Here is a 115,343-nt window from a genome sequence, read left to right as displayed (position 1 = left end):
TTTTTGTCGTTGAGGACCACCTTGTGGCCATTCTCGGAGACGATCACGCGCACCTGGGCCTCGGCGTCGTCGGGCTTCTCGTGTTCGGCCCACCAGGTTCCGGACCAGATCGGGGTGTTGATATTGCCTGCCTCGAACTCGATCCATACGCCCGCGCCGATCGCGGGCAGCATCAGCATGCCATGTTGGGCACCGGCGAACGGCACCGCCGGCAGCGCCCAGTCGCATTCATGCTCGTGCATTACGGCCGGCACGGTGGCGCGGATACGGCCCTGGCCGAGCGGGTCGTCGACGTCGGTGACCTGGCCACGGTATTTTCCGAAGTAGCTGGTCGCGGTGCGCTCGACCAGCCGCCCGAGGTGCTCCATGTCGTTCATCAGAAGATTCCCCCACTGACGGAGACCGATATCTGCACGCCGCCGCCGAGCGCTTCGGCCACCGCGGCGCCTGCGATCTCGGTCTGCGAATTGGCCTTGGCGTCGAACTGCTGCGTGTACAGCGACGGCGTGATGTGGTGGACCACCTTGGTGATCAGGTAGTCGCCGCTGTACGGCGTGGCGCCGGCATCGATGCGCACCTTCTGGTAAGGCGTGAGCACCGCGGCATAGCAGCCGGGGATCACCTGGCTGCTGAGATGGTAGACATAGCCGTCGCGGCGCGCCTGTGCGCTTGCCGCGCCGGCCGGGTCTTCGCGCGTGTTGTCCGCCGGGTGCAGCAGGCGGCGCGGAGTCAGATCGGCCGGCAGGGCCGGCAGGTCGCGCATCAGGCCGAGGTCGGCGGCGCTGGTGTCGAACGTGGTCTCGCCCTGGTCGTTTACGCGCAGCACGCGCGCCTGGGTGCGCGCGCCGCCGTCCGGATCCTGGAACACGCTGGCACTGGCCAGGCTGCGCCGGTCGCCGATCAACACCAGCGGCGGCAGGGCGGACGGGCCTTCCGGGTCGGGCAGGAAGCATCCGATGCTCGCTCCGGGCTGCTCGCCCGGCAGCACATAGGCATGGCGGTCGCAGGTGCGTCCGAGCTCGCGCAGGAATTGCAGGGCCGTCCCGCGCCTGGTCGTCGATGCCGGGCTGGCCGGGGTCTCTTCGATCCGGGTCTCGCCGATTTGCGCGAAGCGGCCGAAGAGTTCGCGCGCGATCTCGCTGGCGCGGCGCCGCTGGAACGGTGGCTCGGTCTCCTCGTCGCGGTGCATGAAGGCGCTGTCGTCGCGCACCACCATGGTTGCGCTGCTGCGGCCAGGCTGGGAATCGAGCGCGGCGTCGACGCTGGTCAGCGGTCCATCGATCAGCGGCGTGAAGGTCCCGCTGCCGTTGTCAAGTTCGATCCGCACGCGCGAGAACGGCGCGCTGGTAGCGCCCGGCCAGTGCAGCCAGGCGCCCTGGGCGTCCAGGCACAGGACCATGCGCAGGCGCGCTTCCCAGAAAGCGTCCATCTCCTGCGTGACCTCGATGTCCTCGATCCGTCTGAGTTCGTCGCTGGTGGCGGCGCGCTCGCCGAACCAGACCCGGAAGTGTTGCCCGGCCATGCTTCAGGCCACCGGGACGAGCAGGCTGTCGCCGGGCGTGGCGACCAGCGTGCGCCCGTCGAGCGCGGTGTTGGCATCGGCCACATGCCAGAACTGGGTGGCGTCGCCGTTGACGGCGTGCGCCAACAGGTCGAGCCGGTCGCCGGCCTGCACGGTGGCCGGCGCGCCGCTGGCCGGCGTCAGGCGGCGCAGCTTCAGGGCTTGCACCTGCCTGCCGCCATCGGCGCTGGTGTCGACGATGGCCACTTTTGCGTAGCGTGAGTTGGGCAGAAACATCGTGGCGGCTCCTATAAGGGGATCAGGTCGACGATTTGCTCGGCCGTGTTGGCGAGGTTGGCGATCGCCTGCGCTTCCTTGGCGATGGTCGAGTACTCGAGGGCGCCTTGGGCCAGCATGTCGTCGGAGCAGTCGTCGACGGCGATGACGCTCAGTGTGATATCGACTTCGGCGCGGGTCGGGTTCAGGATGGTGTCGTACTCGAGTTCGGAGATGCTCATCGAATCGATGGTCACCGGCAGCACGCGGGTCAGGCCCCAAATGAACAGGATGCGCGGGTATTTTTCGCGCGGGATCGGTTGCGCCGGGGGCGCGCTGTCGCCGCCCCCAAGGGCGCCACCGATGGCGTCGATCGCCGCGCCGACCAGGCCGGCGATCTTGGCGCTGGGCAACACCATTTTCTCGAGGGCGGCGAGCTGCGGTCCGATGCCGAACAGGGTGGCCAGCACCTTGCCTTCATCGAGCATGTTGGCCGCGCTGAAGTGCGCCTTGAAGCTGATCTTCTCGAAGGTCTTTTCTCCGGCCTGCGTGGTCTCGCGCTGGCTGGCACCGGTCGGACGCGGCGGGATCTGCAAGGTGCGCGACAGCGACTCGGGATTGAACTGGAAAATGACGACATTCGGGATCGGCCCGATCAGGCTGGTTCCGTATTCGATCAGTGCGCCACGCAGGAGGCTCATGGCTTGTTCACCTTCAGGCTGGTGGCGATGCGTTGCGCCATGGCCGCCGCCAGATCGTGCGGCGCCGGCGCTGCCGCAGTTGCCAGTTGGCCGGCGTCGACGTTCATTCCCGGCGCGCGCGGGCCCGGACCGGCGCCCAGGGTGCGGGCCAGCGCCGGCCCCAGTGCGCGCACGGCTGCCTGCGCGGTCAGGGGATCGATCCCGCGCAAGTCCAGGTCGAGCCGGTCGATGTGCAAGTGGCGTGGTTGCTTGGGTGTCATCGCTGGTTCCTTTGCGGGGCGACCAAGGCGGCATATTGGCCGAATTGGTCGAGGCTGTTGACTCGTTCGAGTTTGTCGTATTCACGCTGCAGCGCGCGCAACACCGCTGCCATGGTCAGCCTCGGCGCGGCGCCGGCGGCGGCGCTTTGCAGGCAGGCCTGGAATACGATGCCGCGGATGTGTCCACCGGCCAGGGTGAAACGCTGGGCCAGGAACTCAAAGTCGAGTTCGCTCGCGTCGACCCCGGCGGGAATCACGCTGCGCCAGATGCGCGCGCGCTCGGCAACACCCGGCAGCGGGAATTCCACCGCGAAGCGCAGACGCCGCAGGAAGGCTTCATCGAGGTCCTTGCGGCGATTGGTGGCAAGGATCGCCAGGCCCTTGAAACGTTCCATGCGCTCGAGCAGGTAGCTGATTTCCAGGTTGGCGTAGCGGTCGTGGGCATCCTTCACCTCGCTGCGCTTGCCGAACAGCGCGTCGGCCTCGTCAAAGAACAGGATCAGGTCGGACGCGTCGGCGGCATCGAACAGGCGGCGCAGGTTCTTTTCAGTCTCGCCGATGTACTTGTTGACCACCTGCGACAGGTCGATCCGGTACATGGGCAGCCCAAGCTCGGCGGCGATCGCTTCGGCCGCCATGGTCTTGCCGGTCCCCGGCGGCCCGGCGAACAGGGCCGACAAGCCGCCTTCGTTCCAGGCCCGCGCCGTGCCCCAGTCGTAGTGCACGCGGGTCAGGTTGTCCATGGCCGCGACGATCTCGGCGACCTGCTCGGCCTGGATCGGGGGCAGCATCAGTTCCGACAGGCCAAAGCGCGGCGCCACCGCCTGCGCCAGGCTGCCCAGGTCGAGGTCGGCGCGCGCGGCCGCGAGCAGCTCGGCGTGCGTGGGCGCGCGCCCAAGCGCGGCGAGTTCGGCGCCGACGCGCGCGATGGCCGTGCCTTCGTAGCGAAAGCGGCGCGCCAGCTCGGTCAACACGGCGCCATCGGCGTGGCCGGGCACCGCGCGGCGCCAGCAGGCCAGCCGTTCGGCGTGGCTGAGCGAAGGCACGGCGATCGGCGCCAGCGAACCGCCCAGTCTGCGCAATGGCGCGCGGTCTTGCATGCCCACAAAGACGGTCAGCGGCAGTCCGGGGAGGGGCAGCGCGATGGTCGTGTCGTGGGCATGCTGGTCGAGCACGGCGCTGACGTCGAGGTAGACCGCGCAGCCGCCAAGCCAGGCGGCGCTGAGCGCCTGCTCAAGCTGGGAGCGTGGCAGCGCGGCGCTGATGCGCACCGTACGCACCCCAGCCTCGGCGGCGCAGGCCGCCGCCACGCCAGCCAGCCCGGCGTCGGCGCCACCGATGACGGGCACCATGCGCATGCCCTGCACGGCTGGCGAGGCCAGCGCCGCTGCCACGCGCCGGATGAGCGCGCGGTCCATGGCATGGGGCAGGGCAGCCGCATCGACGGCCTCGAGGCAGGCCGGCAGCTCCCCCGTCCCCAGCAACAATTCGCGGGTGACCAGGGTAGGCACCGCCAGCGGGGTATGCCAGAGATGCGCGCCGCTGTCGGGCGCCAGGGTCAGCAGGCCGTGGGTGAGCAGTGCGTGCGCCGGCACCATGCAACGCAACAGTTCGTCGGGTGTGTCCCACAGACGCTGGGCCAGGGCGAACGTGGGCGCGACGCGGGTGGGGTCGTTCTGGCAGCTTGCGATCACCGGGCCGGCGGCGCTGTCGACCATGGGCAGCAGCGCGACCGCCAGCACGAAGCACTCCACCGGTTCCAGGTCCAGTTGCTGCGCCACCCAGCCGAACGATCCGCGCGGCGCGTCGGCGCTGTCCGGCGCGACGCCCGATGCAATCTGTTCGCTCAGGTAGCGCGCCGTGACGTCGTCGGCGAAGAAGGCTTGCTTGTCGCCCTGGTAGCGGGCCAGGTCCAGTGCCGCCAGCGCGGCATCGACCGAGGGCGGCAGCGCGCCCGTGCCGGGTGCGCCTTGCTGGCCGCGCTCGCGCCACAGCCAGCACACTTCGCGCCGCAGGCGCAAGGTGGCCTGGCCCAGCCAGTATTGCGCCAGGGCATCGTGAGCGCGCACCCCGGGCGTGAAAGTGAGCGGGGTGGGCAATCGGGGGGCGGGACGCAGGGCGGTCTTCATATGGTCACGCTCGGGCTGGCCTTGGCCTGCTGGTTGTTCACGCGCAGGATCAGCCAGTAGGTCCCGGGCGCGACTGCCGCCGCGACGCCGGGCACGGTGAGGCTGTTCTGGTTGGCGGTGGTGACGAAGGTGTCGACAAGATGGACCGTGACGCCGTCGGACGCGCGGCAAAACAGCAGCATGATATCGTCGCCGTCCGTGCCCAGCAGCAGCCCGGTTAACTGCAGGTCCGCGCCAATCAGCGCCGCGCTGTTCAAGGTGGGCAGCAGGCGCGCGGCCAGCAGATTGCTCGACCGCGTACGGGTGGGCGACAAGCGGCGCCGCACCACGATCGGCATGTCGCCGGGTGACAGCGTGGTGCCGCCGGCAACCGGGGTTCCAGGGCTGCCTTCGGCGCGAACCACGAGGCGGTCGAGGTGACGCTCGATGACGTCCAGGATCACGTCGCCGAGCACGACTTCCATGCTGCTGGCGGACAGGTCGTCGCCGTACAGGGTCAGCGCGGCGCCGGCCTCGAAGCGGTCCGGTTCGATACGGTCGAGGCGCGCCCCCATCGACGGGATCACGCTCACTTGCACGCCGTCGCGTCCAATGATGGTTTCCGGCGTCGTGTGGTAGTCGACCCCGACCAGCTGCGATCCGCGCGGCAGGCTGTCCGGCACGATCATTACCGGCCGCACCTGGAAGGCCACCGAGAGGCGATAGCGTTCATCCGTGCCTTGCATGATCTTCGACAGTAGCTCGACATTGGCGTCGTCGAAGGTGAGCTTGAGCGGTTCGGGGTTGTCTTCGAGCGCGCGCCGCACCGCGGGCGCGACCAGGGGGTCCAGGCGCAGGAAGCTCAGTTGCTGCAACGCCGACATGGCGCGCCCGAGCAGCTCGTGGGCGCTGGCCGTGTCGCTGCGCTTGTCGACGTCGAAGGCGGTCAGCAGGTACTTGAGCACGAGCCACAGCGGCGGCGCCTCGCCGTCACGCAAGGACTGATTGCGCAGGTGGGGGTCGAGCGCGGTCTCGTAGAGGAACAGGTTCAGTTTGGGGTTGTTGCCGCTTCCAGGGGCGTCTTCGGGTTTGCCGACCGAGACCTCGAAGGCGGCCCGGAGCAAGTGATCCTGAAGCAGCCGCGTCACCGCGCCGATGGCCATTCCCGAGTCTGCGCGCGCCATGATCAGAGTCCGCGCAGCGCGCGCCGCGACAGGGCGCTGCGCGCAACGGGGGCGGCCGGTGCGGCCGGTGGCGGCGGCGCGCGTTCGATGACCTGGGCGGCCGGGGGCGACACCCGCAGGTGGATGGCGCCGATCGATACCAGCACCTGTTCGCCGGCTGCATCTGGCGCCACTGCGTTCGATTGCGCCGCATCTGGCAACGGCGCGTCTGGCCGGGCGGGCGCGATTGCCAGGTGCACCGGCGCGGGACTGTCCGGCTGCGGCGTCTGTGCGACGCTCGCCCTCGCGGGCGCCGGGGTTTCCGATGCCTGAGCGTGATGAACGTGAGGCAGTGGCTCGCCCTGCGTTGGCGCCTGCTGCGGGCCGGCCGCCACCCACTGCAACACCTTGCGCATGAGATCCTGGCCTTGCGGCTCCGTGGCGACGGCCGGGGCAGCCCGATCCGGCCCCGGCTGCGGTACGCGCGGATCCGGCGCCAGGTCTGGCAGCAGGGTCGGCGTCGCAAGCACGGGCGCTGCATGGGGCGCCACAGCGACCGGCGCGACGCTGTCGGCAGCGGCACTGGACTGGCGCGCAACGTCCGGCACTGCGCTTGCCTGGCCCGCGCGCGCGTCCGTCGCCGCGGCGGCGTGCGGCTGGCGCACCGGCTCGGCCCGATCCCTTGCCGGAACGGGCGCGGCGCCCGCGCCGTAGCCTGCCGGTTCGGCAGCGGGCGCGGGTGTGGCCACGACCGCCGGCGCGATGGCGCCGTCGACGGCTAGCGCTTCCACGGTGGGGACCGGCGCCGCGTGCGCGGGAGCTGGCCCTCCAAACGTGATCGCGCTCGCGCGCATCAAGGCGCCGAAGTAGCCGCTCATCGTGCCGCCTCGCAAAGGGCGAGGTATTGTGCGCGCCTTGGCGCCGGTACAGCCAAGGCTTCCTGCTCGGTCCAGCCGTAGTGCGAGGCCAGCTCATGCACCTCGCGCAGCAACAAACGCTGGCGCGCGGCGAGGCGGGACAGCGCCAGCGCTTCAAGGTCGAGCGCCACCTGGTTCGGCGTGGCGCAGACCGGGCAAGCGCAGTCGACGGTAAAGTCGATCAGCGGGTCGAGCTCGGCGATCGCCGCCGACAGCCTGGCCTCGTCCTGCAAGCGCACCTCGCCGTCGAGCAGCAAGGTGGCCAGCATCATGCCGAGTGCCTCGTCGCGCGTGGCGGCCGGTTTGCCGCGCCAGTCACGCAAGTCGGCGCCGGTAGGGCGGCGCAGCGAGACGCAACGCGCATCGTCAAACACGATATGGAGCGGCCCGCCATCGCCGCCGCAAGCGGCAAGCGCCTGCAGCGACAGTTCGAATTCGAAGGCCGCGGCACAGGGTGGATGGCTGCAGCGCGCGGACAGGTCGAGCTGGCGTGTGCCTTCCGTCTCGATCAGCAGGCGCAGCAGGGCCGCGCTGCGTGCGCCCACTGGCTGCGACCACCAGTAGCCGGCGTCGCCATGCAGGCTGCATTGCGCGAGCAGCGCCGTCACGAGGCTGGGGCGGTCGGACTGGTCGAAGTCGAGGTCGAGGTCCACGGCCTGGCCGAAACGCCGGATCGGGTTGTCGAGCGGGACGCGCTCCACGGCCGTCACCCGGCCAGCACCGGTTCGGTCGGTTCGGTGACCTCGGGGTCGCGTTCCCAGCCCTCGTTCTCGAGCTTGATGTGCTGGATGGCGATGGCGTTGGCGTTGGCGTCGAGGTCGGGCATGGCCTGGTACTCCGAAACCCAGCAGCGAAAGATCTTGTAGGCGAGGACGACCTGGCCCGTCTCGTTGTAGATTTCGAGGATCAGGTCCTTGCGGAAGTCCTTCAGGCTGACCTCGGCGCCCAGCCCCGCGTTCACGTGCCACACCTTGTTGGCCCAGGCTTCGAACTCGAGGTCGTGCGTGACGCCGCGCTCGAGGGTAATCGCCTCGTACTTGGTGCGGCCCGGCGACTTGCGTCCGGTGGAAGGATCGCCGCCCTCACGGTGTTCGACCACTTCGGTGGTGCGCTTGAGCGAGCCGACCTTGCTGATTCCCGCCACGTAGCGGCCGTCCCATTTGATGCGGAATTTGAAGTTCTTGTACGGATCGAAGCGGTGCGCGTTGACGGCAAAGCTGGGCATGACCGGACTCCTTATTGCAGATCGCCGGCGATCTGCTGAATGGTGAGGACGACGAATTCGGCAGGTTTGAGCGGCGCAAAGCCGACCAGGACGTTGACGATGCCAAGGTTGCGGTCAGCCTGGGTGGTGGTCTCCTTGTCGCACTTGACGAAGTAAGCCTCCTGCGGCGTCTTGCCCTGGAACGCACCCTGGCGGAACAAGCCGTTCATGAAAACGCCGAGGTTCAGCCTGATCTGGGCCCACAAGGGCTCATCGTTCGGCTCGAACACGACCCACTGCGTGCCGCGGTACAGGCTTTCCTCGAGAAACAGCGCGAGGCGGCGGATCGGGACATACTTGTATTCGTCGGCCTGGCTGTCGTCGCCCTTCATGGTGCGCGCGCCCCAGGCAACCCGGCCGTACGCGGGGAAGCTGCGCAAGGCGTTGATCCCCTTGGGATTGATTTGCGCGTTCTCGAGATCGCTGAGCGGGAGCGCCAGTTCGAGCACGCCGTTGAGCACGGCGTCGGTGCCGGCCGGCGCCTTCCAGACCCCGCGCGTGGCGTCGGTGCGCGCATACACCCCGGCCAGGGTGCCCGATGGCGCCATCGCCCTTGGGCGCATGCCGTCAAGCGGATCGATGATGCGCACTGGTGGGAAATAGCTTGCCGCGTTGCGCGAGTGCGAGACGCCGGCCCAGGTGACGATGTCGCTGAGCTTCCTGTTGGACGGCGCATCGACGATATAGAAAGCGCGCCGTTTTTCGCACAGGTCGGTCGCTGCGGCGATCAACGCGCTGCCTGCCGGGGGCGCCGTCATGTCGAACGTCTCGGGAATCACCAGCAGATTGAACATGTCGACGTCAAGCAGCGCATGGATGCCGGTCTTGGCAAGTTCGTTGCCGATCAGGAGAGCTTCGCCGCCGGGCGCGCCGTCCGCTCCTTTGGTCGAGGGCACGGCCTTGTCGAGCGCTACTGGGCGATGCTGTGCAGCACCGCTGCGTTCGATACCGCCATTGGCAAGGCCCATCTTGATGTTGGCGGCGAGGCTGCCGAATGGCCCGCCGCTGATGACGACGCTTGATGATTCATCCACCGGCAGTGCTGACGTGAGCTTCAGGTGGCCAGCGCCTGCGGCCCCGTTGACGTCCGATTCGCTGGCCGCCAGGGCCGCGCCGTAGCCGCCGGCGCCGATCGCGTTCGTGACAGCGGTGACGAAGGCCGCAATCGAGGGCCAGGCCGTGGCGGGAAGGGGCGGCGCGAGCACGTTCAGCACGAACGGCGTCGTGCCATTGACGATGCCGCTGATGATCGTATTGGCCGGTACGTTCAGCGGCGCACCAGCGAGGGGGCCGCTGACCGCAAAGCCGGCTTGCGTGAACGTCAGGGGCGAGTGGCGAGTCACACGCACCGCTGCCGATGCGTGGTTGACGACCGACTCGACGTACTGTGCTGACTTCGTGTCGAGGCTGAGATTGCGGTGGGTTTCGATCACCACCGGATCGCCACCCAGTGCGGGCACTTGTGAAATGACGAGATTGAAATCGCTGGCCGGGTTGCGCACCTCGGTCAGTTCGACGGAAACGCGCAGCGCATTGCCCCAGGCTCCGGGGCTGGCCGCGGAGACATCGAGCACTGGCAAAGGCACAGGCGTCGTGCCATCGAGGAGTACCCATCCCGCCGTACCGTGACCGCTGGCTACCCGCACGATCAGGGCCTGGGTGCCGCCATTGAGGAAAAACTGGCGCACCGCATACGACACCGGACTGTCACGATCGAGGCCGCCGTGGCTGCGTTCGAAGTCGGCGAAGCTGGTGATCGCCACCGCTTTGTCGACCGGGCCTTTGCGCGTGAACCCGACGAATGCCGCAACCGACGTCGCCACGCCAGTGATGGTGCGTACGCCGCTGCTCTTTTCGACGATGTAGACACCTGGATAGCTCACCTGGACCATACAGTCTCCTGTTCGAGAGGATTCACCTTTTTCCGGCGCCCCCAGGACGTTCATTCACGCCGGTTCCGGACACGCGGATCATGTTGTCAATTTAACTGGGGCGCGTCGCATCAACGTCTCGCCGCCGTCTGCCGTGGTGTCGTGCGCGGGTTGGGGCGGGCCTGCGTCGGAATCGCCTGGAGGTGTGCGCTTCATGCGGTCCGCAGCAAGCGACTGACCCTGCGCGCCAGCTCACCTTCTCGTTCCAGCAATGTAGTACGTCTGGTAGGCCGGATGATGTTTTAACGAGGCTGAACAAATGCCGCATTCCATGTACACGTCGAGGAAGCTGGACTGATTGTCGAGCCGGGGGTGCCCCAACTGGTGAAGATGCGTTTCGAGTGCGCAGAGATTGGCCCGCACGTCAAATCCACCCAGGTACAGGGGATGTATGTGGTGCGCATCATAGGGCGCATTCCACCTCGATTCGTCGTGCAAGACCATCGGATCGCACGGATCTGGCGGCGGGACGTGCCTTGTCCTCGCGTACGCGATCTCCGCTGAAAAGCGCGCCTGGGCGGGACCGCGGTCGCCCAATCCTTCGGCCTCGCGAACGTCCGATGGCGTCCGGATCAGTGCGAAATCGGGGGGGAGCGGCAATTCGCTCGGCCACAGGACCGGCAAAGGCTCCGGACACGGGTCGGAACGGCAGCTGCGGCGCCGTCGCTCCCGGGTCGGACTATCGGTCGGTAGCGTTGTGGCGGCGACTCCGATGCCAACGGTTGCGGTCGCGGCCGCGAGAACGGACGAGCTGGCCTCAACTGCCGCTGGCGCCAGGGCTTCGACTGCCACCGGAGCCAGGGTCTCAATTGCCACGGGCGCCGCAACCTCAAGGATTGCCGGGGCTGCCAGTTCTGCCGCCACAACCAGCGCGCCGTCCGCCACAACCACCTCGGTCGTGCTCACGGCGACAACTTCGGCGAGAATGATGGCCTCGGGCGTTGCCTCCGCGATGAGCAGGCCGGCTGCCACGAGGGCTGGCGCACGCTGGACTTGCATTGCGCTTTTGTCAAGGCGGGGCGCCGGTGCGTCTGCGTCATGCCCCAGGACTGCGGATTGAGCGGCGCGGTCGGCCTGCCGTTCCAGTTCTTCCTGAGCGGCGGCCCCCATTGACTGTTGGGGCCTGCCTGAGCCCTGCTGGACGGTGTGGGCCAGTTCATGCGCAATCAACAGGTCGCCCGTTGTGGTGCCCGGACGGTACTGGCCTGCGGCAAACGCAATATCCTGGCCAACGGTGAAGGCGCGCGCTCCGAGCACGCTGTTGAAGCGGGCAGCGGGCGAGTCGTCGTGTACGCGGACGGACCCGAAGCTGGTCCCGAACGAGCCTTCCATGTTCGCGCGCGTGGAGCGGTCCAGCGTACGCCCGCTCCCGAGCTGCGCGCGGATGACCGACGGCTCATGCGAAGGCAGCGTTGCATCCCGGCTCTCGGTCATGGCTTGCGCCAGGGGGCCTTGTCGTTGCCCGATCCGGCGAGCCACAATGCGAGCGCGCTCGCTCACCGCGGCGATGAGCCCGTGCGCGTCGGCCCCCGCGGGCGGCCGCGCAAACGCCTGGATCAGACGCATCATGGAAGACAGGGGGCGCGTCGCATAGCGCTCGATGGTGCGCAGGATAAAAGGGCAGTTCCTCGCCGTCCGGCCGAAGCGCCGCAATTCGGCGTCGCTTGCGTCGAGCAAGGCGGCACGCAAGGCCGCCAGAAACGCCGAGCGCGGCATCTGCCCGGCCGCGAGATGCTGCCCGTCCTCGACGACAGCGGGGCCGCGTGATACGGGTCGTGTCGATGCGCCCGACCGGTGCTGGCGTTGAATCGTGCGATTCACAGCCGGTCCGAGCGGCGTCAGGCCGGTACTGCGCCGCGCCGCGGGCTGGCCTGACGCTGGATCGTTGAAGAGCCTGGAGGCGACGCCGTCGGCCTGGCGCTCATGCGCATCGCCCGCTTGGCTCACGGTCAGGCCGGCCGCGCCTGGCCGGCCCGACACGGGGCCGTTCGCCTGCTCAATGACATGGGTGAGTTCGTGCGCAATCAGCTCCTGGCCTGGGCGTGAGTGCGGTGCGTACGCCCCGGCATTAAATACCAGATGACGTCCCACGGTGTACGCTGCGGCATCGACGGCCCGTGCGGATTGCGCCGCCCTCGCGTCGGCATGAATCCGGACCTGGCTGAAGTCGTAGGCGAAGTGGCGTTCCATGACCGTGCGCGCGGCGGGATCGAGCGCCTGGCCGGGCGCGCGCAAGACCTCGTGGACGATGGGCGGGGCTTCCTCCTCGCCTGTAGCCGTGCTTCCCGCCGGGCGAACGCTTGGCACGCTCGTTGACGCGGCCGCGCTGGCCGATGCGGCGGAAGCGCAACGCGGGCAAGCTCCGCCACAGGCACAGTTTGAAACACGTCCAATGGCTGCGGGTGGTGCCGTGGACAGCGCAGGGCGTAAGCCCGGCCGCTGCTCGTGGGCGGAGGGGCGTGTGACCGTGGAGGCCGTTGTCGCGTGGGCACGTTGCATGTTGAGTGGCTGGGGTAGCGTCAGATGGTCATGGTGTCCGCATTCAAAGCATCAATGAACAGGCGACATCGCACGTGGCCCGGCACCGCGTATCGTCTTCGGGAATGGTCTCTTCGCAACACGCTTTACATGAATCTTCGTCATCCGATTGTTCAAGGCAGGGATCCGCGCAACGTTGCTGCCGGTCATCGGGCGGGTCGGGTTCGGGCGCAGGCGCTGGCGCAGGGTCGTCCCGCCATGCCACCTGAAAGTGCAGTATGCCTCTCGTCGGGTGCACCCATTTCTCCCATCGCGCCGGGTCGTGCCAATAGTCAGGGCCGCAAAACACGAACCCGGCGGCGCGCAGCCGTTCCCGGGAGATGTTCCGAATATTGTCCCAGCCGTACAAGGGCTCGCGCATGCCGCACACGTTTGCCGGCGGCGCTGCTTGGCGGTCGATGCGCGTGCCTGTCGCGCTGCGCGCCGCGCCCTGCTGAACCACATGGGTCAATTCATGCGCGAGCAGTCGCTTGCCTTGCTCCGTGGCGGGCGCATATTCGCCGGCAGCAAACACGACATGGCTGCGGTAAGTGTAGGCCCGCGCCTGCACCGAGCGCGCGGCGGCGGCCGCCTCGCGGTCCGCGTGCACCCGCACAGCGCTGAAGTCGTGCCCGAAGCGCGGTTCGAAATAGGCGCGCAACGCCGACGATAGCGGTGCGCCGCCGCTGGCGGCCGTCCGCACAGCCGCGCCGGTATCGATGTCGTTTTCCGGACCGTCAAAAGCCGCTTGCCTGGCCAGCGTGGTGTTGTCGTAATCGTCGTCACAGGCTGCGCACTTGCGTTCAAGCGCGACAGGACCGGTGCCGATGGCCCCTGGCCCGGATGCCGCGCTGGCGGGGCCGCTGGTCATGATGTGGTCGGCTACCTGGTCCGCTTCGCGTTCTGCGGCATCGCCCGGAACGCTGATGTCCGGCTTGCGCTGGATCGGCATGGCTGCGCCCGGAGCAATGGCTGCAGTGCAGCGCGGGCATCCGCCACCGCACGCGCAGGCGCCGCCGGCGCGCAGGGCGACCGGCCCGCCGGGCGTGCGGCCGGTGGCCGGCGACGGCACTGGACGGGCCGTCCTGGCGCTGCGTTGGCGCGGTTCGAACGATGTCGCTTGCATATCGGGCACTGCTCCAAACGGTCTTGCGATGTCAAAAACTGAAGCGGATACGCGGATCATGTTGCCAATCTATCCGGGGTGCGTCGCATCAACGTCTCGGCCGCGTCTGCCGCGCTGTCGTGCGCGGCTTGGGGCAGGGCGGGCCTGCATCGGCATCGCGTGGAGGCAGGAGGCGGGACTGATGGTCGAGACGGGGTGTCCAAGAGCGTTGCCTGCGTGCATGGACTCAACCCATCACCGTGAGCTGGACGCTGGCCGCTGCCGCGTCGGCCTGGGAGCCTGTGTGGATGCGCACGTCATCGACGTTGCGGCCGAAGCGGCTGCCAAGTAGGCGCGCAGGCCGACGGGAAGCGGCGAGCCTCCCTGCGAAGCCACCCGCATGGCCAGCCCGGTGTCGGGCGCTGTGTCGCTGTTTTCAGCGGCGGCGCACTGGACGAGATCAAGCGCTTGCGCGTGCCCGGCGACGGTCCGCGCGCGGCTGGTGCTGTCGAGTGCGCTCGGCTGCGCCATGCGCGTCACCCGGTCGGCGACGTCGTCGGCTTCGCGCTCGAAGCGGTCGCCCGGCGCGCTGATGCGCGCCTTGCGCTGGATCGGCATGGCTGCGCGTGTGCCAAGCGCGGCCGCTGCGAGATCGACCTGTCGCCGTCTCCTTCAGTCGGGTTCGATAGGACGGCCGGCGGCGGCCGCGATATCTTGCCGGAAGCGGGTCTCGATCCCGGCGAACAGGTGCTGCGCACGCTTGAGCAGTTCGTCCAGCGCCGGCAGCGGCTCGAGCGCAAATCCAGATGCGCTGCCGGGCGTCCCGCTCACGCCCGAATCGCGCCAGGGGCTGGCAACGCTGCCGTCCCGGATCGACTCGTGCAGTGCGCGGGTCTGCTGCGACGGTTCCACTCCCAGCTCCTGCATGAGCACGCGTTCGCAGCGCTGGAACTCCCGCAGCGCCTGGGTTCGATTGCCTGCCAGCACGTGCAGTTGCATCATGTGGCGGTACACCTGCTCGCGAGCGGGATCGAGCGCAAGCATGCGTTTGGCATAAGCCAGTCCACGCTCGCTGTCGTGGCGCGACTCGCACCAGCAAACCAGCTTTTCGAGTGCGTCGAGCAATTCGTTCTGGAAGCGCTCGCGTTCGGCCAGGCACCAGTCCTGGTACCAGCCTTCCAGCAGGTCGCCGCGGTATAAGCCCACCGCATCCTCCAGGCGACGCCGGGCGATATCGTCGAGTTGAGCACCAGGTATGCCGTGACAGCAGCGCATCGCCTCCTCGAACTGGGCCACGTCCACCTGCAACTGGTCGCAGCTGTTCAACTGGATCCATTCCGGGTCGACCTCAAGGGCTTGCATGCCACCGCCATCGGCGACGGGACGCAATGCGGATTGAATTCGCCATAAGGCCTGACGCAGGTACTTTCGCGCCTGCTCAGGGGAGGAGTCTTGCCAGAGCAAGTCGGCGAGCGTCTCGCGCCGCTGCGGATGGTTGCGATGCAGAACCAGATAGCAGAGCAGTTCGCGCGCTGCCCGATTGTTCAAGGTAGGTTTCGCCTGATCTCCACAAAAAATGCCGAAGCGGCCAAACAGACGGACCGTCAAAGCAACCATGCACCTTCCTTTCGCAGTCGATTGCATTGTGGTGAAGCCGCCATGCATACCGACTTATTGCGATCGTCTGTAGCAGGCGCAGCGCAGCAATTACCCATGTACAGATCGTAACACCGGTGCTAAGTTATTGCACGAGCAACGCTGCAAAAATCGCCATCTGGATTGAATGGCTATCCCGAGCAGGCGGCAATGACAGCAAGACAGGGGCGGCTCCCTGCCTGCGGCCCACTATCCGGCGGCACCGTACCAGCAGGCGCCGACCAACACTGGACGAGCATCGCCACTCTTTGATTGGATAGTGTTGCGTTTTTGGTCATTGGCCGATGTGTCCATCGACATTTGAAGCAAATCCGGTCATTCCGAAAGTTGTGAACTAAAATTGCCAATTCCCGCTGGACGGATTGGGATGGAGATGGAAACGATGGCACGGTTGCTCACAGCGGCAGGCAGCGCGCTGCCGTCCGGAGCCATCGGTACCACATTTCGGGCGGGCAAAAAAACAGGCCAGCCACCGCTGAGATGTCAACCTTGAAAGGAGCCGCCCGTGAGAGCCGTCCAGTCCGTCAAGATTCCGCCCGGCAGCCGACATCAGGCCGGCGCGTACGGTTTACGGCATCAGCCGCGAGCTCGAACAGGGCGATCGCACGCACTGGCTGGCGCCGTTCGACCTACGCCAGCGTGCGCCTGCGGCGGTGCTTGCCCGCGCTGCACGTCCGCTGTTTCTTCCTTCACAGCGCGGCCGATGCAACGAAAGTCAACGGTCAGTTCCCCGGGAGATGCCTCCGAGCGCGAGGCAGACGAGCTCGCGCACAAGGTGATGGATGGTGCGGCACCGGCAGCCGCCGGCCAGGAGCAAGGAAAGACGATCCAGACAAGGCAAGCTCGGTCCGCACAGTCAACTGCCGGGCTCGATACCGGCGGTGCCGTGGACGCCGCTTCCAGAGGCGGCGCACCGCTGCCGCAGGAGGTGCGCTCCTTTTTCGAGCCACGCTTCGGGCACGATTTCGGCCAGGTTCGGATACACGCCGGCAGCGAGGCCGCGCGCGCTGCGCGCGGCGTACAGGCGCGCGCCTACACCTTCGGCAGTGATATCGTGTTCGGCGGGGGCGAATATGCGCCGGCGACAGACGATGGCAAACGGCTGCTCGCGCACGAATTGGCGCACGTCATTCAGCAGGGGGCGGGTGGCACGCCCTCGATCGCGCGTCAGGACACGCCTTATGTCTCGCCCTACAACGAAGAACTTGCGCGGGAACTGTTCACCCGTTTGAACGCTCAGCGGACCGCCGAAGAGGCGATGAGCGCCAGTGGTTTTCGCACGCGCGTCGGCGCGGTCGCGGCGGTGTTTGACCGCGCGGGCAAGCGCATCGCCACCATCGAGAGGATGAATGCGCGCGGCGCCGCCCATGCCGAACAGCTGGTCGAGGCGGAGATCCGCTCGATGATCGCCTCCGGCGCGCAGGTCAACTACACCGTGCTGATGATCGACCAGGATCCATGCCCCGGCACCTGCTCACCGCTGCTGAAAGAATGGAAGGATTTCACCGCCGCCGGCAGCCTGAGGACGGTCACGCCCATGCGCATGAGCAAGGTCAATCCCGACCTGCCGGTCGCCGCCAAGACCGCCTACAAGGATGCGCTGCTGCAGTCCGAAGTACCGTTCGAACCGCGCACGCCGCCGCCGGACCACATGGCGTCGCTCATGACGCGCGGCGAGCACACGCGCGTGCGGCTTCCTCTGGCGCCGAACCAGGGCCCTGCGCCAGCGGGCGTCACGCCCACTGCGAACGTCGCCCCTGGCCTGGAGGCAGCTGCGGCAAAGGCGCTCGCGGCGCGGGAGGAGGCCAGTGCCGCGAAGGCGATGCTCGACGGCTTGGGGGAGGGCGTGGCGACGCAACTGGTGCGCGTCGAAGGCAAGCAGGCGTGGAAGGCGGCAGCGGAGGCGTTCTCGGCGATGGCGATGAGGGCGACGGGCAGACGCCTTGCCAATGCCGCGATCCCGGTGCTCGGCGCCGCCTTCTCCGTGCCCGACGTCATCACGGGCGTCAAGGACATCGGGCACGGCGACATCGTCATGGGTGTGGGCACCGTCGGCGTTGCGCTGGTCGACATCGCGGCGCAGGGGCTGCACTTTACGGATGAGTTTACGGGCGGCGGCGGGACGGTGCTTGCGTGGACCATCCAGGGCTGGACCGCAGCGATGCAAATGGGCTGGGAAGCGGCGCGCGTCGCCGCGCGCTCGGCCGAACTAAGCCGCTACATCCGGGAACACAACAACCAATTGCCGTCACACGCGAAGCTGGTGGAATTTGGCTTGGACGACGAGGATATCATGCTCCTCGAAAGCGACGTGCGCCGCGCCACGACCCCGGTCCCGCTGACCACCGCCGAGCTTGCGGGGCGGGTGCGCGCGCTGATCACGGAAATCGAAGCGAAAGGAGGAGCAAATTCCCGGCAAGCCCCGCAGGAGCTGGTCGTCGAGCGCGACAAGCTCGGCCGCCTGCTCGCCGCGCTGGAGCGGCAGGCGGCCGCGGAGAACGACCATGCGGCGGCCGAGCGGGATGCTGCCAACGCGAAGGCGCGCCAGGCGCGGCTCGACCAGGCGCTGCGCGCGCAGGCCCGGGAGCGCACAGTGTCGCCGGTGAAGGCGGCACAGACGGCGATGCAGGTACAGGCGTCTGTGCCGCTGCTGCCGATGCCGGGCTTCGCAACGCACGGCGCTCAGGCGGCAGACCTTGGGCCTTTCCTTTCGCAGCCTGCGACACCATCCTTTGCAGGTATCACGTTCGAGTCGGCGGAACTGCGAAGCACGTATTTTGGCCGTGTGCGCGATACGCTACTTGACAACGCCGCGCGCCTGGCGTCAGAACATTTTCCGTCAGAAAAGGTCGCGCGCTTCCGAAAGGATGTGGGCGTGTATGTCGCAGCCCTCGACCAGGCGATCGCGGCATACACGTCCAAGGGCAGCGCCGAGTGGCTGGGGGTGCAGGAAATGAAGCGCTTGCGTGATGCAGCCGACAACGCAGACCGCAGCAAGTTTTTGCGCTGAACGGTGTCTGGAGCGGAGCACAGCGCTCTCAGCACCGGCCTTGGCAACTGCCTGACGCGGCCTTCCAAAAGGATGTGTGCGCTTATGTCGGGCCACGAACTCGATCGTTCCGGTGGCAAAGCGGGAGCGCGCCGGCAGGGCGTGAATGCCGTACTCCGAGACGGCAATGAGCTTGGCGTCGTACAGACGTGTTCGTCGACGCAAGGGGCTTGCCCGGGTGTTCGCGCGACTGCCTTGATTACTCCCGCCCACAGCTATGCTGGGAGGGCAAAAGCGACGATAATGTCGACTCCGTCATTTTGCACACTCATTAGAATTCCCCATGGAAATTAAGGTCAACTTTCTCGATAAGCTTCGTCTTGAAGCCAAGTTCGATGATTTCACAGTGGTCGCCGACCAGCCTGTGCGCTACAAGGGCGATGGCTCCGCGCCTGGTCCCTTCGATTACTTCCTGGCCTCATCGGCTTTGTGCGCAGCTTACTTCGTGAAGTTGTATTGCGTAACTCGCAATATTCCTACCGAAAATATCCGCCTATCGCAAAACAATATTGTAGATCCGGAAAACCGCTACCAGCAGATTTTCAAGATTGACGTCGAGTTGCCGGCGGATATCTCCGATAAAGACCGGCAAGGCATTCTTCGCTCCATCGAGCGTTGTACAGTGAAAAAAGTGGTGCAGGCCGGGCCCGAGTTCGTGATCAACGAGGTGGAGAATCTGGACGCCGATGCGCAGGCATTGCTGACGTTGAAACCGGTGTCCGGGGCCAGCACGTATATTGCGGGCAAGGATCTGCCGTTGGAAGAAACCATCGCCAATATGTCCGGCGTGCTGGCGGGTTTGGGCATGAAGATTGAAATCGCTTCATGGCGCAATATCGTTCCCAATGTGTGGTCGCTGCATATCCGCGACGCGCACTCGCCGATGTGTTTTACCAATGGCAAGGGCTCGACCAAGGAAAGTGCGTTGGCGTCGGCCTTGGGCGAGTTTATCGAGCGGCTCAATTTCAATCATTTCTATGGCGGTACGTTCTGGGGCGAGGACATCGCCAACGCGGCCTTCGTCCATTACCCCGACGAGCGCTGGTTCAAGCCAGGCCGCAAAGATGCGCTGCCGGCTGGAATTCTGGACGAGTACTGTCTGGAAATTTACAATCCCGATGGCGAGTTACGCGGCTCGCATCTGATCGACACCAATTCCGGCAATGTGCAGCGCGGTATCTGTTCGCTGCCGTACGTGCGCAAGTCGGACGGCGCGGTGGTGTATTTTCCGTCCAACCTGATCGAAAACCTCTACGTCAGCAATGGCATGAGCGCCGGGAATACGCTGGCCGAAGGGCAGGTGCAATGCCTGTCGGAGATTTTCGAACGGGCGGTCAAACGCGAAATCCTGGAAGGCGAGATCGCATTGCCGGACGTGCCGCAGGACGTGCTGGCGAAATACCCTGGCATTCTGGCCGGCATTGAGGCATTGGAAGAGCAGGGCTTTCCGGTGCTGGTGAAGGATGCGTCGCTGGGCGGGGCTTACCCGGTGATGTGCGTTACCTTGATGAATCCACGGACGGGCGGTGTGTTTGCCTCGTTCGGAGCGCATCCAAGCTTCGAGGTGGCGCTGGAACGCAGTCTTACGGAGTTGCTGCAGGGGCGCAGTTTTGAAGGGTTGAACGATTTGCCTCGGCCTACCTTCGTCAGTAACGCCGTCACTGAGCCGAATAATTTTGTTGAACACTTCATCGATTCCAGCGGTATCGTGTCGTGGCGCTTTTTCAGCGCCAAAGCCGATCATGATTTTGTCGAATGGGATTTTTGCAGCCAGGGTGAGAACGCTAATGCCGAGGAGGCCGCGACCTTGTTCGGCATTCTCGAAGGCATGGGAAAAGAGGTGTACATGGCGGCGTACGATAATTTAGGCGCCGCCGCCTGCCGCATTTTGGTACCGGGTTATTCGGAAGTGTATCCGGTGGAGGATTTGATCTGGGATAACACGAACAAGGCGCTGTTGTTCCGCGCCGATATTTTGAACTTGCATCGCCTGGACGATGCCAGCCTCGAAGCACTCCTCGAGCGTTTGGAGAACAGCGAGCTGGACGAATACGCCGACATCGCCACCTTGATCGGCATCGAATTTGACGAGAATACGGTCTGGGGGCAGCTGACAACGCTGGAGTTGAAGCTGCTGATCCATCTCGCCTTACAGCAATTCGAGGAGACGCAGGAGCTGGTGGAAGCCTTCCTGCAGTACAACGACAACACGGTCGAGCGAGGATTGTTTTACCAAGCCTTGAACGCCGTGCTTGAGGTGCAGCTCGATGACGACCTGGAACTGGCCGATTACGAGGTCAACTTCCGCCGCATGTTTGGCAACCCTCGCATGGATGCCGTCATGGGGTCGGTGGACGGCAGTGTGCGTTTCTTCGGTTTGACGCCGACGAGCATGAAACTGGAAGGGCTCGATAAGCACGAACGTTTGATTGACAGCTACAGGAAAGTGCACGCCGCACGGGCCAATGCTGCGGCTAAATCGTGAAGATTCTTGCTTCCATATTCGTAGCTGCTTAGATATTGAAGTGCACAGGCGCCGATGTGAAGCTGGTTTCACGGATCGGCCTTGTGCGCGATCTCGTCAAGGATGTCGGGGATCTATACATAGGGTCCAGCGAATTTGCCATGGTCCCGCCGTCGCCGCCATTCCGGAGCCCGGTTCGCTGGCGCTGCTGGGCCTGGGCCTGGCCGATTTGGCCGCCGCACGGGGCCGCCGCCGCGTCAGGCACGCATGACCGTGAATGGCTGTGACGTTCGGCGACCTTGATGAAGGCGCAAACGCTGCTCACACCGTCAGTACCCATGGGCCTGACGACCGGGTAAAGGAGAGTAACTGGACATGACAAAATTTCTCATTTCCTTCCCTGCGAGTGCGATGGAGGTTCCTGCCGCGGACATGGCAGCCGTCAGCGAGGCGTCGCATGCAGTGATCCGCGAGGCCAAGGCTGCCGGGGTCTATGTATTTGGTGGCGGCATCAACGCCGGGATCGGGTCGCTGCTGGTTGCGCCGGACGGCAGCAGCACCAGCGAGACCTACCGCCAGACGCGCGAGTTCGATGGGGGTTTTTGTGTGCTTGAGCTCCCGTCAAGGGACGTTGCCGTTCAATGGGCGGCCAGGCTCGCCACGGCCTGCCGCTGTGCACAAGAGCTGCGCGAGTTCCACTATGACCCTGAAAGCTGACCATTTCCAGTCGTGGGTCACTGACCAGCTTGCTGAGACACCGACCGGTGCGAGGTGTCAATTTCCGGCATGAAGGCGCCACCTGTTCCCGGCGTAATGGCGCCACGTTGACCACCAAGTTCATGGGCTCAAATTGGGTTGCAAGAATGCTTCATTTCGAGGTTTTTTCAACAGCGTTTTAGACCAGGCTTCGGTCACCTACAGCCGCTTCCTGACATTGACGGACGGGGGCTTGGGAAAATCGTGCGATCACGTTCAGCAGCATGCGCGAGAGCACGGGATCGACCGCTAGGCTGCCGCCGAAAGTGATCGAACCGACCGAGAACACGGCGCCGCCGCCGGCATGGGGGAAGTAAACCATGTCGGCGCCGGCACGCCAGGGATTGGTGCCCTTGGCCAGATGCACCAGGCCCGGCGGGCTTCCCGCGGGATCGAGCTTGTCGAGCTCCCAGCCGGACGCGCCGCCGCAATTGAGCCCTTCACAGCCGACCAGGTCGTCCACCGCGACGTCGGTATCGTCGAAGATCCAGTGGCGCGCCGCGATCACCCGGTAGGGCCGGAAATACGCTCGGTAGCCTGCCCGGGTGAAGGTAATGCCGAGCGTGCGCCACTCGGGCCGCCCGAAATCACGCCAGCGCCCGCCTGTATCGTTGATCAGCGTATGGCAGCTATGGTCGAAGCGCACTTCCATGCGGTTCTTGCTGATGGCCGTCTTCCAGTACAGGCCGTTGGCCGAAAGATAGATCAGGTTCCCGCCCATGGCCTGGAACGCTTCGAGCGCGCGGTACATATTGGCGCTCCAGTATTCGCTGTGGGTATTGATCAGCAGGGTCTGGTACTGTTGCAGCAGGCCGGGCAGCTCATGCAGGTCGATGTCGGCGAACAGGTCGAACGCGACTTTGTTCCTGTCGAGCCAGGCGAGCACGTGCCGCTCGGCATTGGCGAGGTGCCCCACCGTGCCCAGCGGCGACGCCGCCGGATTGGGGCGCTGACTATGCACGATAAAGGCGAACTGGCGCTCCAGGCCATCGTCGAGCGTGCTGCGGTAGAGCGAAGCGCCGCCCCATGGATTGTAGGCTTGCCACGTGTTGGTCGAGGCCAGCACCGCCAACGTGCCCGGCGCCGAGCGGCCGCCGTTGCGCACGACGAAGGTGATGTCGAAACTGCCTTCCTGGTCGGCCAGGCGGGCCGCATACAGGCCGCTTCGCCAGTGGGGCTGGATGAGCAGGATGTAGCTGACATGCCAGCGCGCCCCATTCTCGTAAGCATCGGCGCGGTAGTCTTGCGCGGCGCCCTCGATACAGGGCTGATGGAATAGCACTTCTTCATGCGCCCCAAAGCGGATCACCTGAAGCGAAAAGCGCTTCGAGGGCGCGTGCACGTACAGCGGCAGGAAGGCACCCGCTGCAACGCTGACCCATTCGGCGTAGCCTTCGATCGCATGATCGTTGGGTATCAGGCGGTCGCGTGCCAGCTCAGTGGTGCTCAGGCGCAGCCTGCCGACGACGATGGCCGATTTTCCCATGTTCGTGACGCGCACCGACAGCGTGGGATAGCGCAGCTGTTCCGGCTCCAGGTCGACGTAATAGACCAAGTTTTGCCGCAGCAGCCGCCGCACCACATACTCAAGCAATAGCACGCCCGCATACGAGCGCAGGCGCGAGGCGGGCTTCTTGTCGCGCGGCGGCATCCTGCGCGGCGAGACCCGTCGCACTTCGGTCCCGTCGGGCGCGGAAAAAACAAGGCACAGGTCTTGCATCGGCAGGTAGCCGTAGGCGAAGAAGCTGAAGCTCCCTTGCAGTGCATTCGGAAAGGCAGCGACCGGCACCGAGACGCTGGCCGAGGCATGGTGCTTCAAGAGGTAGGGCATGGGTCTTCATCTGGTCGGATTGGCGTTGTGGATCAACGTTATCGCCGACGCAAGAAGGGCAATTGATATCCATCAGTTTTCGGAACAGACAAGCAATATGCTGATAGCTTTTCGGTGAAAAGTCCGACAGCCCCCTAAGCAGTCGCTCAATTTTTGCCTTCAACGTCGAATTGGCAATGCATCAGGAGTGGATCGATGAAACATCTGGAACTGTCCGGGGAAGAACGTCGCACGCTGCGTGAGATGGGTATTTTTCACGCGCATCCGAGGACACGGATGCGCGCCCAGGGGATCTTGTTGCGGCGTGCCAAGGCCGGAACCCTGTGAGTGTGTCGAGTTTACGGCCGTGTGACGGCCGTTTGCATGCCATCTCGTCATGATAGGCGATCAACGTGTCGACTGCGGCATGGGCGGCGATGGGCGCTTTACGCTCCGCTCAGCGACGTGGGCCTGACGGCACCGATGATTGGATCGGTCCGGCTGGGTTTGGCGGTCTCGACGTGGCCAGCGAGCCGGCGCAGCCATTGCGCATCGGCGTCGCTGGCCACGCTCAGGTCATACCATCCATAACTGGCGCCGAGCACGCAATCGACCGTCGTCGCCTGGCCGGCCGCCACTGTGAAGCTGCGCGCCGCGGCGCCGTAGGCATTGTCGGTCAGCGTGAACAGGCAGGCGCGCGCGCCGTCCAGGTTCGACAAGGTCAGTTTGACGTTGCCGTTGACCGTATCGCAGGCCGCCTGTACTTCGGGTTTGGCGGAGTTGACGGTGACTGCCGCCAAGCTGCCCCGGAAGCCGCGCAGGAAGCCGTTCGGGCCGTTCACGCTCAGTTCATAGCGGCCCGTTGGCCAGCTCCAGGCGTCCTGATCGATCCGCTTGCCCGCTTCGACCGTGTAATACCAAGGCCCGCCGGCGCGTTCGCGCGAATACACGATGAACGCCACGCCCGCGCTACCGGTGTTGGCAAACGCGAGCACCAGCTGCTTGTTGCCGCTCACGCGCGCCTGTACCTCCACCGCGTAAGGCAAGGCGCAAGCATGGCGGGCGCCGCTCGCCGCCGGATACGGCTCCTGCCTGGGCAGCACTTGCACGTCGGGTGGCATTGGCGTTGGCTTGCCAGTCACCAATTTATAGGAGGTGGACTTGGGCAGCGAGGAGGGCCAATGGCTGTCCGGGGATGCGAACTCGAAGGCCGAGCTCAGGTCGCCGCACACCGCGCGGCGCCACGGCGAGATCAGCTCGCAGCTGACGGCGGCGCGCTCCTTGCCCAGCCCGGCCACCAGCCACTCTTCCAGGAATCGGATCTTCGAGGTGTGGTCGAACAGTTGGGAGCACACCCGTCCGCCCTTGCTCCACGGAGAAATCACCAGCATTGGCACCCGCGGGCCGAGCCCGACCGGCACCGCATTGTAGGTCTCGAAAGCGCCGACGTCGGCCAGCGTGGTCTTGCCCATGGCCGGCTGGAGCGGCGCCAGGTCGGATGGGACGTGGTCGAAAAAGCCGTCGTTCTCATCGTACATCAGCAGGAACACCGTCTTTGACCAGAGTGCGGGATTGGCCACCAGCGCCGCCAGCAAGCGCGCGGTCAAGTTCTCGCCAGCATTGGGCGAGTTCGGCGAATGTTCGGTAAACGCGCTCGGCGCGACAATCCACGCCACCTGCGGCAGGCGATTGTGGAGCACGTCGTCGGCGAAGCTGTTGAGCAGCCAGTCGCCCTTGGTGCCGACGCGGTTGGCCTGGGTCGAGCCGGGCGCGATCATGCGCCCCTTTTGGTACAAGGCCGACGTCGGGGACAAGCGGCTGCCGTCGGCATTCACGCGGAAATTGCGGAAATAGGCAAGGTAGTTGTCGCCGTAGTTATCCCATTCCTGGTACACCTTCCAGCTGACATTGTTCGACTCCAGCACCTCGGCATAGGTGCGCCAGTTGGGCGCGCCGCTGGTTGCGCTGGCCGAGACATTGTCCAGCGCGGGGTCGTTGTGGTAAAAACCGGCCTTATCGATGTTGTAGAGACTGCCCATGGAGTCCATCCAGCCCTGGTTACTGCCGGTCAGCGAATACAGGCGATTCGGATCTGTTGCGCCAAAAACCGAGCAATGGTAGGCGTCGCAGATGGTGAAGGCGTCGGCCAGCGCGTAATAGAAGGGCAGGTCGCCGCGGTCGAAATAGCCCATCGACTGGGCGGTTTTTTGTTTGACCCAGGCATCCCAGCCTTGCCAGGCCACTTGCGAGCCCTTCCAGTCGTGCTCGGTTCCGAGCGATAGTGCACTGGTGTTCCGGGTGTCTAAGTGGAATGGCAACACGTAGCCGCCGCTCGCATCGGGCTGGTACCACACTGGTTTGCCGCTCGGTAGCGTAATGGCACGCGGATCGTCAAATCCGCGCACCCCCGGCAGGGTGCCGAAATAGTGGTCGAAGGCGCGATTTTCCTGCATGAAGATCACCACATGCTCGACGTCGGCAATCGTTCCCTTGACCTTGTTGGCTGGTATGGCCAAGGCGTCGCGTATCAGCCCGGGAAAAGCCGTACTGGCCAAGCTGGCGCCGGCCGAGGCCCCTGCAAACCTCAAGAATTTCCGTCTTCCTTCCTGGTTCATCGTTCTTATCCTCTCGGCTAACGGTGAGGCTCGGAAATACTCGACTTGTTTACGACGCGTTCTTTTAGCAGGCACCAGGTCGGTTTGATCGCCTGTACAAGTTTAGCATCATGGAACTGAACCGTCCGGCCGACGCGCCTGTCCACCCGCTTGACAACGCATGCGACGACCAGCCAGGCACCTGATTGCGCACCAGTCGTGAGCAGTGGGTCAAGAGTGGCGCCCACGAATTCACGCTGGCGCTGGGCTCGCTGATGACGGAGTAGGGCGCAGGGAAGCGTCGCCCAAGGTCAACGACCATGCCGATTTATGCAGATTGCATAAGGAAATATGCCAAAGATGCTTTAAAATAGATGATAAAATGACAATTACTGGAATTGGCCCCTCACACCGAAAGCGACACGCCGATGATCAAGAGCACCGAGGATTTGCGGCGCTGGTTCCTGCAGAGCGGGGTGGCCTCGCCATTGGACCTCTGCATTGGTCCATTGCCACGTTCGAAAGCCGCGTTGGGACGCTGGTCTAGCGGCCATGCCGAACACGTGGTCCGTTCCATGAGTCCGCATCCTGGGAGTTATCGGCTTTCCCTCATGCTTTCTCCCATGGAGGCACGGATCTGGGCCGGTAACAAGCCGGTCTGGGGCGGCATGATCGCTGCGAACCGTTTTCGGATTTCGCCGCCTGGTGAATCTGGCCAGTGGACCCAGATGAGCGCTTGCGACATCGTCAATATCTTCATTCCGGTCGACCTGGTCGATCATCTCGGCGGCCTGCGCGATGACGCCGCCAGCAATCAGTTGGTGGCCAACGTGTTTGTGCAGGACCGGATCGTGCTCGACCTCGTGCATAAAATGCTCAATACCGCGGCGATGGCGGGACAGCTTGCGCAAGAGGCGTGCGACGGCTTGATCACTGTCCTTGTGTGTTATTTGCTTGAGCACTATACCCAGCCAAACAGCGTGCCCGAGAGGAGCGGCCTCGGCGGCAGCAGGCTGCGCAGCGTGCTGCGGCACATTGCGCAAAGTTCGGCTGAGTCGGTATCGAATGCCGAACTTGCCGCACTGTGCGGCATGAGCGAGGCGCACTTTTCACGCGAGTTTCGGCGCGCGGTTGGACTGCCGCCACACCAATACATGATGAAGCTGCGCCTGGAACGGGCTTGCGCGGCGCTACTGTCGGAGCAGGCGCGGGTTCTGGATATCGCGCAGGAATGCGGCTTTACCAATGCCAGCCATTTCTCTCGTGCATTTTCCTCGCAGTACGGAATGTCGCCCACGATCTTCCGCCAACAACACCGGACTGCAACATAAACCTTTACATAATGTTGCTTGGCCACGCTGCGCGTTACAGCAGCAGTTTTATGCAATATGAGCAGGATTGAAGGCGCGACGTTTCCAAAATGGAAACAAACTCCTGATTCGAAAACAATAAACTCGAACGAGGACGACAATGAAACTACTCACATCTTTATCGCTTACATTGGTGGCCATGGCCAGCCTGACAGTCGCGGCACAGGCGCAAAATATCTCCCTGCGCGTGAGCGTCAGCGAAGGACGAAGCGGCGTCAATTTCGCGCCGATTCACGCCGAAGTGGGTGATTTTGCGCTGACCCCGAGCCTGCCCGGCCACGCCCCAGGCCAACAGTGGCGCGTCGTCGCACGCGATGCCGCGGGTACGGTACTGCATGAAGTGGCGGTCAAAAACACCCAGCAAAGGCACATTGAAGTATTCAATCCGAAAACCGGCGCCATTGATATGTCGCGCCAGGTGAAGCAAGCTGACGGCGTGTTCGAGGTGTCCTTGCCGTTTAACGCAGACATCGCCAGCGTCGACGTACTGGCGCCGGCGTCGACCAATGTGGGCATCAAGGCCGTTACCGCACCGCTGGCAAAATTCGACCGCGCGTCACTGGAAAAAAAGGTGGGCGCCAGCAAGATGATGCGCACCCAGAGCATGGCCGCCGCCGCGCCGGCGGCGACCGTCACCACGGTCGTCAACACTGGCCCGTCCAATGCGCGCATGGACTATGTGTTCATCGGCGATGGCTATACCGCAGCCGAAATGGGAAAATGGCAAGCCGATGCGAAGAAAGTGATCGACGGCTTCATGGCCGATCCTTTGTTTGCCGCCAATCGCGCCAACATGAATGTGCGCCGCGTCGATATCGCGAGCAATCAATCCGGGGTCGATGAGATCGATAAGGGCATCTATCGCGACACCGCCATGGATGGCGAATTCTACTGCTATAACATCGAGCGCCTTCTGTGCGTCAACGAGACCAAGGTGTATAACATTGTCGGCTCGGTTCTTAGTCCGGACCAGCGCGACGTGATCGTCGTCATTTCCAACTCGACCCGCTACGGTGGTTCGGGCGGGGCGATCGCAACCGCGTCGATGAACACCTCGTCGGTCGAAGTGGCTTTGCACGAAATCGGCCATACCGCATTTGCGCTGGCGGACGAATACGAAGGCGGCACATGCGGCATCAGTTCCGAGCCAACCGAAGGCAATGTGTCGATCAACCGCACGCGTAGCGTCAAATGGGGCAGCAAGATCGCCGCCGCTACGCCGGTACCCACCACGGTCGGTAGCGTTGCGAACGGCACGGTAGGGGTTTTCCAAGGGGGGCGTTACTGCTCGAACGGTATCTACCGCCCAACCGAAAATTCACGTATGCGCACCCTCGGTTATCCTTGGCACGCAGTCAATGAAGGATTGGTGAAGACGGTGTTCGGCAAGTATACCGCCGTTACCCAAACCGGAACGCTGAGCAGTGGCGGCATCGCCTACGCGCCAAACACCAGCCCGGGTTACATTCAAGCGGGCAATGGCACCTTCAACGTGCAATTGACCGGACCGGCCGGCGCCGACTTCGATTTGTCCCTCTACAAATCGCTGAGCACCGGCTGGAGCAAGGTCGCGGTCAGCCGGGGCAACACATCCAGCGAATCGATCAACTATGTGGGAACCGCAGGCTATTACTACATCGAAGTGAAATCGTACTCGGGTTCCGGAAGCTACACCGTGAAATACTCCGTCCCGCCGAAGTGAGACTTGCGCTGGCACGCTTGGCCCATGCCGGGATGCGGCATGGGCTACATGGCGTGCCGGCGCTCGATCAGAGCTTGGCGCTGAGCGTCACGAACAGTTGGCGCGGCGCGCCCACCAGCAAGGTCTGGAAACTGCGGCCCGGGTCGGCGGCGAGGAAACCGTTGGTGCCGACCGTGCTGTAGTAGCGCTTATCGAGTACATTGGTCGCGCTGACCAGCAGTGTCACATCCTTCAACGTGCCCAATGATGTCATCCGATAGCCCGCCGACAGGTTCAGCACCCAGTACGCAGGCACAAACGCGTCGTTCAGGAAGGTGTAGTAGCGTTTGCTGGTGTGTTTGGCCAAGGCGTGCGCGGACCAGGGGCCAGCGCCATACGAGAGCTCGGTATTGAACATGGTCTTCGGCGTATCGACCACCTGTTTGCCGTTCGCAGCGACCAGGGTGGCGCCGTCCAGGTAGTCGGACTTGTAGGTCGAGTCGCTGTAGGTGAAGGCGTTGAACCACGTCCAGTGCCGCGCCAGCGTCCACACCATGGCCGTTTCGACGCCGTTGGTGTCGACCTTGCCGACATTGAGGAAGCTGCTCGGGCAGCCGAGGATGCCGCTGCAGTTGGCCACCGTGGCAAGACGGTCCTTGAAGCGGATCGCGTAGGCCGCGAGCGAGCCGGCGATGGCACCCTGTTTGAAGCGGTATCCAAGCTCGAGCGTGCGCGAGGTTTCCGGCTTGAGAACCGGCGCGCTCAGGTCGAACGCCGTCTGGTTCTGTGAAAACGGTCCGCCCGCGCCGGGATTGAAGGCGCGCATATTGTGGGACACCGAGGCGAAGACTTCCTGGTCCTTGTCGACATCGTATCGCAGGCCGAACTGTGGCAGCACGGACTTCGACGAGCTCAGCGAGCCGGCCGCACGGGTGCCGAGCGGCGCGACGGTATCGATGGCCACCTTGGGTGCCCAGGTAATAGGCGTCGTCCAAGGTGGTGACGGCGCCGCTAAAGACGCCGTTGGCCGCCTTGATGGCGCGTTGCCAGTCCGGCGCATAGTTGTCCCAGTCCCAGCCCAGGCGCGGCGTCATTTCGAGCGACATGTCCTGGTAGTCGGTTTCGAGGCGATCCGAGTAGTTGTAGAAGACGCTGAGCCGGTGCGCTCCGAGACGGTGGACCAACTTGGTGTTGAACTGGTCCAGGTTTTGCGGACCATGGTCGCCCTTCCATTTGTGCGCGCGCTGGCGCATCAGGCTGGCATAGGCCTTGGTGCCGCTCGCCATCACGCCCGTGTCGAGGCGCGCGAAGCTGCGATAGGTATGGCTGCTGCCGAACGTCTGCGCGCCGCTCACGCCGAAGGCCTCGTTCGGATCGGCGGAAAAGAACTGCACGGTGCCGCCGAGATTGCTGATCGATGCGGTGCCGACGTCGCCGGCGCCCTGCGACACCGTCACGCGCGCGATGTTCTCCGCCGTGATGGCGCGGCTGATATGCAGTCCGCTGCTATTGGCGTAAGCCATGTCCCCCAGCGGCACGCCGTCGAGCGTATAGCCGATCTGGTTTTGGGCGAAGCCACGCATGCTGAACGTGCTGGACCATTCGTATGCGCCAAAGGGATCGGCCGACTCGAAGTGCACGCCCGGGAGTTTTTCCAGCGTCTTCAGGGCGTTGGTTCCTGGCAGGGTATTGGCCAGGTCGTCGCGCGTGATGTTTTGTACCTGGCGGGTCTGGCCCGCTCCGAAGATCGTGACGACCGGCCCGCTGTCTTGCACTTGCTGTGCGCCGGCCAAAGTGGCCAGGCTCTGCAGTGCCGCCAACTGGGCTGCCTTGAAAGGGAGTCGGTGTGACATGGGCATTTCCTTCCGTGAGGTGAAGGAGCGGGCCAGAGAAGGGCGGGCTTGCTCTTCACTATAGTCGTATGCATGACGCATGGCAACGCTAGTGCGTTGGGGTTGTGCGGGTACAACGGCGCCGATACAAACGCCGACCTGAAGGGCGGATTGACTATTCCGCGCGTTCATGCCGGCAACTGGATGGATGAAAGTGCGTGGCCAACCGTCCATTTACCGGGAAGATAAACAAAGTAACGGCGGTAGATAACAATGTGACCGGCCCCAAGCCTGCGCCTGCCAGCAGGCTCCATGCCGTTGACCAATAGCGCGGCCAGCCATTGTGGTCCGTTAGTACGTGACCGAGTTGGACTTAAACGCAACACCGTTCCAATTGCACTAAAATTCGCATAATCTATATTATGTTAAATAAAGGATGATGGAAACGCTATCTTCGGCTCGACTGTCCGAATAGCTTGGCAAGGCGCGGGCATACAGCACGCCGGCACAAAACGCCAACTTTTCCGTTTTGCGAGAAATGTTGGCGTTTTGTGCCGCGCTGTATGCATGTGACGCAGTTTTGTGTCACTACTACGTAACCCATTGCAATTTTTCCACCACTAGGCACCCACACATGTGCCGGCGATCCGATGGTTTGCGATCCAATATATTGCGTTCCGTCGGCGCGGGTAGCTGAACCGGGCCGCAAGAAGACCGGCAACGATCAGCAGGCCACCATTTATGCAAAGGACGGTGCGCGCTTCGGCTATATCACGTACGCGGTCTAGCCACTGTTCGACATGGTCTATATCTTTGACACCGGGATTGACGAAGCATTGCGGCGCCAGGGATACGGACTTGCCGTCATTGGCCATCTCGTTTTGACCTATCGGCTGCCGCTCACCACCATTAAGGAAGTGTGCGCGGCGCATGTGTTCTGGGCTGCGGCAAGAGAGCTGGCCATGCTGAATGGAAGTTCCATATCGACGATGTCGCTCAGTGAAATGCATCAGGAGCAAGCGGATGGGAGCATCTTCGACCGGAGATGATTCGGCTCGAAGATGTGATCTCCCAGCGGTACATCCAGGGCGAGTCGTTCGAAAACGCGCTTGGCCGGGGTCTCGACTAGCCGGTATCGTCAACAGGGAGCCCGCGAACGGCCCGCCCACCCGGCAATCACACTCGACAATATTCATGGTAATGTCGATTTAAGCATATCTTCCATGGTCCGCGATCTAGCTGGCCCTTGGTACGCCGCTTGGCTGCAAGCTTGCCCTTGCAGCCCACTTTCCGGTCATTATCTCTGGCGCACTTGAAACCCCGGCGAAGCTTCACCGGCCACGACTTCAGGTCGCCGGCAGTTCGCCGCAGCCTATCGATTCTGCCAACCCCCATGGCCAGCCGGCCCGCCACGCCCACTGTCCCGCCGCCGCGCTCACCAGTCAAGCGGCCAATGGCAGCGTCGACGCCGTCTGGCGGCCAGCACCTCGCCTTTATCTAGTAAGCAACAGAATGGCATTGTAAAATGAAGCACATTCACGCGCGGAAAAAACGACAATGCCTCAAGCCGATCAATTGCAAGCGCAGACCGAGCGCTTCGAATCCTTCCTCTCCTCCGATCCTGACAATGCCAGTCTGCTCACCCAACTGGGTGAGCTGTATCTGCAAGCCGGCAAGCTCGACCAGGCACTCGAGGCATTTCAGCGCGTTATCGCTCTCACGCCCGGCGCGGCCGTGGCCCACGGCCGCCTGGCCACGGTCTACCTGGCCTTGCACCGCTTCGGCGAGGCTGGAGCGAGCTTGCAAGGCTTGATCGACGGCGGCGAAAACGACGCCGCCCTGTTTCACAACCTCGGCCTGGCACTGTACTACCAGGAGCGCTATGCCGATGCGGCCAAGGCGTTTGCGAGCGCGCAGCAATACGGCATCGACAATGCCAACAACGCCAGATACCTGGCCCACTGCCTGCACCATGAAGGCGACCTGGACGCGGCGAACGCGGCCTGCGAACACTGGGTCAGTATTGCCGGCGACCCCGACAGCAACGCCTATCTGTCGCTGGTCAATTTCGACATGGGTGAGCGCGAGCGCGCCGGCGCCCTGGCGCAACAGGTGCTGGCCGAGCATCCCGACAGCGTTGACGCGAACGCCGTGGCCGGTGCGCTGGCCCTGGAAAAGCAGGATATCGATGCGGCCAGCGCCTCGTTCGAACGGATCTTGTCGCAACGCGCCGATAACGGCCGCGCCTGGCTGGGCCTGGGCTTGACCCTGATGCACAAACAAAACAATGTCGACGCCATCGCCGCCATGACCAGGGCCAGTGTCTGCATGCCAGGGCACGCGGGAACCCTGATCGCGCTGGGCTGGGCCAAGCTGAACGCGGGCGACGCCGTCGGCGCCGAGCAGGCTTTCCGCGACGCCGTTGACGCTGACCGCAACTTTGCCGAATCGCATGGTGGCCTGGCCGCCGCCCTCGTCACGCAAGGGCGCATCGAGGAGGCCAAGCTGGCCATGACGCTGGCCAACAAGCTCGATTCGGCCAACTTCGGCTCGGTCTATACCCAGGCGGCTCTGCTAAAACTGGACGGCCGCGCCGAGCTGGCGGACCGCCTGATCGAACGGGCGCTGCGCCAGTCGCCGCTCGAAGGCACCCCGACGCTCTTCGAACACCTCGCGACCTTTCTCTCGATGCGGCCCAAATAAAGGCGGCGCCGCCGGCATTGCACCGGCGCCGCTTCGCAGCGGGCGCTGGCTCAGCAGCTCAGATCGATCTGTTCGGCGTTATCGATGCTCTCTCGCAAGCGCCCAATGGCCGAGCGGTGCAATTGCGACACCCTCCCCTTGGACAGGTTCATGATCGCGGCCACTTCATCGAAGGGCAATTGCTGCATATAGTGGTAATTGACCACTTTTCTTTCCTTGTCCGGCAATATGTCGACCAGCGCCTTCACGCGCGAACCGAGCTGGGACATCTCAATGCGGCGGTAGGTATTGTCGGGGTAGCTCGACAAGTCTTCCGGCATCTCGTCGCTGCTGTCGAGGATGAAGCCGAGCGCCAGGTCGACCGCCAGCTCGGCCAGGAACACGAACAGGTCGTCGGCGCTGCCCGGATCGCGCTCCTTGACCGAGGCCACGCGATCGCTGGTGACACGCTGGCGCGCCCTCACCTGCTCTTGCTTTTCGGTAAAGGTAGCGATGCCGTTGAGAATGGCGCCGTTGATGCGCGGCGTGGCGAAGGTTTCGAACTTGATGGCCCGGGCCGGATCAAAGCGGTCGACCGCTTCGATCAGGCCGATGGCCGCATATTGCAGAAAATCGACAAACTCGAGTTCGATGAAGGTGCGCCTGGCAAACGCCTTGGCCGTCAGCATGCGTGCGAACGGTAGATAGAACGCCACGATGCGCTCGCGCACGGCGTCGCCGCCGCCCTCGCCCATGCTGCGCCATAAAGCCGCAATGTCCGCACCCTGGCCCGGGCTGGCGGATCGCGGCAAGGAGATCGTCGTCACGGTCGGATAAGCGCTCGTCAGGAAAACGTGCCCAGCAAGGAACGCACCACCAGGTTCCAGCCATCGATCAGCACGAACATCAGGATTTTCAGCGGCAGCGAAATCGACGCCGGCGGCACCATCATCATCCCCAGCGCCATCAGGGCGCTCGAGACAATCAGGTCGATCAGCAGGAAAGGCAAAAAGATCACAAAGCCGATCTGGAACGCCGAGCGCAATTCCGACAGCATGAACGCTGGAATCAGCTGCACCAGCTTGATGTCGTCGATGGTCGACGGCTGTTCGGCCTTCGACAGTTCGACCATCAGCGCCAGGTCTTGCTCGCGCGTCTGGCGCACCATGAATTCGCGGATCGGCTTGATGCCTTCGCGCGCCGCCTTGTCGGCCGCCATCGTGCCGGCGGCGAAGGGCTCGAACGCTTGCTTGTGGGCTTCCTGCAGCGGCGCCGACATGCTGAACATGGTCAGGAACAGGGCCAGGCTGATGATCACCGTATTGGGCGGCGTTTCCGGCATGCCCATCGCGTGGCGCAGCATCGACAGGACGATGACAATGCGAATGAAGGAGGTCATCGAGATGAGGATGGCCGGAGCCAGGCTGAGCACCGTCAGGCCGAGCAGGATCTTCAGCGCCGACGACAGTTCGCCGGCCCCGGCAGCGCCCGCGCCCGACAGGCGGAACTGGAAGCCGGGACCGGACAGGGCCGGTTCGGCGGCAAACACGCAGGCCGAGCCGAACATGGCTCCCAGCAAGAGCATGCCGCTCAGCGCATTTTTTCGGGTGAGCATGGAAAGGAAGCGGTTCACGTCGGCTCCGATGGTGTTGGGCCAGCAACAGCGGCGATACAAACGACACCCTGTTCGCTATGCGCGAGCAGGTACTGGGATCCGGCGAATTCGACCACATGGAGCGAGGCGCGCGGCGTCAGGCGGCGCGAATCGAGCACCCGCAGCAGCTTGGCCGGGGCCGGGATGCCGGACAGGCGCAGCTTGTAGCGCAAGGCATACACGCTCGCACCCAGGCCGAGCAACACGATCAGCACGGCCGCGCCCAGGCGCGAGGGATCGCTAGCGCCGCCCTGCTTGTCCTGCTTGAACGGAATGGGGGCGCCAGTGGACGCAGCTGCGGGGCCGGCGTGCGGCGCGGCCGCTGCACTTGGCGCAGCGCGCGCCGACGCCGATGCGGCATCCTGCGACCAGGCGGGCGCGGGCGCAGCGGCCAGCGCCAGGCCTGCCAGCGCCGTCAGCAGCGCATGCCTGACCAAGCTCATGCCGCCGTCGTGGTGCAGATCTCGGTGACCCGCACGCCAAAATTGTCGTCGACCGCGACCAGCTGGCCGCGCGCGACCAGGTTGCCGTTGAGCAGAACATCGACCGGCTGGTCGACCGGACGTTCGACCTTGAGCACGGAAAACTCTTTCAGCGACAAGACTTCGTCGACCGTGGTCTCGATCGCCCCAACCACCACGCTCAGGGTTACTTTGACGCCCTGCAGCAGGCGCAGGTTTTGGCTCAGCAGAGCGGGGCCGGCCGGCGTCTGCGCCGTGATGTCGGACAATTCGACCACATGGGTGGCATTCACGCGCTCTGGATTGGCGTTGATGGTGCTCATAATTTTTCTTTCAGTGACAGCAAATGAATACTGCGGGTTAATGGGAAGCGTGGCGCACGGCTTCGACGACAATGGTGCCGTCGGCGCTGCCCAGATGGGCGCCAAACAGCGCCTGGCCGTCCGGACCGGTCACCGTCACCGGCTGGTCCACATGCGAATCGAGACGGATGACGTCGCCCACGGCGAGGGTCAGCAACTGGCTGACATCGACCTCGACCTGGCCCAGCGATACCGACAGCGTCACCGGCATATAGCCTAGCACGCCACGCAAATCGGTACGCACCGGCAGCGCCAGTTTTTGCGGCGCGGGCAAGTCCAGGCAGGCATGATTGAGCACGCACAGCATCGATTGCTCGGCGATGCGCAGCGCCACCATCACGGCACCGCTGGCGCTCCGGAACAGGCGCGCCGGGGGTGCGGCCGTGCCGCTGTCGGCAGGCGCGCGCACGCCCGGCGCGGCGGCCGCAGCCAGGGCATCGGCCAGGGCGGCGCATGCCTCGGCGGCGCTTTGCGCGGCCAGCGAGGCGCCACCCGGTGCGTCCGGCGCATGGCGCTGGTCCGGGGCGAACATCCGTGCCTGCAGGGCCCGTGCCAGCTGGTCCGGCCAGCCGATCCACACGGCTTGTTCGGCTTGGGCATAATGGCGCTGCCATTGGCCGGGACGCAAGGCAGTCGTGTCCCATGCACGCGCGCAGTCGAGCGCGCAGGCGCTGCGCTCGACGCCCCAGGCGCCGGCCCAGGCATCGAGCATGGCGTTGCAGCGCTGTTCGAGCGCGGCCAGGGTGCTGGCCCCCAGCAGAGAGTACGGGCTGACCTGCATGCTTACTTCCTCATGTCGAGCAGGGTCTGGATCATCTCGTTGCTGACGCTAACGATCTGCGATGAAGCTTGATAGCCGCGCTGCATGATGATCAGATTGCTGAACTGCTGGGACAGATCGACGTTGGCGCCTTCGACCACGCCGGCGCCGATCGTGCCGAACAGGCTGGTGCCCGCCTTGCCGATATGGGCAGTGCTTTGGGTGGTGAACTTATTGCCGCTGATTTCATCGAGCGACTCGATGCGGTCGAAATTGGCCAGGGCAATGTTCACCCCCTTGACCGCTTCGCCGTTCGAGTAGTTCAGCGTCAGGACGCCGTCGGCATCGAAGGTCTGGCTGCGCAGCGAACCGATCGCGAAGCCATCGACATTGCCCGACTTGAGCGATGACGAGCTGCCGTTGGTAACCGAGGTGACGCCGCTCGAAAAATCGAGCTTGACCGACATCGGTGCCATGCCCTTCGGCGTGAAATTGAGCTGGACGGCGTTGGCGGTGATTTGCGGGCTGCCTGTCGTGCTGAACTGCAGCGGACCGGTACCGACCACGGTGCCGGTCTCGTCCTTCGCCGTCACGGTCCAGTTGTTGCCGGTGGCGGGCGGGACGGACGCTGTCTTGCTGAACGTCAGCGCCAGGGTATGCTGGCCGCCGGCGGCATCGAAGATATTGACCGGGCCGACCGTGACATCGGCGGTCGCGTTGGCCGACAGATTGCCGTCGAACTTGATCGAGGTGGTCGCCTTGCCGGCATTGTTCTGCAAGCCAGACAGCGAGATATCCTGCAGCATGCCGCCCGGACCGAGGCCGGCCACGCGCGACTTGCCGTCCGAGCTCACCAGGATACCGTCGGCATCGAACTCGAACTGGCCTGCCCGGGTATAGGTCGTGGTATCGCCATCGCGCAGGATGAAAAAGCCGAGGCCGTTGATGGCCAGGTCGAGCGGACGGCCGGTCTGGTTGATCTGGCCCTGGCTGAAGTTGACGCGGGTGTCGAGCGTGTTCAGGCCGGAACCGGTGCCGGTACCATTTTGCGCACCTTCCTGGCTGAACAAGCTGGCGAATTGCTGGTCGACGCCCTTGTAGCCGGGCGTGTTGATATTGGTCAGGTTATTGCCGATCACCTGCAGACCCTTGGAGTAGCCGATCAGGCCCGACATCCCGGTATTGATAGTATTGATCATGAAAGCGCTCTCTTATTGTGCGGAAGTGATTTGGTCCAGGGTAACGCCGGTGAATACGGCGCCGTTGGTCTGGGTGATGGTCAGCTGCGCCTGGCCGGACACGAACTGGATGGCCGAGACCCGGCCGGTGACGCTCGGCCCGCCATTGGCACCGCCGCTGCCGACCCCGACGTTTCGGCCGAGCAGGCCCACCGACTGGGTGACGGCTTGCTGTTCGAGCATCTGGTCGATCTTGGCATTGAGCTGGGTGCTCTGCTCGAGGGTGGAAAACTGGGCCAGCTGAGCGACGAATTCCTGGTTGTCGAGCGGCTTGAGCGGGTCCTGGTTGGACAGCTGGCTGGTCAGGATTTTCAAGAACTCCTGCAAGTTCAGATTGTTGACTTGGCCCGGGCCGCTGCTGCTGGAAATCGCCATGGTGTTGCTCCTCTGGTGTACTGCTGTGTTTGATCTGGATGATCTGGACTAAGGCGCTTGCTCGCCTGGCCCGGATGGGCCGGTATTCAGGTGCGCGTATGCCGCCGCCGCGATGGCTACTTCCGGTGCACCGCCGGCGCCGGCGCCAGCGCGGTCTTCTTGCCGTTCAAGGTCAGCGCATTGAGGGTCAAGCCTTCCGCCTGCATTTCTTTTTTCAGGGCGTACGCCAGCGCGTTGGCCTGGAACTGCGACAGTGCGGCGTCGCGGATCCAGGCTTGCACGCCCTCGCCATCGTGAAACAGATGCATGCTGCGCAAGGCGTACGGCAGCTCGTCGGCCGCGCTCTCGCCGCCGCTGGCCGGCGCTGCTGCGGGCGGCGCCTCGGCCTGTTCGGCGTGCTCTTGCGTCATCGGTGAGCGCGCCCCCTGGCGCGCCAGCGGTGGTGCAGCCACGGCAGCGCTGCGCGCCGCGCCAGCCGGGCCCGCCGGCTCGGCGGCGCCGCGCATAGCGGGGTTGGCCATCAAGGCGGCGCCTGGCATGCTGCCGGCGGCGGCGGGCGCCAGCGCAGCGGCCGCCAGGGGCGGCGCGGCGTGGATGCCATGCGCCTCCGGCGCCGCCAGCCCCATCGTCAGCAGACCGACGTGGGCCAGTTCCGCAGTGGCGGGCGCGGCCTGCACCCGCCACTGGCCGCCAGCCACGGGCGCCGGCGGCGTCGTTGCCGGCACCGTGCCGCCTTGCACGGCCGGGCCGGCGTACTGCCCGGGCACTGCCGGCGCCAGCGCGTCCGCGCCAGCCGTGCCGCCCCGCTCTTCGCGCGCGTGGCTGGCGTCATTGTCGGCCTGCTTGCGCGACGGATGGGGCGGCGCCATGTCGATGCCTGCGTCGCCAGCGGCCTGCGGTGCGCCGCCCTGCGCGGGCTGCGCCTCGCTCGCGGCCGCTTGCGGGCGGTTGCCCAGCGCGGCCCGTTCCAGCTCCTGCAGCCAGGCGCAGGACTTGGCCAGGCCGCCCTTGCCCATGAAACCGGCCCCGGCAACGCTGCCGAACCGGCTTACCGCATCAAAACTGTTGCTCATGTTTTTCTACTCCGTGGTCATGACCGGTACCGTGCAAGGTGGACCAGTGATCGTCCGCAGCCTTGAACTGCGCGCTATTTTCTTCTTTGCGAAACTCGGCGAACATCTTGTCGCGATGCTCCTCGACCGCCTCCACCCCGCGCTGTTCGGCCACGATGCGCTCGATTAGCTGGTCGCGTTCGCTGGCCGCCAGCGCGATTTCCTCGCCCTTGCGTTGGGCCTGTCCGCCCAGTTGGCCCAGGTAGGCAATGACGGTGGCAAAACCATCGACGTTAAAGTTCCCCGCCACCTTTGACTGCTGGTGCCAGGCCTGGTTGACCGCCGCGCTTTCGTGCTCGATGGCGCGGCGTTGCTGCTCCAGCTCGGCCAGGCTGGCATTGCGTTCGCCCAGCTCCAGCTTGAGGGCGTCGAGTGCCCAGGTACGCGCGAGCAGCACCGGTTGCAGCGCATACCGAAAACGCTTGCTCATGCCGCCCCCCCCGCCATGATGGTACGCAGCAGTGTCAAGGCTTCACGGCGCGTGCTCGATTCGTGCACCGACTGGCGCAGCACGTCGCGCACGGCGGGGAACAAGTCCATGGCCCGGTCCAGCGCCGGATTGCTGCCGGCCCGGTAGGCACCCATCTCGACCATCTGGCGGTTGCGTTCGTACACGGCCAGCAGTTCGACCACGGCCGACATCAACTTCTGGTCGTCGCGCGTGGTCAGGTCGCCGGCCAGGCGGCTGATGCTCTGCAGCACGTCGATCGCCGGAAAGTGGCCTTCGTGGGCCAGCTGGCGCGAGAGCATGATGTGGCCGTCCAGGGTGGCGCGCAAGATATCGGACACCGGTTCGTTAAAATCGTCGCCTTCCACCAGCACGGTGTACAGCGCGCTGATCGAGCCGCCCGAGTCGCTCGTGCCGCAGCGCTCGCACAGGGCGGGAATGTCGGAAAACACCGAGGGCGTGTAGCCGCGCGCGGTGGGCGGCTCGCCCGCGGACAGGCCGATTTCACGGCGCGCCATGGCAAAGCGGGTTACCGAATCCATCATCAGCAGTACCTGGCGGCCCTGGTCGCGGAAATACTCGGCGATCGAGGTGGCCGCATAGGCGGCGCGCGTGCGCACCAGCGCCGGCTGGTCGGACGTGGCCACCACCACTACGCTGCGCTTGATGCCTTCCGGGCCGAGGTGTTTTTCGATGAACTCGCGCACTTCGCGACCGCGCTCGCCGATCAGGGCGATGACATTGACATCGACCTTGACGTCGCGCGCCAGCATGCCCAGCAAGGTACTCTTGCCGACTCCGCTGCCGGCGAAAATACCCATGCGCTGCCCGCGCCCGAGCGGCAGCAGACCGTCGATGGCGCGGATGCCGGTTTCGATCAGGGTGTCGATGCGCGGACGGGTCAGCGGATTCATCGGCACACCGTACAGTTCGCGGTGATACGCCGCCTTGGGCGGCGCGCCGCCGTCGAGCGGCAGGCCGAAGGCATCCACGGTGCGTCCCAGCAGCGCGTCGCCAACCGGGGTGCGCGCCACTCTGCCCGTGGCCAGTACTTCATTGCCGGCGCCGATGCCGCGCGGCTCGCCGTACGGCATCAGGATCACGCGGCCCGATCTCAATCCGACCACCTCGGCCAGCAGCGGTTCCTGGTCCATGCCCTGGCTGATCTCGCAGATTTCGCCGATCGTCGCGCCCGGACCGGCCGACTCGATGCTCTGGCCTGAAATGCCGACCACGCGGCCGGTACGGCGCGCGAGCGGCACATTGCTCACGGCATCGAGGTAGGCGCGCATCATGATGCTTCCTGCTTGTGGGCGTGCGCGCGGCGCACTTTCAGCAAGGCGTCGCGCACGCTGCCGAGCTGGGTGTCGAGGCGCGCATCGAGGGTGCCGCCGTTGCCGTCAACCAGGCAGCCGCCGATCCGTACCGAGGCATCGGCGCGCAGGTCGAGCCCAGCATCCAGGCTGGCGACCTCGAGCGCGGCGGCGGCTTGCGTCAGCAGCGCATGATCCTGCGGGTGCAGGCGCACCACCAGATGCTCGGTCTTGTGCTTGAAACTGGCCAGGGTCTGCGCCACCATGCCGGCGACCGCGTCGCGCCCGGTGGCAACCATGCCGATCATGCGGCACAGGGCGGTGTACACGATCTCGACGCTGTCGTCCTGGGCTTGTTCGAGCACCTTGGCGCGATTCTGGCTGAGCGCCAGGCCGAGTGCGCCGATGCGTTCGAGCTGGTCATGGATCGCCTTGCGCGCTTGCGCTTCGCCACGCTCCAGGCCGGCGGCATAGCCGCGCTGCTCGGCCACGGCCAGGGCGTCTTGAAGTTCCTTGTCCATGCGCAGGCGGTGGGCTTGCTCGCGCTGCGCCACCAGGGCCAGCGCCTCGTCGGTGGCCTTGGCCACGGCGGCGCGCACGGCTTCCTGGTCAAGCGCGAGGCTGGCCGCCGCCACCGGGGCGAGCGCGGCGACCGGCGCCGCCGGCTGCACCGGCAGCACGGCCGCCCTGGGCACTACGGCCGCCTGCCCTGCCGGCACTGGCGCCGCCTCGGCCTTGACTGCCTTGACGCGGCGCAACTGGCGCGTGCCCGAGGAAATCGTGGGGGTGCGAATGATCGGCATTAGTTGCTCCTCATGGTCGGAGGAGTGCTGAAGCGCGCCAGCAGCGCGCGCAGGCCGCCGCCGCGCGGATTTCTGGCGGACGAGGCCGGCGTGGGCGCTGCCTGTTCCAGGCGGGCGGCCACGGCCCCGAGCAGGAATGCGGCGCGCGCCGGCGCGGCCACGGGCGCGGCCAGCGCGGCGCGGATCTTGTCTTGCCTGGCCGGCGCGAACAGCGCCAGGCAAGGCTCGCCCCAAACCCAGCGCTGCATCCCCAGCACCTGGGCAATCAAGGCGTTCGGCTCGTCTTCAAGCAGGGCGAACATCTGGGCCGAGGTGGCGCGCGCCATCCGTTCGGACGGGTTCAGGCCGGCGCCGCCCGGAGCCGGCGGCGCGCTGCCGAGCGCATCTTCCAGGCTCGATGGATCGCTGGAAAATCCCAGTTCGTCCAGCTCGGCCAGGCAGGCAAGCAGCTCGGTCCGGTCGGATCCGGGCAGCGCATCGAGAATATAGCCGCGGTCCTGCGCGCCCAGGCCATGCAGGGCGACGGCGGCGCGCCGGTAACCGCTCATGGCCGCTCCCACAGGCCGCCATTGACAGCCGGCTCATGCTTGGTGTCGATCCACTGGCGGACCTGAAGCAGCAGGCGCTCGCGTTCCTCGACCGTCAGCGTGGCGGTGGCGGGCGGCTGGGCGCGGCGCAGGATTGCCCATACCAGCAGGGCCAGCATGATCAGTGCGGCAGCGGCCCAGACCAGCTCGGGCGGCACGGCCGGGCGTGCGCGCGCGAGGGCCGGCGTCAAGGCTTGCTGGTCCGCTGCGGCGGCCGCAGCCGCGGCGCGGTCGATGGCATGCTTGTCGCCGGCCGCGCTGCCCAGGGTCGTCATCGAATGAATGATGATCGCGTCGCCGCGCTCGCTGTTCAGGCCCACCGTCAGGGCGACCACTTCCTTCAGTTTTTCCATCTGGTAGTCGCTCAGCGGATTCCTGACCACCACCGCCACCGTCAGGCGGCGCGTGGCGCCCGGCGTCGTCACCGACTGGGCGACCCGGCGTCCGACCTGGTAGTCCGCTTCGGTCGAGCCGCTCGAGAGGCTCTCGCCGCTGCGCGCGCCTGTGGCGCTGGCGCCGCCGCTGGCGGCCGCGTTGTCGCGCACACTCTGGCGCGAGCGCACTACCACCCCGGTCGGGCTGCCTTCCTGGGTGCCGGAACGGGCCGGCAACACTTCTTCGGTCGTCACCCGGCTCTGGTCGAGATTGAGCAGGACATCGACGGTGGCGATGGTTTCGCCGGCGCCGAAGGTGGCGTCGAGGACTTTGGCCAGTTTGCGCGTCAGGTAGTCGTCGGCGCCGCGTTTGGCGTCGAGCATGGCCGATGCGCTTTCGGTGGCCGCTTCGCCACCGCCGTTGCGCGTGAGCGCCACCCCGTGCTGGTCGAGCACGGTGACATCGGCCGCCTGGATATCCGGCACCGATGCCGCCACCAGGCGCTGGATGCCGCTGACCTGCTCGGCCGCCAGCACATGGTTGGGCTTGGTGACGACGGTGATCGATGCCTTCGGCTTGGTGGTGGTCTTCTTGAACAGGCCCTGCTCCGGCATGGCCAGGTGCACGCGCGCCGAGGCGATGCCGTCGATCGACAGGATGGTACGCGTCAGTTCGCCCTGGATCGCGCGCTGGTAGTTCACCTTCTGGACGAATTCGGTCATGCCGAAATCGGCATTGTTGAACACTTCGAAGCCGACCGCGCCATGCAGCGGCAAGTCCTTGCCCATCACCTTCAGGCGCGTCTTGTAGACCAGGTCGCGCGGGACCAGGATAGTGTTGCCGCCGTCGGCCAGCTGGTATGGCACTTTCAGCCGGTCCAGCTCGGCCGTCATGGCCGCCGCGTCGGGTGCGGCGACGTCGGAGAACAAGACCTGGTAGTCGGGCCGGTAGGCCCAGACGGCGATCCCCACGGCCAGGCCGGCGATCAGGGTCACGCCCACCACCAGGCCGGTTTTTGCCCGCGTGCTCAAGGCTTGCCAATTTTCAGTCACAGATGCCACTTTTCACTCTCTCCCTAAACTTGCATGCGCATGACGTCCTGGTACGCTTCGAGCAAACGGTTGCGTACCTGGGCCAGCAGCTGGAATGACAGACGCGCTTCTTCCAGATGGATCATCACGTCATGCAGACTTTGTTCCCCGCCCAGCGCGACTTGTTTGACCTCGTTTTCGGCGCCGATCATCATCGTGTTGACGGCCCCCACTTCCCTGGCGAACCAGGTCTGGAACGGTGCTGCCGCCGTCTCGGGTCCGCTGGGGCCGCTGGCGCCGGTGCTGCCGAACAGGGCGTCGGCCGCGGCCGGCCCGGCGGTGTCCACGCCCGGGAGCGCCGTCAGTGCCGTGATGGCCTCAAGCGTCATGACTGGCCTCCGATTTCCAGTGCGCGCGACGCCATCGTCTTGGCCGCCTTCAGGGCCACCACGTTCGCTTCATAGGCGCGCAAGGCGCTCAGCATCGTCATCATTTCGGACGTCTGGTTCACGCCCGGATAGGCCACGAAGCCCTTGGCGTCGGCGTCCGGGTGGGCCGGCTCGAACACCATGCGCGGCGCCACCTCTTGCGGCGCGATGCTGGCCACTTCGGCGCCGCCGGCGGCGATGTGCCCCATCTGCTCCGAAAACGTCAGCGGCACGGCGCGCGAAATGACTTGCAGCGGCCGGTACAAGGCCTTGCCGGCGCCGGCCGTGCTGTGCATATTGGCCAGGTTGGCGGTGCTGACGTCGAGGCGCAGTTTCTCGACCGCCATGCCGCTGGCGCTGATCTGAAACAGGCTGTGTTGATCCATTATGATTTCCCGTCGGTAATGGCGGTCCGCAGGTTCGCGTAGTGCCGGCTCAGCATCTTGAGCAAGGTCTGATGCTGCAAAGTGTTTTCGGATAAATGCGCAATCTCCATTTCGAGCGAGACGGCGCCGCTGTCGGCCGCTGCCATGCGCGGCTGCAGGTCGGCCAGCATGGACGGGGTGAGCGGGCGCCCGGCCTGGACTTCGGCGCGCGCCTGTGCCAAGCTGCCCTCGAAGCTCACGCCGAGCGCCTGGTAGCCGGGCGTGTTGACGTTGGCGATATTGTGCGCGATGGCCTGGTGGCGCATGCTTGTCGCGTCGAGCGCGACGCCGATGATGGCGCTGATGTTCTGGTCGAATTGGATAGGCATCCTGGGCGGCTTTCTGGGGTCGGTTCGGGGTTGGGCAAGCGTTATTGGACGATCAGCTCGGCATGCAGCGCGCCGGCGGCCTTGACCGCGCGCAGGATCGAGATGATGTCGCGCGTATTGGTCTTGATGCGGGTCAGCGCCTGCACCAGGTCGGCCACGGTGGCATTATTGGGCGCCACGTAACCGGTCTCGCGCCGCTCTTCCACGCTGACCCGGCTGTTAGAGAAGCTGGCGGTACGGATCGCTTCGCCCGGACGCACCAGCATGTCCGGCTGCGAAACGGCGTTGTCGGTGACGATCGACACCTTCAGGTCGCCCTGAGAGATGGCCACGCGCGAAATGCGCACGTCGCCGCCCGAGACCACGGTGCCGGTACGTTCGTTGATGACGACCTTGGCGCGCCGGTCCGGCTCGACCCGCACGTTTTCGACCATGGTCAGGAAGTCGGTCAGGCGCTTGCGGCGCGCTTCCGGCACGTGGATCTCGACCCCGGCCGGGTCGCTGGCATCGGCCACCTCGCTGCCCATCTGGGCATTGATGGCCGCGGCGATGCGGCTGGCGGTGGTGAAGTCCGGCTCGGCCAGCACGAAGGTGATGGTATTTTGCGCGCTGAGCAGTTTACTCGTCACGCCCAGCTCGATCGTGGCGCCGTTCGGCACCGCGCCGACGGTCGGGTGGTTCATCTGTACCACGTTGCCGTTCATGTCGTAGCGGTAGCCGCCGACCGTCACGGCACCCTGCCCGAGCGCGTACACGCGCCCGTCCGGCCCCTTGAGCGGGGCCGCCATCAGGGTGCCGCCGACCAGGCTGCGGGCGTCGCCGACCGAGCTGACGCTGATGTCGAGCTGGTCGCCCTCGCGCGCGAACGGCGGCAGGCTGGCCGTGATCATCACGGTGGCCACGTTGCGGCTCTGGATATCCTCGGCGGAAACGGCGATGTCGAAGCGCGAGAGCATATTCGCCAGCGACTGGCGCGCGCTCTTGCTGCGCCCCGAGTCGCCGGTGCCGGCCAGGCCGGTCACCAGGCCGTAGCCGGTCAGCGCGTTGTCGCGCCAGCCGGCGATCTTGCCCATATCCTTGATGCGGATCGCCTGCGCATGGCAGCTCGCGCTGAACACGCAGGTGAGCGACAGCAGGGCCAGAAACATCGTGTTCTTCATTTTCATCACAGTCCAAACCACGTCAATACCTGCTGCCACCAGCCCGGTCTTTGTTTATCCGACAAGTCGCCGGCGCCCACGTAACTGATCTTGGCATCCGCGATGCGGGTCGAAAATACGACGTTGGTGTCGCTCAGGTCCTGGGTGCGGATGCGTCCCTCGACCCGGATCTGCTGGCGTTCGTTATTCACTTCCAGCAGTTGCTCGCCGGCCACCAGCAAGTCGCCGTTGTCGGTGATGTCCTTGACGATCACGGTGATTTGCGCCAGTACCTTGCCCTCGCGCACGGTCTGGCCGCGGCCATCCATATTGTTGTTGGTCTGGATGCCGACCCCGCGCGATTTGTGCGGCAGGTCGACTTCGGCATTGATGTTGGCGTTGCGCCGCGCCGTCGTGTTGGCGGTGCTGGTCGCACTGGCATTTTCGACGACCATGATGGTCACCAGGTCGCCGCGGCGCCGCGCCTTCTGGTCCGAGGCGAGCGCCTTGTAGCTACCCTCCTTGTACAGGCTGGTCGCCTGGACGGTGGCGCTCAACATGGCACTTGCGCACAGCAATCCCAGGGCCTGGCCGAGCCGCCACATGAGATATTTGCTCGTTATACACTTGCTGATTAAATACTTATTCATAAGATACCTATCCATCATTTTCCTTCCGCCTGTACCAGGCCGGCACCAAGCACGCGCGCGCTGATCGCTTCCATGCCCGCCTCGGGCTTGACCCGGACCAGCTGTCCCATTCCGCCATCCTGTTGCGCCACGGCGCGCGTCTCGATCGACACGGCGCCCTCGGCCAGGACCAGCCGGACCGTGTCGCCGCGGTACACCAGGCCTTGCTGCGCCACATGAGCGAGCAGCACTACCTGGCCGCGCGCCACCGCCTTCACCGTGCGCGCCGACGGCGCCAGCTGGGCTACCGGCAGCATGCTGTCGGCCACTTGCACCACGTCTTCGGGCCGCTGTTCCACATCGTTCGGACCGAGCACCGTGCCGGGCGCCAGATCGCGCCGCGCCACGTAGGCCATGCGGGTCAGCTTGACCGTGAACGGCACCAGCACCGAACGCACCGGCTTGCCGCCCACCGCGACGTCCACATACACCGCCTGGCGCGCGCGCAGCTGCGTGGGGTCGACGATGCGGGTCGACAGCACCGGCTCGCCCAGCGGCAGGGCCAGGTCGGGCACATTGCCGGCCACGCGCAGTTCGGCGTCCGCATACCTGCCGCCCAGATGCTGGCGCAGGGCTTCGCTGGCGGCGCGCTGCAGCGCGTCGGCGCCGAGCTGGCGTTCGGCCGCGCGCACCTTGACCGCGCGCGCGCCGCTCCAGGCCAGCGTGGCGCCGGCCGGCAGCGCGCGCGCATGCATCAGGCGTTCGAGTTCCGCACGCGCATACTGTTCAACGGCGCCGACCCGCGGCGCCGGGCCGACCCGCAGGGCTTCGAGGGCGTTCTGGAGGGCGGCGTCGGCGGCGGCCACCGTCAGCAGGTCGGCCAGTACGATCTCGGCCCCCCTGACGGTGGCGTCGGCGCGCAAGACCAGCTGTACCGGCGCCGCGGCCCGGGACAGCAGCGGCAGCGCGCAGGCCGCCAGCAGGGTCAAGGCGCGCAGGCGCGGCCGCAGGGAAAGAATCGACATGGCTGGGCGCTCGCTTATTTGCGCAGGTTGTTGCTCATGGCGAGCATTTCATCGGACGCCTGGATCACCTTGACGCTCATTTCGTAGGCGCGCTGGGCCGTCATGAGGTTGACCATCTCGTTGATCATGTTCACGTTCGACATTTCGGTGAAGCCTTGCGCCAGGGTGCCGACCCCATTTTCGCCCGGACGCCCGAAAATCGCTTCGCCCGACTTGGCCGACGGCTTGTACAGGTTCTGGCCGAGCGGCGTCAGGCCGGTCGGATCGGCGAAGGTGGACATGTCGATGCTGCCGACCTCGGAAACGCCGTTTTGGCCATTGGCCCGGACCATGACCTTGCCGTCGGCCATGATGGATACCGACTTGACGTCGCTGCCGATATGGATGCCCGGTTTAAGCATATTGCCTTCCGGGGAACTGAGAAAACCGTCGGCATTGACCTGCAGCGCGCCGCCGCGCGAATACGCGCGGGTACCGTCGGGCAGGCTTACTTCAAAGAAGCCGGCGCCGCTGATGGCCACGTCGAGCATGCCGTCGGTCTTTTTCATTTCGCCCATGCTGAACTGCTGCGACATCGACAGCACGCTCACGCCGGTGCCGTGGGCAGCGTTGGACGGCGCCAGGCTGAGCGCTTCAGCGCCCGCCGGCTGGCCCATGCGGTAGACCATGTCCTGGAAATTGACGCGGCCGGTCTTGAAGCCGGGCGTGGTCAGATTGGCCAGGTTGTTGGCGATGGTATCCAGATTTTTTTGCTGGGCCTGCATGCCTGTGGCAGCGATATACAGTGAATCATTCATGATGCTCCTTAGAACTCCCCGAGTTTGCTGACTGTTTTTTGGAATACATCTTCATAGCCTTGCGCGACCTTGATCATGGTCTCGAAATGGCGCAGGGTTTCGGTCAGGCGGATCATTTCCTGCGGCGAGCTGACATTCGAATTTTCAAGAAAGCCGCTGCGCACCCGCGCCACGCCGGTCTGGTCGGCCACGCTGGCGTCGCCCTGGGCCAGCAATCCATTACCCATCGGCAAGAGTGCCTGCGCATTATTGAATTGGACCAATTTAAGCTGTCCGACGGTCTGGCCGCCCTGCCTGATCTTGCCGTCGGCCTCGACCGAAAACGGTCCGGGCGCCAGCACGATCTCGCCGCCCAGCCCGACCAGGGCGCGGCCGTCGCCATTGCACAGGCGTCCGCGCGGGTCGACCTGCAAGGTGCCCTGGCGCGAATAGGCGGTGCCATGCTCGGTGGCGACCTCGAAATAGCCATTGCCCTCGATCGCGATATCCATCGGATTGGCGGTGGCGCGCAAGGTGCCGGCGCTGGTGTCGAGCACGCTTGCACTGCTGGCGTAGGCCGGCGCCGCGGCCCCGCCCATCAGGTCGGCGAACGCACGGCTCACCGGGATGGCCCGCTTGTAGCCGGGCGTCATCACGTTGGCCAGATTCTGGCTGATGCTATCCATCCGCTGCAGATCGTTCTGCATGGCGATACCGGCAATTGTTAGCGCATCCATGTCAAGCTCCCTCCCGGTTTATATTATCTCGTGCAATCTGGTTCATCGCGCCACGGCCTCGGCCAGGTTGATCGACCCGAAGGACTTGAGGTTGACGCTGTTCGGAATTTCCGCCAGCGACAGAATGCGCATGTGCGGAATGACGCGCTCGGACAGCGCGCGCACATGGCGCCGCAGGTCAGGCGAGCACAGCAGCACAGGCATCATATTGTTCTTCATCATCCGTTCCGACTGCGCCATCAGGCGCGCCAGCAGTTGCTCGGCAAATTTGGGTTCGACCACCAGGCGGCTGTTGGCGTCGGCCGCGCGCACGCTTTGCATCAGGCTGTGCTCGATGGTGGGATCGAGGGTCAACACGTTGAGCGCACTGCCCTCGCCCATCAGCGACTGGCAGATGGCGGGCCCCAGCTTTTGGCGCACGATTTCGGTCAGCAACACCAAATCCTTGGTATTGCGTCCATTGTCGGCCAGGGTTTCGGTGATCGCTTCCAGATTGCGGATCGAGACCTTCTCGCGCAACAAGTTTTGCAAGACTTTCTGGACATCGCCCAGGGACATGACCGTTGGAATCAAGTCCTCCACCAGGCCAGGCTGGACGGTGCGGACCCGCTGCAGCAGGCGCTCGGTCTCGGTGCGGGTCAGCAGCATGGCCGATTGCTGCTTGAGCACTTCGCTCAAATGGGTGATGAAGACGGTGGCCGGATCGACCAGGGTGTAGCGCGCCTTGCGTGCCGCCTCTTTTTCGCCATCTTCAATCCACACGGCCGGCAGGCCATACGTCGGTTCACGCGTTTCGATGCCCTGCACGCCCTTGGAATCGGCCCCGCCCTGGATCGCCAGGGTGCGCTCCATCATGATTTCGCCCTTGCCGGACTGCACACCGAACACATTGAGCTCGTAGGAATTCGGCCCCAGCTGGGACGAGTCGCGGAAACGCACGCGCGGCAACACCATGCCCGACTCGAGCGCGTACTGCTTGCGGATGGCGCTGATGCGGTCGGTGAAGATGGTCTGTTCCTTGAACAGGTGCGCCAGGCTGGTGCCGACCATCACTTCGATCGGGTCGACCTGCAGCATGTCGTAGGCGCTTTCCTCTTCCTCATCCTTTTTCTCGTCAGCCTCGGCCTCGGCGCCGGCGCCGTTGCGGGCGGCGCGGCGGATCAGCAACAGCACGCCGATCAGCATGGCCATGATGACCAGCACCGGCAGCATGGGGATGCCGGGCATCAACAAGATGCCACCCAACACCACGACCACCATCAGGATCGTCTTCGGGAAGGAGGTCAGCTGGCGCAGCACTTCATTGCTGAGGTTACCGTCGGAAGCCGAGCGGGTGACGATCAGGCCGGTACTGACGGCGATCACCAGCGCCGGGACCTGGGTCACGATGCCGTCACCCACGGTCAGCAGGGAAAACGTTTGCAGAGCCTGGCCCCACGGCATGCCTTGCTGCATCACGCCAATAATCAAACCGCCGACCAGGTTGATCAGCATGATGATGATGCCGGCGATGGCATCGCCCTTGACGAATTTGCTGGCGCCATCCATCGCGCCGTAAAAGCCCGATTCCTTTTCCAGGGCCTTGCGGCGGCGCTTGGCTTCTTCCTGGTCGATGAAACCCATGTTCAGGTCGGCATCGATACTCATCTGTTGACCGGGCATGCTGTCCAGCGTAAAGCGGGCGGCCACTTCCGACACGCGCTGGGCGCCGTTGGTGACGACCACGTACTGCACCACGACCAGGATCAGGAATACCACCAGGCCGATGACGTAATTGCCGCCGACGACAAAGGCGCCGATGGCGCCGATGACGTGGCCGGCGTCGGCGTCGGTCAGGATCAGGCGGGTGGCGGCCACGTTCAGCGAGAGGCGGAACAGGGTGGCGATCAGCAGCAGCGAGGGAAAGGTGGAAAACTCGGCCGGCTTGGCGATATAAAAGGTCAACAGCAGGATCAGCAGGGCGAAGCTGAAATTGGTGATGATCAAAAAGTCCAGCAGGCCAGCGGGGATAGGCGCGAACAGGACCGCCAGCACGCCGACCACCAGTGCGACCATGATCAGGTCGGTGTTATTGCCGAAAAACTTGCTTAAGCCCTTCATGTGCGCACTCCCGCGGTGCGCAGGCGCGCCGCGCGCATGGCCTGGACCCAGACCATGATCTTGGCCAGCTGCGGATACAGCTTTTCCGGAACGTATTTATCGAACCCGACTTCACGGTACAGGGTTCTTGCCAACAATTTGTTCTCGACAATCGGAATATGGTGGCGACGCGCAACTTGGCGCATCTTCAGTGCAACTTCGCCGGCGCCCTTGGCGATCACATGGGGAGCGCTATTGGCACCGTGCTTGTAGCTCAAGGCCACGGCCAGGTGGGTTGGATTGGTGATCAGCACATCGGCTTCGGCGACACTGCCCAGGGCCTTGCTGCGTTTGAGCATTTCCTGGCGCAGTTCGCGGATCCGGCTACGGATGCGCGGGTCGCCTTCGCGGTTCTTGTGTTCGTCGGTGACATCACGCTTGCTCATGCGCATGCGCTTGGCGAATTCCCACCGGGAAAATACCAGGTCGATCAGGGCGATCGCGAGCAAGGCCAGCAACAGCTTGACCATCAGCCCGGCCGCCAGGTCGAGCATGATGCGCGCGTAAGCCTTCGGGTTCAGGCCCGTCAAGCCCACCAGGCCGGGAATCAGGTCGACGATGACGAGCCAGGTGATCAAGCCAAGCACGATCAGCTTGATGATGCTTTTGACCGACTCGTACACCGTCCGCATCGAAAAAATCCGCTTGATACCGGTCACCGGGCTGATCCGGTTAAGGTCGGGTACCAGTGGATGCATTGTAAAGATGGGACCGGTCTGTGCCACGTTGGCGGCCACGGCGGCGATCGCAAGTGCCAGGAACAGGGGCGCCAGCACATACAGCATGCCCATGGCCAGGTTCGCCAGCAGCACCGACACCGCGTCGAGCTGCCAATTCATGCGCCCTACCTGGGCCAGCATGTCGAGCTGAAGGCGCATGGTCTGCTTGAAACCATCCCAGGCGACCGCGTACACGCAGGCCGTCATTGCGGCGAGCACGGCCATGGCGGTGAAATCGGGACTCTTGGCCACCGATCCTTTTTTGCGCGCTTCCTCCAGCTTATGCGGGGTTGCGTCTTCGCTCCGATTCGAATCCTGCTCAGACATGTAACAACACCTGCTCCCAATAACTGAAAATAGCGGAATAAATCCGTCCCATCGATGCACCAACGGTGCTGATCGTCATCGCCAGCAATGCCAGCGCGGCCACGATTTTCACCGGAATACTGACCACAAAGACATTCATCTGGGGCAGTACCCGCGAGGTCATCGCAAATCCCACTTCCACCAGCACCAGACAAAACATGACGGGCGCAATCAGCGCCACGCCCAGCGAAAACATCAGGCCGAACTGGCGGATCACGGTCTCGACCGGCCAATTCGCCAAACCCGCGCCGGGCGCCACCTGCTGCACCGAAAACGCAATTCCGCGCATTAAGGCGTGGTGACCTTCCATGCTGAAAAATACGGTCACGCCCAGCATGTTCAGCATCATCGAAAACAGCGGCGACCCGGTCCTGGTGACCGGATCGAATACACTGCCGATTCCAAATCCGCTTTGAATATCGAGTATTTTCCCGGCCACGGAAAACGCACCAAAGGCGGCCAGCGCGCCAAAACCCAGGGTCGCCCCGACGACCACTTCGGCCAGGGCCGCGCCGACCAGCGCCGCCATGTTCACGGGCGCCGCCAGGGCGCCCGCGCCCAACTGCGGGGCCATGACCACGCTCAACGCCAGAGTGAACAGGACGCGCAGCACGACAAATTTATCCAGTCCGGTAAACATCGGCATCATGATAAACAGGGTCCCGATGCGCAGCCATAGCAAAAACACCGTCGCTACCCATGCCGGGTCGATATCCAGCGTCATCACTTGCGCCGGTTCTTAAAGATAATTGGGAATATTACGGATCAGGCTAGCCGAAAAACCCAGCAGCCGGTTCAGCATCCACGGGCCGAATGCCACCAGCACCAGTACCGCCGCAATAATCTTCGGTATATAGGTGAGCGACATCTCCTGGACCTGGGTTACCACCTGCAGCACACTGACCGCCAGGCCCACCACCAGCGTAATGCCCAGCAGCGGGGCGGAAATCAACAGGGCGTTCCACAGCAAATCGGCGAGCAGTTGTACAGCAACGTCAGACTTCACACCAGACTCCCCCGAAACGCGATTAGGATCAATGCACCGACACCACAGCGAGCATGTTGACGCGTTTAAACATGGGGGAGTTTATAGACCTATTTTTTGACTGTCAAAGCAATAAGTATAAAACGTTGGAAACTAAGACACATAAGTCCACGGGTTCAGGTTGTTTTTTTGCAATTATTCGCAAGCGCCGTAAATTGGGTGAGAAACGTGCTAGAGTTGCAGCACTAAAGCCTCATCATGGGCCTTGCACGAATGTTATCTTTTTTTCATCATCGCCCGTACCCGCCCTGCAACCCACCATTCCCGCCCCAACATGACAGCAGCATCCTTCGCCACGCTTGACCAGTCGGAACTGATCCACCTTGCCCTTGAAGCCGACCGGCTCGGCAATTCCGGTGCTTCCCTCACCTATCTGAAGGAAGCGGTCACGCGTCCCGACGCCACGGCGCCCGCCCACCTGCTGCTTGGCGCCGGCTATGCCCAGCTGCAGATGTACGACCGCGCCGCCGCCGAGATGGAATCGGCACTGGCGGTCGATCCGAGTTTCGCCATCGCGCGCTTCCAGCTGGGGCTGCTGCAACTGACCAGTGGCGATGCCGAGCGCGCCATGAACACCTTGCTGCCTTTGCAAGAGCTTGGCGAGCAGCACGCCCTGGGCCAGTTCGGCAGGGGCTTGATCCACCTGATGCGCAACGAATTCGGTCCTACCCTGGCGTGCATGGCCCAGGGCATGCTGCTCAATACCGACAATCCGGCGCTCAATGCCGATATGCAGCAGATCGTCGACAAGGTCAACGCCCTGCCGCCCGACGCCCTGGCCGCAGCGCAGCCGGCTCCGACCGGCGAAGCCGAGGGGGCGGCCGCCGCGGCGCCGGCCGAAGAAACGGCGCTGGCCGCCGACGACCAGGTCGCCAATCCGATCTTCCTGTCCGCCTATACCAGCGGCGGCAAGCCCTAAGCCGGCAGCGCGTTTTTAAGCGGCTTCACCAGTCAGGCGCGTCATGCCCTCTTCCATCGGCTCGGTCAGCCAGCTCGTTGCGGTAATCCGCTCGCAGCTGGCGCCGCGCGTGGAGCTGAGCGGACCAGGCCCGGCCCGCGCCAGCGTGCGCGCGGCCCCGCGCCGCGCTGTTGGGTCCGCGCGCGGCCAGCTCGAAGCGGCGATCGGCACGCGCATCAACAGCATCGGACGCGACGATCCCCAGCGCGGGCGCAAGGCCTTCCGCATTTTTCTCGAATCGATTTTATTGTTCCATCTGGGCGAACACCTGATGAACGATCCGCGCTTTTACCAGCTGGTCGACGATGTTCAGGGAGCGATGGAGTCGGACGCCGAGCTGGGCGTGATGATCGACAAGGCGATTGCCCATCTGACCACGGCGCCGCGCTAGGCGCGGCGCCCCCGGTTCAGGCGCTGCGCGCCTTGCGCAGACGGCCCACGGCCAGCAGCGAGAGGGCGCCGCCGAGCAGCATCCAGACCGTTGCCGGTTCCGGCACGGGCGAGATTTCGCTGACGGCGATGTTGTCGAGCACCAGGTGCGCGCTCTCACCCCCGTTGGCGCTGCCGATCGGTACGCCGCCCGCACCGTTGATGCTGATGCTGTCGATGTTGGTGAAATTGAAGGCAAACTGGCCTGACGTGGTCGATGCGAGCAAGGTCGACGAATGCGTCAGCACGCCATTGCGCCAGCCTTCGACCGTGACGCTTGCGCCATCGTACCAGGCCGACGCGATGCGGGCGCCAGTAAAATTGAATGCCGTGGCGCGCGCAAACGATACGCTGCCATCGTAGGCAACCAGGCTGACGTGATCGACCGTGCCGTTGTGGAAGCCGCCGCTGGTCGCAATCAGGCTCGTGACAAAACCAGGGCTGCCGCCCCAGATGAAGCCGGCATAGTCGGGCTCGAGATCGCCAGCGGTTTCATAGCCGGTGAACTGATCCTCGAAGGTGAGGATCGTGCTCTGGGCCTGGGCATTGCCGGCGGCGAGCGCCGCGAACATCAGGGCGCATGCACCATGCATGAGGGAGAGCTTGCGATTTGCCATACGATAGGACCTCGACAGAAATACAACGATAAGAAACGTGTAGCGCTATTGCTGCCTGCCGCTACGGCATGTGCAATGAAAACCGGGCAGAGAAATCGGCCACCGCTGGCGGCCATGACATCCCTGGAACATTCACTGCCAACTTGCTCAGAATATCATATAATCAACGTACATTGCAAGTTAGACATTTATACGCCTTGCAGCGCCGGCGCTGTTGTTGCCACTGCACCACAACCTAAGGTCTCCGCCAGGCCACATTTAAGGGAACTCATGACTGCCTCACGAAACATTTCCGACATCTTCGCCGCCGATGAATTACTCGCTCTGGCCCGCCTCGACGTCGAAAAAAACCAGCTCGATAGTGCACTGGAAAAACTTAAAAGCATCCTGGGCGGGCCAGATCCCGATCCGGAAGCGATATCGATGGCTGCCCGCGTGTATGCCCAGCTCGGCTTGTTCACACGTGCGCAAGACCTGTTCCGCCGCTACCTGGTGGTGCATCCCGGTTCGCTCAACGAGCAGTTCCAGCTGGCCATGACGCATATGAACAATAGCGAGCCGGCCGATGCGGAAGGCTTTTTCAATGCCATCCTCGCCAGCACCCCGACCCACCCCCCTGCCCTGTTCTACAGCGCCCTGCTGCTTTCGCAGCAAGGCAAGACCATGGATGCCAAGCGCAGCCTCGATATCCTGCTGCAGTCGGCGCCCGCAGATAACCTGTACGCGGGCCGCGGCAAGGAATTGCTCGAGTCGATCGATGCGGGCTTGCAGGCCAGTTTCCAGGATCAGCGCGATCAGGAAGCGGCCACCGGCAAGCCTTTATCTGGCGACACATACCAATAAACGCAGAGGCGGCCGCGTCTGGAATGAGGGCCGCGCCGGTGTTGCTCACGCGCCCGGCTGTATGCCGGCCGCGTGAGCAACGCGTTGTTGCTTCTCGTCAGCCGTCAGGCCATTCCAGGCGGCGTGACTGACCGGGCGAACGTCGATATCGATGAACCGCGCCGGCTCGGTAAATTCCCAATACGTGACGGTTCCGGTGCGGCAGCTGGGGCATCGCGGTTTCAATCCGATATGAAACGCCTGTCCCTGGCTGTCCGGGTCGCAGGCAAGCGGGCCGTAGACTGCCCATAACAAGGCGGTGCGCTTGCGCGCAGGCAGCGCGGCGACAGCGGGCTCTTCCTGCAGCAAGTGGTCGACCTCGTCAAACGTAGGGTCGGCGATGCCGTCGACGTAACGCAACTCGTCGTTGGCTTCGGTCCGCAGCAGAAATGTCCCATAATCGCTTCCCGGAATTTCAGGCGCATCGAACTGGTGCTGACATGCACCACATGTATAGTTTACTAACTGAAGCTTCATCTGTATCCGATCAAATTTTGCATACTGCCGCGTGTACCGGGGATAGCCATCCTTACGGTCTCTAACTATACCCTGATTCCGTGTCCCAAATTTGACCGTCGCTTTTCCGTCCGCAAAGCCGTCAATTTTTGCGGATTTCACGTCCCGATCGTGCCGCTGTTCACGGCTGTTGCGGCTTAATCGGCTCTAATCGGGCGCCTATGAATGAGCCCAGGCATGATTTCGGGCCAGTTTTGGTGTGTTAGCCCATGCGCTCTCCTTCCGGCACGCCAGAATCGAGAAGTTGCCCAGTCAATCGTTCCGTCTGCTGCCGCCTGCCGATCACGCCGCCCCCAGACGCGACAGACGCGCTTGCAGGGCGCAGAAGATGCCGGCGTGCATCTTAGCCGTGCGCCCGAAGTCAAGCACCAGTCGGCGCGCATGCTCGACGTATTTGGCCGCCCGGGACATGATTTCCTGCAGCACCGTTTTCAAACGACGACGTTTCGCGGGATGCCTGACCGGCGAGATCTCACCCGTCAAACCAAGCTGGCCGAGCAAGCGCAGGCAGTTATAGGCGAACATCGCCAGATGCATGATCGCGTCGTTGCTGTCGAACTTGCCCGACGGCAGACGTTCCATGTCGAGGTCTGTCTTGATCTCGGAGTGAAATTGTTCATGGGTGCCGTGGCGGCGATACAGCCGGATGATTTCCTCGGGTGCTGCATCCAAGCTGGTCCACCAGCCTTCGATCTCAACCTCCGGCTCGATCAGGTGCTGCCCCTTCTTGTCGATGCTACGCTCGGTGATCGACACGATCAGGCGCAAGGTCCGGCGTTCCTTGCCGTGGGCGCGCTCAAGCTGCTGCGACAGCAACGCGCAGCGTTTGCCGGGACGCGCCTCGCTGAAAGCATTGGCATGCTCGGCGCTCGCCACCCAGGCGGCCTTGTCCTGTTTGCGGGGATTCCACTTGATGACATAGTCCAGTTGCCGCCCCAGCGGCGCGAGCCGCTCGCGCTCGGCCTCGCATTGAAACAGCAATTTGGCGCTGTCGAAGCCGCTATCCTTGCGCAACAGTACAGGTCGGTCGGCAGCGAGCAGGCGCTCGAGCTTGCCGTAGACCCGCTCCATGAAGAAATGCGTCTCCGCTGCGCTGTGCTGTTTTCCCGGACGCAGTTCCAAACCGATGCTCCAGCCCTCGTTGCCCAGGTAGGCCGCGATCGGCGTGTAACCGTCGACGCCCTGGTAGGTGCGGCTCACATCCTCCTTCTTGGTGCCGCTGTTGTTCATGACGAAGGTGTCGATGTCGAGGCACACGTAGGCGCCGTCGGCTGTGATCGGCGCGCCAGTCCGCTCCAGCAACCGCAGGCTGAGCTCGTCGGTGTACTCGCGCACATCTCCCGCGATGGCATCAAGACGCGGGCGCAGCCACACGCTGCCGGGAACCTTGGACAGATTGAGCGCCTTCTTGAAGAAGCGGTCGTTGCGAAACGGTTCGATGGCTTCGAAATCGCTCTTACCCAAGCACAGCAGCGCGGTCATGCTCTTGGCGATGCCGGAGGTCTTCATGCCCTGCGATACCGGGAACCTGGAATCGAGAACCGCCTCGACTTGGGCGGCCTCAAAGCATTGGCCGATCAGGCCAAGCCCGGCGTGCGAGGTTAATTCCAGGTTGCGCGATTGCTTGACTTCAAAGCGTGGCATGATCAGTCGGGTGAAAGCAGGAAATGCAATATTCTACTTTGCAATCAATGCTTGATCAACTATTGCATGAGCTGGAACACGGACTCAGGAAATAGTTTCTGACGATTTGCTTCGGTTAAAAAGCGCGTGTCGAACGGCATCAGGTCCACTCCATCCGGGTTTGCCAATTTTCGCGCAACAGACTGTGTAAATTTTTGAAAAATCTTGTCAAAATAGGTATTAATTTCCTGGCTTGCACGGCCGAATCTGGCGTTAGTTTTAAACGTGCACCGGCATAATGTCCTGAATTCACGACGAAGTCGGCATTAGTGCAGCCCGGTGCGCGCGCAAGCCTACCTGCAAGGTAGTGTTCCATCTCCGCAACAGCACCAGCTTCTCCTGGCGAACGCGGCGCGGTCAGCGTCTTTTTTATTCAATCGCTTTTGCGCAGCCCTATCCACCGGAAGCCGTGCCGAAACGGTGGTCGGGCCATCTGGATTCATTTTAAACAGGGGCTGGTTAGCCGTCGCACCATTTGCCCCGTCGTGCGTCAATTAGTCGATTGCGCCTAAATTCGTCACATATCACGCCCCGCGGTCACGCGAAATTGACCGGTAATTTGAGGTTTCCTCAGGCTGAGTAGTTACGAATATTGAATTCAGCGCTTCTAACCATTTAATCCAATAGCTGTCCATGAATCTATAATGTCCCAAAATTTCAAATCCATCTTTGGCAGCTTATTACTCCACCAGATCATAGCGACGCACTCTTCTTTAGAAGTCGAAACATCAAGACAGACGTAACCGGACATTCCATTTGTAAAGAATGCGATCGTTGTATCGAGATTAACCGGAGCCTGACCAATTTCATCTAAAATACCCCAATCTTCGTCGGAAAGCACGAACAATTCCTCTGCGGGTAACAACCCCATGGAATGCGACGCCAAATAGAACCAACCGTCATGCACCGCATAGAAATCGCGAATACTTTGCGGGACACTTGGCCACAAAGAGTCAATTTTTGAATTGAATTTCCGACAAATTGGATTCTTTGCCTGATAGTATAAGATTCGATCTGTAGCACTAATTCCATATAGCAACGAATAAGAATCACCTTCTTTCAAAAGATCAACAGAAATTAGGCTGCTCTTCAATTTATCCGTGACTTCGGATAGCCCTTCACCAAATCTCTCCCATAAGGCAACGACATAAGAAATGCGCTCTTTCCCTTCCAACGAAAGGAGATCGATCCACTCCGCCGGAAGAGCCTCCATTCCTGATCCGGAATCGGAAAGCGCAACAATACTTGGGCTCGCACAATATTTCTCTAAATAATGAAGAAGTTCGGTGGTCATACAAATCCTTTCGATACTAATTAATGTTTGGCCGCATTCAATCTATCGATCTGTGCCTGTAGTTGATCGTGCAGGGCTCTCTCTCTTGCCATCATCTGAGCACGAAATTCCGGGGCAACTGGCGTTCCAGACTTGATGTGTTCACTCCATTCCGCGTAGGACTTTGCTCCCTTTGAAGCATTAGCAGACGGACTCAATCCATAAAAATTAGCCGGGTTATTTAAGACGCTGAGCTGTTCCTGTTTGCTCAACAAATCAAAACCATCCATCCGAGTAGTTTTCTCCATCGAAACAATATGATCCGCTTGAAGTCTCCCCCTAACCGTGAATCCTGGCAGCGCTTCATCGGGGTGCGGAAATCTCTTCCCTTCGTTTACCATATCGCGAATTTTTGGGGTAGGAGTCGCGTCTCGCAATTCGTCATATAACGCCTGAGAAATCTTTCGTTCACCAATCCGAGCACCACCTGCTACTTCACTACTTGTCCCACGCATACCCTGAACCGCATCAGGCTGCGCAGCGCCTTGCTTGCCAGAACCGTTCGGCGGGTCGCCGGCCCCCGTACCTTCAACCTTCTTATTGCAGTCGATATTATGGACCCAAACCCCTGCATCGCCCACATAGTAGGTGTGGAAGCCATCGACCTCGATATTAAACACCTGCGCCGTTGTGCCTGTGTCCTCGACCGCCGTGATGGTCGCGGAGCTACCGTCATGCAATTCGAGCACCTTGCCGGCCTTCAGGAATTCCGCACCGGTCCAGCCAAAATCGCGCACGAAGAATGGGTGGTTCGGCGTCGCCAGGATGGTCGAGGCAATGCCTGCTTCCGTCACCAACTGCACACTATATATAGTCTTGTCTTCATAGACAAAAATATTATTCACGCGGCGATAGGTGCGGGCGCCCGTGTCCTCGGGTTGCGATAGCACCAGCTGGCCAACCCGGATGGCATCGATCGCCACCAGGCCGTCCCTGGACCATACCTGGGTTCCGGCGACAAAACATCCATCCGGATCTTTCGGAAGATTCGGCTTGCCGGTCTTGTTGATATCGTCCAGCGGAGCCACGCCTGGCTTGGGGCCGACGCCGTCGGGCGCGCCCGCGCGCGGACCATTGCCGCCCTCGGGCACGCGGCCGCTCGGGTTGACCGGACCGTCGAGCGGCTTCGGACCAGGCGCCGTCGGCGCCTTGGCGGCAGTCGGACCCGGCACCGCCGGGGCAGCCGCGCTCGGCTTGGCCGGCACCGCCGGCGCATTCGCGCTCGGTTTGCCCGGCACCGGTGGCGTCGTCGGCGGCGTAGGTGGTTTCGGCGGTCCGGCGAGGCGATCGGCAGCTTTCGCCGCACCCGATTCAATCGGCGACACCCCGACCGGTTTCAGGATCTTGTTGTAGTTGTCCATCACCGCGTGATTGACCCCACCGGCGGCACGCTCGGACGGGAAACGAATCACGTTGTAGCCATCCGCCACCGCCTTCTCGCCGATGGCCTGGGTGGTCGAGGTGATCGGACCACGTACATATCCCGCCTCCGCCGCGATGGCCGGATTGGTCAGGTCGAGCACTTTCATCTCCTTGGCAACAATTTCGAAGCGGATGCCCGTGGTCGGGTTGATGTTATGGTGCGCCAGTTCACGCAGTGCCGTGCCAGGCTGCTCCGCGACATAGAATGCGCCCGCGCCGAAACGTCCGTTCGGGTTGATGTACTTCGGATCGATGCCGTTCATGACGCTCTGCGCCTTGCCCGGTGTGTCGGTTGCGTGGTAGACGTTCTTCACGCCTCCCGGCGCGGCGCCGCCAGCGGCCACGCGGTTCGCTTCTGCCGTGCGCGACGCCGCTAAGGCGCGGTCGGCCGCGGCCCGCAGATTGGTTTCCGGCAGGGCTGCCGAGAGCGGCGTGCCACGTGCATCAGCATATGCCGCTTGGGCGTAACCACTACCCTTGCCACCGGTCTGCGCATACGATCCCTGGGCCGCTGCGCTACCGCCCTGCTGGGCAAACTGCCCCTGCGCGCCGGCCCTGGTATTGGCAGCCAATTCCAGTTCGGTGCCGGCACCGATCGCCAGTTCGCTTGCAGTTACCGCCTCGGCGGCCGCGCCGCCGCCGCGCAGGCCGCGGTACGCCTTGCCGGCCAGCGACACGGCGCCCTTGGCCAAGCCGACCCCACCGAATGCCAGCGACGCGGCGGTCGTGGTCTTGTCTCCCGCCGCCACGCCCGCCAGCAGCGAGTCCGTTCCACTGTCGGACGTATACGCAACCTTGTAGTCATTGGCGACGCCACTGAGCCATCCTGCGGCTGCCGCATACGCCTTTCCGGAATTGTTGCTGATCGAATCGCTGGTGAGCGTGTTGAACGCCGTTTTGATGCCGGACGCAATACTGTCCTGCATTTTCACGGCGTCGTTATGCGCATCCTTAAGGAAGCCTACCTGATCGCCCAGGCCACCGCTGCCGCCCAGTCTCATGTAGATGTCGTCCAGGGCGACAGTCTTGGCGATCGAGCCCAGGCCGATCACCATGTCGCCCGCATTCTTCAGCACGCCAAGGCTGACGCCCGCAGTGCCGGTGATGCCGCGCTTGATGACCGACTTGCCTTCGGATTCGAGCTTTTCGGTCGCGTAGGCGTGCATCGCATCCTGTACCGCGTTTGAATCGACGTTGGTCAGGCCGGTGAAATTGACCGCGTCGACGGCGCCCTTCACTAGCGGCGCGGTCATGATCGCGCCCGCGCCAATGGCAACATCGCGCATGTCGGTCAGGGCGGCATTGGCATTGCGTACCGCGTCGAGCGGACGCGAGACGATCTGCAACGATACGCCCGTATAGGTCAGCACGCTGTCGACCTCGGCGCCGAGTACGCGATAGGCTGCGGCCGCGATGCCGTTCGAGGCCTTGGCCTCGCTGTCGGCAAAAAACGCTTTGGCTTTGCCCTGCAGGCGGATATTCGCGTCGACGCCCGTGCCGACGACGTCGGAAATGACTTCCTGCGCGCTTTCGGCCGCGCGGATCGGATCCGACGCCACCGTCAGGGCGGTGCCGCTGGCCGTCAAGGCAGCATCGATGCCCTTGCCCGCATAGGTATACAGCGCAGCGCCGAGCTTGCTGTCGGCATGGGCAGCACTGTCGGCGACGCGGCGTTTGAATTCCGCCTGGACGGAAATATTGGCGTCCAATGCCCTGTCGGCCAGCCTGCCGGCCGACTTGACAACCACGCCGGCGGTGTGACTGATGTCGTCGGCAAGCGCACTGGCCGTGCTGCTGACGTAGTTTCCTGCTTTGGATACATACTCCCCAGCACTGCTGACCAGCGAATTCCACTGGCCGCTCACCGAGTTATCTTGCACTTGCACGGTGCGCACCGGCACGGGCGCGGTGGCGGCGGAAGGCGCTGCAGCGGTCTTGGCACTGACTTCCACCGCTGCCGCCCTTTCCTCTGCAGCCTGGCGCGCGGCCGCATAAGCCTTGGCCTCGGCGGCAGCCTGCGCTTTGACTTCGCGCTGGTGTACATCGACTTTGTTACCGCGCTTCCATACCTGCTCGGCGACCGTGCTGCCCGTGTCGCCAGCAATGTAATCCGGAATGGTCAGCATCGTATTCGCCTTGACCTTGTGGGTGTCGACGATCTGGTTGGCGTTCAGGATCTGCAGGCTGTACTCGTGCACCTGCTCTTCGGTGGCGCCTTTCGGCAGGTTGGCGCGCGCGATGCGGTCGGTGGAACCACCGAAGTCGCTGGCCTTGACTTTTTTCGGCGCCGCCGGCGCCTGCTCTACGCTACCGTCGCCACCGAGCGCGAGCGGCTGTCCCTTGAAGCTGATGCCGCCGAGCATGTCGTAGCTGAAGTCGCTGCCCAAGGCCGCGTCGAGCAGATTGCGTGGCCGCGTGCCTGCCTGGGCACTGTTCGGATTCGGCTTGGCCGCTGCTGCGGCCAAGCTGGCTTCGGCTTCGGCCTTGGCATCGGCTTTGGCCTTGGCCTGCTGCAGATCGCTTTCGGCTTTCGCCTTGGCGGCATTGTCCGCCATCGTACGTTGCACAGCCGACACGCTGGCGTTGTACGAGGACGACGCGGCGCCATAGGCGGCCTGGGCGGCGACACCCTGATCACGGCCGGCCCACTGGGCGAAGGCCTTGCCAACGCTCGATCCCAGAATGCCGACCTGGGCACTGAGGACATCGGCGGTAAACAAGGTCTTGTCGCCACCGCGCTGGCCGTAGGGATCGTCACCCATCGCCACGAATGCCTTCGGCATCAACTGGCCCACGACGCTGCCAGCCACGCCCCCGATCGCGCCTGCCCACGCATCTTGCTTGTTCAGTTTTGCGGTCGCGGCGCCGACAACCCCTTGCGCCAGCGCGTCAGCCACGCCGGTGTATCCCTGCTTGGCCACCATATCGTTCACCGGCATCATCAAGGCGTTCACGCCCACCGAACGCCAATCGATCCTGCCGGTCGAGACCAGCTGGCTGGCGATGCTGGTGCTGGCACTGGTCAACTGGCGATACGCCATCTCGCCCGGCTTGGCCAGGCCGCTGTCCTTGAGCAGGCCGCCGACCGCGTCGCCCGCTGCCGCGCCGAGGCCGGCCGCAGCGACCGAGCGCCAGTTGAACGACTTTTGCTCGCCCATCATCATGCTCACGCCCTGCTGCGCCACGTTCGACAAGGCACCCTTGATGCCGGCGTTGACGATCGAGGAGCCGGTATTGATGCCGCCGCTCAGGTTGCCGACGCCGGCGGTCAGGGCCCCGCCCAGCGCCCCCATCGCCACCGCTTTCCAGCTGAAACTGTCCTGCAGGCCGACCGCCATGCTGGTCACCTGGGTGACCACGCTGACGGCGGCGCCCGTCAGGGCGCCGGCCACCACGGTGGCGGCCAGGCCGCCGGCAGCGAAGCCCATGCCCTGCGCCAGCAACATCATCTGCGGGCCCAGGAAGCACGAGGCGACCACCGCCACGATGATGACCAGCACCTGCAGGAAACCGCCGCAACCGCCCTTGCCTTTCGGCGGCGGCGATTTCAGGTTCGGCAGCTTGCTGCCGACAATATCGCTCTCGTTGTAGACCTTGTGCGCGCCCGCATCGATATTGCCCGGACCGTTGGCCGACGGCACGCGCAGCACCTGGCCAGCTTTCAGGGTGTCGTTGCCGGACAAACCGTTGGCGTCGGCAATCAGGTACCACAGGCTGGCATTGCCATACATCGCATCGGCAACGCTCTTCAACGATTCGCCCCCCTTGACGGTGTACGACTGCATGCCGCCGCCCGGGAAGTCCTTGCCGTAATTCTCGAATAGCGCATAGTTCTTGCTGTCGAGCACAGTGTAGGCGCCATTCTTGATGCTGGTGCCCGTTTCCGCCACCGGGTTGCCGGCCGCGTACAGGTAGTCGACCCGGTCGCGCGTGGCCGCCTTGCCGTCGTCATGCACCTTGCCGATGATATGGTCGGCATTATCGTAGACATAGGTCGAGATTTCGGCCCGGTCCTGGCCGTCGCCGCGGCCCTGGTTCATCATCACCAGCTTGTTGTTGCTGTTGTAGGCGAAGGTGGCGTTGCCGCTGGCGTCGCCGTAGGCGCGAATGCCCTTCTCGCGGCCATCGTTGTAGTAATCGTAAATGTAGTTATAGGTCTTGGTCGACTTGCCGAAGGTGCGCATGGTCGACTTGCTGATCTTGCCCGAACCATTGAACTGCTGGGTGATCTCCTGCCCTTCATTCTCGTGCTTGACGTACGGCGCCGTGTTGCCGCCCTTGCTGATGACCTCGACCAGCGTCATGGCACGCAGGCCATCGTTGAAAGTCAGCGGGGCGTAACTGCTGTCGAAGCTCATCTTCACGCGCGTATCGGTGCGGCTGGTGAGCATGTTCGAGGCATTGTCGTAGGTCTTCGCCACCTTGCTCCACTCGACCCCGTCCTTGACCTCGCGGTACACGGTGTTGTTGCCGACGATATCGTACTGCCACTCGATTTCCTCTTCGTGGGTCAGCACCAGGGTGCGGCCCAGCAAGGTGGCGTGGGCATCGGCGCTGAAGTTGCTCAGGCCATTGTCGGCGGCAATCTTGGTCCAGCGGTTCATGTCGGCGTACTTGCGCAGCGCGATCGCCTTGAGCGCGTCCTGCACCGTCGCGTTGGCATACGTCGGGCTGCCGTTGTTGTTGCCGCTGACGTAGCGCGTATCGCTGTCGGCGACGCCGTAGTTTTCGGACGGATTCTGGGTAAACGCCTTGACCGGGCGGTTGCGGGCGTCGTACAGATAGACCGTGGTGGCGCCGTTGGCGCTGCGGTAGCTGCTGCGGTTGCCCGCCGCGTCATAGGTGTATGTGCCCACGATGGCGCCGGCCGGGCCGCCCTCGCGCAGGTTGAGCACCCGTCCGGCGCCGTCGAAGTTGGTGCCATGGTCGACCGAGGTTCCGCCGCCACTGCCCTGTACCCGCACCTGGTTGCCCACCGCGTCGTACGTGACGGTTTCTTCGAGGCCGGTGACCGCGTCTTTCCAGTGCGTCATGCGGCCCAGCGCATCGAAGGAGTAGTCGATCATGCGGTTGTGGCTGCGCCCTTCCGTGTCCACCGCGCCGCTGGTGGTTTCGCCCACGCGACGGCCCAGCAGGTCGTAGGAATAGCGGGTCGATACGCCGGTGCCGAGGTCGTTGATCTCGACCAGGCGTCCGGCGTCGTCGTAGCTGCGGCGGATATTGCGCGCGCCGGCGAGCAGTTCGCTGGCCGTGGCGCCGGCCAGGCCGCCCTGCTGCTGGTTGGCGCCGCCGCCGAACTGGGGCCAGGTATTGCGCGGCGCCGCGTTCAGGCTTGTTTCGCCGGTCTGGCGGCCGAATTCATCGTAGCTGAAGACGACCGCGTTGCCGTCGGCGTCGACCGAACGCAGCAGGCGCCCAAAGCCGCCGTACACGCTTTGCGTGGTTTTCCCGCCACCATCGGTGGTGGCGATCAGGTTGCCGAACACATCATAGCGGCGGTAGCTGGTCGACGTGCTCGAGCTGCCGTTGACGGTCGGGTTGGTGGTCACGCTGACCACCCTGCCCAGACTGTCGTAGCTCATGCTGCGCCGGTGACCCCAGTAATTGCCGGTATCGTGTTCGGCGGTGCGGTTGCCGCGCGTGTCGTATTCGAATTCGACATCGCCCTGCTGCAGCACATGCCCCTGGACATCGTAGCGCAGGACGGTCACACCGCCATTGCCGTCGATGACCGCGGTGATGCGGCCGAAGCCGTCGCGGGTATAGGAGGTGCTGCGGCCGGTGGCGTCGATCTCCTCGATCATATTGCCGGCCTGGTCGAAGCGCGTGTATCTGGTATAGCCAGCCTCATCGGTAACCTGCACCGTATGGCCGAGCGCATCGTAGCCGAATGTCTTGACCTGGTTGAGGGCGTCGGTCTGGCTGATCTTCTGGCCCGCCGCGTTGTAGCTGTAGTAGGTCGTATTGCCCGCCGCATCGGTCTGGGCCAGCATATGACCGAGGTAATCGTAGGCGTAGCGCGTCACGGGACGGCGCAGTTCGGTGCCGCCGGCCGCGACGAAGGCCGTGTCGTACTGGGCCAGCTTGTTGCCGTTCAAATCGTACTGGGCGAACGTGCTGGTGCGGTTGGCCCCGCCCTTCACGCCCAGGGTCACCGTCTCGAGCGCGCGGCCGTTGGCGTCGACCCGGTACTCGCGCCAGACGCCGTCGGTCTCGGTGCTGCCGATCTTGGCGTTGAGCGCGTTGTAGGTCGACTCGATCGAGTAGCCGGCGCCGCTCGCGCTGGCGTTGAGGACGTTGCCGGCCAGGCCGGTATCGAGCGACTGCAGCAGCATGCCGTTCATGAAATCGGCGGCCGTCATGCGACCCAGGTAGGTACCGGCGCTGACCGACGGCCCGCTCATGCGCGCACCCTGCTCGCGCGCCTGGACGACGTCGGAATAGCCGCCCCGGTTGCTGTTGACGTCGCTGCGCGCCTGGCTCCACTGGACGATCACTTCACGGCCCTGCGCATCCGTGTACCACATCTTGTAATCGAAGCTGGACGCCGGCAGCGGCACATGGTCCATATTGTAGCGGTAGTTGCCGCCGCCCAGACTGCTCATCAGCACATCGTTGCCGAAGGTGGTGCCGTCGCCGCTGCCCGTGGCGCGCCACGAGAAATGCAGGCCGGAGGCGGCGCGCGCCGCTTCGGCCGCCGACAAGCTGGCGTTGAAGGCGACATCGTGGCCCTTCTGCACCCACTTGCCTTCGTCGACATAGTGGCCGCTGCTGCCGAACAGGCCGCTGTGCCAGACCAGCTTGGGTTCCCATTCCTGCCACACGCTCGAGGTGCTCGAGACGCTATGCGGCTCGGCCACCTTGTCGGTGTAGTACAGGCCCAGCGCGCTCGAAGCGTAATAGCCGGTGCGTACCAGCAGGCGCCCGTCGTAGCGCTCGGTCTGGGCCAGCTGGCCGCCGACGATCACGGCCTGGGTGCTGCCGCTCGCCGGCGGCGTCCAGCTCAGGGCGCCGAACGACGCCGCCTTGCCATCGGTACCGGTGGGGGCGAACATCACGTGATCGATCAGGGTTTCCACGCCGTCGGCGGTGACGCCGCTGATGACGATCTCGTAGGTGGTGCCGGCCCTCAACGGCTGCTCGGCGCCCAGGGTCAGCTGGCCGTTGGGCGAACCGGTGGCCGCGAACGGCAGGCCGCTGCCGGCCACGCGCCACTGCGCGGTGATCAGCGAAAACGCGGTGCCCGGATTCGATACCGAGACATTGTAGGCCAGCTCGATGCCGCCCGCAACCACCTTCTCGGTGGTACTGGTGGCCGAACCGACCCGGTCGGTCGGCGCCTGGAAAGATTTCTCGCCGGTGGCGAACGCCACCCCGTCGGTGCCCTGCCACTGCAGCTTGAAGCCGAAGCTGTTCGGGTCGCCGTTGATCGGCAGGATCGCTTCATAGTAGCCATCCTGCGCCAGGGTCATGTGCATGACGCCGTTGGCGTAGCCGCGCGGACCGTACAGCAGGTCGGGCGCTACCACGTTGCTGCCGAACTTGACGCGCACCGACATCGTCGCCGCGTCCGGACGATTGACCTGCACGTCCTCGACTTGCTGCGGCATCACTACTTTCTGCTCGCTCGAGTAGACGCGGTTACCGGCATTGTCCTGGGTGATGACGCGGTAGTAGAGCGTGCTGCCGTAGGCCGGGCGCGGCAAGGTCGTCGCCGCCGCGCTCGAGGCCAGGTTGGCGCTCGACTCGGACTGGTTGGCGTAGCTGGCCAGGTCGGCATGCGAGGAGGTGTCCCACAAAATGTAGGACGACATCCCGGCCGTGCCGACGTTGTAGTTCAGGGTCAGCACATCGGTGACGGTCGCCTTCATGCCGGTGGCGGCAACGGCCTGGTTGCTCATTTCACCGGTATAGGTCGACACCGTGTTGCCGGCCGCATCGAAGAACTGGCGTGTGCCGCTGTTGTCGGGCTGGATTACCTGGACCGTGCGGCCCATGCCGTCGTAAGCGCTGCGAATGGTCGCGCCGGACTCGTCCTGGGTCCAGCTGCGGTTGCCCACGGCGTCGTAGGCATAGCTCTTCGAGCTCACCCCGGCGCTGATGTTGAAGTCGAGCGCCGTGCTGCCGCTGGTGCTGAAGGCCGAGGTGCCGGTCGATTCGGTGACCAGCTGGCCACGCGCGTTGTAGGCATAGGTCTTCGACTCGTCGCCCGCGCTCGGGGTGGCCAGTGCGCGCAAGGAGGCGTAGTCGCTGGCCACCGTGGCCAGGTCGACCGCGGCGCCGAGCGGCGTGAGGAAGTGGCCGACCCGGGTCAGGCGTGCCTGGTCATCGTACTGGTACAGGGTCAGGGTGCGGCTGGCGTCAACCGAGCCGATGCGGCGGTTGCGGCTGTCGTAATAGGAATACTCGGTCTGCTGCGCGCCGCTGCCGGCGCCGACGATATGTTCAATGAGATTGCCGGCCTTGTCGTAGACGCGGCGCGTGACGAGCACCTGTTCGGTCTGGACGTGGGTGTTCTGGTCGGTCACCATGACCGCCGGCGCGCGCTGTTCGATCATGCGGTTGGCGCGATCGTAGACGAAGGTGGTGGTGGCCACGCTGCCACCCGGCGCGGCCGGAATGGTGGCGCGGTTCAGGGTGGCGGTATCGAGTGCGGTGGCATACGCGCGTTTCTTGACGACGTTGCCGCTGTTATCGAAGTCGTAGCGGGTCAGGTAACCCATGGCGTCGACCTGGGCCACCAGGCGGTTCAGGCTATCGTAGTAACCTAGGCTGCGGCCACCGTCAAGCGCGACCGATTCGACGATATTGCCGAAGGCATCGTACACGGAACGCTCTTCGGGTGTGCTCAGCGCCAGCGACGTCGCCGGGCTGGCGCCGCTGGTGGCCAGGCTGGCCAGTTGCACCTGGGGATAGACCTTGCGCGTCAGCCGTCCCATCACATCGTATTCGAAGCGGTAGGCGCGCAGCTCGCCCACGGGCGCGCCCGGACGCACGCCCGGATCGCGTGCGCCACTGAGGCGCGTCATGTACAGGCGCTCGGCGCTGCGTTCGCCGAAGGCGTTGAAATCGTACTCGTGCAGCACATTGTCGGCATCGAGCTGGGCCACCATGCGCTGGCCGGCATCGTAATAATTGGTGGTCAGGAAGCCGCTGGCGTCGGCCGTCTGCACCACGTTGCCGAGCCCGTCGTAGCGGTAGGTCACCGTGCTGGTCCGGTACTCGCTGGCGTTGGCGCCGACCGTGTACACATAGGTAGCGGCGAACGACATGCTGATCTTGCGGTTGTTGGCGTCGTAGATGTACTGCTTGCTGCCATCCTTGCCGTATTCGGTGACCACGTTGCCGTGGTTGTCGTAGGTGAACGACTGCACCGTCTGGCCGACGCCATTCTGTACCAGCGCCAGGCGACCGGCCGCGTTATAGGTGTTGCGCATGATCCGGCCTTCGCCATCCATGCTGACGATAACGTTGCCGTGGTCGTCGTACTGGACGCTCTGGGTGATGTTCAGGCCGCCCGGGTCCTGGGTCGAGGCCAGGCGCCGGTTGTCCAGGTCGACCGTGTACGTGGTCAGGCGCGCCGCTTCTCCGGCCGCGCTGACCAGGCTCGAGACCAGGTTGCCGGCGCGGTCGTATTGCGAGGTCGTGACGGCGCCGTCGGCCGCCGTCTGGCGGGTGGCGCGGTTGGCCGCGTCGTACTCGGTCTTGACCGTGCGCGCAATGCCCAGGCCCGCGGCCTGGGTCACGCCGACCCGGTTGCCGGCCGCGTCCAGGGTGTAGACGGTGCGGTAGCCATCGGCGCCGATGGCGGCGCTGTGGCGCCCGCCCTTGTCGAATTCGGCGCGCACGATGCGGTCGTTCGGACCGGCGGCGAGCACCGGCACGCTGGCCAGGTCCACGCTGCCACCATACAGCGCCGCGTACTGGTGCGCTTCGATCTGCTTGCCCGCCACGTCGTAGCGGTAGCTGGTCAGGTAGCCGAGCGGATCGAGGGTGGCGCTGATGCGGTTGGCGCTATCGTACCAATGGGTCGTCAGGTTGCCGTTGGCATCCTTGACGGTGCGCCGGTTGCCTACTTTGTCATAGGTGTACTCGGTGCGCGCGCCCAGGGCGTCGATCTCGGCCGTCTGGCGGCCGTTGCCGTCGAATTCGCGCAGCACGCCGTGCGGCGCGTTCGACGCGCCGGTGAAGGTCGCGCTGGCGTTGCCGTCGACGTCATAGACATGGCTGACGGTCTCGCCGCCGGTGGTGGCGCTGAGCACGCGGCCGTTGCGGTCGTAGGTGTAGGTAGTCACCAGCGCCAGGCCGAAGCGGTTGTGATGGGTTTCGGCGGTCGGCTTGGTCAGGTGCGCCGAGGCGTACTGGTAGGTCACCACCGCGCCGGCCGGCGTGGTTTGGGTGACCAGGCGGTCGGCCAGGTCGTAGGCGTAGGTGGTGGCGCGCGCGTCGGGGCTGTTGGCCGCCACCGTCAGGCTGGTACGGTTGCCGCGCGCGTCGTAGGTCGAGGTGCTCAGCATGCCCAGGCCATCGGTGGTGCTGGCGACATGGTTCAGTTTATCGTAGCTGGCCGAGCTCGTGACCGGCTTGGCCAGTGCGGCCGCGGCGGCGCTGTAGCGCGCATCGCCCGGAGCGATCAGGTAGGCACCGTTGACAGTGCGGATGCGGTTGCCGAACTGGTCGTAGGTGACGCTGCTGGTGTAGCCGAGCGCATCGGTGGTGCTGGTCAGGCGGTCCAGCAGATCGTAGGTATTGCTGGTCGTGCGCGCATCGCTGCCATCGGCCTTGGACAAGGTGCTCGACACCAGCGTGCCGGCCAGGCTGTAGACGCTGGTATTGAGGGCGCCGTCCGCGCCCAGGCTGGTCAGGAGGCGGCCGGACGCGTCGAAGCTTTGCTGCGTCACCCGTCCTTCGGCGTCGCTGACCTTGACCCGGTTGCCCTGGTAGTCGAGTTCGAAGGTGGTGCTACCGTTCATGGGATCGGTGACACCGACCAGGCGATTGTCCAGGTCGAAGCGGTAGCGGGTATGGTTGCCGGCGCGCGGCGTGCCGTTGACGCTCTCGCCCGCGATGGTGGCGGTCAGGTTGCCCGCGCCATCGTAGAGATTGCGCGTGGTGACGCCCTTGGCGTCCGTGATCAGGTCGACGTTGCCGTTCGCATCGAAATGGAATTTTTGCTCGGTCTGGTCGGCATTCGAGCTCAGGACGCTGGTGCGGTTGCCCCTGGCGTCGTATGCGAAGGTGGTGTACTGGCTTGGGAAAGCGGCGTTCACCAGGCGGGTGAGCTGGTTGGCGCTGTCGTAGGTGTACTGCATGGTGCGCTCTTGCGCGGCCAGGCCGGCGCCCGTCGTTTCGCTCGTCAGGTTGCCGTTGGCGTCGTAGGTGCGCGCGCTTACATAGCCGAGCGCGTCGGTCATTTGGATGACGCGGCGGTTGGCATCGTAGACGTAGGCGGTGATGCGCGCCTCCGCAGTGCCGGCGCCATCGGTCGTGCTCAGCAGATTGCCGACTGCATCGTAGTGATGACTGGTGACCTTGCCCAGGGCATCGGTTTCCGACGTCTTGCGCCCCAGCAAATCATAGCTGGCCACACTGGTGCGCTCCAGGGCCGTGCCCTGGTACAGCGTGGTGGCGCTGCGGTTGCCCAGCACATCGTAGGTATAGGCACTGACGGCGCCGTTGCTGTCCGTCATGGCGGTCTGGCGATGCATGCTATCGTAGGCGAATTGCTTGACCGACTTCAGGTCGCCCGGCAGCGCCTGCGGCTGGCCGCCGGCCGGCAGCGCCACCCGTGTGGCGTAGGCGGTCGTGGTCTTGACGTTGCCGGCGGCATCGTAGTCCACCGTGCTCAGGTAACCTTCGGCGCTGCGCTGCGCCACGTTGCGGTTGAGCGCGTCGTAGTACAGGCGCGTGACTTGTTCGCTGGTGTTTTGCAGGTCCAGCTGGCGCCGCTTCTCGATGAGATTGCCGGCCGCATCGTAGGCATAGTCGGTGCGGAAACCATTCCCGTCGATCACCGCCACGGCCTGGTTGGCCGCGTCGTAGATGGTGGTCGTGGTGAAACCGCCGCGCAATTCGGACTGGCGGTTGCCCACGGCGTCGTAAGTGTAGGTGGTGGTCACGCCGAGCCGGTCGGTGTGGGTCAGCAGGCGGTTGTCGGCATCGTAGCTGAAGCGTTCCTGCTTGATGCGCGCATCGGTCTTGGTCAGCAGATTGCCCACATTGTCGTAACCATACTTGGTGACATTGCCCAGCGGATCGGTTTGTTCGGTCAGGCGGTTGTTGGCGTCATAGCCGAAGCGCGTCTCGAAGCCGAGCGCATCGGCGCTGCTGGCAATATTATGGTTGGCGTCGTATTGATAGCTCGAAACGCCGCCCAGCGCATCCGTTTCTGTCAGGACATAGTTGCTGGCGTCATAGGTCCAGCGCGTGGTGGCCGCGCGGGCCGTTCCGGCGCCCGCCGTGCGGCTCATCAGATTGCCGACCTTGTCGTAGGCCGAGACCGTGACAGCGCCATCCGGGTCGACCCGGGAAACCAGGCGCCGCATGCCATCGTAGCCGTAGGTGGTGACGGCGCCGCCGGTGTCGCTGCTGCGCACCATGCTGCCGACCTTGTCGTATGCGTAAGACGTGACTTGGCCCAGGGCGTCGGTCTGGCTCAGCAGATGACCGGCGCCGTCATAGGCGAAGCGGGTCACGTTGCCGTTGCCGTCGGTGCTGGCGATGCGCTGCCCGAGCGCATCGTAGGCGTGGCGCGTGGTGCGGCCGAGCGCGTCGGTGGCGGCAAGCAGCCGGTTCAGCGCATCGAACTGATAGCTGCTGGCATTGCCGTTGGCGTCAGTGAGCAAGGTGCGGTTGCCCACGGCATCGTAGGCGAACTGCGTTTCATTGCCGAGCGGATCTTTTTGCGTCACTACCCGGTTCAGCGCGTCGTAGGTGTAGGCGGTGGTGTGGCCGTTGCCATCGGTCGACGCGACCAGGTTGCCGACCGCGTCGTACCGGCGCGTGAAGTTGACCGGCCCGCCGCGCTCGGTGACCAGGCGGTTCATCGCATCGTAGCCGTAGCTCACGACGTGCGCGCGCGGATCGGTCGTGCTCACCCGGTTACCCAGCTTGTCGTAGGTGTAGCTGGTGGTATTGCCGACGGCGTCGGTCTGGCTGACCAGCCGCTTCAGGCTATCGTAGACAAAAGCGGTGCTATGCCCGTTGGCGTCGGTGCTGGCGATGACGTTGCCGACCAGGTCGTAGGCGTAGGTGGTGGTATTGCCCAGCGCATCGGTCTGGCTGACCATCTGGTTGGCGGCGTCGAAAGCGTAGCGCGTGACGAAGCCGGCCGCGTCGGTGCTGGAAACGCGGTTGCCGACCTTGTCGTAGCTGGCGCTGTCGACATGGCCCAGGGCATCGGTCTGGCTGAGCTGGCGGTTGTTGGCGTCGAAGCTGAAGCTGCTGGCGTTGCCATTGGCGTCGACCAGGCCGCTGCGGTTGCCCACCGCATCGTAGCTGTAGCGTGTCATGCCGCCGAGCGCATCGTCGGTGCGCACCAGGCGGTCGTCGGCATCGTAGACATACGCCGTCTTGCGGCCGAGCGCGTCGGTCTTGCCGATCAGGTTGCCGGCGCCATCGTAAGCGAACTCGGTGACGTTGCCGGCGGCATCCTTTTGGGTCACCAGGCGATTCAAGGCGTCGTAGCCATTGGTGGTGACGTTGCCGCGCGCATCGGTGGCCGTGACCCGGTTGCCATTCTTGTCATAGGTATAGCTCGTGACGCTGCCGCTGCGGTCTCTCTGCTGGACCAGGTTGCCGCCCGCATCGTAGGTCTTGCCCTCGCTGCGGCCATCAACATCGGTGCGATTGATGAGCACACCCAAGTGGTCGTAGACGAACCCGGTGGCGACACCCTGGGCATCGATCTGCTTGACCATCTGGTGCGCCAGATTGTATTCATAGCTGGTGATATTGCCCAGCGCATCGGTCAGGCTGGTGCGGTTGCCGACACTGTCGTAGCCGTAGGCGGTGACGCGGCCGAGCGGATCGGTTTGCGCTACCAGCTGGTTCACGACGTCGTAGGCGAAGCTGGTCGTATGCCCGTTGGCGTCGGTCACGCCGGTGCGGTTATCGACCGCATCGTAAGTGAAGGTGCTCGCATTTCCCAAAGCATCGATCTGCTTGACCACGCGGCGGTCGGCATCGTACTCCATGCGCGTCACGCCGCCGTTGGCATCGGTGCGGGTGATCACATTGCCGACGCTGTCGTACACACTCGAGGTGGTGTGGCCGAGGGCGCTGCTGTGGCTGAGCGCGCGCCCATTGGCGTCGTAAGTATAGCTCGTCAGGTGGCCGTTGGCGTCGGTGCTGCCGAGACGGTTACCGACGGCATCGTAGGTATTGAGCAAGATATTGCCCAGCGCGTCAGTGGTCTTGACCAGGCGGTTGAGCTTATCGTAGGCGTAGCGGCTGACGTTGCCGTTGGGGTCGGTCATCGTGGTACGGTTGCCGGCGGCATCGTAGGCATACGCGGTCACATTGCCCAGCGCATCGGTCGAGCTGATCAGGCGGTTAGCCTGATCGTAGGCATTCGTCACCAGCGGCGTGGAGTGATAGTTCACCACGGTCGTGAGGTTGCCGGCAGCATCGTAATTATGCTGGCTGCGCACGCCATTCGCCGCTTCCGTGAGGCGCAGGCGGTTCAGCACATCGTAGCTGTAGCTGGTGCGCGCGCCGTTCGCTTCGGTACGCAATACCAGATTGCCCGCGCCATCGTAAGCGAAGCGCGTGGTGTGGCCCAGCGCATCGGTTTCGGCAATGCGGCGGTTGCCCTTGTCGTAGACGTAGGTCGTGGTATGCGCATTGGCGTCGGTCACGCTGGTCTGGTTGCCCACGGCATCGTAGCCGTAGCCGGTAACGTGGCCGAGCGCATCCTTGCTGCTGACTAAACGGTTGAGCGCATCGTAGCTACTGCGGATGAGCGCGCCAGCGGCATCGGTTTGCGCGATCTGCAGGCCCACCGCATCGTAGGCGAAGCTGCTGACATTGCCCAGCGCATCGGTCTGGCTCAACAGGCGTCCATTGGCATCGTAGCTGAAGCTGGTCTTGTTGCCGTTCGCGTCCGTCGAGCTGAGCAGATTGCCGAGCAGGTCATAGCTGTAGGCGCTGGTGCCGCCGGCGGCGTCGACCTGCTTGACCAGCTTGTTCTCGGCATCGTAGGTGTAGGAAGTCGTGTTGCCGTTCGGATCGGTCTGGCTGATGCGGTTGCCGGCCGCATCGTAGGCGAAACTGCTCACCTGGCCCAGGGCGTCGGTCTGGCTGGTCAGGCGGTTGGCGGCATCGTAGGCGAAGGTCGTGACGTTGCCGTTGCCGTCGGTGCTGCTGATGCGATTGCCGGCCTGGTCGTATCCGAGCGTCGAGACGGTTTGATCGTTCCACGAGTTGTAATTGCGCGCTTCGGTCTTGACGAGGCGGCTGAGCACATCGAAGGTCGAATGCACCCTGCCACGGTGGTGCTGGTTGAACTTGTCCTGGTACAGCAGATTACCCTTGTTGTCATAACCGTAGGCGATGTAGTTGCCGGCCTCGTCGACCTGGCTCTGCACATCGCGCGCGCTGTCGTAGACGAACACCACCGCATTGCCGTTGGCGTCCGTGGTCTTGATGCGGTTGCCCACGACGTCGTAGGCATGGGTGGTCACGCCACCGAGCGCGTCCGTCACCGTCGCCAGCTGGTTGACCGCGTCGTAGGCGTAGGCGGTGGTGTGGCCGTTGGCGTCCCTGGTGCTGAGGAGATTGCCGACCAGGTCGTAGGTATGTGCGGTCGCATTACCAAGCGAATCGGTCTGGCTGCTCAGGCGTCCGTTGGCGTCGTACGAAGAGTGCGAGACATTCCCGGCGGCGTCGGTGACGGCGCTGACATTGCCTGCCTTGTCGTAGGCATACGCGGTCTTGCCGCCCAGGGCGCCGGTGCGGCTGAGCATCCGGTGCAGCGCATCGTAGGCGTACGTGCTGGTGTGCCCGTTCGCGTCGGTGCTGGCGATGCGGTTGCCCACCACGTCGTAGGCATAGGTGGTCGTGTTGCCGAGTGCATCGGTGACGCTGGTCTGGCGGTTCAGGCTATCGTAGCCGTAGGTGACGGCATGTCCGTTCGGATCGGTCGCCACCGTCCGCTGCCCTGCCCGGTCGTAGGCATAGTGGGTCACGTTGCCCAGCGCATCGGTATGGCTGACCACGCGGTCGCTGGCGTCGTAGGTGTAGCTGTCGAGTCCCGCTGCCGAGGCGAAGCCCGATTCACTGGTCTTGAGTATATTGCCGACCTTGTCGTAGAAATAATACAAGGTGACGCCGCGCCGCACGATACCGTTCTCTATGGTCATGAAGCGCGATTGCGACAACAGGCGGTTCAGGCTATCGTAGATGGACTCGGCGTACACGCCACGGGCATCCGTGACGCGCGAGCGATTGCCGTTCTTGTCGTAGGTGTAGCTGGTGGTGTTGCCCAGGGCATCGGTTTGGCTGCTGAGCTGGTTGGCCGCGTTATAGGCGAACTTGGTGACATGGCCATTCGCGTCGGTGCTGGCGACGCGGTTGCCGACCGCATCGTACGTGCTGGCGGTCACGCCGCCGAGCGGATCGGTCTGGCTGATCAAACGGTTCAGCTTATCGTAGGCGAAGGTCGTGACAAAGCCGCTGACATCGGTCAGCGCGGTGCGGTTGCCGACCGCGTCGTAGCTGACATGGGCAACGTCGCCCAGGGCATTGGTCTCGCTCACGATCCGGTTGAGCGCATCGTAGGCGGTGCTGCTGACCTTGCCTGCCGCATCGGTCACGCTCAGGCGGTTGCCCACTTCATCGTAGCTGAACGCCGTCACGCCGCCCAGCGCATCGGTCTGGCTGAGGACGCGCCCATTGGCATCATAGGCGAACCGGGTCGGGTGGCCGTTGCCGTCGATGACGCCGATGCGGTTGCCGACCGCATCGTATTCGATGGCAGTGACGTTGCCCAGCGGATCAGTGGTCGCCGCCAGGCGGTTCAGTGCGTCGTAGGTATAGGTGGTGACGTGGCCATTCTTGTCGGTATGGCTGGTGCGGTTGCCGACCGCGTCGACGGTATACTTGTCGCCATTGTAGAGCGGATCGCGGTTGCCGATCAGGGCGCCGTTTTCGTCGTAATAGAACCAGCTGGCATGGCCCCGTGCGTCTTGCATATACTCCAGTTGGCCGAAGTCATCGTACTGGTAACGGGTACTGTTGCCCAAGGCATCGGTGCGGGTCTCGACCTGGTTGTCGTAGGCATAGGTGAAGGTGGTGGCATGGCCGTTGGCGTCGAGCACCTTGGTGCGGTTGCCGACCTTGTCGTAACTGAAGGTGGTCACGCCGCCGAGCGCATCGGTCACCGTGGCGAGGCGGTTGACTTTGTCGTAGGCATTGAGCGTGATGCGGCCCAGCGCATCCTGTTCGCTGATGCGGTTGCCCACGGCATCGTAAGCGAATTTGCTGACATGGCCAAGTGGATCGGTCTGGCTGACCAGGCGGTGATCGGCATCGTAGCCGTATCCGCTCAGATTGCCCTTGGCATCGGTGACCTGGATGCGGTTGCCGACGGCGTCATAGCTGGCGCTGCTGACGCCGCCGAGGGCGTCGGTCTGGCTGATCTGGCGGCCGAGCAAGTCGTAGGCGATGCTGACCGTGTTGCCGAGCGCGTCCGTACGACTGGTCTGGTTGCCGACCTCGTCGTAGGTGTAACTGGTCACGCCGCCCTTGGCGTCGGTCTGGCTGGTCAGGCGGTTGTTGGCATCGTAGGTATACCGCGTCTTGTTGCCGTTGGCGTCGACCGCCTCGATGCGGTTGCCCGCGGCATCGTGCTTGAACGTCGTGAAGTTACCCATGAAGTCGACCTGGCCGCTCAGGCGGTTGCCGGTATCGACCGTATTGCGGTGGTTGCTGTAAATTTGCTCGGTCTGGTTGCCGAAGGCATCGTACAGGTATTTTCGACGCGCAACGATGCCCTCCTGGCTGACAATCCGTCCGGCGGTATCGTAGTGATAGGTATCGCGCGCGCCCTTGGCGTCGATCACTGTCATCCAGCTGCCCGTGTTGCCGCGGGGCGAGTAATCATAGGTGGTGGTGTTGCCCAGCGCATCGCTGCGGGTACTGATGCGGTTGATCTTGTCGTAGGTGAAGGTGGTCGCATGGCCGAGTGCATCGCTGCTCTCGATCTTGTTGCCCACCGCATCGTACGCATGGGTGGTGCGCGCGCCCAGCGCACTGGTTTCGCTCACGACCCGGCCATTGCCGTCATAGCCGTAGCCCCACAGCTGGCCGGCGGCGTCGGTGATGCCGACCCGGTTGCCGACCGCGTCGTAGGCGTAGGTTTGCCGCTGGCCGAGCGCATCGGTGACGCTGATCAGTTGATTGTTGGCGTCATACGCGTTGAGGGTGCGGGCGCCACGCGCGTCCACGCTCTCCGTGCGGTTGCCGCTCTGATCGTAGCTGAAGCTGGTGACATTGCCCAGCGCATCGGTTTGCGACAGCAGCAAATTGCCGGCGTCATAGCTGAAGCTGGTGACGTTGCCGTTGCCGTCGGTCTGGCTGGTCTGGTTGCCATTGGCGTCATAGGTGACGCTGGTGACATTGCCCAGGCCATCGGTGCGGCTCAGCTGGCGGTTCAGCTTATCGTAGGTGAAGGTGACGGTCTGGTCCTGGTCGGAGACGGTCACGACCGGCTTTTCCCATGTGGTCCAATTGGTCGTCGGCGGTGCGACGGCGGTGGCGTAGCGGGTCTGCGCGATCAGGTTGCCGTTCTGGTCGTACTCATTGTGCGTCACATAACCAAGACTGTCGACGCTATCGGTCAGGCGGTTATCGGCATCGTAATAGTTGTGGGTGATGGCGCCGTTCAGGCCGAGCAGCTGGTACACATTGCCGTTGGCGTCGCGGTAATGGTAGACGCCCCGGTACAGCGCGTCGTATTCGTGCTGGACCTGGCCGTGCTCGTCAAGATCGGTGGTGCTGCCGTTATTGTTGGCATCGACCGCATGCTGCGCCTGACCGTGGGTAAAACTGTAGTAGCCAGTCCGGTTGCCGAGCGCATCGATGCGCGCTTTCAGCTGGTTGACGGCATTGTATTCGCTGCGCGTGACGAACCCGAGCGCATCGGTACGGCTGATGCGGTTGCCCACCGGGTCGTAGCCGAAGCCTGTGCTCTGGCCCAGCGGGTCGGTCGACTCCACCAGGCGGTCCAGCGCGTCATAGCTGAAGCTGGTGGCGTTCCCCTTCACATCCACCGATTTGACGAGGTTGCCCACGGCATCGTAGTGGCTGGTCGTGACGCCGCCGCGCGCATCGGTGCTCTTGACTAGGCGATCGTTGCCGTCATAGACGAAATGCGTGCTGGCACCGCGCGCATCGACCTTGAGCAGCACATTGCCGGCGCCATCGTAGGTGGTGCTGGTGACCCCGCCTTCGGCGTCGACCATGCGCACCTGGCGTCCCAGCAGATCGATGCTGTAGCTGGTGGTGTTTCCGCGCGCATCGATCAGTGCGGTCGTGTTGCCGCTTTCATCGTACTGGTACTGCGTCACCTGGCCGAGCGCGTCGGTGGTGCTGACGCGGCGGTTGTCGGCATCGTAGGCGTGCACGGTGACCTGGCCCAGGCTGTCGGTGACCCGGGTCAGATTGCCGGCATCGTCATAGGCATAGCGAATTTGCCTGAGGCCGTGGCGGTAGCCAGTCAATTGTCCGGCCGGATTGTATTCGTAGTCGCCGTCACGGAAATTCGGATCGAGTTCGTTAAAGCGCTGCAGCACGCCATCGATCGCATTGTAGGTATATCGTTCACTGCCGGCGGCGCTGTCGCCGTCCAGCGTGTAGCCTTCGACCAGGCGATGCAGCGCGTCGTAGCGGAAGAAGCGATCGTTCTGGTTCGCATCGCGAACCATGGTCCGGTTACCCACGGCATCGTACTCGTAGCTGGTCACATTGCCGAGCGCGTCGGTGACGCTGGTATTCCGGTTGCGCGCATCGTAGGCGTAGGTGGTCGCGTGGCCGTTGGCGTCGACCGCTGTCACGCGGTTGCCGACCGCATCGAACACGGCGTGGCTGACGCCGCCCATCGGATCGGTCGTGCTGACGCGCTGGTCGACTTCATCGTAAGCATACTTGCGGGTATGGCCGTTGGCGTCGGTGTGGGTGAGAATGTTGCCGACAGCATCGTAACTCTGGCTGCTAACGCCGCCCAGGGCGTCGGTGCTCCGGACCAGCCGGTTGAGCGCATCGAACTGCTGGGTGCTGACGGCGGCGCGCGGGTCGACACTGCGCACCAGATTGCCGTTCTTGTCGTACCCGAAGCTGGTCACATGGCCGAGCGCGCTGGTCTGGCTGACTTTGCGGTTGAGCGCGTCGTAGGCAAATTGCGTCGCGTTTCCATTCGGGTCGATGCGCGCGGTCAGGTTGCCAGCAGCGTCGTAGGCGAACCTGGTGGCGGTTTCCAGGCCGTCGAACTGGGCAGTCTGGCGGTTGACCGCATCGAATTCACGCCGGATCCAAAAGTGCATCGGGTCGACGCTGCCCCCCTCGCCCCAGCGCGTATCTTCGTAATAGCGGTCTTCGTACAGCACATTGCCGACCGCGTCATGGGTAAAGTCGGTAATGCGGTACAGGCCGTTGTCTACCTCTTCGCCCGGGGTGCTGGTCGCTTGGGTCTCCATCATGGCGCCGCGCGTGGCCATGAAGGTTTCGGTGCCGCCGGTGTTGCGTTCAACTTCTTCGCGGATCTTGACCAGGCGGTTGGCACCGTCGTACCGGTATTCGACGATGTTGCCGAGCGCGTCGGTGACGCGGGTGCGGTTGCCGACGCCGTCGTACGCGTAGATCGTCGAGATCACCTCGACGTAGCTTTCCTTGCTGTCCCAGTAGTGGTACTGACCGGGCTGATGGGTGACCGGATCGTAATACGAGGAGTTCGATACGTTGTACTCGACCGTGGTGCGCGAGACGATGCTCTTGACCAAGCGGTTCATTGCATCGTATTCATACGCGGTGGCGTTGCCGTTGGCATCGACCGTGCGGGTGCGGTTGCCGGCGGCGTCGTACTCGGACAGGGTGACATGGCCCAGCGCATCGGTCACCTTGGTCAAGCGGTTTACCGCATCGTAGGCATAGGTGGTGCTGTTGCCGTTCTTGTCGGTCAGGACCGTACGGTTGCCGACCTTGTCGTAGGCGTATTGCTCGACATTGCCGAGCGCATCGGTGAGCTTGGTCAGGCGGTTTTCCGCGTCGTACTGGTAAGCCGTCAGATTCCCATTGCGGTCGATCGACTGCACCCGATTGCCCAGCTTGTCGTAGGCATAGGCTTCGCTATTGCCCAGTGCATCGGTCAGCTTGACCAGGCGATTGTCGGCATCGTAGAGCGACGCGGTGACATGCCCGTTTTCATCGGTGGCCGCGATGCGATTGCCGTTATTGTCATAGGCGAAGGTTTGGCTGTGTCCCAAGGCATCGGTCGAACCGGTCATCCGGTTGGCGCCATCGAAGCTATAGCTGGTCTGGTGGCCGTTGGCGTCGATCAGTGCCGTCCGGTTCATGCCATCGTAGGTGTAGCTGGTCGTGTTGCCGGCGCCATCGGTGCTGGCGACGACGCGGTTAAGCGCATCGAATTCGTACGCGGTGGTCTTGCCGTTGCGGTCGACGGAGGCGACCAGGTTGCCCACCGCATCATAGCGCAGCGTGGCACGGTAGGTGCTTGCCGCTACCGTGGCGGCATGCTGAACATGGCGGTTGACCTGGTGGCCGTATTCGTTGCCGTCGGCATCGACTCCATCGACGATGTAGTCATACCCGTCGACCAGGCGGTCTTCGCCGCGCGCCGGGAGTACGGTGTTCTCGGTGTCCGTCAAGCGGTTGTTGGCGTCGTAGCTGTAGAGCGTCGCGTGCGCGTTGCGGTCGAGCAGCGACAGGCGGTTGCCGACGGCATCGTAGGTATAGCTCTCTTCGTTGCCGAAGGCATCCTTGACGCCGAGCAGCTTGTCTTGCGCGCTGTAGCGATAGGTCGTGGCATGGCCGTTGCGGTCGACCTGGCTGGTGCGGTTGCCGACGGCATCGTAGCCGTAGGTTTCGGTGCTGCCCAGCGCATCGGTGCTGGAAATGACGCGGTTCAGGGCGTCATAGGCGTGACTGCGGCGGTTGCCGTTCCAGTCGGTCGTGACCAGCACGTTGCCAACCGCATCATAGGCGATCTTGCTGGTCGCACCCAGCGGATCGGTGCTGTGCACCAGGCGCCCCAGGGCATCGTACTGATAGACGCTGACGTTGCCGTTCAGGTCGGTGTAAGCGGTGCGATTGCCCATCGCATCGTAGCTGCTGCTGTCGGCATGGCCGAGCGCGTCGACCGTACCGACCAGGCGACCCAGGGCATCGTAGCGATAGCCGGTGATGTTACCGTTGGCGTCGGTCAGGGTGATGCGCTGGCCGGCGGCGTCAAGCGTAAACACGCTCCGGTAGCCAAGCGCGTCGACGGTGCCGGTGTGGCGATTCGCCGCGTCATACAAATACGTGCTCTTGTTGCCGTTGGCATCGATCAGCGCCGTCCGGTTGCCGGCGGCGTCATACTCGTAAGCCCTCACGCCGCCCAGGGGATCGGTCGACTTGAGCAGGCGATCGGCGCCATCGTACTCGAAACGGGTCTTGTTGCCGTTGGCGTCGATGGTTTCGATGCGGTTGCCATTGCCGTCGTAGACATGGCGGGTCGCCACGGCCTGGTCCAGGCTGCGCGCATTGTCCTGCAAATGGCCATTGGTGCGGACAGACTCGATGTAGCCGATGCGGATGACGCCATCGACGGTCTTGACCAGGCGGTTCAGCTCATCGTAGCTGAACACGGTCGCGTGGCCATTGGCGTCGACGATGCGGGTACGGTTGCCGAGATTGTCGTAGTCGTAGTGCGTTTTGTTGCCGAGCGCATCGGTCAAGTTCACGAGGCGATTGCGCTCGTCGTAAGTGTAGACGGTCGCGTGACCGTTCTTGTCGACCAGCCTGGTGCGGTTGCCGACGCTGTCGTAAGCGTAGGTCTCGGTCTGCCCCAGGGCATCGGTCAGCGCCACCAGGCGGTTGTTGGCATCATAAGCGTAGGCCGTACGCTGGCCATTCTGGTCGATCGCTTCGGTGCGGTTGCCCACCTTGTCGTAGGCGGCCCTGCTGGTATTGCCCAGCGCATCGGTCGACTGTACCAGACGGCCGGCGGCGTCGTACACATAGCTGCTCACCTGCCCATTCTGATCGGTGGTGGCAACGCGGTTGCCGCCAAAGTCGTAGACGTGGGTGATGCTGTGGCCGAGCGCGTCGGTCGTGCCGGTCAGGCGGTTGACGGCGTCGTAGACATAGCTCGTCTTGTTGCCATTGGCGTCGGTCGCACTGATCCGGTTCAGGCCGTCGTACTGATAGGCGAGCGTGTGGCCGAGGGCGTCGGTGCTTGCGCTCAGGCGGTTCAGGGCGTCGTACACGTACACGGTGCGGTTGCCATTGCGGTCCACCATGGCGCTGCGGTTGCCGGCGGCATCGTATTCGAAGCGGGTCAGGTAATCGTGGCGCTGGCCGGCTACCACGGTGCTGAGACTATTCCTGATCCAGTGGCCCGCTACCAGCTCGGTGCCATTGATATCGAGCACGGCGTCGACCCAGACATCGTCGCGCACCAGCGCGACATCGCTGGCCGCACCGGTGGCGGCATCCTTGACCGCGACCAGGCGGTTGGCGGCATCGTACACATACTGGGTACTGTTGCCGTTGGCATTGATGCTCTCGATCCGGTTGCCGACCGCGTCGTACACATGGCGGGTCGCCACCACCTGCTCGAAGCTGCGGTTGACGCTCCACTCGCGCCACGGCGTTGTCTGCAGCGTGGCGGCATCCCATTCGGAGCCGTACTTCTGCACGTAGTCGATGACGGTGCGGGCGTCGATGGTCTTGACCAGGCGGTTGACCTCGTCGTACTGGTACAGGGTCGCGTGGCCGCGTGCATCGATGACGCTGCTGCGGTTGCCGACCTTGTCGTACTGGTACTGGCTGGTGTTACCCAGCGCATCGGTTTGCGCGATGACGCGATGTTCGGCATCGTAAGCATACGTGGTCTTGTTGCCGTTGCGGTCGCTGACCACGGTCTGGTTGCCGACGCTGTCGTAGGTATACGCTTCGCTGTGGCCCAGCGCATCGGTGAAGCCGGCCAGGCGCCGATTGGCGTCGTAGACATAGCGCGTCACGTGACCGTTGCGGTCGGTCGATGCGATCCGGTTGCCGACCCGGTCATAGGCATACGCTTCGCTGTGGCCGAGCGCATCGCTCATCTGGACCAGCCGATTGGCGGCGTCGTAGGCGAAGGACGTGATTTGGCCGTTGCGGTCGGTCACGGCACTGCGGTTGCCGGCTGCGTCGTAGCTGAGCAATTCGGTATTGCCCAAGGCATCGGTGGTCTTGACCAGGCGGTTGCCGGCATCGTAGGCATACGCCGTCTTGTTGCCGTTGGCGTCAGTCAGGCCGATGCGGTTGAGCGCATCGTACTGATAGCTGGTACTGTGGCCGAGGGCGTCGGTGCTGGAGACCAGGCGGTCCAGCGCGTCGTAGACGAAGCGGGTCTTGTTGCCGTTCGCATCGATCAGGGCCGTGCGGTTGCCGACATCGTCATATTCGTAGGTGGTGACCAGCGCGGCCGCGAGCGGTGCCGGGGCGCCGCCCTGTATCGCCCAATCGGTCCAGTAGCCGACCTCCTTGCCATTGCTATCGCTACCCTGAGCGACCCAGAAACCGCTTTGCAATACCGCGCCCTGCTGCACGAGGGCCGGATCGGCGGCGGCGCCGGTGGCTTGCGCACGGATCGCGACCAGGCGCTTGCCGGCATCGTAGTCGTAGCGGGTCAGATGGCCATTGCGGTCGATCACGGCGGTACGGTTACCCACCAAGTCATATTCGTAATGCTCGACATTGCCCAGCGCATCGGTCGCGTTGCGCGGCCGGTTGGCCGCATCGTACACCGTGCGGCTGCTGTGGCCCTGCGCGTCGGTCTCGGTGATGCGGTTGCCGACGGCATCGTAGGCATAACTCGTCGTAAAGCCGAGCGCGTCAGTGGAGGCGACCAGGCGGTTGTTGGCGTCGAAACTGCTCAGGGTGACATTGCCGTTGGCATCGGTCAGGCTGGTCTGGTTGCCGACGGCGTCATAGCCGAACGCGCTCACCTGGCCGAGCGCATCGGTGCGGCTCAGCAGGCGCGAGGCGGCGTCGAACACCTGGCTGGTAGTATGTCCGTTGGCGTCACTTGTGCTCAGCAAGTTGCCCTTGGCATCATAGCTGAACGTGGTCACCAGGCCCAGGGCGTCGATCTGGCGCGTCAAGCGCTTGGCGGCGTCGTAGACGAAGGTCGTCACGTTGCCGTTGGCGTCAGTACGCGCGACCCGGTTGCCGGCGCCATCGTACTGCTGCACGCTTTCGCCGCCGAGCGGGTCGACCGTCTTGAGCAAGCGGTTGGCGCCGTCGTAGACGTAGCTGGTGCGGTGCTGGTTGGCGTCGATGGTGGCGATGCGGTTGCCGACGCCGTCGTACACATAGCGCGTGGCGATCTTGCGCTCGTAGCTGCGGTCGTTGGCGCTGTTGCCGTTCGGGTCGGCGATGATCTCGGTGCGCTGCGCCGTGATGGTCTTGACCAGGCGATTGGCTTGATCGTACTCGTAGTCGGTGGCGTTGCCGTTCGCATCGGTCATCCGGGTGCGGTTGCCGACATTGTCGTAAGCAAAAGCGGTAACCGCATTGAGCGCGTCGGTCTGGCTGACCAGACGGTTGTTGCGGTCGAAAGCGAAGCGCGTCGCGTGGCCATTGCGGTCGACCAGCGCGGTACGGTTGCCGACGGCGTCGTAGGCATAGGTTTCCACCTTGCCGAGCGGATCGGTCAGCGAGACGACCCGGCCGGCGCCATCGTAGGTGTAGGTGCTGGTGTTGCCGTTCAAGTCACGCGACAGCACCAGGTTGCCGACCTGGTCGTAGGCGAACTGCTCGGTATTGCCGAGCGCATCCGTATGCAGCGCCAGGCGGTTGGCGGCGTCGTACTGATAGGTGCTGATGGCGCCGCTCTGATCGCTTGAACGGGTCTTGTTGCCAACCTTGTCGTAGCCGTAGGAAACGGTATTTCCAAGCGGATCGGTGCTGCCGCTGAGGCGATTGGCGGCATCGTAGGTGAAATTGGTCGTATTGCCATTGGCGTCGGTGAGGCCGGTACGATTGACCCCATCGTACTGGTAGCGCGTGGTGTTGCCGGCGCCATCGGTACTGGCCACCAGACGGTTGGCGGCATCGTACAGCTTGCTCGTCTGCCTGCCGTTGGCGTCGATTTGCACGCGCTCATTGCCGACCGCATCGTAGACGAAATGGGTCAGCAGTTCATGCGTTTCGGCCGGGTCGACGCCGACAAAGGCGCCGTGGTCTTCATAATAGCCGCCCGCGGTGTTACTGGCATCGGCCACCCACTCGACCTTGGCGACCCATTTCTGGTCGCCGGCAGCGCTGCTGACCTGCTGGCGCACGTTAATCAGGCGGCTTGCCTTGTCGTAATCGTAGCTGGTGGCATGTCCGTTGGCGTCGATGTGCGCGATCCGGTTGCCCACGCTGTCATAGGCATAGCGGGTCTGCCCACCGAGGCTGTCGGTGATCACGGTCTGGCGGCCAGCGGCGTCGTAGGCATAGCTGCTCAGATTGCCGTTGGCGTCGAGGTAGGCGGTACGGTTGCCGATCTTGTCGTAGCTGTAGGTTTCCGTCTGTCCCATGCCATTGGTTTGCTGGACCAGACGCTTGAGCGCATCGTAGCGCAAGGTGCTGACATGGCCGTTGGCGTCGGTCGTGCTGATGCGGTTGCCGGCGGCGTCGTAGGCGTGGACCGTGGCCGCGCCAAGCGCGTCGGTCTGCGCCGTCAGGCGGTTCTGGCTATCGTAGGCGAACTGGGTCGCATTGCCGTTGGCGTCGGTCTGACTGGTCTTGTTGCCGTTGGCGTCGTAGCGGTAGCTGGTCACATTGCCCAGCGCATCGCTGCTGCTGACAACCCGGTTTTCCGCATCGTAGGCGAAGGTGCTGGCGTGGCCGTTCGGATCGATGACCGTGGTGGCATTGCCGCCAAGGTCGTACTGGTAGACGGTGCGCAGTGCCAGGCCGTTCGGGTCGACCACTTCGGCCACGCGGCGGCCGAGCTGGTCGTAGCTGTAGCTGGTCGTGCGCACGTCGCCGTTGGCGTCGCCGCGCACCACGCTCAGGGTGTGGCCCTGGGCGTCGTAGCTATACTCGGTGCGCAGGTTCAGGCCGGCCGGGTCGAGCACGACCCGGACTTGCTGGCCGTTACGGTCGTATTCGGTGGTGCTCAAGGTGCCGTTGGCATCAAGCATGGCCACCATGTCGCCCTTGGCGTCGTAGGTCCAGCTGGTGGTCAGATTCAGGCCGGCCGTGTCGACGCGCTGGCTGAGGCGGCGATTGGCCGCGTCGTAGCTGTATGCGGTCGTCATCCCGTTGCGGTCCGTGGTCGAGAACAGGCGGTCGGCCTGGTCGAACACCTGGGTGGTATCGTTGCCGACGGCATCGGTGACACGCACCAGGTTGCCGTTCAAGTCGTAGGCGAAGCTGGCCGTGTTGCCGTTGCCATCGATGATGCTGATGACCTGCCCGAATGCGTTGCGGGTCGTGCTGGTGCTGACGCCGTCGGCGGCGGTGATGGTGATGCTGCGCTGCTGGTCGTCGTAGGCGTAGCGCGTGACCTGGCCCATCGCGTCGGTCTGGGTCAGCACCCGGTCGAACGCATCGTAGCTGGTGGCGATGGCCGCGCCCATGGCGTCGCGCGTGGTGACGGTGCGCCCGTTGCGGTCGAATGTGCTGGTGCGCATGTGGCCGTTGGCGTCCACGCTGGCCACGGCGCGCCCGAAGGCATCGTACTGGGTGCTGGTGGCGCGGTTCAAGCCGCCCAGGCCGTCGATCTGGCCGGTGCGCAGGCCGCGCTTGTCGTAGCTGAAGCTGACCAATTCGCTGACGGCGGCGCTGATCGGGCGGCGCTGGGCCAGCAAGTCGCCGTAGGCGTTGTAGCTGAAACCGGTGGTGTTGCCCAGGCCATCGATCAAGGCCTTGATCTGGCCGCGCAGATCGTAGTCGCGCTGGATCAGGGTATCGCGCAGCGGATCGCTGGCCGCCGCCAGCAGCGTCAGCAGGCTGCCATTGGCGCCGCCGGCGAGACCCGCGGTGGCAATCCGGCTGGCATAGGTGATCGTGGCGCTCGCTTCGCCAAACGCGTTGTAGCGCGTGCCCGTCACTTCGCCCAGCGCGTTGACGCTGTGCGTCTGGCGCCCGGCCGCGTCATAAAAGAACAGGGTGCTCTGGCCCAGCGCATCGGTGGCGCGGGTCAGGTGGCCATGCTTGTCGTACTGGTAGTTGGTGCCGTAATCGGCCCATACTTGGGCGTCCAGGGCGGCGTTGCCGCTCAGGTGGCTGGCGCCCTGCGCCGACAGGCTGGCGATGCGGCGGCCCTGCAGGTCGTATTGATTGAGCTCGGTGCGCTGGCCGGCGCTGGCGGCGGCGCGGATGGTCGAGACCAGATTGCCGACGCTATCGTAGTGCATGCGGCTCTGGGTGCCGTCGAAGTCAGTGAGCTGCGCCAGCTGGTTGAGCGCATTGTAGGCGTAGGAGCGGCTTTGGTCGGCCGGGCTGGCTTGCGGACGGATCGCGGCCAGGGTCGCGCCAGGGGCCGTGCTGGCGACCTTGTTGGCGAAGCGGGTGGCGCGGCTCTGGTTGCCGGCCAGATCGTAGTCCGTGGTCGTCAGATAGCCTTCGGCGTCCACGCTGCCGATCAACTGGCCGCGCGCATCGTAGTACTGCTTGACGTGGATGTCGGCATCCGAGGCGGCCGGCATCAGCTCGGCCAGGGTGGCGCTGCTGCGCAGGGCGCTGCTGGTGGCGCTGGCGTAGCGCACCATCTCGGTCAGCTGGCCGGCGCCGTCGTATTTGTTCTCGGTCAGGAAGCCCTCGGCGTCCAGCTTGCCCACCAGGCGGCCGTCGGCGTCGTAAAAATTGCGCACGTGGCGGTCGTCGGCGCTGGACGTGACGACGACGTCGGCCAGCGTGACGCTGGCCGGCAAGGCTGCCAGGTCGAGCGCGCTGTTGTAGCGCACCACATCGGTCAGGCGCGCGGCGGCATCAAAAAACTGCTGGGTCACGTACCCGGCTTCGTCGATCGTGTAGATCAGGCGGTTGTCCTTGTCGTACACCTGGCGTACCACGCGGTCAAGGCTTGCCGCTTGCGGACGGATTGCGGCCATGCTTGGCGTGACTGGCGCGCCGTTGGCGTCGGCCAGCAGCTGCACATCGACCAGGGTGGCGTAGCGGATCGACTTGACCAGGTTGCCGCTGGCGTCGAAAACGCTCTCGGTCAGGGCGCCCATGCCATCGATCATGGCGACGCGCCGGCCCATCTCGTCGTAGATGAAATGGGTGCGCACGCCGGCCGCGTCCTGGGTGCTGGTCAGGCGCCCGTTGGCATCGTATACATTGCGTGCCGCGCCCAGCACTGCGCCGCCATTGTGGCTGCTCTGGATGACGCTGGTCAGCTCGCCACTGGCGTCGTAGGTCGCCGTCGACGCCAGGCCGTTGGCCTGGATCGTGACGGTCTTGTTGTGGGCGTCGTCGTACTGGGTCAAGGTTTGCTGGCCCAGCGCGTCGGTGCTCGACAGCAGGCGGTCCAGGCCATCGTAACTGTAGCTGGTGACCATCGATGCGCCGCGCGGGTCGATCGACTTGAGCAAGCGCCCTTCCTGGTCGTAGACGTAGCGGGTGGTGGCGCCGCCCTCGGGCACGCCCTTGCCGGCCGCGTCGAGCGCCGTGTAGGTCGTCGACGAGGCCAGCTGGCCGCGAAAGTCGTAGGTATAGTCGATCCGTTCGGCCTGGGACTTGTCGTGGGCCTCGACCCATGCCGCGACCGCCGCTTCGCTGACGCTGGCGTTTTCGGCGAGCGCGGCGACGTCGAACTGGGCGCCGGCGTAGCCGATCTGGGCAGTTTTCTGGCCTTTGGCATCGTACTGGAATTCGGTGACGCGGCCGCTAGCGCTGACGGAAAAGCGCAGGTGGCCGCGGCTGTCGTAGGCGTAGCGGCTCACCAGTGGCGCGCCGGCGCCCATGCGGATCGACTCGGTCAGCTTGAGGTTGGTGCTGCCGTAGGTGCGCGCCACCGTGTTGCCCAGGGCATCTTGCTGGAGTGTCTGGTTGCCCCGTCCGTCGTACTGCATGGTAACGGCATTGCCGCTGCCGTCGGTGACCTGGGTGACGTTACCGCTGGCATCGTAGGTGTAGCTGGTGCGCACACGCACCCCGTTCACCGCGGGGCTGAGCACGTCGGTCAGCTGGTTGCTGGCGTCGTAGCCGAAGGTGGTGACGTAGCCGAGCGGATCGGTCATCTCGGTGCGGCGGTTGACGCTATCGTAGGCCAGGCGCGTGATGCGGCCCTGGGCATCGGTCATGCTGGCCACTTTATAGTCGGCGCCGACCTGCAGATAGGTGAACGCCAGTACGCTGCCGTCGGTCTGGGTGATGGTGGCGATACGGCGGCTGCTGCCGTCGTAGGTGTAGGCGGTACGGTAGACGTTGCCGTCGGCGACGCTATTGTCGTCCGGGCTCAGATCGACCGTCACGCTGGCCAGGCGGTTGCTGGCGTCGTAGGTGTAGCGGGTGCTGGTTTGGGTCACGCCCTCGCTGACGGTGCGGATCTGCGACAGGTTGTTGCCGGTATAGTCGAAGTGCAGCACGTCGCCCGAGGACGAGGTGACGCTCTTGAGCAGGCGGCCGCTATAGGTAAAGGTGCTGGCGTTGCCGTCGGTATCGCTTGCGGAAATGATCAAACCGGTGGCGTTATAGACCTCCGTCGATTGCGTGTCGCCATCGGTCCAGTTCCAGGTCTGCGGCTTGGCGCCGTTCGCGGCGCTGAAGCTGATGGTGTCGAAGGCCCCCTTGCCGCTGGTGCCCACGTACAGCCCGCGCGTTGCATCGTAGTGGTAGACGCTGGTGGTGCCGTCGCCATCGGTGCGGGTGACGGTGCCGCCCGCCGCATTCAGCTTGCCGGCTGCAGCCACCTTCTTGTAGCTGCCGAAGCGGAAGTTGTCGCCGTTGTCGGCGTCGATGTAGAAGCCGAGTTTGTCGGTAAACGCCCCCTGGCTGTTATAGGTGCGGGTCAGGGCCGTGTCGAAGCCGCGCGAGGCCAGGAACTCGTCGCGGTTCTGCACCACCAGATTGCCGTTGGCGGCGTTGACATACACTTGATTGCCATTGCGGCCGAACGTTGCGTTGCCAACCGCGCCCTGCTGCCCGCCCAACGCATACATTGAACCACCGATGAGACCCAAACCGCCGCCGCTGACAATCGCTACCATAGTGTGTTTGTCCTGTAACTAATTAATTGATTTATGTTGTATAAAAATTATGATCGACACGCAAAAATTTACCGATAACCATATATCCACGGAAATTTTTTTTAGTTTAGGTATTTAGCCTCGGAAATGAAAATATTTCCTAATTCATACTTTTTTGTTTCCTCGCGGGAATTTTCACAACAAATGCCGCGCAGAATAGTAATATATGAACAAGTTTATGCGACGCGCAATATGTTGCCTGTCAGGCAAGAAGCGGCTGGCTTAGGTAGCCCTCAGGCGCAGCCTGAGCTCCTTGTAGCCCTGGAACAGGCCGCAATCGACGAGAATGTTGCTCGCGCCGGAACTCAGGAGGTATTTGGAAGCGGTGACAGTTCCAGTCGCACCGAGAAATTTGAGCTTCACGATACCTTTCTAGAGTAAAAAGTGGACTATGAATCAGCTGAGCATTCAGGCTAAATACTTGACTCACATCAAAACAGACGAGGAGCAGCCGGGAGAAGGCCAGAAATGACGCATAAGCCAAAAAGTAATAAGGAATGGTGTTTCTTTGGCGTGCCAATGCGGCCAGCGGCGCGAAAGCCATCGAACTGCAAAAGAAGGGCATGGACTTGCTCTCGTGCAGCATCGCGAAAGCGCATGAAGTGGAACGCAAAACGCTCCATTTGATCAAGAATGTGGCTGCTTCCACCGACAAACTGGTACAGGCCAATCCATGGCGCTCGGCGGCAGGGTCGGGTTTGCTGGGCGCAGGCATCGGACTGGTGCTGGGCATTGCCCGCGCGCGCGACTGGCGACTAGTGTCGTGCTATGGGGCTGCCGCGACCCGATTGCGCCCCGTGTTCTTGGCGCGATACATGGCGCCATCGGCGTCATTCAACAAGGCGCTCCAATGTGCATGCTGCTCCGTCAGCATTGCAACGCCGAAGCTGGCCGTGAAGCGCAGTGTGCCTTGCGGCGTGGCGACGGCGAGCTGCTCAATGTCTCCGCGCATGCGCTCGGCACAGCGAATGGCATCGGCCATACGCGTCTCGGGAATGATGGCAACGAACTCTTCGCCCCCGATGCGGCCGAAATGGTCGATCGAGCGCAAGGTGCCGACGCAGGTACTGGCCAGCTGGCGGATCACTTCGTCACCGACCGCGTGCCCAAACTCATCGTTGATACGCTTGAAGTGATCGATGTCGAGCATGGCCACCGCGAGCGGGCGCCCGTGCCGGCGGGCCAGCACGATGTCGCGCTCGGCCAGTTCGGTCAGGAAGGCCTTGTTGCAGGCACCAGTCATGCTATCGTGACGCGAACTGTACAGCAGCGCTTTCTCTGATAAGAATGCACGCTGGCGAAACACGCGGATCGCGAGCATGAGGGTGGCCGCCATGATCAGCGAAAAGATATACAAGATCACGTTGTTGATGAAACCGAACGCAGTCAGCGTCGCGGCGCTCATCACGAAGAACATCAACGAGGGCAGGGCCACGATGGCTGCAAAGGTGGACAGCCGGATCGCGATCAGGGACACGGTGAACAAGCAGCCGGTGACGCCGGCCAGACCGTACAGCAAGCCGTTTGGCAGCATCGATGCGGCGAGGATGATGGCGCCGGCATGGGTGATATAGATAAAACCGCAACGTTGCAACGGCGTTCAGCGCAAGGGCGTGGTCACATAGGCACTAGCGCCAAGACCGACCAGAGCGAGCCGCATCAGGAAAGTGTTGACGAGCTCGCCTGGATCGACGAGGTAGTCCCATACCGCAAAAAACAGGATGGACAAGCCAAAGCATGGCCCCAGCACCGGCAACATCAGCGTCACCGCGGCATTGTGCTGGGCCGAAAAAACAGTCTCGTCCTCGAGCGGCAGCGACCACTCCTCACCAAACCTGCGCTCCATCGTGGGCTCCCGGTCTACGCATGACGCGTTATTCATCATTTATGAAGAGTAGCAATATATTCACTGCGCGTGGGGCCGGTGCCGATATCCGGAATGCGCGCATTTCGGGTGAAAACCCGGTCCGCCACGCAATCCGGCCAAACAGGGCGAGGCAACGATCGACGATACGCGGCCGCCAGTGTGCGCCGACGATGCCGGGGATGCCCGTGTCCAGCAGCCCACTTGCGGCGAGTCCGGCCGGCGTTGAGCCGGCGGAACGGCCGCGAGGGCGGGCGGCCGGTGGGTGGATTATCAGTGCGCCTGGCTCCCCGCCTGTTCCCCGAAGCGCGGAAAGAAAGCCGGCGTGCGTGCACGGTAGCTTCGGTAGTCGTCACCGTGCTGCGCGAGCGCCCACTGTTCTTCGGTTCAAGTGGTCTGGCAAGGTTCATGGCGTTCTCGATAGATCAGGATACGAAGCGGCCCGAAAATGCGGGCGGGTAAGATTCGATCACCAGCATCGTCGCCGGTTCCTGCGCCGGTCCGGCCGCGCCAGCGCAACGATTACGCGGCGCCCTTGCCGATCACCGAGGCGATGATCTCGTCGTGGCGCTCGTTGTCGGTCTTGTGCAGATATGCTGCCGTGGTGGCGATGTTCGCGTGCCCGGCCGTGTCCTGCAGGGTTTTCAGCTGCACGCCGTTGTTGGCATGGTTGGTCAGCATGCTGTGGCGCAGCCAGTGCGGCGAGGCCTGCCGCAATACGGCGGCCGTTTCGATATCGCCCTGGGCGGCGGCGGCCGATGCGGCGGCGCCGAACACGGCTTTCAGGGCTTGCGCAGCGGCTTCGTCCGTGATGCGCACGCGCTCAAGGCTGCGGCTCGATAACACCAGCGGCGTGCTATCACCCCGATGTGTCTGCGGCAGCAAACCGAACGCATGGCGGTAGTCGCGAAAGGCCGCCAGCATGTCCGGCGGGACCGGCAAGCGCCTTGGCTTGTTACCCTTGCCCATCACGTCGAGCCACCAGCGCGCGTTCCCTTCGGTATAAATCGCCCCCATGCTCGCGCTGACGATTTCGTTCAGGCGCGCCCCGGTATGCGTAAACGCCACCAGCAGGAAGCGGTCCCGTTCGCGCTGCTTGAACGCCGACAAGGTCGTCGCAGCGCGCGCGCTGACGCTAGCCAGCGCCAGGGCAATGGCATGCGGCGTCAGGTAGCGCGTGATACGGCTGGCGCCCGGCGCCTTGACGTTCTTGACCAGCCGGGCCGGATTGCGCCGCATGTAGCCGGTTTGTTCGGCGAACGCCAGCAAACCCTTGACGGCGATCATCGCCTGGCGCCGGCTGGCGTCCGACAGCGGCCCCGTAAACGGGCGGTAGCGCGGATCGCTGCGCGGCCACTTGGTCGTCGCCACCCAGTCGGGCGGTGGATTCTTCAGGAATTCCTTGTACAGGTTCAAGTCCGCCACGCTGAGCTGGTGAAACGACCTGCCTGCTTCCTCGCGGCACCAGGTGAGGAAACGAAACAGTTCCTTTTGCGTGTTGGCGATCGATTTTTCGCTCAATTCCCCGTGCGCGATGAATTCGCGCGCGATTTCGCTATCGGTGCTGGCGTTGGTGATGGCGTCGTCGGCCACGTGAAAAATGCCGATGTCCGGGCGCTTGGTGTCGCTGGGCACCGGACCGCTGCGCGGCACCGGTTCCAGATTGATCGGCGTGAATTTGTGCATGCGGGAAACTTTGAATACTGTGTTAACGTACAGTATAGCATCAGCATCGGCGTGACGCTGCCCCTGGCGCCCCTCGCGTAAACACCATTCCCCCAGGCGTCGCGCGCTTCCAACACGCCAGCCCAAAAAACCGGCGGCGGCGCTGGTAAGGTTTCCAGATTGTCATCTGTGCATGTTATAAAGATGCAAACGGGATGCGGTGCAATCAAGAAATCGCACGATGACGGGGCTGCCGATGGCCTTGCCAAACCAAGAGAAGAAACATGCGGGCCGGTCGATCTGGCCGCATCACGTTAATGAAGTCCGAAAACTACGAGGTCAACATGAGGTATTTCACATCGGGCGCGCGCCACCACGGGGCGACGCCGGGGCAATTGCGCAAGCTGTCGGCCCAGGGGCTTCCCCTGGCCCTGACACTGCTGCTGGCCGCCTGCGGCGGCAATGGCGGCGGTGAGTCCACCCCGGCCGCCCAGGGCAGCATGAGCGGCACGTCGCGCCTGGTCGCCGGCGCCGAAGCGGCGGCGCAAGCCGCGCTCACGCCGCTCAGTGCCCGCGCCAGTTCGGCCGAACGGCCCGACCTGTCCGGCATGGCCGCCATCGATCACAATGACAGCACCCGCTGGGGCAGCGGTTTTTCCGACGGCGAATCGCTCACGCTCGACTTCGGCAAGTCCGAACTCATCAGCCGCGTGCGGATCGACTGGGAAAACGCCCACGCCATCCACTACTTGCTGCAAGTGTCCGACGATAACACCAGCTGGACCACCATCCGCACGGTGGACAACAGCCAGGGCGGCACCGAGGACATCACCGGCTTGCATGGCAAGGGCCGCTATCTGCGCATGCAGGGCGTCAAGCGTTCGACCCAGTACGGCTACTCGATCTTCCAGATCCAGGCCTTTTCCGGTACGCCGGTGACCTCGAACCCGGTACCGGTCCCGGTGCCCGGACCAGGCGAACCCGGCCAGCCTGGCGTGGCCATCAAACCGGTCGCGGCCAGCTCGTCGGCATTGGAAAACCAGGCCATGTCGGCGGCCATGACGATCGACGGCAAACCGGCGACCCGCTGGGCCAGCAAGCCCGAAGATGGCGCCTGGATCGAGTTCGATTTCGGCGTCAAGACTCAGGTCGGCTACATGAAGCTGCTTTGGGAAAACGCCTACGGCAAACAATACGAATTGCGCGTTTCCGACGATGGCCAGCAATGGACCCAGGTGCGCAACGTCAGCAATGGCCAGGGCGGCACCGAGGAATTTTTCAACCTCGGCATCAATGCCCGCTTCATCCGCCTGCAGGGCGCGGCGCGCGCCACCCAATACGGCTATTCCCTGTTCGAGGTGGAATTCAAGACCCCCGGCAGCGACAATACCGTGCCCGCGTCCGTCACCTCGGCGCACCCGTTTCCCGCCAATGGCAGCGCCCTCACCCCACTGCCGGCCTCGGCCGAACCGCTGGAAACGCTGCAATTCACCCTGCCCGATGGCACCCTGGTCACCCGCTTCGGCGCGCGCGGCCTGGCCCGCCACGGCCGCGAGCGCGGCGAGGACTGGAACGAGATCGGCTACGGCCCCAACGAAACGGTTGACCCGGCCACCGGCCTGGCGCTCGACAAAGGCCCGGGCAATTACCTCACCTTCGTGCCGCAATACTTCAAGAACCGCACCTGGGGCGTCGAAATCATCGACAACAGCCGCGTGGCCGGCGTGACCAAGCCGCAGCTGATCGTCAACCAGTACACCCAGACCGACTTCCTGTCCGGCGGCATCGCCTTCTTCCGCGCCTTCGACCGGCCCGGCGTGACCGGCTACGGCTGGATGAATCCCGGCGAACTGGTCGACCGCAGCGTGGCCCAATGCGGGCCTATCCCCTACCCTGCCAACGGCAAGCTGAGCAAAGCCAACGGGATCAACGGCGCCTGCACCCTGCTGGTCAAGGGCTACCCGGGACATGGCGGCATCGATGCCAACGGCATGCCGAACAACACCAACGTGCCTGGGCGGGCGCTGGTGGCCGGCGACATCATCGAAGTATCGCCCTCGTTCTTCTCGACCAGGGAAGCCATGGCCGCGAAGGGCGACACCGGCGGCATCCGCTATTACTCCTACGAGTGGGTGTACGTGGTCGGCGCCGGCCTGAAACCGTGGTACGGCGTGCAGCCGCGCCTGAATTCGGTGCCGCTGCCGGAAGAGACCTTGTCCGGCGGCCAGGGATCGATCTCGTACAACTACACCGACAACGGCCTGTTCATGTTCCAGCAGCCGCACAATAACGTGGGCATGCAGAACATGCAGCGTTTCGTCGAGGGCCGGCGCCTGGTGCACACCAGCTTCCTGACGGGCGAGCATAACGAGCCGGGCAACGACCGCCATGCGCCCGCCGTGGGCCTGCAAGGGCAGCGCTATAACCAGTCTGCCTGCATCGCCTGCCACGTCAACAATGGCCGCAGCCCGGCGCCGTCAGCGCTCAACCAGCGGCTCGACAGCATGTCGGTGCGGGTCGCATCGACCAGCCCGGCCGGCCAGCAAGTGCCGCACCCCTTGTACGGCACGGCGGTCCAGATGAATGCTGTCTCGGCGACGGGCAGCGCGCAGAACTGGGGTACCAGCGTGCGCGTGGCGGGCTTCGACACGCGCGCGGTGAAGCTGGCCGATGGCACCACGGTTGAGCTGCGCAAACCCACGCTCGGCTTTGAAGGTCCGGTGCCGGACGCTTACTCGCTGCGCGCGGCCCAGCCGATGATCGGCACCGGCTTGCTGGAGGCTGTTCCGGAAGCGGACATCCTGGCGCGCGCCGCCCAGCCGCTTGATGCCGACGGCGTCAAGGGCACGGCCAACTTCGTGTTCGATCCGGAAAGCGGTGCGGTGCGCCTCGGCCGCTTCGGCTGGAAGGCCTCGAAAGCGACGCTGCGCCACCAGAGTGCCGACGCGCTGCTGCTCGACATGTCGGTCACCTCGCCGCTCTATCCGAACCGCAGCTGCGGCGCCAATCCGGCCGGCTGCGCAGCGGGCGGTACGCAACAGGGCATTCTTGATGCCGATCTCAAGTCCATCGCGCAGTACCTGGCACTGGTCGGCGTGCCGGCGCAACGCAGCGTCGCCAGCGGCTTTCCGAAAGGCGTGGCACCACTCGACGAGCACCGCGTCGACGCGCAGCAGGTCAGCGCAGGCAGCAAGCTGTTCCAGGGAATGCGCTGCTCCGCCTGCCATACGGTGCAGATGAAGACCGGTTCCGGCCACCTGTTCGCCGAGCTGCGCAACCAGACCATCCGTCCGTACACCGACATGCTGCTGCATGACATGGGTGCCGGGCTGGCCGACAAGTTTGCCGAAGGCCAGGCGAAAGGCAATATGTGGCGCACCGCGCCGTTGTGGGGCATCGGCTACACCGACATGGTCATGGGCAAGAACGCCAAAGCCGGCTACCTGCACGATGGCCGCGCGCGTAATCTGACCGAGGCGATCCTGTGGCATGGCGGCCAGGCCGAGCGCGCGCGCCAGCGTTTTGAAAACCTCCCGGCGCAAGAGCGGGCAGCGCTGCTGGCCTTCCTCAAGTCGCTGTAATTTTTTTGCACGCGCGCGTATGAACGGGCGCCTGATAGCATGTCTACCCGGCGCCGGTTTCACGGCAAGCGGCGGCGCCAGCCGCTTCCTGGCACAGCCGGAATCGGCTATACTGTAGTTTGGGTGTCCACACAGTCGTGTGGCAGGTTTTGCGATGGTCGGGCCGCCACGCGGCTGATTGACGACCAATGCCCCCATCTTCCCTCCCGTTCCCGTTTTTCCGCACACCTGAGCGCTGCATCCGTGCGCCCCGCCTCCTTGACCTTGCTCGTCCAGAGCACGGCTTTTCCTGAATTAACCACCGTGCCGATCTGGCGAAAGGAAGTATATGGCGATTGCCTCAAGAAGTCTGTCGAACACGTTCAAGGCGTTTTTTGCGTCGAGTAAAGCCGGGGGCATTGTCCTGATCGTCTGCACCCTGGTGTCACTGGTGCTGGCCAACTCCCCCATCGGCAGCGAGTACCTGCACTTCTGGCGCATCGAACTGGCCGGCCTGAGCATCGAGCATTGGATTAACGATGCGCTGATGGCCATCTTCTTTCTGCTGATCGGCCTGGAGCTTGAGCGCGAGCTGTATAACGGCGAGCTGTCCACTTTCAAGAACGCCCTGCTCCCCATCGTGGCAGCGGTAGGCGGCATTTGCGTGCCGGCGCTGATTCATTTCGGCTTCAATAGCGGAACGACCACGCAGGCCGGTATCGGCATTCCGATGGCGACCGATATCGCCTTCGCCCTCGGCGTGCTGGCCTTGCTGGGCAGCCGCGTACCGGCGTCGCTCAAGATCTTCCTCACCGCGCTGGCCGTCATGGACGACCTGGGCGCGATCATCGTGATCGCCGTCTTTTACACCGCCCAGCTGTCGGTGCCTTATCTGCTGGGGGCACTGGCCATGTTCGGCCTGCTGCTGTGCATGAACCGCTTCATGCGGATCATGGCGCTCGCGCCCTATCTGGCCGGCGGCGCCCTCATGTGGTTCCTGATGCTCAAGTCGGGTGTGCATGCGACCATTGCCGGCGTGCTGCTGGCCTTCGCCATTCCGTTTTCGGCCAAACAGGATGACCGGGAGTCGCCTTCGCACCGGCTCGAACACTTCCTGCACAAGCCGGCCGCCTTCCTTATCCTGCCGATTTTCGCATTGGCCAATACCGGCATCGTCATCGCGCCGGGCTGGGCCGCCGAGCTGGCGTCCGTCAACAGTACGGGTATCCTGGCGGGATTGGTGATCGGCAAGCCGCTCGGCATCACCCTGTTTTGCCTGGCGGCGGTGACCCTGGGCATCTGCCGCCTGCCGCTCGACTTGGGCTGGCGTCATGTGTGCGGGGCCGGCCTGCTGGGCGGGATCGGTTTCACGATGTCGATTTTCATCACCAACCTGGCCTTCACGGGTCAGGCCGAGGTGGTCAATGCATCGAAAATGGCGATTTTGCTGGCCTCCTTGGTTGCCGGCGTGACCGGGTTTGCCTGGCTGAAACTGTTCGGACAACCCCAGGCCGGCGACAGCGACCCGGATACCCTCGATACCGAGGACGATAGCGGCGCGCCACCCGCAAAGAGGTGATCCGCCCCCGCCTTAGGGCTGGCTCCCTTCCTGCGGGAACAGCCGGGCCAGGCGTTTTTCGATCTCCTTGATATCGGCGCCGCTGTCGCGCACATGGTCCCAGATGCTGTGGTCGAGCCGCATCTTGTGGTTCATGGCGCTGATCAAGGGCAGCAAGGCCTGTTCGTAACTGTCCGCCAGGCGCAGCACGGCATCTTGCAGGCTGGCCTGTTCCGGCACGGTCACGTGCACCGCCGGCGCCACGTGCCGGGCCAGCGCGGCGATCTGCTTGCCGATCTCGGACAGGGTGTTGGCCACGCGGGTGGCGCCATCGGCATCGTTCCCGCCCTGCTTGCGCAGGCGCACGAAATCGTCCACCAGCGCGTGCCAGCGCGCTTGCTCGGCCTCGCTCGGCTGGCCCAGCAGGTGCGCCAGCTTGAGCAGGTTTTCCTCGGCCCCGCTGGTCAAGGTTTGCGCTTCGCCGCGATAGTGGTCGCGCAGCAAGGCATCGAGTTCGGCATCGTTCATCAGCGCCGACACCTTGGGCGTGAGTTTGCTCATGTTGCGGTAGCTGCCCTGCAGCTTGAATGGCGGCTCGGTGCGGTAGGCATCGTCCTGTGCCGCCGAGGCGATGTAGGCCATGTTGACGCCCAGTAGCGCGTCGCGCACCTTGAACAGGCGCTGCAGGACCTTGACGATCTCGCTCACCTCGGCGCTGCTGTACGGGTGCGCCAGTGCGCCCGTGGCCAGCGCCTCGCCCTGCGCCATGCGGATCAGGCGCGCCACGTCGCGCGGGTCGCGCATCGCCAGCGCTTGCAGGACCGGATGCGATACCAGCGCATTTTCGATGTAGGACATGGCAAACACGTCTTCCCGCCCGCTGAGCACGTCGCCGAGATTGTGGATGTCGGCCCGGTTGGCCAGCATATCGGGAATCTTGAACACCGCGCCGGACTCGGTGTAGGGGTTGCCGGCCATGACGATCGCGAAGCGCTTGCCGCGCAGGTCATAGCTGCGGCTGGCGCCCTGCCACACGCCCTCGACCCGGCGCGTGCCGTCGGCCAGGCCGATGAATTTTTGCAGGAATTCCGGATGGGTATGCTGGATATCGTCCAGGTAGAGCATCACGTTATTGCCCATCGCCAAGCCCAGATTCAGCTTCTCCAGTTCGGCCCGGGCCGCGCTGTTGGCCGCCTGGGCCGGGTCGAGCGAGGTGACCGCGTGCCCCAGCACCGGGCAATTGATGCGCACGAAGATCATGCCGAGACGGTCAGCCAGGTATTCCATCAGGGTGGTCTTGCCATATCCCGGCGGCGAGATGAGCAGCAGCATGCCCATCGAATCGGTATGGCGGGCGTCGCCGGCGGCGCCAATCTGCTTGGCGAGGTTCTCGCCCACCAGCGGCAGATAGACTTCGTCGATCAGGCGGTTGCGCACGAAACTCGACAGCGGCCTGGCCTGGAACTGCTCCAGCCGCAGGCGCCGCTTTTCTTCCTGCACCAAGCTCTGGCGCAACTGCTGCAACTGCTGGCAGGCCGCCACGATCACGTCGGCGTGCCACGTCAGGCGCCGCAGGAAGTCGTTGAGCTGGAGCATCATGGTTTGTTCATGTACCCGCGCATGTTCGCCGAGCAAGCCGTCGACCCTTGCCGCCAGCGCGGCCGGCTCGATGCGGCGCGGCAGGTCGCACAACAGGGACGCCGCCGCTTCCGGCAGCAGCGCCAGGTCGTGCTGCTCCCGCAGCGTGAAGGCGTGCAGCCATTCGGTGGCCAGCTGCCAGCGGCGACGCCAGCCGAGCGCGGCGTCCAGCCACGGCAGTGCGATGGCCTGCCGTTCCAGGTACTGGCGCAGGGCGTGCGCCAAGTCGGTGCCGGCGCGGCTGGCGACCCATTCGTGCGGCGCGGCCTGCGCGCCCAGTTCGGCCAGCAGGTAGTCGGCGGCCTGCCCGAGCAGGCTGGCCGCGGTTTCGGTCGCGCTGTCGAGCCAGGGGGCGATGTCGAGCTCGTTCCACGCCACAAAGTCGCCCAAGGCCAGGGCGAACTGCGCCGCCACTTGCCGGCCCATGCGGTCGCTGCCGAACTGGGCGAGCATCAGCGCGGCCTGCTGTGCCTGGTCCTTCGCGGCCTGGGCCGTGGCTTGAAGCTCGGGGGACGCTGCCAGGTGTTGCCAGTAGATCAGGGCGACGGCCCGTGCCAGCGGACTGTGACGCAGCAGCCGGGCCTGTTCCAGCATCGGCAGCAACTGGCGCAGGATCAGGCTGGCGTCGTGGTCGTGGACGCCTTTCTGGTAACCCTCGTGAAAGCGCGGCGCGGCGAAACGCCGCACGGCCTCGTCCAGCGCCGGGTCGGCGGGGCCGCGCGCGGCCTGCGCCAGGGCGCCCCATTCCATGCCGGCCTCGCCCCGCTGCGCCGCCTGCACCACTTGCCAGGCCAGGTATTCTGCCCGGTACACCTGGCTGCTTTCGGACACGGTCTCGAAGCCCCAGTGCGCTTGCAGCGCGTCCAGGCGCGCATCGGCCAGCGGCGCGAAATAGTCGGTCCCGGCCAGGTGATACGCCGGCCGCCCTTCATGCGTGACCAGCGCCAGGTCGAGCGCCTGCTGGTTGACGGTGAAGACGTGCTGGCCGAGGCGGATGGTGTTGCCTGTCACGAGCTCGTTACGGTCGCGCAGGGAACGCTGGCCCTGCTCGCGCAGCGCCTTCAATTGCCCGGCCAGGTCGTCGGCGCCCACCGCGCCGCCGAGTTTGCGCAGCTCGGCGATGCTGGCGCGCAGCTTGGCCAGCAAGGCGTCGGCTGCGAAATAGGCTTCCAGCTGGGCCGCGTCGTTCAGTTGCACCAGGCGCTTGGGCACGCCGGCCAGGATGCGCCGCGCCGCTTCCACGATGGCTTGGACGCGGCGGGCGCGCTGTTCCAGCAGGGCCTGCTTGCGCCCTTCCAGCGCTTCATACACCGATTCGCGCTTGTGGCCGATTTCCGCCAGATAGTCTTCGTGCTCGGCGAAGCGGGCTTCCAGGTCTTCCAGCTGGGCCAGCAGGCGGGTCAGCAGCTCGTCGCAGCGGTCCGGCGAGTCGCTGTGCTCCAGCGCGCTGTCGACCGATTGGCCGAACAGCTGGAACTGGGCGGCGAACTCGGCGGCCGATTCGCCCTGCGCGAGTTGCTTGCGCCGCTGGCGCGCCTGGGCGCGCAGCTTGTTGACGTCGGCGTAGATGCCGGACAGGGTGTTCAGGATGCGGGTGCGCACGGTGGCGTCGCCCACCGCCAAGGTGCCCAGCAGTTCGGTCAGGCCGTCCAGGCGCGCGGCGTCCCGGTCGAGCGTGTCGCCCAGCGGACCCAGTGCGGCCGTGGTCTGCATGTCCGGCAGCTGGGCGCGCAGCGTGGCCAGTTCCTCGGTGAAGCGGGCAAAGGCGTCGTCGCGCGCAAGGAAGGTGACGGTATTGGCGGCCACGCGCGCCTCTTCGGCCGCCAGTTCCTGGTCCAGCGCGTCGAGCCGGGCTACATCCATGTAGCGCTGTTGCTTCAGGCTGGCCAGGCGTCCGCGCGCCAGCCGGAGCGCGCCAGGGCGTCGGCGAAGTCGGCCGGCGACTGCCACAGGCGGCTGGCGAGGTCGGTGAGCAGCTGGCGCTGCGACAGCGCGGCCTGGGCCACGGTGGCGGCGGCCTCGCGGCGCACGGCGGCGGCCTTGTCGAATTCATCGAGCGTGGCCTCGGCCGCCGTGATCATGGCGTGCACGTCGCGTCCGGCGTCATGCGCCTCTGGCGTGCCCAGCCAGTGGAAGGCGTCGGCGATGCGGCGGCACTGGCGCAGCAGCGTTTCGAACACTAAGCGGCCGGGCAACTGGTCGCGCGGGGCGTCGGCCTGCTCGCGCACGGCGCGGGCCAGCGACAGCAGCTCCGACAGGCCGCGCACCAGCTCGCGGTTGCCGATCTTGCCGAGGTAGCTCTGGCGCGGCGCCTGCAGCGCGTCATGCTCGTCGCTCACGAATCCGGTCTGCCACAGCTGCATGGCGTGGTTGCGGCTCGCTTCCTCGCTTTCGGCGGAAAACAGCAGCATGCTGCCGTCCGCATAGTGGGCGTAGCCGTGCGCCACCAGCGGTTGCGCCAAGGTCTTGCCGATCATATTGTAGGTGAGCAGGACGTACACGCCCTGCTCCACCCCGTAGAACACGTACAGGACGTCCTCGCCATTGGGCGAGACCACGCGCCGCTCAAATCGCAAGCCCTGCGGCATGTCGGCGCAGACCTTGGTATCGCCGCTTTGCAGGATGTAGCCTTCGGGGAAGACGATGCCGTGGTCTTCCGGCAGTTGCACGCACGAGTTGCCGATGGCGTCGATCCGCCTTACCTGCGCCGTGCGGCGGTTGAACACCAGGAAGCGGAATACCTCCTCGCGGTAGGGCTTGATGCGCAACAGGATCAGCTCGCCCACGGCGGCGTAGGCGATGTCGCCATCGTTGAGCGACTGGTTGCGGTCCTCGACCGGTTCGGCATAGATGCCCAGTCCGGTGGCCGTATTGTTTTCGATCTTGACGGTCAGGTCGCCGCCGACCGTCTCGACGAACAGGGTGTCGAGGATGTTGATGTGCGGGTGCTTGCCGAGCACGTGCTGCTCGCGCGTGCTCTGGATCCACTCGAAATCGTGGGCCGGCGGCAGTGCAATGTCGCGCTCGCCCCGGTTGTCGATGTAGGTGGCCGCGCCCTGGTCGTCCAGCTGCCAGCGGAACACCCGCAGGTCGCTGATGCGCTCGCCGATCTTGAAGGCGGCCAACAATTTACCCTGATGCACGCGCAACTGCACCAGCTGGGCGTTCTTGTAATAGCTGTACAGCTCGCGGAACTCGGCCAGGAAGCGCGGCTCGTCCAGGAAAGTCTGTGCCAGCGCGAGGGGTTCGAGCTCGGCGTTGTCGCCTTCGGCGCGCAGGCGGTACAGGGCGAACACGTCGGCGACCTGGGTTTCCTGGCGCAAACCCATGAAGACCTTGTAGCCGAACAGCAGCACGTCGCCCACCAGGACCAGGTCGCGCGCCACGCAATTGCTTTCGGTGCGGGCTCGGGTGCGGGCCTTGAGCAGCATCTCCTGGCGCCCGAATTCGGCCAGGCGCGATGCATTGAGCAGCGCCGCCTTGGCTTGCAGGGATTTGCCGTGCTCGCCCAGGCGCGCGCGCAACAGATCGACACTGCTCGATTCGAGCGCGCTGTCCTGGGAAGTGCCGGTGTCGGTGGCGCCCGATACGGCCGGCGCCGGTGCTGCGTGTGCGTCGCTCATGAACTTAATCCGCCTTGGTGTTGAGGAATGCAATCATGTCGCTGTGGTTCGGCTGGGCCGCCAGCCAGGTGCGCATCTGCGCCAGGCGCACGTAGGCGGGGTCGCCGAAGCGCATGCGCATGGCTTTTTCGGCGCGCTCGCGCGAGGCGGCGTGCTTCAAGTCGTTCTGCCAGCGTTCCGACACGATCGCGTCGAGCTGGTCGTGCAAGCCCATGTCGAGCAGGCGTTCCCACTCGCCCTTGTCGAGCCAGACCGCCTGCGCCATGGCGCTGTAGTCGAGGCGCAGCGGATTGTCGTTGCTGACCTTGATGCGGGTCATCAGGCGCCCGGTGCTGGCGCATACCCGCACCGGTTCGTTGACCTGGGAAATGGCGCCGGCGTACTCGGGCGCGGCAACGTGCGGCCGGCCCTTGCGCCAGTGCCGGTAGCGGTCGAGCTCGACCCAGGCGCCATGGCAATCGGCGCAACGCTCGGCCGGCAGGCCGCCTTCGATCTTGACGGGCGCAAAATGGCGGCTGCCGCATGCTGGACAAATCATGATGACTCCTGAAAATGGTGCGTGTGGGCGGGACCGCGCCCCGCCTGGTTTAGTTGACTGTGGCGCGTGCGTCCAGCGCCGGCTGGAAGCTGGCCAGCAGGCTTTGCAGCGCTTGCTGCTGCTGGGCCGTGCCGTCGCGGCCGATCTTGGACAGCATTGCCGACACGGTCAGGTTTTGCAGTTCGCCGGACGAGCTGCCCAGCGCGCCGATCAGGCCGCGGACATCGCCCACCATGTCGCGTTCGCCGCTGAGGTGGTCTTTCAGGCCCACTTGCAGGGTGCGGCTCTTCTCGACGGTGGCGTCGATGCCCTTGCCGATCGAGAGCGCCTTGACGAAGCGGTCGAAGTAGTCGCCTTCGCCGCCGACGATATCGATCCTGGCGTTCTGCAGCGCCTTGCCCAGCACCTCGGCCTGGTCCTTGGCGATCAGGGTTTGCGCATCGATGCCCTTGTTGATCTGCTGGTTGGCGATTTCGAGCTGCATGCGGAACTCTTCGTGCGCCCGGGTCTGCTCGCTCATGGCCGACATGGCCTCGAATTTCAGCGCCAGGCCCTTCGATTCGGCTTCGAAACGCGCCTGGATCACCTGGGCCTCGGCGTCGCCGTGGGTGGCGGTGGCGGCGGCGTCGGCACTCTTGACGGCCGCTTGCGCCAGACCCATCCGCTCCACACCCGCCGCTTCGGCGTGCATGCGCAGCCGCGTGCTTTCCGCTTCGGCCGTGCCCTGCTTGAGGATCGCTTCGGACGAGGCGATCATCACCTTGGCGCTGGCCAAGCCCGGCGCGGCCAGTTCGGCTTGCTTGCCTTCGGCTTCGCGCTTTTGCGCTTCGGCGTTGCGTTCGGCCACTTTCAGAGCAGCGTCGGCGGCGGTCAGGTCTTGCACTGCGCGGTGCTTGGCCGAGCGCTCCGACGCTTCGGCACCCTTGACCGTCATGACCAGCTTTTCCTCGGCGGCCGCTTCGGCCGCAATGATGACCGATTTTTTCAGGCGGTCGGCCTCGGCGAGCGCCCGGACATCCTTGATCGCTTCTTCCTGCTCGGCCACCGTGCGTTCGACCACGATGCGCTCGCGCACCACGTCGGCAATGGCCTTTTTCTGCACTTCGATGGCTTTTTCCTTCTCGATGGTCTGTAGCGCCACTTCCTTTTCGCGGTCGACCACTTCGAGCTGGCGCGCGCGGGTGACGCGCTCTTCCTCGATGGCCACGGCGCGCTTGCGGTTGTTCTCGGCCACTTCCTTCTCGCGCGTGGTGTTTTCCTGCTGCACCATCACCAGCTGTTCGGATTGCAGGCGCGCCAGTTCGGACTTGGTCAATTCCTCGGACTGGATTTTCAGCGTTTCAGCCTGTTCGCGCGCGCGCACCGAACTCACTTCGCGGCCCTGGCGCGATTCGGCGTCGGCTTGCTGGCGTTCCAGTTCGAGGATCGCTTCGCGCGTCTCCACGTCCTTTTTCTTGATGCGCATCTCTTGATCGCGCTTGAGTTCGTTGGTGCGGATGTTTTCGATGGCCGTCAGCTCGGTGATCTTCTTGATGCCCTGGGCGTCGAGGATGTTATGGCCGTCCAACTTGTCGAGCGGGGTTTGCTCGATGTAGTCGATGGCCGCGTCTTCCAGCACGTAGCCGGACAGATCGTCGCCGATCTGGCGGATGATGTTGTCGCGGAAGCGGTCGCGCGCCTGGTACAGCTCGACGAAGTCCATCCCCTTGCCGACTGTTTTGAGCGCTTCGGCGAACTTGGCGGCGAACAGGTTTTCCAGGGTTTGCTGGTTCGATGCCCGTGCGCAGCCGACCGCCTGGGCCACCTTCAGCACGTCCTCGGTGGTCTTGTTGACCCGCAGGAAGAAGGTGACTTCGATGTCGGCGCGGATATTGTCCTGGCAAATCAGGCCTTCCCTGCCCAGGCGCTTGATCTCGATGGTTTTCAGCGAGATTTCCATCATCTCTTTTTTGTGGATGACCGGATACACCATGCCGCCGGTGAAGGTGACTTCGGGCTCGGCGCGCAAGGTGTTGATGATCATGACGTGACCCTGTTCGACCTTGTGGTAAAACTTGGAGAACAGCGCCAAAGAGCCCAGCACGAAGACGGTAAGGATACCGATCGAGAGCAACAGAATGTCCATGATTTCTTTCAGGTTCTAATAGTTGGTCGTTAAAAAACGTCGGGTGCGGCTTGTACTTCGTAGTGTCCGGTAGCCGGTTCGTAGGCGACGATGATGGCGCGTCCGCCCCGGGCCAGCGCATTCGGCAGGGCGGCCCAGACCCGGATGTTGATGCTGGCGCCGTGGGCGTCGACATCGGCGCGGCCGAAGGTGTGGTCCACCTTGCCGGTGGTGATGCGGCAGTCCAGGCCGACCAGGCTGCTGTTGCTGCGCGCGGCGTGCTTGACAAACAGGCCGCGCAGCGGCTTGAGCACGCGCGCCGCGATGGGAATCGACAAGCCGCTTGAAAACAGCAGCACGGCCACGCCGGCGAGGGTGCGCAGCGCCGCCGTCGGCAGCCACGCCAGCAGGTACTGGTGCAGCAGGGCCGTCGACAGCCAGGTGCAAAACACCAGCACGCTGGCCACCACCGACAGCGGCACCCCGCCCAGGCCGAGCGCCACCAGATACCCGGCCAGGGTGTGAAAGTCGGGCAGGTCGTGGGCGCCATGGGCGAGGTCCGCATGCAGCTCGACCGTGTCGCTCATGTCGGCCAAGGCGACGATCGACATGGCCCAGAACACCAGCAAAACGGCCAGCAGCACCGTGGGGATGGCGGTCGGAAAACTGCTTAATAGCTGCCAGAGAGTCATGCCAGGGTCGCCTTCTTGTTGTCGTTGTCGTGTATGGCCAAATGACTAGGGTGCTTGGTCGCCGGCGCCTTGCTGCTCTGTGGCAAACTCGATGAGGGCCTGGTGCAGCGATTCCTTGATCTTGCGCTTGTCGTCCACGGCCAGGCCGAAGCGCTCGGCCAGGATGACGTAGTCGGCATCGCTGAGCGAGACCGTCAGGCGCGGGCGCACCGGCTTGCTGGTGCACGGCAAGCCGAGGATGTGGCGGATCTGGTCCGAGGGCGATAGCTGGTTTTTGAACGCGGCGTAACGTACCGCGTCGATCACCTGCTTTTCAACGTCAAAAGCGACCTGGAGCGAGCGCAAGGCGGCGTCCGATCCTGTCCAGCGCGGGGAACTGCGTACCATCGCGCCCCCTTACGCCGGCTTGTCGCCGCTGGCGCCGGCCGCAAGAGCCGCGCGCTGTTGCAAACGGGCCAGCACGCCGGCCTTGCGGTCAGGCCCGGCGCCGATGCCGGCCACGGCCAGCTTGCGTTCCAGCGCCTGGTCGCCGAATTCGTTTTCCAGCGCATCGGCCGCCTGCATGCGGTCGGCCGTGTCCTGGTGGCGCTGCTTGATGCGTTCGAGCGACTCTTTGGCGCTCATCAGCTTCGCGCCGCCGCTGCCCATGCTGCTGGAAATGGTGGCCGTGGCCCGGTACACGCTCTCGGTGGTCTTGGCCATCGCCAGTTCGCGTTCATGGTCGCGCAGCACCGCCTCGGCGCCGCGGATCAGGTCTTTCAGGCGCGCGATGTGGCCGGCCAGTTCGTCGCGCACGCGCGTTTGCGCGGCCAGGGCCGCTTCGATATCGGCCACCTTGCCGGCTACGTCTCCGGCCAGCGCCGCCTGGTTCTTTTGCAGCGCTTCCAGGGCCAGCGCTTCGTAGCGCTCAATGTCGCGTTGCAGGCGCTCGATCTCGCGCGCGGCCTGCATTTCCTTGGCCATGACTGCGGTCAGGTCCTGGCGCGCCGTGGCGACATGGGCCTTGGCTTCGACGATTTCCTGCTCGTAGATGCGGTTGGCATTGTTGTCGACGATGCTCTGGCCGATCGAATGCACGTCGCCGCGCAGCATGGTGAGGATTTTTGAAAAAACAGCCATGGTGGACTCCCTATTTTAAGAATTCAGAAAAGACGTCGAGCGCTTCGAACGCGTTGTCGGCGACCATCGCCACATCCGTTGCAATGCTGGCGGCGCTGGCGTCGTGCGCGAGCGAGCCGAAAATCACGTAGTGCTCGCCGACCCGCCCGAAGTTCGACAGCGGGATGGCCATGTTCAGGTCCATCATCGCGTCGAGCATTTCGTAGCGGCGCTCGGACCGGATCTCGGCCTCGGTCCACAGGTAGCAAATGCACAGCACCTGGCTGGGTGTGGCGGTGATGAACACCGGCAGCTCTTCCAGCCCTTCGATACTGATGCGCATGACCGGTACGCCGTCGGCATCGGCCGGCGGCAGCAGGTTGCTGCTGACACCGACCGAGCCGAGCTTGCGCAGCAGGGCCTGCTCGATTCCCATCATCTGTTTCATTGCCATTTCCATTATTTTTCCCTTGCACGTTCCGTCACTTCAATCATCCCCTGAAGGGCTTGCGAGACATATTATGTCCAAAGTATAATCTAGTGACATAAAATGTCAAGGCATCGGGAAGCGATTTTTGAAGGCCGCGATTTCGCCGGTCCGCCGCCGTTCACGCTGCCGTCCGCTGGGCACGGAGCGGGCGGACGATCCGCTTCAATGTTGCCGGGTTGTCAATGACTCGATATATACTGGCTGCCATTCGCCCACCTTGCCCGCCTGCCCGCGGCTTCTGTTTTTGAAAGAAATTCATGCTTGAAATTGTCGCTGTTATTCTTGTCTTGACCGCCTTGCTGGCGTACCTTAACCACCGCTTCGTCGGCCTGCCCGCCACCATCGGGATCATGGCCATCGCCCTGCTGTTGTCGGCGGCCCTGATGGGCTTGAATGCGCTCGGCATCCATGGCATGCACGACGCCGCCGTAACGCTGCTGCGGTCGGTCGACTTCAGCCGGGTCCTGATGCAGGGCATGCTCTCGATCCTGCTGTTCGCCGGCGCTTTGCATGTGGATTTGAGCCGGCTGCGGGCGTTCCGGATGCAGATCGGCATGCTCGCCGTGTTCGGCACGGTGATCTCGACCGTCGTCGTCGGCGCCCTGCTGTGGCTGGTGTTGCCGTTGCTGGGCTTGCCGCTCTCGCTGACTTACTGCATGTTGTTCGGCGCCCTGATCTCGCCGACCGATCCGATCGCGGTGATGGGCATTTTGAAGTCGGCCAAGGCGCCCGAAAGCCTGGAAGTGGTCATTGCCGGGGAATCGCTGTTCAACGACGGGGTGGGCGTGGTGCTGTTCGCGCTCATCGCCGGCATCCTGGTCAGCGGCAGCACCCCCAGCGCCGGCCAGGCCGGCATGCTGCTGCTGCGCGAAGCCGGCGGCGGTATCGCGTTCGGGCTGGTGCTCGGCTACATCACCTATCGCATGCTGGCCAGCATCGACAGCTACCAGGAGGAGGTGCTGCTCACCTTGGCCGCGGTGATCGGCGGCTATGCGCTGGCGAGCCGCCTGCACATTTCGGGACCGCTCGCCATGGTGGTCGCCGGCCTGATCGTGGGCAACCATGGCCGCGCCTCGGCAATGTCGGACACCACGCGCCAGCACGTCGATTCGTTTTGGGAGTTGCTTGATGCGATCCTCAATGCCGTGCTGTTCATGCTGATTGGCCTGGAAATGATCGTCGTCGGCATGTCGCCGATGCTCGGCGTTGCGGCCGTCGCGGCCATTGCCATCACCTTGCTGGCGCGCTACCTGTCGGTCGGGATGCCGGTCGCCCTGGCGCGCCGGGTGGCCGGCTTGCCGCATGGGTCGTGGCAGGTGTTGACCTGGGGCGGGCTGCGCGGCGGCATTTCGGTGGCCCTGGCGCTGTCGGTGCCGGCCTCGCCCGAACGCGAGATCCTTGTGACACTGACCTACGCCGTGGTGGTGTTTTCGATTCTGGTCCAGGGCGGCTCGATCGGTACGCTGATCCGGCGCTGGATTCCGACAACGCCGGCCTGAGGGGACAGCCGCGCGCGCCACGCCTGGCTCACAGGGGCGGATCGAGCCCTTGCATAAAATGTGCAAGTGCAATAGATTGGGGTGAAGAGAGGAAACGGAAAAAATCGGGCGCTAAGACCTGACGGCGTTGATTTCGCCAAGGGGCGTGTCAGATTGAGCTATACCCTAACCTGATGTCAGACGACCCCAATGCAATACGTCAGGATAGGGTTGGTATCGCAATTACTTGACATGCGCCTTTAACGGTCATAGAGTCTTTCCTGACACATCTTGTTAAGGAGGCACGTTTTGCGAGGTCAACGCATCGGTTATGTCCGGGTCAGCAGTTTCGACCAGAATCCAGAGCGTCAGCTCGATCAGGTCCAGGTGGATAAGCTGTTCACCGACAAGGCATCGGGCAAAGACACACAGCGGCCGCAGCTCGACGCGTTGCTGTCGTTCGCCCGCGAAGGCGACACGGTAGTCGTGCACAGCATGGACCGTCTAGCGCGCAACTTGGATGATCTGCGCCGGCTGGTGCAGACGTTGACCAAGCGCGGGATACGAATCGAATTCGTCAAAGAGTGCCTGAGCTTCACCGGCGAAGACTCGCCAATGGCCAACCTGCTTCTGTCAGTCATGGGGGCGTTCGCGGAGTTCGAGCGGGCCTTGATCGGCGAGCGGCAGCGCGAAGGGATCGCATTGGCCAAGCAGCGCGGCGCCTACCGAGGTCGAAAGAAGGCGCTGGTGAACGACCAAGTTGTCGAGCTGCGCCGCCGCGCTGGTGCCGGCGAGCCAAAAGTCACGCTTGCGCGCGAGTTCGGCATCAGTCGAGAAACTCTTTATCAATATCTGAGAATGACTACAGCGATCTAACCTCGTTTTCCGTTCATCGCTTCCAACCTTATCGGGCGCAATTGCGAAAAAAGGGGCGGCTATTTCGCCGCCCCACCTACCTATCGCTTAGAAGCAGCAGGAAAGCATTTTGATACAGCACTCGACGCTGACGCAGCAGTCACTCGTCGCCGCGAAGGCAACGGCGGAAGTAGCCATAAGCGCGACGGCTGCTGTAATTTTGACGATTTTCGATTTCATTTGAGACTCCAGTTGTGAGATTAAATTGGGAAAGTTGGGCAATCTTGTCTCGTTCAGTCCGGTGGGGTCCAAATTTCCTTGTAGCGGCTCGGCAAATAGTAGCCAAATTGATCGGGCAGATCCCGTAAGGCCGGCAGCGCGGCGAACACGCTCAAACGCTGCGCAGCTATTGGACTAGCCGCAGGTAGGCATCCCATCGCCAGGCATTGGACAACGTCACACTCGTCGCTCGCGCAGCACGTGTTTGCCTGCGCTGTAGCGTTCGCGAATGCGTTGCCAGCCAAGGCCAATGCGAGCAGCAGTGTAAGTAGGAACTTCATTTCCGTAGTATAGGGCAAAAAATCGCGCTTAAGCTTAGGCGGGGCTGAACCGAAAACCATACAAATTATTTCGGATCGGTCGCGAATAGACTACTTGTTCTTTTTTTGGACGGATCATGAAACCACACCCCTTAACCCGGTTTTCCGTTCTTATGGAAAGCGGATGGTTATGAAAAGCTGCTGTCTGAAACGCCGTACGCAGCGGGGCCACAAGCTAATTTTGCTTTCCATAATATTTCACTGGCGCCGCCCAGCGATATCGGCAGCACCGGCAACTCGGGATGACCGCTTACGTTAAGGGTTGTCCGATGCCGGCCGCCGTCACAGACTCAAACTGATGCACGCAAGCGTCTCCGGCCGGCGTTGGGCAAGCCGCGAAGGAGGAAACCGCGGGATGTGTCGTTGTCGTCAAGCTGTGC

General features: G+C 64.1%; 76 protein-coding genes and 3 pseudogenes (1 of these 79 running past the window's edge). 17 read left to right on the top strand and 62 right to left on the bottom strand.

Annotated elements, in window-relative coordinates; all coding sequences use genetic code 11:
• The 15 genes from F2P44_RS16465 to F2P44_RS16395 all read right to left on the bottom strand — a co-directional run.
• On the bottom strand, window positions 1-377 hold the 5' portion of the coding sequence (locus F2P44_RS16465) for a phage baseplate assembly protein V (RefSeq protein ID WP_167088133.1). The gene continues 193 nt to the left of window position 1, outside the view; 377 of the gene's 570 nt are visible here — the first part of the coding sequence; the start codon lies at window positions 375-377; the stop codon falls past the left edge of the window.
• Complete coding sequence (locus F2P44_RS16460) at window positions 377-1,522, bottom strand: hypothetical protein (RefSeq protein WP_167088132.1); 1,146 nt, start codon at window positions 1,520-1,522, stop codon at window positions 377-379. The genes F2P44_RS16465 and F2P44_RS16460 overlap by 1 nt, the downstream gene beginning before the upstream one ends.
• Window positions 1,523-1,525: 3 nt before the next feature.
• Window positions 1,526-1,798: a hypothetical protein gene (locus F2P44_RS16455; protein ID WP_167088131.1), complete on the bottom strand. Its 273-nt coding sequence runs from the start codon at window positions 1,796-1,798 to the stop codon at window positions 1,526-1,528.
• Between the two features lie 11 nt (window positions 1,799-1,809).
• Window positions 1,810-2,478: a hypothetical protein gene (locus F2P44_RS16450; RefSeq protein ID WP_167088130.1), complete on the bottom strand. Its 669-nt coding sequence runs from the start codon at window positions 2,476-2,478 to the stop codon at window positions 1,810-1,812.
• Window positions 2,475-2,738, bottom strand: a complete 264-nt coding sequence (locus tag F2P44_RS16445; protein WP_167088129.1) for a hypothetical protein — start codon at window positions 2,736-2,738, stop codon at window positions 2,475-2,477. Before F2P44_RS16445 ends, F2P44_RS16450 begins: the two co-directional genes overlap by 4 nt.
• Window positions 2,735-4,867, bottom strand: coding sequence for an ATP-binding protein (locus F2P44_RS16440; RefSeq protein WP_167088128.1), 2,133 nt, complete (start codon window positions 4,865-4,867; stop codon window positions 2,735-2,737). Before F2P44_RS16440 ends, F2P44_RS16445 begins: the two co-directional genes overlap by 4 nt.
• A complete protein-coding gene (locus F2P44_RS16435; RefSeq protein WP_167088127.1) occupies window positions 4,864-6,030 on the bottom strand; it encodes a Pvc16 family protein in 1,167 nt (388 codons plus the stop codon). Before F2P44_RS16435 ends, F2P44_RS16440 begins: the two co-directional genes overlap by 4 nt.
• Before the next feature lie 2 nt (window positions 6,031-6,032).
• Window positions 6,033-6,887, bottom strand: coding sequence for a hypothetical protein (locus F2P44_RS16430; RefSeq protein ID WP_167088126.1), 855 nt, complete (start codon window positions 6,885-6,887; stop codon window positions 6,033-6,035).
• Window positions 6,884-7,627 (bottom strand): hypothetical protein, encoded by a 744-nt coding sequence (locus F2P44_RS16425; RefSeq protein WP_167088125.1) that lies wholly within the window; start codon window positions 7,625-7,627, stop codon window positions 6,884-6,886. Before F2P44_RS16425 ends, F2P44_RS16430 begins: the two co-directional genes overlap by 4 nt.
• A 5-nt stretch (window positions 7,628-7,632) precedes the next feature.
• Complete coding sequence (locus F2P44_RS16420; RefSeq protein WP_167088124.1) at window positions 7,633-8,151, bottom strand: phage tail protein; 519 nt, start codon at window positions 8,149-8,151, stop codon at window positions 7,633-7,635.
• 11 nt (window positions 8,152-8,162) lie between these two features.
• The gene (locus F2P44_RS16415; protein WP_167088123.1) at window positions 8,163-10,082 is read right to left on the bottom strand and encodes a phage tail sheath family protein; all 1,920 of its coding nucleotides are present in this window, start codon (window positions 10,080-10,082) and stop codon (window positions 8,163-8,165) included.
• A gap of 231 nt (window positions 10,083-10,313) precedes the next feature.
• On the bottom strand, window positions 10,314-12,356 hold the full coding sequence (locus tag F2P44_RS16410) for an eCIS core domain-containing protein (RefSeq protein WP_167088122.1): 2,043 nt from the start codon (window positions 12,354-12,356) through the stop codon (window positions 10,314-10,316).
• A gap of 307 nt (window positions 12,357-12,663) precedes the next feature.
• Window positions 12,664-13,590 carry an eCIS core domain-containing protein gene (locus F2P44_RS16405; protein ID WP_167088121.1) on the bottom strand — a complete coding sequence of 309 codons (927 nt, stop codon included), beginning with the start codon at window positions 13,588-13,590 and terminating at the stop codon, window positions 12,664-12,666.
• A 400-nt stretch (window positions 13,591-13,990) separates the two neighbouring features.
• A complete protein-coding gene (locus F2P44_RS36585; protein WP_370662704.1) occupies window positions 13,991-14,059 on the bottom strand; it encodes a hypothetical protein in 69 nt (22 codons plus the stop codon).
• Between the two features lie 356 nt (window positions 14,060-14,415).
• A complete protein-coding gene (locus tag F2P44_RS16395) occupies window positions 14,416-15,105 on the bottom strand; it encodes an AfsR/SARP family transcriptional regulator (RefSeq protein ID WP_167088120.1) in 690 nt (229 codons plus the stop codon).
• A 90-nt stretch (window positions 15,106-15,195) separates the two neighbouring features.
• On the opposite strand from F2P44_RS16395, the gene F2P44_RS16390 reads away from it, so the two are divergent.
• The 5 genes from F2P44_RS16390 (at window position 15,196) to F2P44_RS16370 (ending at window position 21,629) form a co-directional block, all read left to right on the top strand.
• Window positions 15,196-15,471, top strand: coding sequence for a hypothetical protein (locus tag F2P44_RS16390; protein WP_167088119.1), 276 nt, complete (start codon window positions 15,196-15,198; stop codon window positions 15,469-15,471).
• 631 nt (window positions 15,472-16,102) lie between these two features.
• A complete protein-coding gene (locus F2P44_RS34905; protein ID WP_187363339.1) occupies window positions 16,103-18,409 on the top strand; it encodes an eCIS core domain-containing protein in 2,307 nt (768 codons plus the stop codon).
• Window positions 18,410-18,731: 322 nt separating this feature from the next.
• Window positions 18,732-20,933, top strand: a complete 2,202-nt coding sequence (locus F2P44_RS16380; RefSeq protein WP_167088118.1) for an OsmC domain/YcaO domain-containing protein — start codon at window positions 18,732-18,734, stop codon at window positions 20,931-20,933.
• Entirely contained in the window at window positions 20,914-21,183 is a 270-nt protein-coding gene (locus F2P44_RS36580; protein ID WP_167088117.1) for a PEP-CTERM sorting domain-containing protein, read from the top strand. Before F2P44_RS16380 ends, F2P44_RS36580 begins: the two co-directional genes overlap by 20 nt.
• Window positions 21,184-21,287: 104 nt before the next feature.
• Window positions 21,288-21,629 carry a YciI family protein gene (locus F2P44_RS16370; protein ID WP_167088116.1) on the top strand — a complete coding sequence of 114 codons (342 nt, stop codon included), beginning with the start codon at window positions 21,288-21,290 and terminating at the stop codon, window positions 21,627-21,629.
• Window positions 21,630-21,807: 178 nt separating this feature from the next.
• On the opposite strand, the gene F2P44_RS16365 is transcribed toward F2P44_RS16370, so the two are convergent.
• Window positions 21,808-23,499, bottom strand: a complete 1,692-nt coding sequence (locus F2P44_RS16365) for a N,N-dimethylformamidase beta subunit family domain-containing protein (protein ID WP_167088115.1) — start codon at window positions 23,497-23,499, stop codon at window positions 21,808-21,810.
• A 195-nt stretch (window positions 23,500-23,694) separates the two neighbouring features.
• Here F2P44_RS16365 and F2P44_RS36130 point away from each other — a divergent pair, with 195 nt between their 5' ends.
• The gene (locus F2P44_RS36130; protein WP_267877609.1) at window positions 23,695-23,826 is read left to right on the top strand and encodes a hypothetical protein; all 132 of its coding nucleotides are present in this window, start codon (window positions 23,695-23,697) and stop codon (window positions 23,824-23,826) included.
• A 98-nt stretch (window positions 23,827-23,924) separates the two neighbouring features.
• Here F2P44_RS36130 and F2P44_RS16360 read toward each other — a convergent pair whose 3' ends face one another.
• Window positions 23,925-26,093 carry a phosphocholine-specific phospholipase C gene (locus F2P44_RS16360; RefSeq protein ID WP_167088114.1) on the bottom strand — a complete coding sequence of 723 codons (2,169 nt, stop codon included), beginning with the start codon at window positions 26,091-26,093 and terminating at the stop codon, window positions 23,925-23,927.
• Between the two features lie 407 nt (window positions 26,094-26,500).
• On the opposite strand from F2P44_RS16360, the gene F2P44_RS16355 reads away from it, so the two are divergent.
• Both F2P44_RS16355 and F2P44_RS16350 read left to right on the top strand, forming a co-directional pair.
• The gene (locus F2P44_RS16355; protein ID WP_167088113.1) at window positions 26,501-27,403 is read left to right on the top strand and encodes a helix-turn-helix domain-containing protein; all 903 of its coding nucleotides are present in this window, start codon (window positions 26,501-26,503) and stop codon (window positions 27,401-27,403) included.
• A 178-nt stretch (window positions 27,404-27,581) separates the two neighbouring features.
• On the top strand, window positions 27,582-29,144 hold the full coding sequence (locus tag F2P44_RS16350) for a M64 family metallopeptidase (protein ID WP_229423582.1): 1,563 nt from the start codon (window positions 27,582-27,584) through the stop codon (window positions 29,142-29,144).
• A 67-nt stretch (window positions 29,145-29,211) separates the two neighbouring features.
• On the opposite strand, the gene F2P44_RS35555 is transcribed toward F2P44_RS16350, so the two are convergent.
• Both F2P44_RS35555 and F2P44_RS35550 read right to left on the bottom strand, forming a co-directional pair.
• A complete protein-coding gene (locus F2P44_RS35555) occupies window positions 29,212-30,087 on the bottom strand; it encodes a TonB-dependent receptor domain-containing protein (protein ID WP_370662703.1) in 876 nt (291 codons plus the stop codon).
• A gap of 514 nt (window positions 30,088-30,601) precedes the next feature.
• Window positions 30,602-30,976 (bottom strand): annotated as a pseudogene (locus tag F2P44_RS35550) (TonB-dependent receptor plug domain-containing protein); the annotation flags it as partial.
• Window positions 30,977-31,755: 779 nt separating this feature from the next.
• Here F2P44_RS35550 and F2P44_RS16340 point away from each other — a divergent pair.
• Both F2P44_RS16340 and F2P44_RS16335 read left to right on the top strand, forming a co-directional pair.
• Window positions 31,756-32,004 (top strand): hypothetical protein, encoded by a 249-nt coding sequence (locus F2P44_RS16340; RefSeq protein WP_167088111.1) that lies wholly within the window; start codon window positions 31,756-31,758, stop codon window positions 32,002-32,004.
• A 508-nt stretch (window positions 32,005-32,512) separates the two neighbouring features.
• Window positions 32,513-33,658, top strand: a complete 1,146-nt coding sequence (locus F2P44_RS16335; protein WP_167088110.1) for a tetratricopeptide repeat protein — start codon at window positions 32,513-32,515, stop codon at window positions 33,656-33,658.
• A gap of 50 nt (window positions 33,659-33,708) precedes the next feature.
• Here F2P44_RS16335 and F2P44_RS16330 read toward each other — a convergent pair whose 3' ends face one another.
• The 25 genes and pseudogenes from F2P44_RS16330 to fliQ all read right to left on the bottom strand — a co-directional run bounded on the left by F2P44_RS16330 (window position 33,709) and on the right by fliQ (window position 53,874).
• Entirely contained in the window at window positions 33,709-34,449 is a 741-nt protein-coding gene (locus F2P44_RS16330) for a sigma-70 family RNA polymerase sigma factor (protein ID WP_167088109.1), read from the bottom strand.
• 32 nt (window positions 34,450-34,481) lie between these two features.
• Window positions 34,482-35,270, bottom strand: a complete 789-nt coding sequence (gene fliP / locus F2P44_RS16325; protein ID WP_289311069.1) for a flagellar type III secretion system pore protein FliP — start codon at window positions 35,268-35,270, stop codon at window positions 34,482-34,484.
• Entirely contained in the window at window positions 35,267-35,734 is a 468-nt protein-coding gene (locus F2P44_RS16320; RefSeq protein WP_167088108.1) for a flagellar biosynthetic protein FliO, read from the bottom strand. The genes fliP and F2P44_RS16320 overlap by 4 nt, the downstream gene beginning before the upstream one ends.
• Complete coding sequence (locus tag F2P44_RS16315) at window positions 35,731-36,075, bottom strand: FliM/FliN family flagellar motor switch protein (protein WP_167088107.1); 345 nt, start codon at window positions 36,073-36,075, stop codon at window positions 35,731-35,733. The genes F2P44_RS16320 and F2P44_RS16315 overlap by 4 nt, the downstream gene beginning before the upstream one ends.
• 37 nt (window positions 36,076-36,112) lie before the next feature.
• Entirely contained in the window at window positions 36,113-36,895 is a 783-nt protein-coding gene (locus tag F2P44_RS16310; protein WP_167088106.1) for a FliM/FliN family flagellar motor C-terminal domain-containing protein, read from the bottom strand.
• A 2-nt stretch (window positions 36,896-36,897) separates the two neighbouring features.
• On the bottom strand, window positions 36,898-38,073 hold the full coding sequence (locus tag F2P44_RS16305; protein ID WP_167088105.1) for a flagellar hook protein FlgE: 1,176 nt from the start codon (window positions 38,071-38,073) through the stop codon (window positions 36,898-36,900).
• Window positions 38,074-38,085: 12 nt separating this feature from the next.
• A pseudogene (locus tag F2P44_RS16300) lies at window positions 38,086-38,490 on the bottom strand (flagellar hook assembly protein FlgD); the annotation flags it as partial.
• Window positions 38,491-38,603: 113 nt separating this feature from the next.
• Window positions 38,604-39,560, bottom strand: coding sequence for a hypothetical protein (locus tag F2P44_RS16295; protein ID WP_167088103.1), 957 nt, complete (start codon window positions 39,558-39,560; stop codon window positions 38,604-38,606).
• The gene (locus F2P44_RS16290; protein ID WP_167088102.1) at window positions 39,544-40,029 is read right to left on the bottom strand and encodes a flagellar FliJ family protein; all 486 of its coding nucleotides are present in this window, start codon (window positions 40,027-40,029) and stop codon (window positions 39,544-39,546) included. The genes F2P44_RS16295 and F2P44_RS16290 overlap by 17 nt, the downstream gene beginning before the upstream one ends.
• A complete protein-coding gene (locus F2P44_RS16285; RefSeq protein WP_223165047.1) occupies window positions 40,026-41,342 on the bottom strand; it encodes a FliI/YscN family ATPase in 1,317 nt (438 codons plus the stop codon). The genes F2P44_RS16290 and F2P44_RS16285 overlap by 4 nt, the downstream gene beginning before the upstream one ends.
• Window positions 41,339-42,163, bottom strand: coding sequence for a FliH/SctL family protein (locus F2P44_RS16280; RefSeq protein WP_167088101.1), 825 nt, complete (start codon window positions 42,161-42,163; stop codon window positions 41,339-41,341). Before F2P44_RS16280 ends, F2P44_RS16285 begins: the two co-directional genes overlap by 4 nt.
• Window positions 42,163-42,711: a hypothetical protein gene (locus F2P44_RS16275; protein WP_167088100.1), complete on the bottom strand. Its 549-nt coding sequence runs from the start codon at window positions 42,709-42,711 to the stop codon at window positions 42,163-42,165. The genes F2P44_RS16280 and F2P44_RS16275 overlap by 1 nt, the downstream gene beginning before the upstream one ends.
• Window positions 42,708-44,177: a flagellar basal-body MS-ring/collar protein FliF gene (gene fliF / locus F2P44_RS16270; protein ID WP_370662702.1), complete on the bottom strand. Its 1,470-nt coding sequence runs from the start codon at window positions 44,175-44,177 to the stop codon at window positions 42,708-42,710. The genes F2P44_RS16275 and fliF overlap by 4 nt, the downstream gene beginning before the upstream one ends.
• Before the next feature lie 23 nt (window positions 44,178-44,200).
• The gene (gene fliE / locus F2P44_RS16265; RefSeq protein ID WP_167088098.1) at window positions 44,201-44,545 is read right to left on the bottom strand and encodes a flagellar hook-basal body complex protein FliE; all 345 of its coding nucleotides are present in this window, start codon (window positions 44,543-44,545) and stop codon (window positions 44,201-44,203) included.
• Window positions 44,542-44,970 (bottom strand): flagellar basal body rod protein FlgC, encoded by a 429-nt coding sequence (flgC, locus tag F2P44_RS16260; protein ID WP_167088097.1) that lies wholly within the window; start codon window positions 44,968-44,970, stop codon window positions 44,542-44,544. The genes fliE and flgC overlap by 4 nt, the downstream gene beginning before the upstream one ends.
• A complete protein-coding gene (locus F2P44_RS16255; RefSeq protein ID WP_167088096.1) occupies window positions 44,970-45,338 on the bottom strand; it encodes a flagellar basal body rod protein FlgB in 369 nt (122 codons plus the stop codon). The genes flgC and F2P44_RS16255 overlap by 1 nt, the downstream gene beginning before the upstream one ends.
• Window positions 45,339-45,379: 41 nt before the next feature.
• Window positions 45,380-46,504 (bottom strand): flagellar basal body P-ring protein FlgI, encoded by a 1,125-nt coding sequence (locus tag F2P44_RS16250; RefSeq protein ID WP_167088095.1) that lies wholly within the window; start codon window positions 46,502-46,504, stop codon window positions 45,380-45,382.
• On the bottom strand, window positions 46,504-47,127 hold the full coding sequence (locus F2P44_RS16245; protein WP_229423577.1) for a flagellar basal body L-ring protein FlgH: 624 nt from the start codon (window positions 47,125-47,127) through the stop codon (window positions 46,504-46,506). Before F2P44_RS16245 ends, F2P44_RS16250 begins: the two co-directional genes overlap by 1 nt.
• 14 nt (window positions 47,128-47,141) lie before the next feature.
• The gene (gene flgA, locus F2P44_RS16240; RefSeq protein ID WP_167088094.1) at window positions 47,142-48,131 is read right to left on the bottom strand and encodes a flagellar basal body P-ring formation chaperone FlgA; all 990 of its coding nucleotides are present in this window, start codon (window positions 48,129-48,131) and stop codon (window positions 47,142-47,144) included.
• A 14-nt stretch (window positions 48,132-48,145) separates the two neighbouring features.
• Window positions 48,146-48,928: a flagellar basal-body rod protein FlgG gene (flgG, locus tag F2P44_RS16235; protein ID WP_167088093.1), complete on the bottom strand. Its 783-nt coding sequence runs from the start codon at window positions 48,926-48,928 to the stop codon at window positions 48,146-48,148.
• A gap of 8 nt (window positions 48,929-48,936) precedes the next feature.
• The gene (locus F2P44_RS16230; protein ID WP_167088092.1) at window positions 48,937-49,644 is read right to left on the bottom strand and encodes a flagellar hook-basal body protein; all 708 of its coding nucleotides are present in this window, start codon (window positions 49,642-49,644) and stop codon (window positions 48,937-48,939) included.
• A 42-nt stretch (window positions 49,645-49,686) separates the two neighbouring features.
• Window positions 49,687-51,744, bottom strand: coding sequence for a flagellar biosynthesis protein FlhA (flhA, locus tag F2P44_RS16225; RefSeq protein ID WP_167088091.1), 2,058 nt, complete (start codon window positions 51,742-51,744; stop codon window positions 49,687-49,689).
• Window positions 51,741-52,829 carry an EscU/YscU/HrcU family type III secretion system export apparatus switch protein gene (locus F2P44_RS16220; RefSeq protein WP_167088090.1) on the bottom strand — a complete coding sequence of 363 codons (1,089 nt, stop codon included), beginning with the start codon at window positions 52,827-52,829 and terminating at the stop codon, window positions 51,741-51,743. The genes flhA and F2P44_RS16220 overlap by 4 nt, the downstream gene beginning before the upstream one ends.
• The gene (locus F2P44_RS16215) at window positions 52,822-53,592 is read right to left on the bottom strand and encodes a flagellar biosynthetic protein FliR (protein ID WP_167088089.1); all 771 of its coding nucleotides are present in this window, start codon (window positions 53,590-53,592) and stop codon (window positions 52,822-52,824) included. Before F2P44_RS16215 ends, F2P44_RS16220 begins: the two co-directional genes overlap by 8 nt.
• Window positions 53,593-53,607: 15 nt before the next feature.
• Window positions 53,608-53,874, bottom strand: a complete 267-nt coding sequence (gene fliQ / locus F2P44_RS16210; protein ID WP_167088088.1) for a flagellar biosynthesis protein FliQ — start codon at window positions 53,872-53,874, stop codon at window positions 53,608-53,610.
• Window positions 53,875-54,187: 313 nt separating this feature from the next.
• Between fliQ and F2P44_RS16205 the strand changes: the two genes are divergently transcribed.
• Both F2P44_RS16205 and F2P44_RS16200 read left to right on the top strand, forming a co-directional pair.
• Window positions 54,188-54,832 carry a tetratricopeptide repeat protein gene (locus tag F2P44_RS16205; RefSeq protein WP_167088087.1) on the top strand — a complete coding sequence of 215 codons (645 nt, stop codon included), beginning with the start codon at window positions 54,188-54,190 and terminating at the stop codon, window positions 54,830-54,832.
• A 43-nt stretch (window positions 54,833-54,875) separates the two neighbouring features.
• On the top strand, window positions 54,876-55,262 hold the full coding sequence (locus tag F2P44_RS16200) for a hypothetical protein (RefSeq protein ID WP_167088086.1): 387 nt from the start codon (window positions 54,876-54,878) through the stop codon (window positions 55,260-55,262).
• Window positions 55,263-55,278: 16 nt separating this feature from the next.
• Here F2P44_RS16200 and F2P44_RS16195 read toward each other — a convergent pair whose 3' ends face one another.
• The gene (locus F2P44_RS16195; protein WP_167088085.1) at window positions 55,279-55,917 is read right to left on the bottom strand and encodes a PEP-CTERM sorting domain-containing protein; all 639 of its coding nucleotides are present in this window, start codon (window positions 55,915-55,917) and stop codon (window positions 55,279-55,281) included.
• 270 nt (window positions 55,918-56,187) lie between these two features.
• Here F2P44_RS16195 and F2P44_RS16190 point away from each other — a divergent pair, with 270 nt between their 5' ends.
• Window positions 56,188-56,760: a tetratricopeptide repeat protein gene (locus tag F2P44_RS16190; protein WP_167088084.1), complete on the top strand. Its 573-nt coding sequence runs from the start codon at window positions 56,188-56,190 to the stop codon at window positions 56,758-56,760.
• A gap of 45 nt (window positions 56,761-56,805) precedes the next feature.
• Here the strand turns inward: F2P44_RS16190 and F2P44_RS16185 are convergent, their stop codons facing one another.
• The 9 genes and pseudogenes from F2P44_RS16185 to F2P44_RS15955 form a co-directional block, all read right to left on the bottom strand.
• Complete coding sequence (locus F2P44_RS16185; protein WP_167088083.1) at window positions 56,806-57,276, bottom strand: hypothetical protein; 471 nt, start codon at window positions 57,274-57,276, stop codon at window positions 56,806-56,808.
• 321 nt (window positions 57,277-57,597) lie between these two features.
• Window positions 57,598-58,959: an IS1380 family transposase gene (locus F2P44_RS16180; protein WP_167088082.1), complete on the bottom strand. Its 1,362-nt coding sequence runs from the start codon at window positions 58,957-58,959 to the stop codon at window positions 57,598-57,600.
• Window positions 58,960-59,018: 59 nt separating this feature from the next.
• Window positions 59,019-59,359 (bottom strand): annotated as a pseudogene (locus tag F2P44_RS36575) (hypothetical protein).
• Between the two features lie 246 nt (window positions 59,360-59,605).
• Complete coding sequence (locus F2P44_RS16170) at window positions 59,606-60,292, bottom strand: SMI1/KNR4 family protein (RefSeq protein ID WP_167088080.1); 687 nt, start codon at window positions 60,290-60,292, stop codon at window positions 59,606-59,608.
• A 20-nt stretch (window positions 60,293-60,312) separates the two neighbouring features.
• Window positions 60,313-93,162: a polymorphic toxin-type HINT domain-containing protein gene (locus tag F2P44_RS34900; protein ID WP_187363338.1), complete on the bottom strand. Its 32,850-nt coding sequence runs from the start codon at window positions 93,160-93,162 to the stop codon at window positions 60,313-60,315.
• Between the two features lie 241 nt (window positions 93,163-93,403).
• A complete protein-coding gene (locus tag F2P44_RS35545) occupies window positions 93,404-93,916 on the bottom strand; it encodes a hypothetical protein (RefSeq protein WP_167088079.1) in 513 nt (170 codons plus the stop codon).
• A gap of 51 nt (window positions 93,917-93,967) precedes the next feature.
• Complete coding sequence (locus F2P44_RS15965) at window positions 93,968-94,795, bottom strand: GGDEF domain-containing protein (protein ID WP_167088078.1); 828 nt, start codon at window positions 94,793-94,795, stop codon at window positions 93,968-93,970.
• 6 nt (window positions 94,796-94,801) lie between these two features.
• Complete coding sequence (locus F2P44_RS15960; protein WP_167088076.1) at window positions 94,802-95,047, bottom strand: hypothetical protein; 246 nt, start codon at window positions 95,045-95,047, stop codon at window positions 94,802-94,804.
• A gap of 540 nt (window positions 95,048-95,587) precedes the next feature.
• The gene (locus F2P44_RS15955; RefSeq protein ID WP_167088074.1) at window positions 95,588-96,751 is read right to left on the bottom strand and encodes a tyrosine-type recombinase/integrase; all 1,164 of its coding nucleotides are present in this window, start codon (window positions 96,749-96,751) and stop codon (window positions 95,588-95,590) included.
• Between the two features lie 323 nt (window positions 96,752-97,074).
• Here F2P44_RS15955 and F2P44_RS15950 point away from each other — a divergent pair, with 323 nt between their 5' ends.
• Together F2P44_RS15950 and nhaA are read left to right on the top strand one after the other, a co-directional pair.
• The gene (locus F2P44_RS15950) at window positions 97,075-100,311 is read left to right on the top strand and encodes a di-heme oxidoredictase family protein (protein ID WP_167088072.1); all 3,237 of its coding nucleotides are present in this window, start codon (window positions 97,075-97,077) and stop codon (window positions 100,309-100,311) included.
• Between the two features lie 328 nt (window positions 100,312-100,639).
• Window positions 100,640-101,869, top strand: coding sequence for a Na+/H+ antiporter NhaA (gene nhaA / locus F2P44_RS15945; protein ID WP_167088070.1), 1,230 nt, complete (start codon window positions 100,640-100,642; stop codon window positions 101,867-101,869).
• A gap of 12 nt (window positions 101,870-101,881) precedes the next feature.
• Here nhaA and F2P44_RS15940 read toward each other — a convergent pair whose 3' ends face one another.
• The 8 genes from F2P44_RS15940 to F2P44_RS15910 are packed head-to-tail and all read right to left on the bottom strand — an operon-like array spanning window position 101,882 to window position 111,989.
• Window positions 101,882-105,349 carry a DUF7902 domain-containing protein gene (locus F2P44_RS15940; RefSeq protein WP_223165046.1) on the bottom strand — a complete coding sequence of 1,156 codons (3,468 nt, stop codon included), beginning with the start codon at window positions 105,347-105,349 and terminating at the stop codon, window positions 101,882-101,884.
• Between the two features lie 14 nt (window positions 105,350-105,363).
• Window positions 105,364-107,109: a DNA repair ATPase gene (locus tag F2P44_RS35105; RefSeq protein WP_223165045.1), complete on the bottom strand. Its 1,746-nt coding sequence runs from the start codon at window positions 107,107-107,109 to the stop codon at window positions 105,364-105,366.
• 4 nt (window positions 107,110-107,113) lie between these two features.
• Window positions 107,114-107,647 (bottom strand): TFIIB-type zinc ribbon-containing protein, encoded by a 534-nt coding sequence (locus tag F2P44_RS15935; protein ID WP_167088068.1) that lies wholly within the window; start codon window positions 107,645-107,647, stop codon window positions 107,114-107,116.
• A 49-nt stretch (window positions 107,648-107,696) separates the two neighbouring features.
• On the bottom strand, window positions 107,697-109,772 hold the full coding sequence (locus F2P44_RS15930; RefSeq protein WP_167088066.1) for a flotillin family protein: 2,076 nt from the start codon (window positions 109,770-109,772) through the stop codon (window positions 107,697-107,699).
• Between the two features lie 29 nt (window positions 109,773-109,801).
• Window positions 109,802-110,443, bottom strand: a complete 642-nt coding sequence (locus F2P44_RS15925; RefSeq protein ID WP_167088064.1) for a ubiquinone biosynthesis protein — start codon at window positions 110,441-110,443, stop codon at window positions 109,802-109,804.
• Window positions 110,444-110,488: 45 nt separating this feature from the next.
• Entirely contained in the window at window positions 110,489-110,830 is a 342-nt protein-coding gene (locus F2P44_RS15920) for a hypothetical protein (protein WP_167088062.1), read from the bottom strand.
• Between the two features lie 9 nt (window positions 110,831-110,839).
• Window positions 110,840-111,562, bottom strand: a complete 723-nt coding sequence (locus F2P44_RS15915; RefSeq protein WP_167088060.1) for a PspA/IM30 family protein — start codon at window positions 111,560-111,562, stop codon at window positions 110,840-110,842.
• A gap of 10 nt (window positions 111,563-111,572) precedes the next feature.
• Window positions 111,573-111,989, bottom strand: coding sequence for a DUF2170 family protein (locus tag F2P44_RS15910; protein ID WP_167088058.1), 417 nt, complete (start codon window positions 111,987-111,989; stop codon window positions 111,573-111,575).
• 299 nt (window positions 111,990-112,288) lie between these two features.
• Between F2P44_RS15910 and F2P44_RS15905 the strand changes: the two genes are divergently transcribed.
• Together F2P44_RS15905 and F2P44_RS15900 are read left to right on the top strand one after the other, a co-directional pair.
• A complete protein-coding gene (locus F2P44_RS15905; RefSeq protein WP_167088056.1) occupies window positions 112,289-113,530 on the top strand; it encodes a cation:proton antiporter in 1,242 nt (413 codons plus the stop codon).
• A gap of 288 nt (window positions 113,531-113,818) precedes the next feature.
• Window positions 113,819-114,385, top strand: coding sequence for a recombinase family protein (locus tag F2P44_RS15900; protein WP_167088054.1), 567 nt, complete (start codon window positions 113,819-113,821; stop codon window positions 114,383-114,385).
• The last annotated feature ends 958 nt before the right edge of the window (window positions 114,386-115,343 follow it).

This window comes from Massilia frigida, from assembly GCF_011682175.1.
Taxonomy (GTDB): domain Bacteria; phylum Pseudomonadota; class Gammaproteobacteria; order Burkholderiales; family Burkholderiaceae_D; genus Telluria_A; species Telluria_A frigida.
The sequence above is the reverse complement of the archived record's forward strand: the minus strand, read 5'-3'. Positions and strand labels throughout refer to the sequence as shown.

Bases quoted from the DNA above. Each gene is read 5' to 3' on its own strand.
- F2P44_RS16460 (WP_167088132.1), bottom strand. From the start codon at position 1,522: ATGGCCGGGCAACACTTCCGGGTCTGGTTCGGCGAGCGCGCCGCCACC.
- F2P44_RS16455 (WP_167088131.1), bottom strand. From the start codon at position 1,798: ATGTTTCTGCCCAACTCACGCTACGCAAAAGTGGCCATCGTCGACACC.
- F2P44_RS16450 (WP_167088130.1), bottom strand. From the start codon at position 2,478: ATGAGCCTCCTGCGTGGCGCACTGATCGAATACGGAACCAGCCTGATC.
- F2P44_RS16445 (WP_167088129.1), bottom strand. From the start codon at position 2,738: ATGACACCCAAGCAACCACGCCACTTGCACATCGACCGGCTCGACCTG.
- F2P44_RS16440 (WP_167088128.1), bottom strand. From the start codon at position 4,867: ATGAAGACCGCCCTGCGTCCCGCCCCCCGATTGCCCACCCCGCTCACT.
- F2P44_RS16435 (WP_167088127.1), bottom strand. From the start codon at position 6,030: ATGGCGCGCGCAGACTCGGGAATGGCCATCGGCGCGGTGACGCGGCTG.
- F2P44_RS16430 (WP_167088126.1), bottom strand. From the start codon at position 6,887: ATGAGCGGCTACTTCGGCGCCTTGATGCGCGCGAGCGCGATCACGTTT.
- F2P44_RS16420 (WP_167088124.1), bottom strand. From the start codon at position 8,151: ATGCCCAGCTTTGCCGTCAACGCGCACCGCTTCGATCCGTACAAGAAC.
- F2P44_RS16415 (WP_167088123.1), bottom strand. From the start codon at position 10,082: ATGGTCCAGGTGAGCTATCCAGGTGTCTACATCGTCGAAAAGAGCAGC.
- F2P44_RS16405 (WP_167088121.1), bottom strand. From the start codon at position 13,590: ATGCCGATCCAGCGCAAGCCGGACATCAGCGTTCCGGGCGATGCCGCA.
- F2P44_RS16395 (WP_167088120.1), bottom strand. From the start codon at position 15,105: ATGCAAGCCCTTGAGGTCGACCCGGAATGGATCCAGTTGAACAGCTGC.
- F2P44_RS34905 (WP_187363339.1), top strand. From the start codon at position 16,103: ATGCAACGAAAGTCAACGGTCAGTTCCCCGGGAGATGCCTCCGAGCGC.
- F2P44_RS16380 (WP_167088118.1), top strand. From the start codon at position 18,732: ATGGAAATTAAGGTCAACTTTCTCGATAAGCTTCGTCTTGAAGCCAAG.
- F2P44_RS36580 (WP_167088117.1), top strand. From the start codon at position 20,914: ATGCTGCGGCTAAATCGTGAAGATTCTTGCTTCCATATTCGTAGCTGC.
- F2P44_RS16370 (WP_167088116.1), top strand. From the start codon at position 21,288: ATGACAAAATTTCTCATTTCCTTCCCTGCGAGTGCGATGGAGGTTCCT.
- F2P44_RS16365 (WP_167088115.1), bottom strand. From the start codon at position 23,499: ATGCCCTACCTCTTGAAGCACCATGCCTCGGCCAGCGTCTCGGTGCCG.
- F2P44_RS36130 (WP_267877609.1), top strand. From the start codon at position 23,695: ATGAAACATCTGGAACTGTCCGGGGAAGAACGTCGCACGCTGCGTGAG.
- F2P44_RS16360 (WP_167088114.1), bottom strand. From the start codon at position 26,093: ATGAACCAGGAAGGAAGACGGAAATTCTTGAGGTTTGCAGGGGCCTCG.
- F2P44_RS16355 (WP_167088113.1), top strand. From the start codon at position 26,501: ATGATCAAGAGCACCGAGGATTTGCGGCGCTGGTTCCTGCAGAGCGGG.
- F2P44_RS16350 (WP_229423582.1), top strand. From the start codon at position 27,582: ATGGCCAGCCTGACAGTCGCGGCACAGGCGCAAAATATCTCCCTGCGC.
- F2P44_RS16340 (WP_167088111.1), top strand. From the start codon at position 31,756: ATGGTCTATATCTTTGACACCGGGATTGACGAAGCATTGCGGCGCCAG.
- F2P44_RS16335 (WP_167088110.1), top strand. From the start codon at position 32,513: ATGCCTCAAGCCGATCAATTGCAAGCGCAGACCGAGCGCTTCGAATCC.
- F2P44_RS16320 (WP_167088108.1), bottom strand. From the start codon at position 35,734: ATGAGCTTGGTCAGGCATGCGCTGCTGACGGCGCTGGCAGGCCTGGCG.
- F2P44_RS16315 (WP_167088107.1), bottom strand. From the start codon at position 36,075: ATGAGCACCATCAACGCCAATCCAGAGCGCGTGAATGCCACCCATGTG.
- F2P44_RS16310 (WP_167088106.1), bottom strand. From the start codon at position 36,895: ATGCAGGTCAGCCCGTACTCTCTGCTGGGGGCCAGCACCCTGGCCGCG.
- F2P44_RS16305 (WP_167088105.1), bottom strand. From the start codon at position 38,073: ATGATCAATACTATCAATACCGGGATGTCGGGCCTGATCGGCTACTCC.
- F2P44_RS16295 (WP_167088103.1), bottom strand. From the start codon at position 39,560: ATGAGCAACAGTTTTGATGCGGTAAGCCGGTTCGGCAGCGTTGCCGGG.
- F2P44_RS16290 (WP_167088102.1), bottom strand. From the start codon at position 40,029: ATGAGCAAGCGTTTTCGGTATGCGCTGCAACCGGTGCTGCTCGCGCGT.
- F2P44_RS16285 (WP_223165047.1), bottom strand. From the start codon at position 41,342: ATGATGCGCGCCTACCTCGATGCCGTGAGCAATGTGCCGCTCGCGCGC.
- F2P44_RS16280 (WP_167088101.1), bottom strand. From the start codon at position 42,163: ATGCCGATCATTCGCACCCCCACGATTTCCTCGGGCACGCGCCAGTTG.
- F2P44_RS16275 (WP_167088100.1), bottom strand. From the start codon at position 42,711: ATGAGCGGTTACCGGCGCGCCGCCGTCGCCCTGCATGGCCTGGGCGCG.
- fliE (WP_167088098.1), bottom strand. From the start codon at position 44,545: ATGACGCTTGAGGCCATCACGGCACTGACGGCGCTCCCGGGCGTGGAC.
- flgC (WP_167088097.1), bottom strand. From the start codon at position 44,970: ATGGATCAACACAGCCTGTTTCAGATCAGCGCCAGCGGCATGGCGGTC.
- F2P44_RS16255 (WP_167088096.1), bottom strand. From the start codon at position 45,338: ATGCCTATCCAATTCGACCAGAACATCAGCGCCATCATCGGCGTCGCG.
- F2P44_RS16250 (WP_167088095.1), bottom strand. From the start codon at position 46,504: ATGAAAATGAAGAACACGATGTTTCTGGCCCTGCTGTCGCTCACCTGC.
- F2P44_RS16245 (WP_229423577.1), bottom strand. From the start codon at position 47,127: ATGAATAAGTATTTAATCAGCAAGTGTATAACGAGCAAATATCTCATG.
- flgA (WP_167088094.1), bottom strand. From the start codon at position 48,131: ATGTCGATTCTTTCCCTGCGGCCGCGCCTGCGCGCCTTGACCCTGCTG.
- flgG (WP_167088093.1), bottom strand. From the start codon at position 48,928: ATGAATGATTCACTGTATATCGCTGCCACAGGCATGCAGGCCCAGCAA.
- F2P44_RS16230 (WP_167088092.1), bottom strand. From the start codon at position 49,644: ATGGATGCGCTAACAATTGCCGGTATCGCCATGCAGAACGATCTGCAG.
- flhA (WP_167088091.1), bottom strand. From the start codon at position 51,744: ATGAAGGGCTTAAGCAAGTTTTTCGGCAATAACACCGACCTGATCATG.
- F2P44_RS16220 (WP_167088090.1), bottom strand. From the start codon at position 52,829: ATGTCTGAGCAGGATTCGAATCGGAGCGAAGACGCAACCCCGCATAAG.
- F2P44_RS16215 (WP_167088089.1), bottom strand. From the start codon at position 53,592: ATGACGCTGGATATCGACCCGGCATGGGTAGCGACGGTGTTTTTGCTA.
- F2P44_RS16205 (WP_167088087.1), top strand. From the start codon at position 54,188: ATGACAGCAGCATCCTTCGCCACGCTTGACCAGTCGGAACTGATCCAC.
- F2P44_RS16200 (WP_167088086.1), top strand. From the start codon at position 54,876: ATGCCCTCTTCCATCGGCTCGGTCAGCCAGCTCGTTGCGGTAATCCGC.
- F2P44_RS16195 (WP_167088085.1), bottom strand. From the start codon at position 55,917: ATGGCAAATCGCAAGCTCTCCCTCATGCATGGTGCATGCGCCCTGATG.
- F2P44_RS16190 (WP_167088084.1), top strand. From the start codon at position 56,188: ATGACTGCCTCACGAAACATTTCCGACATCTTCGCCGCCGATGAATTA.
- F2P44_RS16185 (WP_167088083.1), bottom strand. From the start codon at position 57,276: ATGAAGCTTCAGTTAGTAAACTATACATGTGGTGCATGTCAGCACCAG.
- F2P44_RS16180 (WP_167088082.1), bottom strand. From the start codon at position 58,959: ATGCCACGCTTTGAAGTCAAGCAATCGCGCAACCTGGAATTAACCTCG.
- F2P44_RS16170 (WP_167088080.1), bottom strand. From the start codon at position 60,292: ATGACCACCGAACTTCTTCATTATTTAGAGAAATATTGTGCGAGCCCA.
- F2P44_RS34900 (WP_187363338.1), bottom strand. From the start codon at position 93,162: ATGGTAGCGATTGTCAGCGGCGGCGGTTTGGGTCTCATCGGTGGTTCA.
- F2P44_RS35545 (WP_167088079.1), bottom strand. From the start codon at position 93,916: ATGCCTGCGCCCAGCAAACCCGACCCTGCCGCCGAGCGCCATGGATTG.
- F2P44_RS15960 (WP_167088076.1), bottom strand. From the start codon at position 95,047: ATGGAGCGCAGGTTTGGTGAGGAGTGGTCGCTGCCGCTCGAGGACGAG.
- F2P44_RS15955 (WP_167088074.1), bottom strand. From the start codon at position 96,751: ATGCACAAATTCACGCCGATCAATCTGGAACCGGTGCCGCGCAGCGGT.
- F2P44_RS15950 (WP_167088072.1), top strand. From the start codon at position 97,075: ATGAGGTATTTCACATCGGGCGCGCGCCACCACGGGGCGACGCCGGGG.
- nhaA (WP_167088070.1), top strand. From the start codon at position 100,640: ATGGCGATTGCCTCAAGAAGTCTGTCGAACACGTTCAAGGCGTTTTTT.
- F2P44_RS15940 (WP_223165046.1), bottom strand. From the start codon at position 105,349: ATGGATGTAGCCCGGCTCGACGCGCTGGACCAGGAACTGGCGGCCGAA.
- F2P44_RS35105 (WP_223165045.1), bottom strand. From the start codon at position 107,109: ATGAGCGACGCACACGCAGCACCGGCGCCGGCCGTATCGGGCGCCACC.
- F2P44_RS15935 (WP_167088068.1), bottom strand. From the start codon at position 107,647: ATGATTTGTCCAGCATGCGGCAGCCGCCATTTTGCGCCCGTCAAGATC.
- F2P44_RS15930 (WP_167088066.1), bottom strand. From the start codon at position 109,772: ATGGACATTCTGTTGCTCTCGATCGGTATCCTTACCGTCTTCGTGCTG.
- F2P44_RS15925 (WP_167088064.1), bottom strand. From the start codon at position 110,443: ATGACTCTCTGGCAGCTATTAAGCAGTTTTCCGACCGCCATCCCCACG.
- F2P44_RS15920 (WP_167088062.1), bottom strand. From the start codon at position 110,830: ATGGTACGCAGTTCCCCGCGCTGGACAGGATCGGACGCCGCCTTGCGC.
- F2P44_RS15915 (WP_167088060.1), bottom strand. From the start codon at position 111,562: ATGGCTGTTTTTTCAAAAATCCTCACCATGCTGCGCGGCGACGTGCAT.
- F2P44_RS15910 (WP_167088058.1), bottom strand. From the start codon at position 111,989: ATGAAACAGATGATGGGAATCGAGCAGGCCCTGCTGCGCAAGCTCGGC.
- F2P44_RS15905 (WP_167088056.1), top strand. From the start codon at position 112,289: ATGCTTGAAATTGTCGCTGTTATTCTTGTCTTGACCGCCTTGCTGGCG.